Origin of the sequence: Candidatus Puniceispirillum marinum IMCC1322 (genome assembly GCF_000024465.1) — a bacterium.
GTDB lineage: Bacteria > Pseudomonadota > Alphaproteobacteria > Puniceispirillales > Puniceispirillaceae > Puniceispirillum > Puniceispirillum marinum.
The window spans coordinates 1,614,802-1,730,144 of sequence record NC_014010.1; the positions used below are offsets into that span (position 1 = coordinate 1,614,802).

Genomic DNA, 115,343 nt, shown 5'->3' on the forward strand with positions numbered 1-115,343 from the left:
TTGACAAGCGCCGACGTTCATTTGGCGCTGACTATGGCAATCGTTATTGTGTCCATGTTCATATATGGCTGGATTGTCTATGTCGTTATGATCCGGCGCATCATTGATCAGGACATGTTTGTATCTTTGCTGGCGACCTTTGGTTTGTCGCTGCTCATGCAACAAGTCATGAACCTTATTTTTGGTCCGGAAGTTCAAACCATCGATATGGAGCTTCCTGTCTATGAAGCCTTTGACGGTATGGTGACAATTCCATCATCCAAAATTATCTCGCTAATCATGGCCGCAGTGATCGCCATCGTTGTCATTCTATTCATGAAAAAATCACGCACAGGTCAGGCCATTCGCGCCACCGCACAAGACGCGCGGGCGGCGCGGGTTCTGGGCATTGATACAGACCGTGTATATGCCTTCACCTTTGCCTTTAATGCGGCACTATGTGGCGCGGCAGGTGTTCTCGTGTCGATTATCTGGGTTATTCAGCCGTTCTACGGCATTACCTATTCGGTGCGCACCTTTGCCATTGTTACAGCCGCCGGACTTGGCAATCTGCCAGGTGTTATCACCGCCGGTTTTGGCATTGGCCTTTTCGAAAAATATACCGGAATGATTTTGGGCACCGCTTATGAAGTGGCAGCACCAGTAAGCATTCTGCTTCTCGTCCTTATCTGGCGTCAAATCTCAATGCGAAGAAATAGACAGGTAGTCAAATGATCAAATCTAATAACCTGATAACCTATGGAGCACTTGGGGCTTTGGGGATTTTTGGCCCCATTCTGTTCCCGGATTATACGCTGTCTATCGCCTATTTATGGATGATGGTGCTGATGGCATCTACCTGGGATACGCTTGGTGGCCAGATGGGCTATAACTCGCTTGGCAATATCACCTTCTTTGGGGTGGGCATGTATGTATCGGCGATTGTCCAGATATCCATGTTCTATGAAGGCGGTATGGGTGAATACACATCGGCGATGGGATCGATCAAGCCGGAATTTACCGATAATGAATATTTTCTCGGCCTGTATGTTGGGATTATATGTGCTGGCTTGGTGGCTTTGGTGCTATCGGTCATCTTCAGTTCATTCATGTTTGGCTTACGCGGCCCCTATTTTGCCATTGGCTCGCTTGGCTTGGCTATTGCCGCAGCAGAAGTGACAATCACCATCGACTATGTTGGTGGCGCATCGGGTATTTCAATGCCGCTATTCCCGGGTGATATCGAATTCAGATCAACCTTCTTCTATATTTTATGTTTTCTGTTTGCCGTGGTGGCGCACTTCCTTCTGCGCTGGCTTTATTCGACCCAGTTCGGTCTGGCGATTAATGCCATTCGCGATGACGAGGATAAAGCCGAAGCTATGGGCATCCCAACCCTTATCTATAAGCAAATCGGCTGGGGTATAGCCGCCTTCTTTATGGGTTGTATTGGGGCTGTTGCTGGTAATATGGCAGGCTTTATTGACAAAGAAGTCGCCTATCCTATCCCGACATTTGGCATTTTCATGGTGGCTATGGTTTTGCTTGGTGGCAAGGGCACTTTATGGGGCCCTGTATTGGGTGCCATCCTGTTCCATGTTGTCAAGGAAACCACATGGACCTACCTTCTGAACCTGCAATGGATTGCGCTTGGATTAATTTTGATCATCAATATCGTGTATTTCCAGCAAGGCATAATGGGCTGGTTGCAGGATAAGTTCCCAGAACGATTTGGCATCGTGGTTGATCCGTCAAACACACAGTCTGACGCCCAGAGTGAAGGAGACGCCAGATGAGCGATCCGATTATTGAGGTAAAAAATGTCTCTAAATCCTACGGCGGCGTAAAGGCCAATGTGGACATCACCATGAAGGTCGAGCGCGGCTCTATTACCGGCATCATCGGGCCCAATGGATGCGGCAAGACAACTTTGTTTAATTCGATTGTGGGCTACCATCCCATCGATAATGGCTCGATCTCGTTTGATGGCGATGAAATTTCAAAATTGCGCGTTGGTGATATTGCCCGGCTTGGCATGTTACGTACATTCCAGCAAACCCGGATTTACGGTAAAATGGATTGTGTAGATAATATGCAGATTTCAGTCTCGCATCGTCCAGACTCCAAGGTTTCATTGTTTGCCAGCCGCAAGGGTGAAATCCGCGAGCGTGCCGAACATCTTCTGGAATTTGTTGGTCTTTATTCAAAACGCAATCTGATTTCGGGTGATTTGTCATTCGGCCAGCAAAAACTGCTAGAACTGGCAATGGCCTTGATGAATGAGCCAAAAGCACTTTTGCTTGATGAACCAACAGCCGGTATCAACCCTACACTGATCAACGGTTTGATCGATAGATTGCGCCGCGCTAACGAAGAACTTGGCATTACCTTATGCGTGATTGAGCATAATATGCGGGTCATCATGAATCTGGCCTCACATATCTATTGCCTGTCAAACGGGCAGATGCTGGCCGAAGGCAAGCCAGCAGATTTGCAAAACGATCAACGCGTGATTGATGCATATTTGGGAGGTCACTGATGGCCCAGCGTACTGAAAAGAAAACTGCCGCAAAGACAGCTGGTGCCACAAAGGCGACTGTCAAAAAGACAGCTACAAAGTCTGCCACAAAGAAAGCCACACCTAAAAAATCTGCCGTGAAAAAGAGCCCCAAGAAAGTTGCCGCAAAGTCTGAAAAAGGCGTTAGCGGCTATGGTTCTGGTGGTGTCGATGTGGTGATGACAATTGACCAGATTGCCAAGGAAGCGGCCTCGATATCGGCATCAGCCCCAAAGGTCGGTGAGCTTGAAAAGCTTGCAAATAATGACCCTTTCCTCAGCATCAACAATTTACGTGCTGGTTATGGCAAAATGGAAATTCTGCATGACTTCAATCTCCGCATTGCACAAGGTCAGTCATTGTGTCTGATTGGGCCAAACGGGGCTGGTAAATCAACAGTCCTGCACTCGATTTTTGGATTCACAAATATTTTTTCTGGTTCCATCACTGTTGGTGACAAGGACGTAACGCGCCTCACCCCGTCGCAAAAACTATCCGATGCTGGCATTGCCTATATTTTGCAGGATAAATCAGTCTTTCCGCAAATGACGGTTGAAGAAAACCTGCTCATGGGTGGGTTTTTGAAAGATAAACCTGTCGAAGCCAAGGCCGCAGCCGAAATGGTATTTGATAAATATAGCCGCCTTGCCGAACGTCGTAATAAACCTGCAGGTGTTCTATCTGGCGGTGAGCGCCGGCTTCTTGAAATATCCAGAGCATTGGTCATGCAGCCGCAAGTGTTGCTGGTTGATGAACCATCCATCGGCCTTGAGCCACGCTTCATCGATATGGTCTTTGAAATTCTCGAAGATTTACAGCGCAAGGACGGCAAGACCATCATCATGGTTGAGCAGAACGCCAAGAAAGGCCTCGCCTTTGCTGATATTGGCTATGTCCTTGTATCTGGCGAGACAGCGATCGCGGATGAAGGCAATAAATTGCTTGATAATCCAGATGTGGGCAGACTGTTCCTTGGCGGCTAATCCTGCGCCTGCCAGCAACCTTACGCACCACTCTAATATCTCGGCAATGCCACGGCCTATCGTGTATGTCGTTGCTACGCTGAGATATCTTTCATAACGGTCAGAAATTGCGACACTTCCTGAATGCTATTGTAATGGCACATGGATACGCGCACACAGCCATCAAGGCCAAGCGGATTCAGAATATTGCCTGAATAGTGATCAGCTTTTCGCAGATGCGTCCGAATCCCCTGTTCGTTAAGGCTGGTGACGACATCAGCCGAGGCCATACCCTCAACATAGACCGAGACAAGGCCTTCGCGCGCGGCATTCTCGACACCACCGATAATATGCACCTTGGCCATATCGGCCAGCCCGGGCAAATTGCCAGTGCCATGAATCATAGCGTCGGTCAGCGATTTCTCATGCGCGTGAATGGCTTTGCCTGCGGCAACAAATTTGCCCCGCCGATCTGCATCACCTGCAACTTGTCCGCCTAGCCATTCCAGATAATCCGCTACCTCTGACAACGCTGCATAAGCACCCGTATCACGCGTTCCCATTTCCCAGTTATCCTCTGGCCCCCCTGAAAGGGAATCATGGGGCAATGCGGTCAGCCTGTCAGAAATCCAGGCCAGGCCATAGCCATGCCGTGAAAACATCTTATAGGGCGATATCACATAGCCATCAACATCATAGGCATCGATATCGATCATGCCATGGGCAGCATGCTGAATGCCGTCAACAATGATAAAACAATCTGGCGCGACAGCGCGTATCGCGGCTGAAATGGCACCAACATTCATACCCATGCCTGTCACTGGTGATGTATGCAATATGGTCGCCACACGCGTTTCAGCGGTGACATGGCGGGCATAATCCGCGGCGGTCACCAGACCTTTGGCATCATCATGCGGGATCATAACATGGGTCTTATTGCTGATCTTCGACCAGCGGCCACAGGCACTGCGCGTCGCCGGATGTTCAACAGTTGACCCCAGCACAACACCATCAGAGGCAACGCCCAGACAGGCATTCATAATCAGGCGGAATAAAAGTTCGGTACCACTTTCACCAACAAAAAACTGTCCGGTTGACGCATTCATCATCGCCCGCATATCTGCTTTGGCCTTGTTAATAACACGCACCAGCTCGTGTGAACCGGGGTTGTCACGTCCCTGATTATCTGGGATGGCAGCATATCTTTGGGCGCTTTCGACAACCGCATTCAACGTAAGCGCACCACCAGCATTCTCAAAAAACACACGGCTACCTTGCACTGGACAGTGATCAACCTGGGCGAATTTATCTCGGATATCATTTAACATGTCGCTGGTAATTGTGGGCATCGGGTGCACTTTCTAATTCGTGTAGTAGTTAATACAGGGTTATTATTCTATTAGATATCTGAACATTATCATAAAACGTTATGGCGGGCACTTTGTAAAGCCAGACCAGCAACGCTTTTAGGCCAGACCATTAAAGACCAAACGCGCGCCCATAATCATAAAGGCAATCAACACAGCCTTACGAAACATATCTTGCGAAATATGCGCGCGAAGCATTTCGCCAATGCGAAATCCGATAAGCGCTGCCCCAAGCCCAAGCAATGATTTTATCACCGCAACCATGGTCAGTACCCCTGACATGAACAGCCCCACGGCAAGCGGGACACTGCCAACGAGAAACAGAAATCCAGTCGCAGCGATAAAGCCTTCCTTGGGGGTTTTGCGCGCCATTAAATACATGACCACAGGAGGTGACCAGATTGAGCTCAACCCGCCTAATATGCCCGATATCACACCCGCACCCAGCTGCCAGCTAACACCCGGCCCGATGCTGAATGACAATCCAAACAGCCATTGTGACGCAAAAGCAATCATCGCCACACCAATCACGATTGTTAGAATTTCTGTCGGAAACGCGGTTATATGCCAGGCAGTTACAAAGATGCTGATCATGATCGCAAGCGCAAAGACCTTATAACGTCGTGCCGTTTGAAACCGGTCTTGTGACCGCGAAAACTGATAGATATTTGTCACAATAATCGGCAATAGAAGCAGCACGATGGCTTCAGTCGGCTCGAAAATCAGCGTCAGAAGTGCCATGCCTGCCGCTGGCAAACCAAGTCCCAGAAAACCTTTTATAATCCCCGAAAACAGGAAAATGGCGATGATGGCACCAATGATGACAGGATCAAGTGATGGTAATAAAGATGCCATGAGAAAATCAGTCATAATTATGTTCACTAGCCCTGATCAATGACCATTCATATGCGATTATCAGACAATTTGTGTCACTAATCTACCCAGTCCCTCTATGTCGCCTGTCAGAACATCACCCTTGGCAACAGGGCCGACACCAGCAGGTGTTCCCGACATAATCAAATCACCTGCGGTAATATCGTAAAACCGTGACAGATAAGAAATCATTTCTGGCACTTTCCAGATCATCTGGTTTAGATCTCCATCCTGTCGTATTTCACCATTAATGCTGAGCGAAATACGACCTGCGTCCAGATGCCCGGTCTTGGAGGCTGGCACTAACGCGCTCATCGGGGCAGACCGTTCAAAAGCCTTGCCAATTTCCCATGGGCGGCCTGTCTTTTTGGCTTCCCCTTGCAGATCACGGCGCGTCATATCAAGCGCGATTGCATAGCCATATACATGCTGCATCGCATCATCTTCGCTGATATTCGCACCACCACTTTTCAACGCCACCACCAGTTCAATTTCATGATGCACATCACTTGTTTGCGGCGGATAGGGGAACGTCCCGCTGATATCAATATTCTGTGCATTTTTCTGGAAAAAGAACGGGGCTTCCCGGTCTGGATCATGTCCCATTTCAATCGCATGATCGGCATAGTTACGTCCGATACAATAGATCCGGCGCACGGGAAACGCGGCATCCATTCCCTCTATAGGCAAGCTCACCTGTGCTGCTGGCGTAAATATATAATCCATTATATGGCTATCCTTTTCTGCTTCGTACAAAATTCATGAATTTGCTGTTACGCTTTTACCTGAGGTTTCACATCCATGAGATGCTGTTCACACTATATATCAACTGCGATGAATGCTGCGCTAAAATTCGCATATATTTGCAATTCATATCCCTATGCAGATAGATATCTACAGTACTCACACTCGTTTTTTGAAATATTCAGGCCAAATTGATGTATGTTTGTCAGGCAATCTATTCAGGCCGTAAACCTTGTCCCTTTTTCAAAACGCTGCCATTCGTGCACATAAAGTCCCCGTCCATATGCTTGGCATTAGCCAGATTGTGGCTTATGGCGCGTTATTTTATGCGTTTGCGCCGCTTAAAACGCATATTGCAACCTTATTAGATACATCCGAAGCCATAGTCATGACTATTTTAAGTCTGGCGATAGTCACGCAGGCCTTATTAACACCCCTGGTTGGTAGCTGGGCTGACCGGTTTGGTGCATTGAATGTTCTCAAGCTGGGATTTTTACTAGGCGCAAGTGGCTTCTTTGGTCTTGGCGCATTGGAATTTGCATTCCTGACCAGCTTTTACTGGCTTGGCCTCTGCTTTGTCTTAATCGGTATCGGCCTTGCCATGTCCACCTATGAGGTTGCCTTTAGTGCCGCCGTGCAGTTTGACGAGATCAATTCACGAAAGAATATTTCCATAATCTCTTTTTATGGCGGCGTTGCCAGTACTCTCACATGGATATCGATCTATCCGCTTATCAGTGTTATAGGATTGCTTTATGCCTGTCTGGTATTGGCTGCCATTCTTCTGGGTTTCAGCTGGCTAATATCAAGATATAAGCACGAACGCTATCATCCGGCCAAACAGACCAAAGCCGAAAGCAAACCATTCCGATGGGGCTTGCTTTCCACAGCCGAAAAGCGGGCCATCATTATCCTCGCCAGTGCCGGCGGCTTTGAATATTTTTTATTTTCGGCCACAACGTTATTATGGGTTAACTGGTTCCAGCTACAATTTGAAAATGCTTTTCTTGCTGTCATTCTAGCTAGTATTTATGGCCCGTTTCAGGTTGTAGGCAGACTTGTTGAAATGAAATTTGGCCATCATATCGATGCCCGCATTACCGGTCTCGTGGCTGGTCTTTTGATACCACTGTCGCTGATATCCCTATTGGCTGGCACTTTGCCTTTAGCGATAGTGGCTATGGCATTATTTGGTATGGGACATGGTATTTTGACGGTGTCTTTTGGCTTTGTGACCAATCTTTATTTTGGCGCTGATGTATATGGTCGGGCTAAAGGCTGGATCGGTATGCCGCGTGTTGTCGGTTTGGCAATTGGCCCAAGTATTGGCGGCTTTTTACTTGCCTTTAGCGAACATGTTTTCATATCTGTTATGATTATGTTTGCCATCGCCAGCGCGTTGCTATTTGCCAGCCTGATGCTGATCAAGCCAACAAACCCCGTGCATATAGCATCCACGCGCTAGGTTGCTTGCAACCAGAAATGCCATAGGCCTAAATAGGCTAGGTGATTTACGTTTTGATCTAGAGTTTTTGAATAAGCAGGTTAATTTTTTTCAACCGTTTGGACAGAATTTTCTGCTCTTCATTTATTTCGTTTATTTCAGATTTTAGATTTGAAATTAACTTTCCGGTGCGGCCTCTTGCTGGCTTTGTTGCGCTGCCGCTATGGCCTTCTTCGGCAATGAAATAGGTCGGACTGACGCCCAATATACCAGCCATTGATACAAGCTTATTAACACGGGGTTCGCTGCTATCATTTTCCCATGATGCAAGCGTTGATGGGTTAACACCAACAAGATGAGCGAGCATGTTTAGGCTTAATCCAACTTGCTCACGGCATTTGAAAATTCTGCCGCCAAGAGTGCTATCAATATTGCCATCTGACAGGATATTAGAAGATGAATTTTTAACGGGCACAATTTATCCTATTTACGACTCTAGTCCAAAATAAGCCATTGATAGTTTAAAGTCAAATTTCAGCCCTTTGTATCTGCATCACCTTCATCACGACGGTCATCCTGTCGATTGCCTGTATGCTGGCGTCTGTTATCAGGCTGGAAAAAATTATCTTGTGCAGAGGCCAATGGGATATCAGCCCAACTTGTTGTGTAATGGGGGGATCGGTATTTCTGTGGCGCATACCAGCCTCTAGGCCGCTTAAGCTGACCATATTGAATACTGCCGACGCCAAATTTCTGATTAATGACATCACAGCTTTCGATCAATTTGCTGTTACGCGGGTTTTCCGTATGGAACAGCATGTCCGGGCGCGCCTCTGCCCGGCAAAGATCCAGCAGCAGAATACCTGCCTTTTTATAGTGGTGGCCCGCACGATATATGTTTTTCAATATCTGCTGGGCTGCTTTGTGAATTTCCTGCGTGCTATTTGTGGCGGGGATCATGCCCATCGTCTGTGCATTCGAATATTGCGGCTGGTTCTGCTGGAACGCATTCGTCCGGATAAAAACACTAAGCCCGCCAGCCACCATCTTGCCCTTGCGCAATTTGGCTGCCGCCATAGTGGCAAAGGTTGATACAATATCATGCAGCGCGTCATAGTCGTCGATGCTTTTGCCAAAGCTTCGTGACACGCAAATACTTTGCTTATCTTGCTGTTGCGTATCCAGCGACAGGCATATCGTGCCACGCAATTCTAGCGCCGTCCGCAGACCTGTCACCCCCATATTTTTGCGGATCCAGCCATCTTGAAGGCGGGCAAAACCTGCGGCTGTCTGAATACCTTGTGCATTTAGCCTTTTGCCTAAACGCCGGCCTATGCCCCATATGTCGGTTATCGCCGTATTCTGCAAGGCACCCTCTAATTGGGCGGCTGTATCTATGCAATATACGCCGCGTGCCAACTTGTTCCTTTTGGCGATCCGGTTAGCCAGCTTGGCAAGTGTCTTGGTCTGGCCAATGCCCACTGATACCGGAATGCCAGTCCATTGTTTAACAGTGCGGCAAATATCATGGGCATAATCGACAAGCCCGTGCGGCGCGAAACCTGACAGATCGAGAAAACATTCATCAATCGAATATATTTCGGCTTGTGGCGCGAATGTCGATAATATGCTCATGACGCGATGGCTCATATCACCATAAAGCGTATAGTTGCTTGACCGGATCAATATCCCTTGCTGGCGAAACCTGTCCTTGTGTTTGAAATATACATCGCCCATCAGCACGCCGATCGCTTTGGCTTCGTTCGAACGCGCGATAACGCAGCCATCATTATTAGACAGGACAATGAGGGGCTTGCCTTCCAGCGCTGGCTGAAAAACGCGTTCGCAGGAACAATAGAAATTATTACAGTCGATAAGCGCGAACATTATTTCAAAGACCGGATACTATATGTGACAACACCCCATATATGACTGTCTTCGGGGATCTCCAGACAAGGATAGTCAGGGTTTTCAGACTGTAAAAACCAGCCTTCCTTATGCTGACCCAAACGCTTCACGGTGAATTCATTGTGAATCGTCGCAATCACAATGTCATTTATCTTTGGGGTTAAGCTGCGATCCACCATCAACAGATCGCCTGAATGAATGCCTGCCCCTGTCATCGAATCGCCTGCAACGCGCAGAAAAAATGTCGCCGCCGGATTTTCAATCAGATGCGCGTTCAGATCCAGAGTGCTATCGATATAATCCTCGGCAGGACTTGGAAACCCAGCAGAAACAAACGGAACGGAGATTGAGAACGATAATAGATACATGTACTGAACAAACTAAAACAACAAACAGAAAAAGAACATAACAAGAACATTTGGGAAAGCCAAGCGTGGAAATGTCTAAATTTCTGAATCAATTCAACTGGCCTTACCAATCACCACGTAACCAAAACAAATAAAGAGATAAAAATGGCAAAAGCATTTATTGCAGGTTTAATTTCAGTGAAAAATTTAGATGGTTTCGGCATGCGCATATGACCAATGCTCAATAATTAGGCATGCGCATAAATCAATTGAAAAACCCCTTGACCCGGAAAAGCATATAAACCTTTAATACCAAACGGTACATTATGTAATAATATTTCAGTAAAGGGAGAATACCGATGGGCCTATATGACAAACTCAACCAGACGATGGACAATAGAGACGTAGACGCATATACGCATTTGCTTCATGACGATTTTACCGTTGTCTTTCACAAATCAGGCAATTCTTTCCCTAAGGACGAATGGTGCTCAATGGTCAAAGAAATGATGGCTAACGAAAAATTTGTCCAGGAATCTTCACGCTTGGTCTATGAAAATGATGATATCATAGTTTCACATAGTTTTATGTCTTACCCAGATGATTCTAGAGAAGCTGTCATGTTAGTTGCCATGCTGAAGGATGGAAAAGTAATCCGCATGGAAACCGGCGCAACAAGTTTAAGTTAAATCTTAGACTGATATGTAAGCCTTTAAGGCTTACATATCAGTGATATAGGTGAGGTCATGGCGCCCGATGCCAGAGTTATATTCGGCTTTCAGGCACTTACATGCACAGCTAGATAAGCATTACCGCCAGTTTAGTAGCTCATACATATAGAGTCATATGGATGTCGTTGGCTAATTTTTCCATCAAATGCGAATATATCCAGCATGGCGTTATATCCTGCATCAGTAATGCTCATTTCTACAGGCCAGCATCCCATATTCTGATAGGCATGGATGCATTGCGTTAAGACCGCTTCATCAATTTGTGGAAATAGGGATTTTTCTGCTATTGCAATTTCTGCCGCAGGTCTGGTTGCCACATATTGTCTGGTTCTCGCATAAGCTCGACAAAAAGCTTGACCGTCTTCAGTTTTCAACCATTCCGGCATAGCCGCCAAACTAGAAAATGCACAAGGGCCAACCATCGGCCCTAGAGCCGCAACAACATAGCCAACGCCATCTGCTTCAAGTTGCTGAGGAGCAGGTCCTTGCTGATGTATATACTGACCTTGCCCCTGCCTATACGCAGCATCCATTTCCTTGGCGTTGCCGGAATCAATAATATTGATTTTAGCAATATCTATACCTGCTTTGTGGCAAGCATACTTGAACATTGTCATTGGTTGACCGCCATGATGCACAAGCACGTCAGCACCTTCAAGAGACGACCATTCAAAATCATTGTCATTATCCCGGCCGCTGATAAAAAATCCATCCATGTTGTTGATCAATGCAAAATGCCGCGCCTCAGGCTGATGGCCATTTTCCAGAGATGTGAAGCCCTGACTGATGGTAGATTGCACAACTTGTGCAGTGCCATCTTCCAGCGCATTTAAAGCCGACACCCCAGGCTCAGCGACACTCCAATCATATTCAAACCCTTCTTCAGCCAGAAAACTGCCTGTCATAGTTGAAATTAATGGTGAATAAAAAGCGGAGAACAAAGTAAATTGAAGATGAATTTTAGCCATCAAAGAAGCCCCAATAAATTTACATACTGTACTAATACTAACTCACAAAAGCACCCCATAGCTACCCACGTTTCTGGATATAATCAGCCTAATCAACCTCTACAAATCTCTGAAAAGAATTACTTGTGAAAATTACCCATTCATAATGAGGCATGCTTCAGATGAACGAGTGGCTATTTTAGCTGATTTGGTACGAAGGCTGATACTGACTCTGTCACTTCGGTAATGCTACCGCACATCAGCAGGAACACGCCTGACGAAGTGATAAATACCAAAACGGACACGGATATATGAGGATTGATTGTACGTCATTCTGTACGTCACCTGACCTGCTAGCCCAATAAATTATTACATATCAGTCATATAGGTGAGGTCATGGTGCCCGATGCCAGAATCGAACTGGCGATTGATGATTACGAATCAACTGTTATACCACTTAACTAATCGGGCTAATCTATAGCTCTAGGTGCCATATTTGGTATAATTTGCTTTACCAATTTTGACAATCCAGCTGTTTAGATCTGTCAATCTGGCTAATAAGACACGTCAGACAGGCTCATCAAACAACGGCGTCACCCGGTCTGGCCGTTGCCAGACAAGCTGGGCAAAGCTGTCGCAATCCGGGCAATGGCTTTGCCAGTCATCATGCAGGCTCCTACAGGCACCACATTGCCAGCCTTGCGGGCGCGGGGCTTTACTGGCCGCAACAAGGGCAGCATTGGCATCGTCCTGATGACCATGCGCTTGTGCAATACGTGCTGCCACCTGCCACGCATCGGCATCACGACGGCTTTCGGGTATCGCTGTGATCTGCCCTGCGGCTTCGCCATCCAGTCCCACATCAAGCGCCTGATTGGCAATAATGCACCGCGCCGCATCAGCTATATCCTCATCAGCTGGTATCAGCGTCATCAGCTTGGCAATAAACCCACCATCATTTACCTGCCATGCTGGCTTCAGCCGGTTGGCGACCTCGATATGCGGGATGATGCCAAAAGCCTTTTCCAGTACTTTAACCGCTTTCCGGTTAGCCCCTGTTTCAAGATATATATCGCTGAGCATAAGCACCGCTGGCAAAAATCCCGGCACGTCCTTGATAATTCGTATCAGCACCTTTTGCGCGCCCTGACGATCGGCATTCTGCGCATGTTCACACGCATCCATATATAGCAATGCCGTACGTTGTGACTGAATATTGTTGCCGTCTTCATCTGATCCCGATTGTCCAGATCGCCGCTGGCTAGCAAGCACATCAAGCGCTGGCAAGGCGGCTTGCCAATTATGTCTAGCCGCTTCAAGTTGGACGATATGCGCGGCTGCCAATGTCGATTTAGGCCGCAATGCCAACGCCTTGCGGGCCGATGCAAGCGCGGCATCAGGCGCATCATCATCAAGCGCTAATCGCATCATGCCTATATGCCCCAGAAACGCGCTGTCATCTTCGGCAATCAGGCTGGTGAAATATCGTCGCGCAGCTTGATGATCACCGGCCAGAGCCGAAGCCTGTGCGGCCAGTAGGTTGGTTAGTTGCGGCGCATCCAGCAAACGGCGCGCGCGTGCGGCCTGGCGCTTGGCTTCGGCGGGTTCACCTGCCGAAACCGCCATCAAACCCAATGTCAGCGCCTTATGACCGGCCACATCGCGGCGCTTCTGCACCGAACTGCCAAGCCAGCCTGGCAATGATTTTATCAGCCGGTAAAGCCGATCAAAAAACACCATGCCCAGCGCAAATATAATGACCAGCGCCACCGCAAGGCTGGTGCGCATCTCGAGCCGCCATCCCAGCCACTCGACCTGCACATGGCCTGGTTGCGCGGCCAGCCAACTCGCCGATGCCGCCGCGGCCAGAATGAACAGAAATAAAACCGCAAGCCGTATGAGCATTACCCAGCCTCGGCCATATCTGCCAGCACCGCGGCCACAAGCTGTGATATCGCCGCATCAAGCGCATAGCGCGCCATGGCCGCTGTCTGCCATTCGGTCAAAGCGGGCACATCACCCCCTTGCCATGCTTGCACCACCTTCAATGCGGCATCAAAATTCTGTATTGTTACAGCCGCCTCAAACGCCGCAAGCTGACCTTCGGGGCTATCAACCGCAAGGTCTGTCGCGCGCAGATTAACCAGCTTGCCAAGCTTGGCACCTGCTTGTCCCAGCAAGGAGTCATCCTCGTCTTTGCTATGTAATGTATCAGCCATGGCGGCAATCACCTGATCCGCATCACGCAGCAAGTCAGCACGGCTTGGTGGGTTTTGCACCAATATGGCAGAAAGGCTATCCACGTCAAAATCGAGACCACCTGTTATCACAAGCGCCTGTAAAATATTATCCCACTGGCTTACTGGACGACCAGCCATATTGTCAGCCAGTAAGCCACTAACTGCCACCAGCGCCGCTTGTGACAATATAGCGGCTGGTTGCGCTGGTTGCATGGGTTGCGACACATCACGCGACAACAGCTTGGCTGTTTCCGCTTCACCTGTTGGCACCACAGTGTCCGCGTCTGTTGTCTGGTCTGTTTTCGGGCCTAGGGCATCGGTAATCGATGATGATACTGCCCTGTCATTTGCCAGCGCAGCCATTGCCGCCAGATTATCTTCGACCTTGCTAAGACGCGTCGCCAGCATTGCTAGACGTTTTGCCGCTTCGTCACTTGCAACCGCGCCTGTTGGCAAAGCCGCGGCCTGTTGGGCAATCTTTGCTTCCAGATCAAGGCGGATCGCGCTATCGGCCTGTTTATTATCATCAACCAGCCCTTCCAGCGCGGTCAGCCGCAACGTCAAGGCATCCACCTGTTCGCGAACAACATCCTGTTGTCCCAAGGCGGTCTGATTTTGACTTTGATAAAGGCTGTATGACGCCACCGCGATGCTGATAACAGCCAGCGCCACTGCCGAGACAATGCCAGCAGACATCCCCGTAGCATTTTTTGCTGGTATGGTCGGTTCACGATCAGATGATGTGGCCGTTGCCGGTTTTTCGACCGCATCGCCTTCAATCGTATCAGCAGACGGTTTTTTTACCTTCGAAGTCATCCTGCACTGCCCTTATCTATTACCTGCCGCCTCTGGTTGGCCTGCCGATCCACTAATGTCGCGATCGCCAGAATACGGCTGCGAGACGGTCTTTTGCTGACCCATATATGTTGCCAGCCCGCCCCTGCCGCATCAGCAATCGCCGCACTGCCTGCGATGATGCTTACTCTGCTTCTATGTTGCCACAAATTTCCCGCTTTAAGCAATTCGACAAACAAGGCTGCCGTGCGCACTGACATAAGGATGACCGAAACCATTCCTCCATCTTCGAGATGCTGTGCAACTGCCGGATTGACAATTTCAACAGGAACCATGTCATAAACCGGCATATCAATGACGCTGATATCATGCGCCGCAAGGGCGGTCTGCATGTCAAAACTTTTTTGCTGTGCTGATGGCCATAGAACAGCCCGACCACTAGCCAGCTTTGCCGTCAGGATTTTCGGCACCAGCCCCGAACCCCCGCCATGGCCAACCGTTACATCCTTGAACCCCACCAACCGTGCTGCAATGCCTGTTGCCGTGCCGACAACAAAGACCGGCTTATCTAACCAAGCTGCCAGTCTTGGTGTTTCCAGTCTTGGTGTTTTGGCAAAACAGGCAACAGCATTTCGGCTAGTAAAAATCACCGCTGAAATCGTTTTCGAATCTGGGAGCTCATAGTGGGCATGTGGCACCAATCGCATCACCGGCATAGCCATAGCCGCCACCGCGCGTCTTTGCAGTGACGCCACATCACGCATCGCATCGGTATGAGGGCGAGTGGATAATGTCAGATGGTGCTTTTGATATGCCATCGTATCACTTTGCTTGATCCAGCTTGAACAATCGACAGGGCTATAATTTTAAACATAGCGCATTTTGCATAGTGATGCTGAGCTTTATTATCCGGCGCTTTCAAAATTGCTGTTCTGGCCTAGGCCAGAAAACCACGTCCACCCGCATCATCAAGCAACGCCACACCAACTTTGATACCAAGCGCTACCGCCTCATCCTTGCTAGCTGTCATTGTTCGACGAAAGGCGGCGCTACCATCGCTGCTAAGCACCATACCATCCAGACGAAGTGTCTTATCATCAACAAAGCGGGCGCTGGCGGCAATGGGTGTGTGACAGGATCCGTCAAGATGCGCCAGCATCGCACGTTCGGCAGTAACCTCGATCGTACTATTGACACATGCCAGTGGGGATATCGCATCAAACACCGCTTGCTGGCGTATCGCCTTTTCACCTTGCGCCAGGCTTGGGTCACATAGCTGAACGGCCAATGCGCCTTGCGCCGCCGCCGTCGGCATCAGCTTTTCGTCAAGCGGGGTATAATCAAGCGACAGTTTCAGACGTTTCAGCCCCGCAACCGCCAGAATGATCGCGTCATAATCACCCTGATTGAGCTTGGCAATCCGTTTATTGATATTGCCACGCAAAAGCTTGATACGCAGATCGGGGCGATGATGAAGCAATAACGCTCGGCGTCGCACTGAAGATGTGCCCACGATAGCACCATCAGGCAGCGCATCAAGATCCGCATAGCTTCCAACCAGCGCATCACGGCGGTCTTCACGTGGCAAAACCGCACCAATCATTGTACCAGCGGCAAAATCACTTTCCATATCTTTCATGGAATGCACAGCCGCATCACTTTCTCCGGCTAGCAGACTGCGTTCCAGCTCTTTAATGAAAACACCTTTACCGCCTACCTCGACAAGCGGCCGATCAAGAATAAGATCACCCTTGGTGGTAAACGGTTCAATCCGGCTTGCAACCGGTTTCAAGGCCACCCGCACAAGTTCGGCCTGCGCCATCGCAAGCGTTGACGCACGACTGGCAAGCACAAGAGGGGTGGCAAAAAAATAACTAGCGTCAGGTTTCATCACCGCCATATCTAATGCGCCAACGCCCGCTTGCATAGCCCAAAAAAACGCCAAAAAATCTAGTGTCATCTGCTTGCGCCATGATACCATGCCGCAAATTTCGATATTGTGACCTGAAAATCTGGAAAGACCCCCCTAATGGCAAAAGATTTTACCATCCTTGGCATCGAAAGCAGTTGTGACGAAACCGCCGCCGCCATCGTCAGTGCCGATAAATCGATCCATGCCAATAAAATTGCGTCACAAATCGAAACCCACGCCAAACATGGTGGGGTTGTTCCCGAGGTTGCCGCACGAGCACATCTGGATATGATTGATGATGTTATTGCCGCGGCACTTGCCGATGCTGATATGACATTTGACGATATTGACGGTATTGCCGCCACTGCTGGGCCTGGTCTTATTGGCGGGGTTATTGTTGGCACTGTTGCGGCCAAGGCAATCGCCGCCGCCAGATCCATCCCCTATTATGCTGTCAATCATCTTGAAGGCCACGCGCTTAGCGGCCGCTTATGCAGTGATATCGGTTTTCCCTATCTTTTATTGCTGGTGTCTGGCGGACATACCCAGCTTCTGGCGGTCACCGCGCCTGGCACATATCATCGCATGGGCACAACGATGGATGATGCCGCTGGCGAGGCTTTTGACAAATGCGCTAAAATCATGGGGCTTGGCTATCCGGGCGGCCCTGCCATTGAAACTGCCGCCGCCTCAGGTGACGCCAAATCGATTCGTCTGCCACGCCCATTACGCGGCGCAGATAATTGTCATTTTTCCTTTTCCGGACTGAAAACCGCTTTGGCTACAAAACTGGCGCATTTAGGCGGTGTCCAGACAGCGCCAATTCATGATCTAGCGGCCAGTTTGCAGGCCGCCATTGCCGATTGCCTTGCCGACCGCACTAAACGCGCGATGCAGATTTTCGCCACCCAAACCAGCACCAGCCACACCAGCACCACCAACACCCTTGTCATTGCTGGCGGCGTTGCTGCCAATAAGGCTATTTTTGCCCGGCTTCAGACCGAAGCTGATGCGGCTGGATTTCAGATTATTGTGCCACCGGCAAAATTATGCACAGACAATGCCGCGATGATCGCTTGGGCAGCGCTTGAACGTCACGACCAGCCAGACCAGCTGGATTTTGAACCGCGCCCCCGCTGGCCACTTGATCCCGCCGCTACCCCACCACCTGGTCGTGGGGTGCGTCAATGACCATGACGCCGGTAATCATAGGGGGCGGTAGCTGGGGATGCGCCATTGCCAGTGCCTTAATCCGCACAGGCCAGCATGTTGAGCTTTTGGTGCGCCGTCAGGCAACCGTCGATGCGCTTGCCGCTGGCCAATGTATGCAATTGCCTGATGCCGCACAGATGCCACCAATGGCAGCCAGCCTTGCACCTGCATGCCTGCAAACGGCCAGTATGATTTTTGTTGTTGTTCCGGTTGCCGCCAATCCAGCCGCCTTTGATACCATTGCCACGCATGGAACAGCTGGTGTACCGGTCATTTTATGTGCCAAGGGTATCTCAAGCCATAATGGCCAAGACGCCCAACTCCTGACCCATGCCGCACAACAGGCGTTACCTGATCATCCGATCGCGGTCTTTTCTGGACCCAGTTTTGCTGATGAGGTTTTAGCTGGCCTTCCTGCCGCCCTTGTTGCCGCCTCAACATCACCCGCGGTTCTAGAGATGATTCAAACCGCCTTTCAGCATAGCAATATCCGCGTTTATACCCATAATGATCCCGATGGGCTGGCGCTGGCGGGGGCGATGAAAAATGTTGTTGCCATTGCCGCCGGATGCGCCGTGGGGCTGGGGCTTGGCGACAATGCCAAGGCGGCAATCATCACCCGTGGACTGGCCGAAATCGCCCGCCTGAATCATGCCATTGGCGGCGATGCCGAGACCATTTTTGGACTTGGTGGCGTTGGCGATCTGGCGCTAAGCTGTGCGGGGCCACATTCGCGTAACATGGCTTTTGGCCTTGCCCTTGGCGCTGGTGATGCTGTGCCGGACAAGCTTGCCGAAGGTAGCCGCACCGTCGCCGCATTGGCGTTAATGGGGCGTCACAAAAAGGTTGATCTGCCAATCACCAATGCGATTGACATGGTGCTGAACCATGGACAGAATTTAGATGACGCCGTCAAGGCATTGCTGGCGCGCCGCCCCGGCACCGAATGAGATAGGCCACATAAGATAGGCTTAAAGACCTGAAAGGAGACGATAGCCATGCAATATTGGCTCTTGAAATCCGAACCATCATCATGGTCATGGCAAGACCAGCTAGATCGCGGCGACGCTGGCGAAGGCTGGGATGGTGTCCGCAATTATCAGGCTTCAAACAATATGAAAGCGATGCAGATTGGTGATCTGGCCTTTTTTTATCATTCGGTAAATGAAAAACAGATTGTGGGCATTGTTGAAATCTGTGCGCTTTATCATCCTGATCCTACCGATGCGTCAGGTCGTTTTGGCATGGTCACGGTCAAGGCGGTCAAAAACGTCAGCAAACCGGTAACACTTGCCAGCATCAAAGCCGATGAACGACTTCAAGATATGGCGCTGGTCCGGCAAGCACGCCTATCGGTAACACCCGTCACCGAACCACAATGGCGTATCATCATGGATATGGCTGAAACGACGATCTAGAGTCCCTTCATCAGCACCTATTCACCGTCATTCTTGCTACGATGGATAAAATAAAGATTGCGGAAATAAATGAACAGGCCAAGACCCTGTCCACTGATAATCACCGGATCTTGCCGCCAGATAGCATATAACAGCAGAACACTGCCGCCACCTATCGAGAAATACCAGAATGCCAGCGGAATGACTGACCGTCCCTGACCTTCAGAGCTCAACCATTGTAAAATAAACCGCATCGCAAACAGGCCCTGTCCGGCAAAACCGACAATCACCATGATCTGTTCGGGATGCGTGGCAAGACTGGCTGGCAAAAACGGAAACACAGTCAATAGCACCGTTGCGATAGCACCAACGGCCACTTCAATCTGGCCAGACATAAGTTCGATCATTCTATGACCCTTTTTTGGTACGTAGGGGTTTTTTGGGGGGGTTGGGGCGTTTTTGGGAACGTTTTGGGGCGGCAATCTCGATCACCGCATCATGCCGTGGTGCCCGTTTTAACAACCATATAACACCCATAATATCTGAAATGCCAACCACTAGCCGATCCAGAACCTTATATTTTGACTGTCCTTGCGTTCGTGCCCGATGCGCCACAGCAACGCCGGTTACCCCACCTCCATGACGGCGGACAAGGCTTGGCATAAAGCGATGCATGTGATTGAAAAACGGAAGCTCGATGAACAGATCCCGATGCAGAATCTTGATCCCGCAGCCTGAATCGGGATGCGTATCACCAAGCAGGGCTTTGCGGATCCATTTTGCAATCCGTGACGCCTGTAACTTTAACGCTGTATCCTTGCGCTTTTGCCGGATGCCTGCGGCCATCCCGCGTTCCGGATAATCAGCCAGCAAGGCGGCTTCTAATGCCGGAAAGTCACTTGGCACATTCTGTCCATCACCATCCAGAACCGCAATCAGATATCCGTTCGCCGCCAGCAACCCCGAGCGCAAGGCCGCGCTTTGACCTGCCCGCTTGGCATGTCGTAAAACACGTAATTGCGGAATCGCGCGCTGGCTGTCGGATAGTTCATCCGCGGTGGCGTCGGTACTCGCATCATCAATATAGATTATTTCGAATGTTCGTCCATTCATCACGGTCACGATTTCATCGATAAGCGGACGGATATTACCCGCCTCATTCATAACAGGGACCAATACCGATATATCGATATCCGCTTTCCGCGATATGTTTGCCGTATTTTGCGCCATGAATTAACCAACCATCTGGTAGAGCTACGAAATTATTACCGCTTCTTAACCTGTGCGGCTAGTGCCGTCAAACATCTGCACACGATAGATGAGCATTATTGTAGATTGCCCCTTTGATATATTGATACCGCTGACTTGTATCGGCGTGTCCAGCTTCAGCCCCAGCGCTTTGGCTGTTTCCAGAAACGCGTCATGTTCGCGGCTTTCGACAAGCGCAACACCACCTGACGCTTCCCCAAGAAAAAATGCGGCTTCGCGCCCATTCAAAAGCAGTAGATCCTTACCCAGCAGAAACACCAGTGATGGCTCGTGATAGCCTGCCGCCGCAATCGCTGGTGGCGGGGCGGGCATCTGGGCAATTACCTTATTGATGGCTGTTGATAGATGAATACGGTGCAAGGCAGGTAGCAGTCCGGCAATCGCAAAAATGTTAAACGCCATAGCCGCCGCCAACATCATGCCAAGCGGGCGGATATTCTGCGTCAAAATCCATTGCAGGCCAAACCAGCTTGCACCTGCCGCCGCAATCATCCCAAGTCCGGCAAAAGCAAAGGCGGTAACGCTATTTTCGCCCCCATAATTCATCGCCCCCCAGATCAACAACATCGCAAAAATCACCGCCACAAGAAGACTTAGAAATTCGAACGCCGTGATCGTATAGCGCGCCAGTTTGGCTTGTGGCAAAGCTGTTCGGATACCAACAACACATAGCAACGCAAGGGCTGGTAAGACGGGTAATGGATAATGCGGTAATTTAGTTGGCGTCAGCTCGATGACAAACCAGAACGGCACCAGCCATGCCACGAGGAAACGGGCGTCGCTATTGGCCAGAATCTGCTTTAAACTAAGAAGCGCACGCGGCAATAGCAAACAGGCTGGCCATAATAGAACAGCAAGCAAAACCAGATATGTTCCCGGTGGGGCACCATGCGATTCTTGACCTGACTGAACCTTGGCCAGAAAATCACCCTTTATGGCAATATCCAGAAACGCCCCATCGGTTGCCAGACTCACCAAAGTTGCCCAAGGCAGAACAAGCGCTGCCACGATTGCCAAGCCCGACAGCACGCGCATCCGGCGCAACAACCCCAGATCACGATGCCAGATAACTAATGACAATGCAGTTAATAAGGCCAGCAATGGCGCAATCGGCCCCTTGACCAGAACCGCCAGCCCCATAATCACCCAGAACGCCAGAAACGCTGATCGAGGCGGTGTTGTGCCAGCAAGATAGGCGCGATAGATCATCAATAGTGACAATTGCTGCCACACACATAACCCCATCAGCATGGCATCGGTCTTGGCCAGATGCGCTTCGGCAAACACCACCAGACTGGTGCCAAGAAAGGCTGTCCCTATCAAGGCCAATCGCGGTTGATATAGCAAAAGTCCAGCTCGATAGGTGCCAACCAGCGCCAGCAAAAGCCCCAGCAGGCTGGGCACGCGATACACCGCTATATCCTCATCACCAAATAACTGCGCGCTGACTGATTGAAGCCAATAAATACCAACTGGTTTTTTGGCGCGCAACTCATCCTGAAACCGCACGGTGACGAAATCGCCACTTTCAACCATCTGTTTGCTAGCCTGGGCAAAACGCGCTTCGTCACGATCCATTGGCGGCACCACCTGATGCCCGACCAGAACAAAGGTGGTCAAAAGCCCAAGAAGCAGATATAAAATCGAACGGTGTGAGATAAGGGACAAACCCGTTTCCTTTGCGCATCCACGCTACCAGTTAAGACGCGTTCATAGGTTTAGGCAATTTACCACTAAATGAACAGCCCTGATCGTAATAAGCCAATGCGCTTTGGGACATTGCTTTCACCTTCAACCTATATCGCCGTAAATATTTTAGATTGCCGTGAAATATTTTAGACTGACTTAACCAGTTTATTCATCATTGACAGATTTCCAGAAAGCCGCCTCCATGTCCACAAACATAAATGACCCTATCGCACAGACGCGCTGGCGACATATATGGTCACTGTCATGGCCAATTTTCCTTGCCAATATAACGGTGCCGCTGGTCGGGGCGGTTGATGCGGCAATGATGGGGCGGCTTGATAATGTCGCCTATATAGGGGGTGTCGGGCTTGGCGCCTTGATTTTCAATTTCATCTATTTTGGCTTTGGTTTCTTGCGCATGGGCACAACCGGACTTGTTGCCCAGGCGCATGGCCGCAATCTGCCAGACGAAATTGTAAATTTGCTGGAACGCGGTTTATTTCTGGCTTTATCGTTTGGCGTCATATTGATTCTAGCCATGCCGGTGATCAAATGGATCGCCGTGATCAGCTTTGCTGGCAGTGCCGATGTTGAAGCCCTGATGGTATCCTATCTCAATGTCCGGCTTTTTGCCGTTCCGGCTGCGCTAGCGAATACGGTTCTGATTGGATGCCTGTTTGGCCGCCAGAATATGCTGCTGTGCATGACGCATCTGCTGATTGTCAATGTGCTGAACTTGATTCTCAATATCGGCTTTGTGCTTGGCTTGGGCATGGATGTCGAGGGCGTTGCGCTAGCCTCGGCAATCGCCCAATGGACAGGTTTTATCGTGACCTTTGGCTTGATGAAATGGCAATGGGGACGCATCCTCGATGGGTTTATCAAGCATCTATTCTCTGGCCTGTTCACCGGCACCTCACGCTGGTTGCAATGGGACGCATTTGGCGATTTTTTCCGCCTTGGTCGGGATATTTTTATCCGGACTATGCTATTGCTGGCATGCGAAGCCATACTTTTGAATCAGGCGGCACAGCTTGGTGATCTCGAACTGGCGGCCTGTCATCTGATGATGGTGATTTTTACCATGATTGCATTTGGTCTTGATGGATTTGCCCATGCTGCCGAAGCGCTGGTGGGGGCGGCGATTGGCCGTAATGATCGGGGTATGCTCGATCGGGCTATTTGGCGCACAAACAGTCTGGCCGTCCTGACCGCGATCCTGATTGCGCTGATTATCTGGCTTGGTCGCGATATCATAATTGGTTTGCTGACCCAGCAAAGTGATCTTTTTGCACTGACCGCGGCCCATTGGATATGGATAGTTATGATCGCCCCTGCCTCATGTCTTGCCTTTCAACTTGATGGTATTTTCATCGGCGCAACGCGCGCCAGCGAAATGCGTAATGCGATGATCATATCGGCAATTCTGTTTGTGGTTCTAATCTGGGGGTTACGCGGCTATGGCATTGCGGGCCTGATGAGTGCCTTTACCATTTATCTTGCCTTGCGCGGCTTCACCCTTTGGCTATATCTTGGGCGCGTCCGCAAAATGGCAGGACATAATTAAACAGCGGAACCGGTGCATGGCTGACATATTTTCTAACGCAACTGATTTTGGCCTAATGGAGCCATCATCTGAACCTGACACTGTTCTGCCGCTATATGTGGTCACCACCAAAAGCTGGCAGGCGTGGTACCAAGCCGCAGCCGATCATCATCAACGCTGGATTGACGGTCAGGGATTCACACCAAAGCCTGGTCGTGTCATCACCTTGCCAGGCCAGGATGGCACCCTCGCCGGGGCGGTCGCTATCATCAGCGACCAGCCAATCTGGGATGCCGCCACAATTGCAAATGCTTTACCGGTACAGACATGGCAAATCGATCATCACGCGCTTGGCACCAGCTTTGATGACAGCTTCCTGCTTGGCTGGGCATTGGCGCATTACCGTTACACGACCTATCGCGACAAACCCGCACCCGCGCGCGCCTCGATCATGGTGCCAGCAGAGTCTGACTCAACCCGCATTATGGGGCTGGCCAGCGGCACCTATCTTGGGCGCGACATGATTAATATGCCCCCCAACAAGATGAACCCAGCAGGGCTTGAAGACACCGCGCGGGCATTGGCCAAAACCCATAAAGCCAAAATCACCGTCATTGCAGGCGCCAAGCTGGCATCGGATTTTCCAGCCATTGATTGTGTTGGCCGGGCGGCTGAATGCCCACCACGCCTGATCGATATGCGCTGGGGTAAAAGCGGCCCGAAAATCACCCTGATTGGCAAAGGCATTACCTTTGATTCTGGCGGCCTTGATCTGAAACCATCCAAAGCGATGGAGATGATGAAAAAGGATATGGGCGGTAGTGCCATCGCCCTTGGTCTTGCCAACGCGCTGATGCACGCCAATGTGCCGATAAAGCTTCGTGTGCTTGTTCCAACAGCCGAAAATGCCGTATCGGAACGATCCATGCGGCCACTTGATATTATCGACACACGTGCCAAGCTAAAGGTCGAAATCGGCAATACCGATGCCGAAGGCCGTCTGGTGCTGGCTGATGCCATCACCTATGCGCTTGAAGACGAGCCTGATCTCATGATTGATTTTGCAACCCTGACAGGCGCGGCGCGTGTTGCCCTTGGCACCGAATTGCCCGCCTTGTTTGCGAATGATGATAATGTCGCCCGTGCGATCATTGATGCCAGCAACAAGGCACATGATCCGCTTTGGCAATTGCCTTTATTCGATGATTACGACCGTCATCTTGATGCGGGCTATGCGGCCATGTCCAGCACCGGTGCCAGCGGCTATGGCGGGGCGATCACGGCTGCGCTGTTTCTGCGCCGCTTTGCTGGTACTGACAGCAACTGGGCACATATTGACGTGATGGCATGGAATCTGTCTGCACGTCCAGGTCGGCCAAAAGGCGGTGAAGTCATGAGCTTGCGCGCTTTATTCGACTATATTGATGGGCTTGCCCATAGCTAGATCATAACCTAGCTGGATTACAAGCGCCTAATAGCCCCGATCCCAGTCAACCTTATTTGCTGGCACCTTGCCTGCCATGATATCCGTGATCGCTGTCGCCACCTGTCTGGCGGCGGTTTGTGGATTGGTTTGTGCCGCCACATGCGGCCAGACCACGATTTTCGGATGTGTCCAGAAAGGATGCGTTGCGGGTAGAGGTTCGGTGCCAAAAACATCCAGTGCCGCGCCGCCGATTTTACCGCTATCAAGTGCTGCCAGCAAATCATCTTCAACCAGCTGACCACCCCGCCCCCCATTGATCACAAAGGCGCCATCGGCCAGCCTAGAAAAAAAGTCAGTATTCATGATGCCGCTTGTTGTTGGGGTCAGGGGTAATACCGACACGACAATATCCGTATCTGCCAGAAATGACGGCAATGCATCCATACCGGCAAACATCTCGACATCATCAAGCGTCCGTTTGGTTCGTGTCCAGCCTTTGACCTTGAACCCCAGACTGGCAAAGCGTGAGGCAATAACACTGCCAATCGCACCCACGCCCATAATGCCGATCACCGCGCCTGTGGCTGGACGTTGTTCAAGCGGCTTCCATAATCTTTCAGCTTGCTGGGCGCGATACTGCGCTCCATCACGCCACATATCCAGCGCATTCAGGATCGCCCAATGGCTTAGCGCATCTGACATATCCGGATCAACCAGTCGCACCAAGGGCACCGAACGCGGGGTGGTGTCGTCACCCATCATATGATCAACACCCTGACCTTGCATGATAATGCCGCGCAGATTCGGCATCTTTGCCAACAACCCTCTTGGTGGTGCCCAGACCAGAGCAATATCTGCGTGCATGCCAGCATCCGATTCCAGATCAACAACATCAAAATCAGATAGTAATGGCGTCAGCCGCTGGCGCCACATCGCGCGATCATCATTATTCCCGTAAAACCCAATCGAAATCATGCCTATCGTCCTATCAAAATGTAGCAATTAACCATATCGCTATGGTGCGCCTAGTTTTGGATCAGGGCAATGATAGCCTGATGAAGTGCGGCTGTTCCAGCACAGACAAGACTGCTGGTGCTGGCAAGGTCGATATCATTACCATCAAAGTCAGTCACAATCGCACCCGCCCCGCGCATCACCTGAACCACGCCCATGATATCATGCGGCGCCAGACTATCCTCAATCACCGCATCGATATAGCCCGCCGCCAGAAGCCCGAAATTATGACAATCGCCGCCATAATTGGTGATGTTTGCCTGCGCACTGATTTTATTGAACGCGGCTAGGCCATGCGGCGAAAAGGCTTCGGGCGATGTGGTTGCAATGTTGGCCACAGCAATCGTCGTTACCTCACTGGCACTCAGCTTGTCCCCATTCAACGTGCTGCCATCCGCCGTACCGATATAGGTTTCGTCAAGCACCGGCATATCGATCAGACCCGCGATAGGCCGGTCATTATGCGTAACCCCGACCAATGTGCCAAAGGTGGGCTTGCCGCTGACAAAGGCCTTGGTGCCATCAATCGGATCAATCACCCATTTATAGGGACTGCTTCCGGCACCTTTATCCCCCGACACAGCTTCGCTGAGGCCAAATTCTTCGCCAACAATACTATCATCGGGAAACTGCGCGGTAATCGCCCCACGCAAGGCCTGTTCGACCGATCTATCGGCGATGGTAACAGGACTGCTATCGGCTTTTGTCATGACCTCGGGAAGCGCCCGGAAATATGACGTTATGATGGGGCGTGACAATGTTGTCAGATGCGCCAAAAACAAAGCCAGCTCGTCTGTGTCGAGCTGGCCTGCGCTAGTTGCTGAAAATATATTAGCTGTCGGTACCATTCGCCGCTGTTTCTGCCGCGATATCTTCGGCGCTTGGCAGGGCGACCGGAGCGTCTGCTTGCTGACGAAGCCAGGCGATCATATTCGCACGATCACTAGGCTTCTTCAGGCCGACAAAATTCATCTTGGTGCCAGGCATATAGGCTTTTGGTTTCGCCAGAAAGGCGTTGAGCGCGGCATAATCCCACGCGCCACCAAAACCTGCCATCGCCGCTGAATAGCTGAAACCATCAGCAGCGCCTTTTGCGGCATTAACAATATTCCACAATGCCGGGCCAACCTTGGCCGCGCCACCAGCGTTAAACACATGGCACGCTGTGCATTTCTTGGACAGCTTTTCACCCGCGGCAATATCAGCATCCGCCAGCATCGCCATAATCGGCTCAGGCCCCTTATCAACAGGCGCGGCATCTGCAACAGCCGATGCTTCTGGCACCTCGATCTGATAGGCATTTTCAGCAAGATCACTATGCGGCACCATAACGTCTGCCAGCTTGGCACCTGCCAGCATCAACAAGCCTGCCATAATAAAACCAGCAAAGAGTTTGTTAAATCCCAATTCGTCCATTGAACTTCCCGAAGCCGGGCTCCTCATAAATCACATTGCAGTCAATCGGCACTAGGTCACATAAACACGCAAGGCACCAATCACCCGCAGGATAAATACCGAAATTATCGCCGTCTCTCAACCCCAACATCACTGATTTGGATTATTTACTTTGCGAAAACCACAAATATGTGATGAATTGCCACAATCATGGCAAAAAAGAACGCAAAAATCATCATTATTCCAGCGCGCATGGTAGCGAGCCGCTTGCCAGGCAAACCACTCGCTGAAATCGCCGGAAAACCTATGATTCAGCATGTCTGGGAACGTGCTTTAGACGCTGATATCGCCCCTGTCTATGTTGCGACAGATGATCGCGGTATCGTCGATATCATCACATCGGCTGGTGGTCAGGCTGTCATGACACGCACAGATCATCCATCTGGCTCGGATCGGGTCTATGAAGCGGTTGAACTCATCGATCCGGATCGGCATATCGACCATATTTTGAATCTGCAAGGTGACTTGCCCGAATTGTCGCCTGAAATTCCCGCGCTCCTGGCTGATTGTCTCGAAACAACAGGCGCTGATCTGGCCACTTTGGTGACCAAAGCCAGTACCGAAGAAGCCAACCGTCCGCAGGTCGTAAAAGCTGTGGTCAGCTGGCAGGATAGCGGGTTTGGCAATGCGCTCTATTTCAGCCGCGCCGCGATCCCGACCGGGGCAGAGACGCTATATCATCATATTGGTGTTTATGGCTGGACGCGTGCAGCTCTAGCCCGCTTTGTATCCTTGCCACCATCGCCGCTTGAACAAGCCGAAAAACTCGAGCAGCTGCGCGCCTTGGAAGCAGGCATGCACATAGCCACTGGTTACATTGACATTGCGCCGGGTGGAATCGATACTGCAGACGATTTGGAACGTGCGCGCCAGCGTATGTCAAAATAGGCACTTCGCCTTTTCAAACATCAACTATGAGGTACATTGTGAGTGATAGCCCAACGCAAATAGCTGGCAAAAAAGTCGCCTTCCAAGGCGTTCCCGGTGCCTATTCGCATATGTCTTGTCGCGCTGTCATGCCTGATGTCGAGGCGGTACCCTATCCTTCTTTTGAAGATATGCTGACTGCTGTCCAGCATGGCGACGCTGACTGGGCGATGGTGCCAGTTGAAAATTCGATCGCAGGGCGTGTGGCTGATATTCATCATCTGCTACCCGGATCAGGACTGTTCATCACGGGCGAGCATTTTCAGCGGGTCAACCACCACCTTCTTGCCCCTCGCGGTGCCACGATTGAAGACCTTGTCGAAGTGCATAGTCATGCACAGGGACTGGCGCAATGCCGCGAACGTCTGCACAAGCTGGGTCTGACACCGATCATGCATAGTGACACGGCAGGCGCTGCCAAGGACGTTGCGGCGCGTGGCGACAAGCATATTGGCGCCATTGCCTCTCGGCTTGCTGGCGAGATATATGATCTGGATGTGCTGATTGAATCAGCCGAAGATGCCGAACATAACACCACCCGCTTCTTGATTATGGCGCGTGAAGCTGTGACACCTATACGTGCCGATATGGCCTCTGATACAGCCATGGTCACAACCATGGTATTTAGCCTACGCTCGGTTCCGGCAGCACTTTATAAGGCACTTGGTGGATTTGCCACCAACGGCATTAATCTGACCAAGCTTGAATCCTATATCCGTCCCGGATTTCACGAATCGGCACAATTCTACATGGATGTTGATGGTCATATTGACGATCCGGCCATGCAGAATGCGATGGAAGAATTGCATTTCTATTGCCAGAAAGATGCGGTGCATGTGCTTGGCACCTATCCAGCCAGCCGTCTGCGTGGTCGAGACATGGACACGCCGCCGCTTTAAGCACCACCACTTATATAAAAAACTTGTCGATTGCATAGGATTGCCGCATATATGTCAGCAGGAAGGCTGGGTGGACGTTACCCCCGCCAATCCGGTCAGGTCCGAAAGGAAGCAGCCGCAGTGGGACGTTTACGGGTCGTCCAGTCTTCCGCTTTCGCCAGATATTTATCCCCAGATATTTATGTTTTGTTAAAAATGATTCAGCCATCCTCTTGGGCATTCGCATTCTTCGGGGTAACATGTATCCTCAAAAGCGTAACTTTGGTACTGAGCAAGAGGTAATGTCAGCAACATGAACGAAACGGCCACTACAGCCTACCGTGTTCTGGCACGCAAATACCGTCCCGAGACGTTTTCGGCGTTGATCGGACAGGATGCGCTGGTACGCACTCTCGGCAATGCTTTATCGCTTGGTCGTCTGGCACATGCCTTTGTCCTGACTGGCGTGCGCGGCGTTGGCAAAACCTCGGCCGCACGTCTGCTTGCCAAAGGCCTGAACTGTATAGGGCCTGATGGAAATGGCGCTGCGACGCTAGAGCCATGCGGCACATGCGAGCCTTGCACGGCGATTGCTGCTGGTCGCCATGTTGATGTTCTGGAAATTGATGCCGCCAGCCATACGGGCGTTGATGATGCTCGTGAAATTATCGAAGCGGTTAATTACCGGCCCGTATCGGCACGTTTCAAAATCTATATCATCGACGAAGTTCATATGATGTCCAAAAGCGCCTTTAACGCGCTTCTCAAAACACTCGAAGAGCCGCCCGATGCGGTAAAATTCATTTTTGCCACTACCGAAATCCGCAAAGTGCCAGTGACCATCTTGTCACGCTGTCAGCGTTATGATCTGCGCCGTGTGCCTGCGACTTTGCTGGCCTCGCACCTAGAGATGATCTGCGGCAAGGAAGACATTAAAGCCGAAGCTGGTGCGCTAGCCGCCATTGCTAGCGCCGCCGAGGGATCGGTTCGTGACGCCCTGTCCTTGCTGGATCAGGCCGCCGCCATGACAGCCGATACATTATCTGCCGAATCGGTTTCTGACATGCTGGGCCGACCCGGACGTGCCGAGGCTTTAGCCTTGTTAAAATCGGTTTTGGCAAATGACGTCGCCAGCGCGCTAGCATCCTTTAACGATATCTATCAACGTGGCGCCGAGCCTGAAATGCTGATCGCTGATTTGCTTGATATCGTCCATAGTGCCAGCCTATGCGCAACCGGCGGTTCCAGCGCCACATTGATCGAGGGTGAACGCGCGTCTATCGAAGAACTCGCCACACTTGGTATCGCCAAGCTAGGACGTGCATGGCAAATTTTACTCAAAGGCCATGGTGAACTGAATGCCGCGCCAAACCCTGCCAATGCTTGTGAAATGCTATTGATACGTCTGGCGCATGCTGCGCAGATGCCAAGCCCTGATGAAATTCTGCGCGCGTTACCCGAGGCCACTGCTGGCAATGCGGCGACAATATCCACCGCATCATCAAGCCCCTCTGCCAGTGCCTCGCCCACATCTACGGACATACCAGCACCCGCATCAACAGCGACGCCAACAACCACTATGTCCACCAGCCCAACTGGCACCCCAACTGGCACACCAACAAGCACAATGTCAGGCGCCCCATCAACCAATGTTGCCATCCAGCACCAGCCTGACCAGCAAACGGTGCCAGCCCAGAATACCGATGCCGATGCTGATGCCGCGCCAGATCGTCTGGCAGCAAACGACACACCGCCATTGAACACGCTTGCCGATATTGCCACTTTGGCCGAAGATAAAGGCGAGATGCTTTTGGCGGCATTGATCCGCAATCATGTGCGGCTTGTCGCATTGCAACCCGGATTATTGGAAATCGCCTTGTCAGGCAAACCGCCAGAAAAATTTCTTGGCGACCTTGCCCAGCATTTACGGCATTGGACTGGCGCGCGCTGGCTGGTGTCTTTATCTGACGAGACTGCTGGCAAAACCCTTGCCGAAGCCAAGGCTGATGCCGCGGCAGTACGTCTTGATACGATCGCCAAAACGCCGCTTGTTGCCAAAATTATATCTGTATTTCCTGGCGCAACGATCGAAGATATCAGTGCCATTGATGCACCCGTCACCGATCCGGACAAAGACACCGACACCGACACCTATAATGAAGAGGATCCTGACTGATGCGCAATATGATGGGCATGATGAAAAAGGCACAGGAAGTCCAGAGCCGCATGCAGTCTTTACAGGATGATATGGCCAATGCCCGTTTTTCGGCCAGCGTTGCCAGCGATGCTGTCACCGTCACGGTCAATGGCAAAGGCCACCTTCAAGCCGTAAAGATCGCACCGGACGCCCTTGCCACTAATGACAGCGACATGCTCGAAGACCTCATTCTGCTGGCCAGCAATCGGGCATGTGACGAAGCAAATAAAGCGATGAAAGCGCAGATGGCCGACATAACCGGCGGATTAGACCTGCCACCGGGCATGAATCTGCCCTTTTGATTGCCTGCTCTTTTGATTGATGACCTCGCACTATATGTCCACTGACTAGGTATAATGATCTGACATGGATTCATCACTGGAAAATCTGATCCGGCGTCTTGGCCGGCTTCCTGGTCTTGGCCCCCGTTCGGCGCGGCGTGCGGTGCTGTTCCTGTTGAAAAACCGTGACCGGTTGATGTTACCACTTGCCCAGGAGTTACATGATATCGCCCGCACCGTGCGCCCCTGTGTCGATTGCGGTAATCTTGATACAGCCGATCTGTGCCATATTTGCAGGGATGACCGGCGCGATAAAAGCCGTATCTGTGTTGTTGAGGATGTTGGCGACCTCTGGGCAATGGAACGTGCGGCGGTATTTCGCGGCCGCTATCATGTTCTTGGTGGCACATTGAGCGCACTTGACGGGCGCGGCCCTGATGATCTGGCTATTGATCGATTGCTCCGCCGGGCACAGGCTGGCGAAGTTGTTGAGATAATTCTGGCGCTATCGGCCACTGTCGATGGCCAGACAACCGCGCATTATATTGCCGAAAAACTGGCACCATCCAATCTTGATGTGACACGGCTTGCGCATGGCGTGCCAGTTGGCGGTGAACTTGATTATCTGGATGATGGCACCTTGGCACAAGCCCTCAAGGCCCGCGCCAAAATGAACTAGCAAAAGTGAACTAGCCAAGCAGATCGCCGGATGATTTCTCCGGCGGCATATCGTCAACGGCTTTTGCATCGATCACTTCGATCTCGGCAATTTTATCACCGCGCGAAGTAATCTTGCGTGTCGATGTCTGAATGTCGGCAATATCCTTTTCGGCTTGCGAAAAATGCGATGCCAGCTTGGCCACCCGGTCATCCAGCCGCCTGACATCCTGCATCATTGTATCGACCTGCGTCTGGATCAGGCCTGCCGCTTCATGCATCCGCGCATCCCGCAAAATCGCCCGCACCGTATGCAGGATCAGCATCAGATTATCCGGTCCTGCCATATAGACATGTTTGCGGCGGCTTTCGTCAACCAGACGCGGCAGTTGAATATTGATCTCGGCATAGACCGACTCGGATGGCAGAAACAGGATCGCGCTTTCGGCTGTTTCCCCCGGCACGATATATTTATCGGCAATGTCATTGATATGTTTTTTGACATCGGCTTCCAGCCCACGGCGCGCCATATCACGGCTTGGCTCATCAGCGGCATCGACAAGCCGCCTATAGCTTTCTAGCGGAAATTTGGAATCGATACAGATCGCACCTGGTGGGTTCGGCAAGGCCAGCAGGCAATCAACACGCTTGCCGTTACCCAATGTCGCCTGAAAGTCATAGGCACTATCCGGCAAGGCATCACGCACCAGATTTTCCAGCTGGACTTCACCGAAACTGCCACGCGCCTGCTTATTTGACAGAATGTTCTGCAACTGCGTAACCTGCCCACTCAGCGCTGAAATATGGGCATTGGCTTCGCTTATAACGACGAGCTTTTCCGCCATACCATTCAGCTGCTTATTTGTCCGTTCATTCTGATCGCGCATAGATTGTTCCAGCCTTGTGCCAATTCGGCCTTCGGTTTCGGACATTTGCGAGGCAATGACGCGTTGCAATTCAGCCGACTGGTTGGACAGCTGCGATAGCTGGCCGCGCAATTCGGCCAGCCCGTCATCTGATTGCGGTGATGCTTTGTGCCGTGACATGCTGACAAATACCATCACAGCTATGATCGCGATAACCCCAAGCAGGATCATTTCAAGCGCTGACATCTACTGACCTCTTCTTTAGTCATTTGCCCAAACGAGATATTTCACGTCGGGATATTCCACCTGTCTCTTGATAGACTGTAACAGGAAAAAGCGCCATAACTCTATTGAACCATAGGCCAATCTAGCTACATTTAAGGCAAAATCTGCGTCGTCAAACTTGACGCGCAACGCCCCTTCTTCTAATGCAGGGGATATATTATTGCCTATTTAATTAGGCCTGATCAATTCTGCCTGATCAATTTTGAAGGACACGACACTATCATGGGTGCGCATGTAGCCAATATTCTAGACATTATTAAATTGCCCGACCCCGTGTTGCGCGAAAAGGCTGTTGCTGTGCCTGAAGTCACCGATGGCATCCGCAACCTGCTTGATGACATGGCCGTCACCATGTATGACGCACCGGGCATTGGCCTTGCCGCGCCACAGATCAATATTTCCGAGCGCCTTATCGTCATGGATTGCGGCAAGGATGAAACGCCCGAACTTTACAAGATGATCAATCCCGAGATTATCGAAACATCCGAAGACAAATCCATTCTCGAAGAAGGCTGCCTGTCGATCCCTGACCAGACCGCCGAAGTTACCCGGCCAGCAACCGTAACCGTGCGTTATACCGACATTGACGGCGACACCCAGATGCTGACCGCCGAAGGTCTGTTGGCTGCCTGTGTCCAGCATGAAATCGATCATCTGAACGGGGTTCTGTTTATTGACCATATATCGCGGCTGAAACGCGACATGATCATTCGCCGGGTGATGAAGGAAATGCGGCAATCATCGTCCAAATCTTAAGAGGCAAATCCAATGGGTAAATTGCGCATTGTCTATATGGGAAGTCCGGATTTCGCCATCCCCGCCCTTGATCTGCTGGCACAAAATCATGAAATATGCGCGGTCTATACACAGCCGCCACGCCGATCCGGTCGCGGTATGCAGGAACAGCCGGTGCCGCTTGCCCGCCATGCGCTTGATATGGGCTTGCCGGTATCTTGGCCAACCACGCTGAATGATAAAGATGTGCAAGACGAGCTTGCCGCCTATGATGCCGATCTGTTCATCGTCGTTGCCTATGGCTTGCTTTTGCCGCAAGCCGTTCTTGATATTCCGCGCTATGGCTGTCTGAACGGGCATGCCTCCTTATTGCCACGCTGGCGTGGTGCCGCCCCAATCCAGCGCGCCATCGAAGCTGGCGACAGTGAAACCGGCATTAGTATAATGTTGATGGAAGCTGGGCTTGATACAGGTCCGGTTCTGGCCACCCGCGCCATAGCCATCACAGACGACATGAATGCAGGCGATCTGCATGATGCGCTGGCCAGCCTGAACGCAACGCTTCTCAATGATACAGTGGCATCGCTTGATGACGCGCTGTTGCACCGCACGCCGCAAGCCAGCGACGGTGTGACCTATGCGGCCAAGATTTCCGGCGCTGATGCCCATATTGACTGGCAGACAAGCGCCGCCGAACTAGCCTGTCATATCCGTGCCTATGCGCCCTATCCGGGGGCATGGTGTAACGGGCCCAAAGGCCGCATTCGCATTCTTGAGGCGCAGCCTGCGCCTCTGCCGCATGATACCGCTGGCCAACCCGGTTCATTTGCCGGACAGGATGATAAAGGCAATATGCTGATGATGACAGGTGATGGCATCCTCTGCGTTACCCTTGTTCAGCCTGCTGGCAAAAAACCTATGCCATCACGCAACTTTCTCAATGGCGTTAAGCTGGCCATCGGCGACATGCTGTCAGGTAGCCACCCCACATGACACGTCGCATCTTCATAACCATTGAATATGATGGCGCGCCCTTTGTTGGCTGGCAACGTCAGGATAATGGCATCACTGTTCAACAGGAACTTGAAGAGGCCGCCTTTGCTTTTACCGGCGAAAAAATCAACGTTCAGGGGGCAGGCCGCACCGATTCAGGCGTCCATGCGCTGGGCCAGGTGGCGCATCTCGATGTGCCGGAAAAATTTGCTCCCAATCGTGTTATGGAAGCGCTGAATGCGCATCTGTCACACACAGCCATCAGCGTGCTTGACGCCTATGAGGTGCCCGATGATGCGCATGCGCGCTTTTCCGCAATCGGTCGGCGTTATCTATATCGTATCCTGCCCCGCCGCCAGCCCCCCGCACTTGATGCTGGCCGGGTCTGGCATCACAAACAGCCACTTGATGCCGATGCCATGCAGGCTGGTGCCGATATGCTGATCGGGCGGCATGATTTCAACAGCTTTCGCGCCGCCCAATGTCAGGCTGAATCGTCCATTCGTACGCTTGATATTCTTCAGGTTGAACAGGTGAGTGCAGAAATACATCTGCATGTCGAAGCCAGATCGTTCCTGCATCATCAGGTTCGCAATATTGCTGGCACGCTGGCGTTGGTCGGCACTGGAAAATGGCAGCCTGACGATGTCAAAGCCGCGCTGGCAGCGGCTGACCGAAGCGCTGCCGGACCTACCGCGCCTCCACATGGGTTATATCTGACCGATGTATTTTATCCGGATGGGATTGGCAAGCGCGTTTGAACTGCCCATAACAACGTCACATCCGTCGCAAAAGACAAGCCAACCATACCGGCGGCGATCCAGCCGCCTTTGCCAAGCTGATCCTTGCCAACCCGCCAGAGCCAGTAGCATGTCCAAACAGCTATCGGCAATACCAGTACCAGATAGGCGTGATTACCACTCGAAACCGTGGCAAGCTGAGTCAATCCAACCAGAAGCTGTTGCACATTTTCAATCCAGAAAAACGGAAGTAAAAAGGCAAAGCTACGCTCGACCAGACCTAGCTGTTTCAGAGCAAACAGAAAAATCAGAGCCAGCAGAACCAGCCCAACAAGCTGCACAATCATCGTTGTCACGAAAATGGATGGGGCATTTTTCAAAGTCGGATAGATCGTCACCAACGCGGTGAAGATCATCGATGCCCATATGGCATGCCACAGACCCTTGGCATCGGTCTGATAAACATCAGACATTGATGCTTTGCCGGTCATGACCCGCAGGCTATGCCCGACATAGAAAAGCAAAACCCGGGGTGCCAAACTTAAATTTTCTTGCTGCATGTCTATGCTGCCTCAAAATAACTGGCCAGCATATTTTCATATATGGCCGATAAAACATCTATATCTGCGATTGCCGTATGCTCGTCAACTTTATGCATAGTCCGCCCAACCAGCCCGAATTCGGCCACAGGGCATAGTGTTGTAATAAACCGCGCATCCGACGTTCCGCCACTGGTGGATAGCTGCGGGTCACGTCCTGTTACTTTGCTGATTGCCGCGATCATGATATCGGTCAGCATGCCTGGTTCGGTCAAAAACGGATGCGCCGACGCCCGCCAGTCAGCATGCCATATCCCGCCAACACGCGTAAAATGTTCTTCCAGCCAGCCAATTAAACTATCTGCTGTATGTTCAGTGTTAAAACGGATATTGAAACGCGCTTGCGCCCGCGCCGGTATCACATTGCCAGCCGGATTATTCGTGTCAATCGACGTTATATTCGCTGTTGAGGGATCAAAAAACGCATTACCGCCATCCAGCTCACAGCTATTCACCGGTGCCAGCATATCGAGTAATCGTGCAAATGGATTATCCGCCAGATGCGGATAGGCAACATGACCTTGCGCCCCTTCGACGGTTAGCTGACATGACAAGCTACCCCGGCGACCATTCTTGATCACATCCCCGACGGCATCCGGATTAGTCGGCTCACCAACAACGCAAAAATCGGGAACAAACCCGTGTTCCTGAACCCATTCGACCATCTTAACCGTACCATTGACGGCATCACCTTCTTCATCACCGGTAATCATCAGGCTAATGGCATGGCCTTTGGCTGGATCAAAGCTATCGCGTGCCAGCAAACGGGCTACGGCGCCAACAAACGCCGCAATGCCACCTTTCATGTCCGACGCCCCACGCCCATAGATATTGCCTTGGTCAAGCGTCCCCGAAAACGGATCAAACTGCCACGCATCGGCATCACCAACTGGCACGACATCGGTATGACCGGCGAAACAGAAATGTTTTGTCTCTGTCCCCGATGCCGCTTTGTTGCCCAACCATGCAAACAGATTATCGATCCGCGCATCGCCATCACCAAAGGCCAGCCGCGTACATTCAAATCCCAATGCTGTCAGCTCAGTCACCAGCACATCAAGCGCGCCCGCATCTGCCGGTGTTACCGACGGACAGCGGATCAGACGTTGGGTCAGGTCAACCGAATATGAAACATCATCCATATGCTAGTCTCGAAGCAGGTCGTTTACTGATGTCTTTGATCGTGTTTTTTCGTCAACTTGCTTGATAATCACCGCACATGACAAAGACGGGCCCGGGCTCCCATCTGGCAAGGGCTTGCCTGGCAGACTTCCCGGCACCACAACCGAATAGGCGGGCACACGGCCCATATGCACTTCGCCTGTATGGCGATTGATAATTTTTGTCGAGGCACCGATAAACACGCCCATCGACAGAACCGCGCCTTTTTCAACAACCACACCTTCGACAACTTCCGAACGCGCACCGATGAAACAGTCATCTTCGATCACCACAGGGCCCGCCTGTAATGGCTCAAGCACGCCGCCGATACCGGCACCACCGGAAAGATGCACATTCTTGCCAATTTGCGCACATGAGCCAACCGTTGCCCAGGTATCAACCATTGTGCCGCTATCGACATAGGCGCCAAGATTGATAAAGCCAGGCATAATCACAACGCCAGGTGCCACATAGGCAGAATGCCGCACGACACATCCTGGTACCGCGCGAAAACCGGCGTCACGAAAACGCTTTTCATCCCAGCCACTGAACTTTGGCGGCACTTTGTCCCAGAATGTCGCTTCGCCAGCCTGCGGATGCACAACGCCGCCCTTGATCACGGTCATATCATTCAGGCGGAAAGACAGCAAAACAGCCTTTTTCAGCCATTGATTCACCTGCCACTGATGATCGCCCATCGGTTCGGCAACGCGCACCGTGCCATTATCCAGCATTTCGAGAACATCGGTAACGGCGTCACGGACAGCGCCTTTCGTATCAGCATTTACACTGTCCCGTGCATCCCACGCTGCGTCAATTTCCTGCTCAAGTTGCGCTGTATCCATTCTGTTCTCCTCGCGTCGTAAACGACCTTCGTTTGTTTATGTAATATAGGTAGTGATAGTGATGATGAACACCAGTATCAAAAAGCTTTCCGTTAAGCTGTCATCGACAGGCTCGATAAAAAGCTTTTCAGATCATCGGCGATAAAATGCACAAAGTCTTGATCCGACCCCTTGATGGCAAAATCATGGTCACTTGCCAACCAGACTGTGCGCATCCCCAGCGCCGCTGCCGGTTCCAGATTCCGCGCCATATCTTCAAGCATGACCGCCCCATTCGGGTCAATCTTGGTCTTGGTAATGAACTGGTCAAAAGCAGCCATTTCCGGCTTTGGCACATAGTCAGCCCCGACAATGTCAAAAATTTCGTCAAAATGATGCCGGATACCATAGGCATTCAGGATATTTTCGGCATGTGGCACGGTGCCATTGGTAAAAATATGCTTGCGGCCAGGCAAAGCCCCGATCATCTGGTCAAGCTCGGCTTCATAGGGCAAATCGCTGACATCGATATCATGCACATAATGCAAAAACGCATCTGGCGTCATATTTTCTTCAACCATCAGCCCGCGCATCGTCGTGCCATAGCGATGAAACAAATCTTTCTGGATAACTTTGGCTTCGTCTGTTTCAACCTCGAAATGGCTGGCAACAAATTCAGTGATCCTGACCGCGACCCGCACGAACAGGTTCGAACGCGCGGGATAGATCGTATTATCCAGATCAAATATCCAGTCATTGATATCCGACACTGGAAAATGCACGGGGGATTTTTCACTTATTTGCATGATTGCTTCCTAATCAGGTAAAATTAACGTTCCATTACCATGTTCGGTAAATAGTTCGACAAGCAAGGCATGCTGTGCCCGGCCATCGGTAATCACCGCCGCTTCAGCGCCGCCATTGATTGCTTCGATACAGGTTTCAACCTTCGGGATCATGCCGCCATTGACCGTCCCATCATGAATCAAGGCTTCAGCTTGGCTAATCGTCAATTCGGGGATCAGCTTACCATTGCCATCAAGCACACCAGCAACATCAGTCAGCATGATCATGCGCGTGGCACCCAATGCCGCGGCAATCGCCCCTGCCGCCGTATCGGCATTGATATTATAGGTCTGCCCATCAGCACCCAGGCCAATTGGTGCGACAACGGGGATCAGATCGCGGGCTTTCAGTGCGTCCAGAACCTGCGTATCAATATGGTCAGGCTCGCCTACAAAACCAAGATCTATATGTTCTATTACGCTATCTGACTGTTTTGGCACCGCCATCAATTTGCGCGCCGTAATCAGGTTGCCATCCTTGCCCGAAACGCCAACTGCCTTTCCACCAGCCGCCGTAATCGCCGCCGCCAAGGCCTTGTTTATGCCACCTGCCAGCACCATTTCGACAACCGAAATGGTGGCTTCGTCAGTCACCCGCAAGCCATCAATAAAATTCGACTCGATTTCCAGTTTTTTGAGCATCTGCCCAATCTGTGGGCCGCCACCATGAACCACAACCGGACAGGCGCCGACCTGATCAAGCAAAGCAATATCCGCAGCAAAGGCGTTCACCGACTCAGCTTCACCCATCGCATGGCCACCAAATTTTATGACAATGGTTTTGCCTGAATAACGACGCATATATGGCAACGCTTCGATCAGCATGCCGGTCTTGGCAAGCATATCCTGCTGTTGGCTATGGTTTGTCTGCGTCATGATACCGCCTTTCACCTTAATAGAAACCGTCCGGGGCCACGGTGGCAGGTACCATCGGAACCTATTTCTTTAGATGTCTTTATTGCCCGGGATCGATTATCGGCAATCTTGGGAAATGCGCAAGGCCTCAGGCCGCCTCATTGCGCCGAAAAACCGCCTATACGCTATTTTTAAACTATTTTTAAACTATTTTTGCAGGGCAAATCCGGCTATATGCCCACGAAGATGCTCAATTCCATCGCCCGCTTGTGATGATGTCACAAACAATTCGGGATAGGCCGCAACATGGGTCGCAACGGTTGCTTCGGTGGCGCGGCAGACTTTTTCCAGCGCTTCGGGCTTTAATTTATCGGCTTTCGTCAGAACCGCCGCCCATGATACCGCCGACTCATCCAGCAATTTCATGATTTCGCTATCGCCCTTACCAACACCGCGACGTGCGTCAATCAACAGAAACACACGTTGCAATGACTGCCGTCCAGCCAGAAATTTGCGCGTCAGCTTGGTCCAGGCTTCGATATCGGTCTTAGGCGCCGAGGCATAGCCATATCCGGGCAGATCAACCAGCCCCAGCCGTTGCCCCAGATCAAAGAAAATCAACTGCCGCGTCCGGCCAGGCGTTTGCGATGTGCGCGCTAACATGCGACGTCCGGTCAGCGCATTCACCAATGATGATTTGCCGACATTTGACCGGCCGGCAAAGCATATTTCGGGCAGACCCATTGGCGGCAAGGCCGGCATATTATTGGCCGCCGCCGTAAAATCGCACTGGCCGGCAAAAAGCAGGCGGCCAGCTTCACGTTGTTCGGCGTCTAGCTCTTGGCCACGCGGCGCATGATGTACCATTGTTGACCCATTGATAGAAGGTTATTCCATGTCCAGTAAATCACCAGACCTGCCGGGAATGTCGCCAGCAGAAAGGTAAAGAAAATCGGCATGAGCTGAAACACTTTGGCTTGGATCGGGTCAGGCGGTGCCGGATTCAAACGCATTTGCAGGAACATTGAAACACCCATCATGATTGGCCAGGCACCAAGCTGCAGGAATGGTGGCAGGAAATCGACCGAAAACGGCAACAGGCCGAAAACATTGAAAATCGATGTTGGATCGGGTGCCGACAAATCGGTGATCCAGCCAAAGAACGGCGCATGCCGCATTTCGATTGTCACAAACAACACTTTATATAACGCAAAGAATACCGGTATCTGCAACAACACAGGCAGACAACCTGCCGCGGGATTCACTTTTTCCGCTTTATACAGCGCCATCATTTCCTTGTTCAGCGCCATCTTGTCTTCGCCAAAGCGTTCACGAAGCTGCTGAATTTTAGGCGCCAATAAACGCATCTTGCCCATCGACTGATAGGATTTATTGGCAAGCGGGAAGAACACCACTTTGACCACGACGGTAAAGGCAATCGTCGCCAGTCCGAAATTGCCCAACAATTCATTCAGCCAGTTAATCGCATAGAAAAACGGCTTGGTCAGGAAATAGAACCAGCCAAAATCAATCGCCAGATCAAAATTGGGAATGCCAAGATCTTCGCGATATTGGTCAAGCAGCTTCACGATCTTGGCACCGGCAAAAACACGGCCTTTGGCTGAAACGCTGGTATTTGGGGCCAGCACAAGACCCTTGGAGTCAATATAATCAACCTGATAACGCTCGCCTGATCCGGCCAGAGACTGGAATGAGAAATCATAGCGTGTATTTTGGTCAGGCAACAAAGCTGCCAACCAGTATTTATCGGTCAGGCCGATCCAGCCACCAGCTTTAGATGGGGTGACCGCAATCTTGCCTTGTTCGGCGTCGCGCAAATCGCTGTAATCTTCTTCTTGCAGGGTTTCATCAAATACACCCAGTGGGCCTTCATGCAGAATATAGATACCGCTTGTTGGCGGCGTCCCATGGCGACGCACCAACCCATAAGGAAATAATGTGATCGCTGCATCTAGCGTGCTTTGCACCGAATCATCATAAGAAATCAGATAATCGTCATTGATCGAAATTTGCCTGATAAAGGTCAGACCCTGGCCATTATCCCAGCGCAGGGTAACCGGCGCACCTGGCGACAGAACATCTTTATTGGTCTGCCATAATGTATCAGCCCGCGGCATCGGTTGATTAGCATCCGAAGATGACCAGCCAAACTCAACAAAAAAGGGCTGTGATGAACTAGCCTTATGCAGGAAAGTGATATTTTTGGATTCTGGATCCTGCGTTTCTTTATAATCTGTCAGCACAACATCGTCGATTCGCGCGCCCATCACCGAAATTGATCCAGTAATCAATGGCGCATCAATCAGAATGCGGGGGGCGGTGTCTTGCGGCTTGGCATCACTGATACCACCTGAAACAGCCCCGTTATTGACAGCTACATTCGAACCGCTTGATTGCGCTACTGACGGGGTGTCACTATCGGCTTGTTGTGACGCCTGAAGCGCGGCCTCGGCTTGTGCCTGTGCGGCCAGAAGTTCCTGCTGGGCGGCTTCTTGTTCAAGCTGTGGTTTGATGACAAACATCTGCCAGCCAAAAAGCACAACCATGGAAAGCGCAATGGCCAGAATCAGGTTACGATTATCGGGTTTCATAAAATCAGCCTTTTACATTCTTGGTTGGTCGCATTGTCTGGGACACAGGCGGCACAGGATCAAACGAAGGCGCAACCCCCGGATGACATCGCAGGATACGTTTTACCGCATAGTACGATCCACGCAAGAGCCCATGTGCGTGCAACGCGTCTTTTATATAATCAGAACAGGTGGGTAAATGGCGGCAATTTGAGCCAAGTAGAGGTGAAATCAGCAACTGATACAGATTTACCGGTATAAGAATCAGCCGGATCATCAAGCGCACTGCCATATGTGGCGGTTCTGCCGTGGCCACATCTGCATCTGTATCTCTGTTATACTGTTGCACCCGTCACCCCTACTTTTCAGCCTCGCCAAGCTTGCGATGCAGATATCTTAGCGATTTTTTGACTTCGGTCACTAGCTCATCAAATGAAGATGTGGCAGTTGTTGCCCGCCCGATCAGCACATAATCAACGCCGGACATGGCGATGGGTGCCAGAACCTGTTTTGCGATCACCCGCAGACGCCGCTTTACACGGTTACGGGTGACTGCATTACCGATTTTTTTGGTGGCGGTCAGACCATAGCGCCAGTCAGCGCCATCGCGGCGCACCGCCTGGATAATCACGCCTTTTGAAATCGCTTTTTCGCCATGATTCCGCGCCCGGATAAAGCCCGGCCGCGACGTAATAATGTGTTTGTCAGACAATTGATGCCCCTGACAATAAGCCTAGGCAGACAAGCGTGCACGACCCTTGGCACGACGAGCGCGCAAAACGCGGCGACCGCCTACAGTTGCCATACGGGCACGAAAGCCATGACGGCGCTTACGGACAAGAACACTAGGTTGATAGGTGCGTTTCATAACAACGCTCCTTCTGTTTATGTTTGAACTGAATGAAACTGAATGGGGTATAGGCGGCAAAGCCTGCCCTGTCAACGAAATTTGACGGCCTTGCCCATAACCAAAGCCGCCTCATCTGACCTCGTGTTTCCACAATATGCATGCAGAAATGGCACTTATTGCATTAACTTTTCGTTAATTACCTTATTTTAGCGTTTGATAATTCTAATTTGCAGACCATTAATTAAGTCTTAGGTCAGAAATATTAAGCCCTCTATCATTATTTCGATAATGTTCTGACCCTTCGACGATAGGGAGCAGTGATTGTTTAAAGCGGCAAAAAAAGCCATAACCCCCGAGTTTTTTGCAGAAAATACCATGTCTGCAAAAAAAATTATGCTGTCCATTCTTGTGATTGCTTCCCTTGCTTTTCTCACCCTAGCACTGCCTAGCACCAGTATTCGATTGGGCGAAGTAAATAAAACGCTTTATAAGCTTGTCATCGAATATACAGAAGCACGCCGCGTGCAGGCTGATCTGGCGAACATGCCCAGCGTTCTGGCAGGCACGCTTTATCAGATAGATGTAAAAGACGGCAACACCATCATAGCGCATAATTTCAAACCTATTGATCGTGCTGTCGAAATCTATGATGTCACCGCGCCCTTATCACCACAAATATCACTAAATTCGGTTAGGGCCGTATTATTGGCCAAACCCGACCTCCTTCAGATGACCTATCAGGCTTCCGACACAAAAGTCACTTTCATCATTGACCAGACTCCAATCCGCAATATTGTACGCGGCTATATGCCTATGATATTCGCCACAGTTGTTACGCTCCTTTCTACGCTTGGAATAATATTGTATTTTGTGCTTCGGCGATTTTATGTGGCGCCGCTCAATACCCTGACATCAACTTTGACCGCCTTTGCCAATGACCCGACAACCGCCCGGCCAACGTCAAAAGCCCTGCACATCAATAAAGAATTCCGCGCCGCAGCCAAGGCACTTGACGACATGCAACGCAACACGATTTCTGAAATGCGTCAGCGTGATCGGCTGGCTGATATTGGCGAAGCTGTTGCCAAGATCAATCACGATATCCGCAATGTGCTAAGCTCGGCGACTTTGGTAGCAGACGCGCTTCTGCATTCGCAGGATAAACAGGTGAGTCGTACCGCACCGCATGTGGTGCGCTCGCTTGAACAGGCTGTTGATCTTTGCCAGTCGATGATGGACTATCTTGTCGCCGTGCCTGACCCGCAATTATCAACGTTTTCCATGCATGATATTGCCAATGAACTGGCCGATGCAACCAAAATGCAGATAACCTATTCGGGGCCTGCTAAAATCCATGCCGATCGTAAAATGATGCAGCGCATTTTTCTGAATCTGGCACGTAATTCCGCCAATGGCGGGGCAACCAAGCTACATATCGACATATGGCGCGCCGGACATCTGGGTATCATCGATATTTCCGACAATGGACATGGCATCCCGAAACAGCGATGGGACGGCTTGTTTCAGGCCTTCAAAAGCCATGGACGTGGTGGTACCGGGCTTGGGCTGGCCATAACACAGGATCTTGTTGCCGCGCAGGCGGGCATGTAAAGCTCAGCCGGTCAAATGAAAATGGCACTGAATTTCGCATCCAGCTTCCGGTAGAAATTTTTGAAATGTCGGATGAACGTGACCAGTCAAGCTGGTGGCCGAAACTCAATCTCGCCAGCTAGCCCCCAGCTATTATCATCAGATATGAATGCGGATCAACCACGCAGGCCAATAATCGGCGTTGAGGGTTGTGGTTCCATATCCCAGGGAAAGAAAATCCAGGTGTCCTGTGATACTTCGGTCACGAATGTATCGACTAGTGGCCGGCCAGCTGGTTTGGCATAAACGGTTGCAAAATGCGCATCAGGCATCATCGCGCGTAATGACTTGGCGGTCTCGCCTGTATCGACCAGATCATCAACGATCAGCCAGCCTTTGCCTTTATCCGCCAGCGTGGCCTCTTTCAGAACCGTCAGGCCGCCTTGTTCCTGACCATGATAGGATGACAGACAGGCGGTTTCGATCAGCCGGATTTCAAGTTCACGGGCGACAATCGCCGCTGGAACCAGCCCGCCACGGGTCACCGCAACAATGCCTTCAAACGGACCTAATTCGAGCAATCGCCATGCCAGTGCCTTGGATGTACGATGCAATTCTTCCCATGATACGGGAAATGATTTTACCTGTGCTTCGGCCATTTCATCCTCGTCTAATCTGTTACGTGTCGTCTGTATATGCCAGCATACATATGGAATGCAATGCGGCTTGAAAGAAAGCACAATTTTGCCGAATGTAATCTATGCAACGGGTTTGGCAAGCGATATCACACCAAAAGCTTATGAAAGACCTGCCATCGGGAACAAATTGCCCATGCTGATGATCGATCGCATATAGTCAAACCCGAAACCTGCCAATAAGTGCTTGCCAGCGCCGTTACCTTAACCTATGTTGCGGCATCCTTTGTGGTGTTCGGCACGGCAAGGTAAGCGCTCGTAGCTCAGCTGGATAGAGCACTAGACTACGAATCTAGGGGTCGGGAGTTCGAATCTTCCCGAGCGCGCCATTTCTCAAGTTTCAAGGTCCGTGGACCGAGATACAAGTGACTGTTTCTAAACGATTAACGTTCTAGAACAGGAGTTTGTTGTCCTATGGTGTGGGTAAGGTTGCCGGTATATTTTTACAAAAGAAACGATACTTTTTACTTCTCGCGGTCAATTCCATCTGACCTTCAGCACCGCTTTAAAAAGCGGAAGATTGAAGTATCCCTGCGAACAAAATCAGAATCAAAAGCAGCAAAGTCTGCCGCAGCATTATCCGATAGGCTTGAACGCTATTGGGACAGTTTACGAATGGAAATGATCTATTCAAGAGAGCTTGGCCTGAGGGTGGTGAAAGATGCTAAGACGACTACCAGTGCCCAAAGCTTTTCTATAACAGAGGCGCTGGCGCTCTATCATCGTTTAAAGGGTGGTGGAAAGACAAAGCTGTTCTTCGAGTCCTCAGAGCGAAGCATGCGCTACCTGACAGATTGTCTTGGGCACGAAGATTTGGCGACACTTGAAATTTCAGACGCTGGTCGGTTTAGGGATTATCTATTCGATCGGGGGATGTCTTCATCATCAGTAAAGCGGGTGTTCTCATCAGTACGAGCAGTGATCAATCTTGCCATTCGAGAACAAGGGCTAGCTGTAACTAATGTGTTCAGTGGCACATTCATTCCAGACGATGAAGCCAAGACGCAACGCTTACCCATTCCAACGGAAGTGCTGCTCACTATTCAGCATGAATGTATGCAGTTGGATGATGAACCAAGATGGTTGATTGCCCTTATCAGTGATACTGGTATGCGCTTATCAGAAGCCTGTGGGTTGCTGACATCGGACATCTGTTTGGATGGCGAGATGCCACATATCAAACTTGTTGTGCATCCTTGGCGGCGGTTGAAGACAGGGTCTAGCTCGAGGCAAATTCCACTGGTTGGCACTTCGCTTTGGGCAGCACAGCGATTGGTAAAGCAAGGCCATCAATTTGCCTTTCCAAAATACAGTAACGAGTCCAAGTGCAATGCTAACTCTGCTAGTGCAGCATTGAACAAATGGCTGAATCCACGTGTTCCCATTGGGTGCGTCATGCATTCGTTCCGACATAGCCTAAGAGACAGGCTCCGGGCTGTCGAATGTCCTGCTGACATCATCGATGCCATAGGTGGGTGGACGACCGAGGGGGTTGGGCACCAATATGGTGAGGGTCACAGCCTGCAGGTCATGAACGGATGGATGAAGAAGCTATGAACCTAGGTTCAAGAACCAAGATCCAAGGAAACAGTCACTTGAACCTTGATCCGGGGACCTTGAAACTTGAGAAATGGCGCGCTCGGGAAGAAGTTCGATGCCTACCCACAGCGCCAATCCGTAACTGAATCTAGCTATAACAATAGCTTAGCATATCATCGCATATGGTCAACTATCAAAACCTTACCTGCAACCTTGCCTGAACCAAGCTCCGTGGTTCGAGGGCCAAGTTCCAAGCACATAGGCCCGTGATCCTCGGACCTTGAGCCGAGGACCATGGACCGTAGACCACGGATCAGGGTTACTGAGGGCGTTTCTTAATCAGTTTTGGACTTTACTGAAAGGGTGGGGCCTAGAATGGCCGGGCTTGAGCCTCTGATCGGCGGTTTACTTGATTTGTTGGCAGAGGCGGTGGGTTGGAGTTTTGTTTGGAAACTTGTGACAGACGAGTTCTACACAGTTGTATATAGTTGCATAACATCTCATTTAGTCCCATATAATCCTATATAATTGCATAAATACAATAACTTATAAATTTTTTAGTTTGACAGAACTCACCACTGTACGTATTCTGTTTATGGTTGGGTATGAGCATTCAACTGTTAGGCATCAGTTAAGCCGTATTCAAAAAGCTGCACAGTGGACCACGTAGGCCGCCACTGCTCAAAAAGGCTGCGCTGCAAAAAATCAAATATTTTAGAGCGCATAGGAGTATATTATGCAGCAATTAAACGTGATTCCGCGCAGCCGTCTGTGCGATGAACTTGGCGTTAGCCGAAGTACAATAAAAAGATGGGTTGAGACAAGACGCTTTCCGAAGCCGTTAAAAGCATCGGGGCAAGAACCTCTTTTTGACGCAAACCAAGTAAAGGAATGGTTTGCCAATATGGAGGTGAAAAATGACTGAGATGTCTAATGCTCTCCGTTTCATGAAGCTATTCAGAGGCTATAGCCAAGCTTATGGAACATATAATCCTTCAGGTCTTGGTGGAGAAGGAAAACAAAAACCTGCATATCGTGCCGAGAAAAGACCCGCGACTGAGCAAAATTTCTATGACCATGTAACTGGTAAGCAACCTATCGGTATTTACCCATTAGACGATAACGAACGAGTATCATTTGCTGCTGTAGATATTGATGAATATCCAATAATTCATGAAGCTCTCTCAGAGAAGTTGAGTAGCTGTAAATTTCCCTTCATCGTCTGCAACAGTAAATCTAACGGCGCGCATATCTATGTTTTCTTCCGTGAGCCAGAAGAGCCAGAGATAGCAATTAGTCTATTAAAGAGGGTAAGTGCTTATCTTGGATACCCCAAGGCAGAGATATTCCCTAAGCAAGTGAAGAGGCCGGCTGGAGGCTATGGTAGTTATATTAACCTTCCATTCTTTGGTCACCCTTCATTAACTTATACTTGTTGGGATGGTGATAAGAAGTTGGGTCTTAATGAATTTTTGAACCTAGCGGAGAGTAGATTAACGTCTGTCTTAGAGCTAGAGGGTTTGGTTAATAAAGCGGGTTTACCGGAAGCCTCTCTATCATCAGAGCCACAAGCACAAGAAGTCATAAGTGCTTCCGGACGGAATGACTATTTGTTTAAGTTCGGGTGTGAGCTGTTTCGTCTCATTAAAGATAAAACAACCTTAATCGAGCAGTTAAAGAAAAAGAACCTTTCCGCAACCGCAGAAGAGCACCCAAACTTTGAAACTCGAGGCCCTCTTGAGCCGTCAGAGGTTAGTCGCATATGCCAAAGTATTACAAGCTCGGCAAATACAAGCAGGTCAGGAAATGTTGCAAAGCTAATTACTGAGCTAAATCAATGCCACGCTCACGTGATGGTTGGTGGTAAAGCCAGAATTCTCAACATCAAAAAAGACCCAATCCATGACTGGAACATTCGTGACTTTTCAACGCCAGGCGACTTTCGGTCTCTATATGCAAACCGACAAGTAAATATAGGCGATAAGTTCCACAAAACTGCTGAGATATGGCTCAATCATCCTGAAAGGCTGTCCTATGATGGGGTAACATTTGATCCAACTAAAAAATCAAATGGCTACTACAACCTCTATCAGGGCTTTCCAGTAAAAGCAGTTAAAGGGGACTGCGGTCTTTATCTTGAACATATCAGGCAAAATATTTGCCTGGGCGATGAAGACTTGTATGAGTACGTCTTAGACTGGATGGCAGATGCTATTCAGAACCCTGGGAAGCGTCCTGGTGTGGCCCTAGCTATCAGAGGCAAGCAAGGAGTAGGCAAAGGTGTATTTGTAAATGTGTTTGCAAGCCTGTTTGGGCCGCACGCAATACAGGTAACGCAATCCAGTCATCTTGTTGGTAACTTTAACGCTCACCTACGAGATAAGCTTCTTGTCTTCGCAGATGAAGCGTTCTGGGCTGGAGACAAACGTGCAGAAGGGGTCTTAAAAGGGCTTGTGACAGAAGACAATATTGCCATCGAGATGAAGGGCATTGATGTGCAATCTTCGCCAAATTATGTCCGCCTGATCTTAGCATCCAATAATGAATGGATTATTCCTGCCAGTGCAGACCAAAGACGATTTGTTGTAATCGAAGCAAGTGAGGCGCGCATGCAAGACGCTTCATACTTTGGTTCAATAATTAATCAAATCGAAAATGGTGGCAGAGAGGCTCTGATGTATTTCCTATCTGAACGAGATCTTAACAGGGTAAATCTGCGAAACATTCCAAAGACAGAAGCATTAGTGATGCAGCAACTACATAGCCTAGATAGCGTTGCCCAATGGCTGTATAACTGTCTTTACTCTGGCGAAATAGAAGATGACGCGCATGGGATTCGTACCTCATGGCCAACTTCTGTGAGTGTCTCGAACTTTTTTGATGCGTATATCTACTTCTGTAAACGGCACTCAATTTCCCACCCCTCTAAATTAGCCGTATTTGGACGACGCCTTCGCGAACTTTTGCCATCCTCAAGAAAGATAAGAGAGGGAGGCAAAACCCGAGACGCAAAATACCAACTGCCTGATATTGAAAAAGCGAAGCTGGAGTTTACAACAGCCAATGGTTGGAAAGATTTCCAGTGGGAAGATGAAGGAAGCGTGCTCTTATAATAAATAATGTCATGGCCGTCATGGCAGCCACCTGCTGCCATGACGGCTCTAAGCCTTATAAGGCGGAAGGTTGTCATAGACGTCATAGACGTCATAGCAAAAATGAGGAGTAAGACTCCTCACCCCTGCTACAATAATTTGTTAATAAAATATAGGGTGGTTGCCGTGGTATCTATGACGGGAAATCTTGTCGCCAATCTCTGGCTAATACACCTTCTCTAACCAAGCCCTGTTCAATCTGACGAAGCTCCTTCCTGATAGCTCTTCCAACAGCAGCGTTCATTTGCTGTATCTCTAACTTGTCTTTTGTATATTTACCGTGGCGCATGTTGGCTTGCGAGATACGCTCTCGACCATCCGGTGTCCTCGGACCAGTACTTGCCCCGCCGTGCAGTCTACAACGACCATTCTTCTTGTTTGCAGGACGCTGGCACTCGGCACCTTTTCTTGTTTTGGCACCGCAACGCTGGCCAGGCCAACCAGGCCCAAACCGCCACTCGATACCAATGGTCACATTGTCTTTTGTTAGCATGAATAACACCCCGTCTATAGGGTATTATTATACCATAAAACGTAGCCTCCATCGAGGTAGGTGTAACCAAGGAGCAACTGCAAACATGCGAGGTCCAAGGGCCGGGAACCGGGGTCCTGGGTGCTTGGGCTTAGTTCGAAGTAGTGTTTTATTAGTCTTTACTGACTGGCAGGAAATACTACAGCCTGGACTTCACAGTTAAGGGTTAAGCTGATAGCGTTTAGGGGGCTAAGACAGGATTAATATGCCAACTTGTCAAGACGGTCACGGCTCAGATTGCTCAATTATTATGGTCAGACTCCGCTTCATAAATCGAGTGCATCTGCCAGCAACTCAACTCCAAAATACGGCTTTCGCTGCCGCGCGAAAGGAATTGAATGCGGGTCGAGGAGTTCAGTGAGGGAAATGCCCTCACCGATAATGCGGCCTGCTTATCGGCGAACACCTCAACAACACTGCGGTCGATAAAAATACGGATTGTTGAAACTCCGTTATCATCCATTTCATACTCGGACACCTCCGGCGGTCGCGGTGCAAAATTAGGGTCGATTGAGCTGCTGGTGGTATCGACAGAAATTACGCTTTTCCACCGTACCGTTTTTGATATCGCAGTGGACATAATCTTATGTGCAAAGACATTTTTCTTGTCCGGAGTTCGATAAATTTTTCCACGATTGCGATAAATATTTATGTCTGTGAACTCATTACCATCCGGGTTTGACAGCACACGAACCGTAAAACTCTGGCAATTAACCAAGCTTACCTTCAATAACAACTCAACCGTATCTCCAGCAACACCCTCCAATTCGACAAAATTATTCGGTGTCAGGACTATATCCTCATATTTTTGTTCCTTACCGCGGCAGGATTCGACAGCGGATATCGGGGACTGAGCAACATTGTCGTCCGGCAACAGCGAAAGTCGCCGCGGTAAAGTCATTATCTGATCCCATGCAAGTTTCTTGCTTTCCACATCCCAGTCTTTAGAAATCTGTTCGACTCGATTGTGACCATAAAAATTTCTTAGAAAGTTATCGAAACTGTATTGTGGGAGGCCATTATTCATATTGAATATTAGCGCAATGTCACCGTCACTCAATGGAAAGGCTGCGGGGGCATGAACTCCACAAGGGAAGGTTGCTCCAAAATTGAATTTACCATGAGCTGTTGGTTTGAATTTCATTCGTTCTTTGTCAAAGTCACCAATAAAATATTGCGCCCCTGTCATGTGACTGAAGAAAATGAGGATATGTTTATCGCCAAAAGGTAGGAAATAAGGGCAAGCACCATCATCCCCATCAATTGTAAAAATATCCCCCTCAATGAATTCATGAACATATTCCCAATTCATCAAGTCCTCGGAACGGAACAGGAAATTTGTCGCCCTGTGTGCCCCCTCAACAGCGCCCAGTCGTATACCGGCCGAGATGGAATAATACATTCCATCCTCACTCCAGATACATGGATCAAAAATACCGTAGGCTTTTTTATCATGACCCTCAGAAAAGGGAATAACGGCGTGGTCTCCTAGCTTTGACCAATTAACCAGACGCTCATCTTCAGCAATGGCGACCATGTTACCAATTCTAGTCCCATGATACATGGCAACAGCGCGGTCGTGCTCGATCATGATTGTTCCAGAGTAACAATCATTCTCAGGACCAGGAAAAATAGCATTTGGGAGATCATGCCAATGAATCAGATCATCACTGTAAGCATGTCCCCAATGCAAACGCTCATCTTCAATAGGACGACTTTGGTAGAAAAGATGCCAGCGACCCCTCCAGTAGCATAGACCATTTGGATCATTCATTGTGTTTTCAGGATTTACGAAATGATAAGAAGGGCGATATCTGTCGCCAGATTTCTGTTCACGCAAACTCTTATAGCTTCGTAAGGTTTCATCTTTTGCAAGTGCATCAGCCTGCTCCGGGTCATGTGACGGATACGATCGTTTGACGATTCTGCTTTGAGGATAATGCTTTTTCATTTTCACAAACTTAGATTCACAAATCTAGAGAACTTGGCCACCTCTCGAAGAGGTGGCCAAACAGTCTTCCATTCATTTCAGAGAATCATGATTTATACATCGGACTGTATTTGTCCTGTATACGCATCAGATCGCCCTGCATCTTGGTTAGCGCATCTCTCGCCGTAAGGTCACCAGTCAACGCCAACCCTGTGTATTTTGTGAACGCCCTTGTCATTGGGTTTGAGCATGGCGGCGCGGGGATGGCAGCCGTGTCCTTGAGTTTGTCCACCGTATCATAAAACACCTGCCAATTGTCGGGGCCTGTGTAGCTGTAGCGCAGATCATTATGCATTGAACGGCGCACCGGTGTGGTGATGTTGCCTGACACAAACGGCACCTGCCACTCATAGGAACTGGTGTGCTTGATGAACTCCCAAGCAAGATCCTTTGCTTGGCATTTTTCCATCATCAGATAACCCTCGGCACCAAACTGGTGACGTTGTGATTTCCACTTCGGGAAGAAGCAGACGTCAAAGTCTTCGGGAGTCATGCCCTGCCCCTTCAAAGCGCCCGCCCAAAAACCGCCGGCAGGCGTCATGGCAAGACGGTTACTTGAATAGAATCCGGTCAGGGTAGCTCCATCACCAAGAGAGGCCTCAGGTGTGATGCCCTCCTGTTGCAGTTGGACCATGAATTCCAGGGCTTCAACGACATTTTCGTGATTGGCCTGAGGCGTTTCCCACCGCGGGCCACCGCCGTAACCGGATGCCATAGATGAACCGCCGTAGAAATAGTTCCAGAACCAGCTTGAGAAGTCTGAATTCGGCGATTCGGCTTCGGTATACAGGTTTGTATCGTTATTGAAGATCCAGGGCATCCAGCTTCCCCACAGCCGGTTTGTCCAGCCATAGCCATAGACTTCGGTCTTTCCACCCGATTTCTTGGTGATCTTCTTAGCGATTTCGTAGAAATCGTCTTTGGTCCAGTCATCTCCAGGACGTTCAATGTCATTTTCCCGGAACAGATTCTTGTTGATGTAGATGTTGGCAGCGTTAAATGCCGTGCAGATCTGATATAGGCTGCCTTCATACATCATGCTGTGGGGAAATGCCGGGTTCACGTCAGAAAAATAGGTGCGCATGAACTCAGCATCACGCCTTACCCACTTGTCAAGAGCCTGGATGTAACCAGCGCCCGCATAAAGCTGGACGCCCTCGGTTGCCACCCTTTGAAGGTCAATCTGTTTACCGGCCGCAATCTGCGCCAGCGTTTTGCTGATGGTGTCTTCATGGTCAACACCTGCCAGCGCAATGAACTCAATATCGGCTTCAGGAAACTTAGCAATAAAGCTATTTTTCATCTGCTCCAGTTTTGTGAACCTCGCAGGACGGGTCTGGATAACCAACTTTTCCTTAACGTTGGCCATAACAAACGGAGCTGAGAGAATACCAGACCCCATAGCTACCCCTACGCCCGTAACCTTGGCGGCATTCTTCAGAAAATCACGGCGTTCCGATTTTGCCTTCAATTTCTGGGTGCTTTTTGACTGCTTTGACATAATTTCCTCCTATCGGTTGAAAGATAATTTTTCAGGCATTTACTGTTTTGGTACCTGTTATTAGAAAATACGCCCTTTGTTTCGATGTCGTCAATATATTTGTCAGACTGACATAAAAAAAATTTTCTTTTATTTCTTTTAACGCTTCTGAATTGAACATGTTTTAAAAAGGCTGGCCAGAGCAGAAAACCAGCGATGAACAGATGAACTGAACATAGACTAGTCTTTACTCTCGATATGAGCTGGTGTTTTTTTCCAACAGTCGGTGAAGGATATCGACGCCTATTCCGGTCTGCCCATCATCCCTTCACACCACCGGTCAGAATACCTTCCACAAGATGCTTTTGGCCAAACAGATATATGATCAGTGCCGGCACCATAGAGATCACAATGCCAGCTAAAACAACACTAATGCTGCCTGTCATCTTATAGTCTCTGAGCGCTACAATCCCCAGCGGCACCGTAAAGTTCGTGTCGGTGGAGAGCAGGATCAACGGCCGGAAAAACTCATTCCAATGATAGTTGAAGGCAAGAATTGCAAGAACCACCATTCCCGGTGTGCTCAGCGGGAAGAAAACCCGCCAAAACACCTGCCACTGGCTTGCGCCATCCATGATCATGGCCTCTTCCAGCGCCGACGGGATCCGCAGATAATACTGGCGCATCAAGAAGGTTCCGAATGCGCTTGGTATCGCCGGAATTATTAATCCTGTCAGACTGTCGGTCATTCCAAGATTTGAAAGCAGAACATATATAGGAATTATCGTCACCTGCAGAGGTATCATCATGGTTGCCATGACAAACCAGAAAAGCGCATTTTTTCCAGGGAATGCCAGCCTGGCAAACGCGTACCCAGCAAATGAACAGAACAGCACTTGGCCGATTGTCACAAAGAAGCAGACTATGAAACTGTTCATCATCAGATGCGGGAACGGCACGTTCGCAGACGCCTGACTCCCAACAAATATGCCTTCCCGCTCCAGATAGTAACTAAACATTACTTCCCAGTAATTCTCCCACATAAAATCGGTTGGGAGCCACTTTGGCGGCAACGAGTATGACTCGACAGGAAGTCGCAAAGAGGTTGAGACAACCCACAATAACGGGACCAGAATAAGCAAGGCTACAAAGGTCAAATAAGCATAGCTCGCCAGTGTATTTCCCGAGATTCTATTCATAGAACACCCATTTTTTCTGCACATAGAATTGCAATGCAGTCGCAATCAAGATGATGACGAACAGAAGAATTGCCAACGTGGATCCATAGCCAAACTCAAGGTCTTGGAAAGCCTTTTCATAAATATACATGACAGTGGTTCTGTTAGCATCACCGGGCCCACCCCTGGTCAGTATATAGGGGTGATCAAACACCTGCACAGCATGAATGAAGCCGATAACCGACGAGAAGAAGATCGTCGGGCTAACCATCGGGATATAAACATACAAGATTTTGCGCCATCCTGTGAGACCATCTACATCAGCAGCATCGATAACCTCTTCAGGTATTGATGCAAATCCTCCAAGAAACAGGATGAATGTGAAGCCGATATGCTGCCAAGCATAGACAAGAACTGTGGTCACCAGAACAACATCTGTCGATGTCAACCAACGCACTGAACCCACCCCTATCGCTTGGAGGTAGTAGTTCACAATTCCAAAATCTGTATCGAAGAAATAAGCCATAAAAACAGAGACAGTAGCCCCTGACATTATCAGCGGCAGGAAAAAGACTGACCTGAAGAAATAACGGAAATACCTGTTGGCCACATTGCGCACGGCCATCGCCAATGAAAACCCGATAATATTCTGCAGCAATACGACCATCAGGGCGAAGTAAATGGTGTTGAGGAACGTGGCCACTGCCACCTCATCACGCACCACATAGTCGTAATGGCTTAACCCAGCGAATTTCATTGGGCTCAACACATCCCAATAAAAGAAGCTGAGAGCAAAGGAAAACAGGATTGGGCCAGCGGTAAAAGCAAGAATCCCAAGCATTGTGGGCGCCACAAAAAGAAAACCAAGCCGCGCTTTGACCTTTTTGAGAGACGCAATATCAAGCATGGCCAGAAGCTCTCACAATGAGATTTGAGGCACTATCCACCAAATGAATCATCGAAAGATCCAGCTCGAGCGCCATTGAAGTTCCCGAATTGGTTGCATAACTAGGCAAGACACGGGCGCAACAGCTTTGCCCACCAAAATCAAAATAGACCATCGTATCGTTGCCGAGCGGCTCGAGCACATCAATATCGACTTCGAATTCATGACCATGATCATATGACCTCGGCTCAGTCATGTGTTCTGGCCTGAAACCAAGTTCCAGCTTCCGCCCCACCAGGTTATCCAGGGCAGACAGATATTTTTCAGGCAACGGGATCAGAACATCACTAGAGATTTTTATAAACGCCATGGTTCTTTCCTTTACGACCTCACAGCCAACAAAATTCATGCCAGGTGATCCAATGAATGAGGCAACGAATTTTGTTTTTGGCTCGTCATAAAGCTGTTGTGGAGGCCCGACCTGCTCGATCTTGCCCTCGTTCATCACTACGATCCGGTCGGCAAGCGTCATTGCTTCAGTCTGATCATGCGTTACATAAATGATTGTGGTCGCGACGCGCTGGTGGATTTTCTTGATCTCAGTTCGCATCTGCACGCGTAACTTTGCATCGAGATTTGACAATGGTTCATCGAACAGGAACACGGCTGGTTGCCTGACAATTGCACGCCCCATTGCAACGCGTTGCCGCTGCCCGCCAGATAGCTGCTTCGGCAGACGCTTCAACAAATCCTCCAGGCCCAGAATTGCCGCAGCTTCCTTTACACGCCGGTCAATCTCTACTCGGTTGACGCCACGCATCGAAAGTGAAATGGATATGTTCTTGTAAACATTCATATGAGGATAAAGCGCATAGTTCTGGAACACCATGGCAACATCCCGATCCTTCGGTTGAACGAAATTCACGTTCTGGTCACCAATCCGTATATCGCCTTCGGTCAGATCCTCAAGACCAGCAATCATACGAAGTGTAGTGCTTTTACCGCAGCCGGATGGACCAACAAGCACTATGAATTCTCCATGTGCTATGTCGACATCGACCTTGTCGACAACCGTGACACCACCAAACTTCTTGGAAAGACCTGACAGATAAACATTAGCCATATTGATCACATTTGCATTTATTATCCCACTTTCCAAATTAGACAGTAAATTTATCATTCTGTCAATTATTATTAATTCAGTCTGACAAAATAAATATTCTTAGATTTGATTTATCCGACTGATTACGACTAAACTAAAGCCAATTATATTTAGAAATTAGTTTGGGAAATCAAATGGCAGCTAGAAGATTGGGAGGAAGCCAACTTGGCATTGGCGATTATAATGAAAAAGTGGTGCTTTATCATGTCAGACACCAAAAACAGGTTACAAAGGCAGAAATAGCCCGTAGTTCAGGTCTTGCCGCCCAAACGGTTTCGGTTATTGTGAATAGGCTGTTGAAGGCAGGCCTGCTGAAGTCATCAAGCGCCAAGAAGACCGAGAGAAAGCAGGTCGGTTTTCCCGCAAAGCCTGTTATTTTGAATCCTCAAGCAGTATTTTCGATCGGGATAAGCATCGGCAGGCGTTCACTCAGCATCTCGCTTGTGAATTTTTGCTGTGAGATTGTGAAACAGTTCAGCGCCACATTTGAATACCCTAACCCAATGTTCTGCCTAGATTTTATCGAATCTCATTTTCAGAAAATGGTGTCATCGTTGACCATGACGGAACGCGATAGTCTAATTGGAGTCGGCGTTTCCGCGCCCTACGGGCTTGGCGACAGGATGCGCCAGACACAAGGAAAAGATATCCTGACAGACAATTGGAAAAAAATTAACCTCAAAACCTTCATTGAAGGCCTGACCGATTTACCTGTCTTTCTTGAACATGATGTAAAGGCCGCATGTCTGGCAGACATGACGCTGACACCCAAGAATGAAAGGGCGCCATCTTATCTATACATATTTGTCGGAACTGTTCTGGGGGGCGCTATTGTAATTGAAGATAACCTGTTCAAAGGTAGATTTGGCTATGCGGGGGCACTCGGGCCCATGATTACAGGTAGATCCGAGGATGGTAAGCCGCTACCAGTTCTTGATTTTGCATCAACATCCATGATCGATAAGCCCCTTGCACGGCTGGGCACAAAACTCATTGCCGAGTCCTTAAATAATGGCACCGCGGATTCTTGGGGTTCCGACGACAAGTCTAACCTTGCAGAAATAGAAAGATGGCTGGAAACAGCCAGCAGGCATCTCGCCTTGCTGATTATTAATTCATGTTCGATATTGGATTTTGAAACAATTGTGATTGATGGGGATTTGCCTAAAGCCATTGTGGAAGAGCTATGCCACCGCACTGAACAGGAATTGGAACAGATTGATTTTACCGGTCTAATCCGACCAAACGTAAGTTCTGGGAAACTCGGCCACGACTCCTATGCTCTTGGCGCATCATTTTTGCCAATTTACGCAAGATTCGAGCCAACACAGGCTCAGTTTTTTAGTCAGACAAACGATGTCAACAAAATTATCTGACCCACTGCAACACAACAAAGCTCTGCATCGCCTCCACCCATCTATCACCTGTCTGAGGTCCAAGGCGCAACACCCAACCCATTCTAGGCCCCACCCTTTCAGTAAAGTCCAAAACTGATTAAGAAACGCCCTCAGTAACCCTGATCCGTGGTCTACGGTCCATGGTCCTCGGCTCAAGGTCCGAGGATCACGGGCCTATGTGCTTGGAACTTGGCCCTCGAACCACGGAGCTTGGTTCAGGCAAGGTTGCAGGTAAGGTTTTGATAGTTGACCATATGCGATGATATGCTAAGCTATTGTTATAGCTAGATTCAGTTACGGATTGGCGCTGTGGGTAGGCATCGAACTTCTTCCCGAGCGCGCCACTTCCTCCCAATATATTCAGATAGTTACCAGATTACGGTATCAGTCTGTTCTCAGAAAACATCAGTTTTGACACAGATTTGACACAGTAAAAGGTCAAATCAATGGGTTGTGTGCGTAAAAGAGGTAAGTCTTGGAATGCTCAAGTGAGGATTGCTGGATGGAGAAGTTTCACCAAATCATTCAAGTTAAAATCAGATGCTGTTTGCTGGGTTCAACAAACAGAACATCAACTCAAGAACACTTCCCTTCCTTCAGTCGATGTTGGTGACACGACTCTCAGAGAACTTCTTCAGACATATGCTAAAGAAGTATCCTCTCATCTTAAAGGTTCAGAGATAGAAACATACAAACTGAACCTTTATTCCAAACATCCTATTGCAGAAAACAAACTCGTTAATCTTACTCAGAGGCATTTTGAACATCTGCGAGATGAGAGATTAAAACAGGTGAAGTCGGGAACAGTTCATGCCGATTTGATGATGTTTAGAAGAGTATTCAAAACTGCAATACACAAATGGGGATATGGACTACCCAAAAACCCTGTTGAATATCTTCAACTGCCATCACCACACAAGTCTCGCAAACGCAGATTGATGCCTAGTGAAAAAGAACACCTTCTCACCGCCGCATCATTACAACGCAACATCTATATCGCCTCTATAGTTGAGTTCGCGATTGAAACAGGTATGCGCCGTTCAGAAATATTAAAACTCAGATGGTGTGATGTTGATTTAGAGAATGGGTTTGCATCTCTCTATGACACCAAGAATGGTGAAGATAGAAGAGTGCCACTCACCAGACGGTGCATAGAAGTCCTTCAGACGGTGCCACATACTAATGAACAAGTGTTTCCAATCTCCGCCACCTGTCTGCGTCTTGCATGGAACAGAGCACGCAAAAAAGCAGGCATCACTGATTTACGATTTCATGATTTGAGACATGAAGCAGTCTCACGGTTCTTTGAGATGGGAATGTCAGTTCCAGAAGTTGCACTCATATCTGGACACAAGGATGTAAGACAGTTGTTCAGATACACTCACCTCAATCCAGACAATGTGTTCAAGAAGTATGAGGCGTTCTAAAACAGTCCAGAGACATAATGGTAAATGCCATACACGATGACACAAATTACGGCGAGGATGATGAAGAGTGTTTGCAGGAAGTCATGCACTAGCGCTTTGACAAGTTGTTTTGTTCTGACTGAACCAAGAGCGAGATAACAAAGAACTAATGAGACTGGAAAAGAAAACCAAAAGACAGTTGAGACAATCCAGAACTTGATGAACCCCATATCCGTGAATGGATTTTCATCGCCAGTTTTTGTTATCTGGTTTTCGGTATTCATAGAGGTGTCTCTATTGCATTTATAGATTAGGAATTAATTGCCAGTTTTGAGGGGTATATCATGATGCCGTCATAGACTGCAAAGTGTTCCTTCGTTTCCTTTGTGCAGTAATCTCTTGCATCTTCCTGTCACGAACCATCTTCAGTCCTTCATTTAATAGTGCGTTGATAGAAGTTGTCCCCCCATCCAATTCTTTTACCCTCAGACAGTCCATCCAAAGGTCGTAGTCAATTCTTGCGGCGTAATCGTGTGTAATCTTCATTTAAGTCCTTTCTGATTTCTATCCATCTGAGCGTTCTGTTCACCGAGCAGCAATGTCTGTTGGGAAATCTCACCAAACATCTTCACCAGCACCTTTCGTACGGCAATTTCATCTTTTGATTTGATATATTCGTTACCGAGTGTGACGAGTTTCTTACCCGATGCGTCTATGCGTTGTTTGAGTTGATGTATGTCCATACCTCTGTTCCTTTCAGAGGTATTTAGGGGGACAAATAATCTGTTAAATTACAGATGCCCAAACAAAAGGTATATTTTCCCACTCGCTCCTTCTTGTGGCACGATTTATTGGAGAAGGATGCATTGAACAAACAGAACGGTATTTTTCCATATTCAACTTTATGGAGAGTTTTTTTGCCTCTTTGCCGACGAAAATAATCGCTTGAAGACTATGGAGAATCCTAAGTAATTGAATGATTTCAACTATCGCCTCTTTTCTCTCTTCTGGCGTTATTTTTCTTGTTCCATTCCAACCCGATATACAATTCCAAAAAATAGCATCTTTACGATCTATCCCTGCCTTACTTAGGAAGTCCTTTGTTGCTCTGGCGGTGGGATCATTATTGTCCTGACTAATAAAACCAGACCCTTTATTCTTTGGGTCAGTCATTCTGCCTGGTTTTTCAAAAAGAAATAAAACACGAGCATTTTCCTTAGCGTTATTTGCATCAAAGTCTGGCACATAACAGTTTGAGTGCTTCTGCCTCAAACACATTATAAATTCATCCAGCGTATTTGTTTCATGTAATTGTTTACCCATTTAACTTCTCCATAAAATGCTCAACTTTCCTGTCTGGAAACTCAACACGATTACCTTTTGAGCGGTGCTCATAAATTCTCTCCATATCATCCGTATTAGAAGAAGAGAGTGAGTGGTTTTGCATGATGGGGATTGCTATCTTTAGCGCCTGGCAAATGATTTGATTGTCTCTTCCTGTAACTTCATCCATTCATCTCACTCCCTACCAATTCGCTATCGCAACTTTTGCCAATACCAATATCAATGCTATCCCTATGGTTTCCATAAGTGCCTCCAGTCTAATTCGTTAACCACATACTCTTGTATGCGATGTCATAGAGTTTTCTGTCTCTCTCCAGAATTTCGTCAGTTAACCAAACTATAGATTTGTTCGGTCTAGAATGAGGATTGATTTGTTCTAGAACACCAATCGCATCCTGTTCTTTTCCAGCGCCAAGTCTCTTGGCGATGATCGCAAGTGCTATTGCTGATGATCTGCTGATGCCTGCATGACAATGAATCAGAATTGAACCCTCACCAATTCTGTCTGCAAAGGATAGTGCCTGAAGGATATGTTTTTCTTGGGGTTCTATAAAATCATCAAGCGGAACACTTATGTCATCAAAACAAAGAACAAGTTGTTTTGAGTGTTCTGACTCCACTCTAAAGGGGTCTTCAATTCTTGAGTTTTCAATGGTTATAACACCATCGTAGATGGATATATCTGTTTCTCTAACTGCGTCTAATGAACATATATGAATAGGGAATTGTGTTACCAAAACTGTCTCCAAATTAACTTTGGATTATAGCATAAAATCTCATGATTTCATAATGGTAACCCTAATTTAATCATTATCTATAACATTGATTTACAATAAAGTTTTTCTAAATTTGATGTATTAAAATGTCTAGCAACCTCACTGAACCCCTTCTGATTTTATTTTGATATGAACCCACACCAGAACAGTCAAAGCGCACTGGTCGGTGATTGGTCGTGATTCAATCACCACAAATCTGGTTTAGATAGTGCAGACACACACTCAAACTGGATTGGTTGTTCTGGAACAGGAGTGTCATTCAACATCATACCTGTCCAACCAAATGGAAATTGCAATGTGTATGGCGGAACGAACGAGCATCCTATCTCTTCCTTGAACCCGAACCGTCCATAGTAGGCGGGATCTCCATAAACCATTAAAACACCAACACCATCTTTGGTGAGCATTTCTATTCCAGCATTGATGAGGTTTGAACCAACACCTTGTTTCTGGTGTTCTGGAGAGACAGCAAGAGGCGCAAGAATGTATCCAGCGATGCTAGAGACAGATTTCAAAAAGATTGGACTATAGGACACATAACCAATTAGTTGATTATCAACTTCAGCAACTAATGACTTGATTGAAGGACTAGCCACGCTTTTTGCAGCCATGCTGGCTCACTGGCCAGTTGGACCAATGGACCTCGATCAGGTGCTGACTAGGGGTCGTTATGTAGCAACCGTGGCGCTGATGGAGCACAGAGGCGTACCCATTGACACCACAACGCTCGGCCTAATGCGTGACAACTGGCACGACTTCAAACAGGCACTGATCGAAAAGACGGACCAAGCTTACGGGGTTTATGACAAGGGTAGCTTTCGTGTGCATTTGTTCGAACACTACCTCGGGGCAGAGAATATTGCCTGGCCACGCCTTGCTTCTGGTGAACTGCAACTGGATCGTGACACCTTCAAGATGATGGCGTTGCGCCACCCACAGCTTGCAGAGCTTCGTGAACTCAGGAAGACACTGGCCGAGATGCGCGAGATCAAACTCACTGTTGGCCGCGATGGCCGGAACCGCACCTTGCTGTCGCCGTTCAACTCAAAGACTGGACGCAATCAGCCGAGCACCACAAAGTTCATCTTTGGTCTTCCTGCCTGGGCACGGTCATTGATCAAGCCAGAGCCGGGAACGGCGCTTGCCTATCTTGATTTCAGCTCCCAGGAGATTGCGATCGCTGCATGTCTGTCAGGTGACGATGCCCTCTGGCAAGCCTACGCCTCTGGTGATCCCTACATCCAGTTTGCGATTGATGCGGGGTTGGCACCGGTGGGTGCCACAAAGGAAAGCCATAAAGCTGAGCGCGATGCCTGTAAGGTGATCATGCTGGGCGTCCAATATGGCATGTCGGCCTACGGCATGGGGCAAAAAGCCAGCCTGCATGTTCTTGAGGCCGAAGACCTCCTGCAGCGCCACAAGGATGTCTACCTTACCTTCTGGAGGTGGGCAGAGCGGAACGTCAATGCTGGCCTGGCGGGAGTAGAGCTTCATACTGTCTTTGGGTGGAAGATCCGAGCAGGCAAAGGGCGGGATGTAAAGGAGAACACCTTCCTCAACTGGCCCATGCAGGCAAATGGTGCCGAGATGCTGCGCTTGGCCTACATCGCGTTGGAAGAAGAAAGCATCGTCATGTGTGCGCCTGTGCATGACGCCATCCTGATAGAAGCGCCCCTAGACGCGATCGACCAGCATGTTGAAAGGGCCACACACGAGATGCAAAAGGCAAGCGGATGGGTGTTGGGCCGTGGCAGGCAGTGCCGGGTAGATGCCGAGATCGTACGCTGGCCAGATCGCTACATCGATGGGCGCGGCGCCAACATGTGGTCGTTCATCCAGTCTCACCTTGGTGAAGAGGTGGCGTAATGGCTCGAGAAACCAAAGAGCGCCTCAGTTCTGCCTCGCAGCAGCGACATGCTGCCCGTCAGAAAGCGCGGGATCAGCTGTTTCTAAAAGGGCCAGTCACATTCCTTTGGATGCGCAGCCATATACCCGATGCCGCGTCGCGGCTAATACTAGTTGCAAGGGCGTTTGTTGCTATCGAAGATAGCCCCAGGATTAAGCTCACCAGAAAGCATTGGGAGTGCGCTGGCATCACAGATAAGGACACTCGATCACGCGTAATAGCCAAAATTAGGCGTGAGTGTCCCGGCATCTATCTGGATACCCAACAAGGCCGATGCACCTACATTGAGTTCAAGAGTCTATGACGGGAAGCTATCCCGCCAGTGCTTGTCGAGCAGTCCGCCCGCAATCAACTCGCGCTCCATTTGACGGAGTTCCTTCCTGATTGCACGACCCTTAGATACATTCTCACGACGCTTCTCAAGCTTGTCCTTAGTGAATTTGCCATGATGAAGATTTGCCGCCGAGATCCGATCACGTCCTTCCTCGGTCCTCGGACCAGTACTGGCACCGCCATGCAGTCTACAACGCCCATTCTTCTTGTTTGCAGGACGCTGGCAGTCCGTTCCCTGTCGGGTCTTTGCTACACAACGTTGTCCAGGCCAATCAGGTCCAAAACGCCATTCTATCCCGATGTTAACGTTGCCTTTTGTAAGCATGAATTATACCCCGTCTATAGGGTGCTATTTTTCCACAAAACGTAGCCCCCATCGAGGCAGGTGTAACCAAGTAATAAGGGAAAATATGCTAGGTTCAAGGTCCAAGGGCCGGGAACCGCGGGTCTGGGTGTTGTGTCTAATTATTCAAACCTTTGCGCAGAGTAGGCACTTAGATTTACATTTGGTCGGTGATCACAAATTAGTTGCGCCGTAAGCTCACCTGATGCTGGTGACATCATCAGTCCAAAATGAGAATGGCCAAAATTGAAATATAAACCGGGGTGATTTTCAGGCGCATCAATCATTGGCAAACTATCGGGAAATGACGGCCTACGCCCCATCCAAAAGGATACCTTTTCTTCGTTTAAACCAGGAAAGGCCGCTTTTGCTAAACGGGCAAGCCTCATCTTATGTTGCTTCGAGGGAGGTGCGTCAGGAGGTGCAAACTCGGAATGCCCTGCAACACGCAAACCAGATTCCATAGAACTAGCGATAAATTTAGCATCAACATCCATAACGGAATTATTGAGTTCAATGCCAGGTGCTGAATATTCAACATGATAGCCTCGTTCTGACATTAAAGGTATTTTAATAGGAAAATCGGCTAGCAGGTTGGAGCTCCATACGCCAAGACACACAACAATCCTCTCAGCTTGAAACGCTTGCTTTCCGCAATCAATTGTCCAATTCAAACCGTCTCTTCTAATATTCTTAATTTCAGCCCTAATGAATTCAGCTCCAAGTGAGCGGGCTTTTTCTGCCAAAACAGCGGCAACTCGGCCAGGCGAGAGCACGCGTCCAGTTCCCTTTATAACAACTGCTGCTCGGAATTCAGGCCCAAGAGCTGGTTCAATTTGGGAAAGACTGTCCTGACCTATTACTTCCATATCCGCCCCTTTTGCCAAGCGAATTTGATGATCCAATCCGTTTAATGTCGCCTTGCTACCATCGCGGAAAGCTTGAATATACAAACTTTCCGTGAGTAGTTTTTCTTCTCCAGTGCCACTTAAATGCTTTTTAAATAATTCGATCGAGGGACTGCAAAGCTCAGCCATCGCATCCGCAGCTTCGCGAACCCGACTTTCTTGGCTTTGACGGGCAAAGTGAAGGCCCCATGGTATCATATTTAGAAAAGAGCCAGGATGTATTGAGAGGGGCTTCCTGTAACCCAGCATCAACTTTGGAACTGATTTCAAGATGTCAGGCATAGCTTGCGGTATAAAAGACCATGGTGACACAACACCGGCGTTGCCATATGACGTAGCCTGCCCCGGTTCACCTTTGTCTATCAGTTTAACTGTAACACCTCTGTGTAAAAGGGATAGAGCCGTGAAAATCCCTACAATTCCCGCCCCTAAAATCACGACAGGTGTATTTGGATCAATTTGTTGCACATTACTCATATTAAGCCTTTAAGTATGAAAATTCATCACGTTTAGCCCGAAGGCATATACCTAATCTTTCACGGAACCCAGCCGATTTGAAAAGAGGATAGACTTCCCAACAATCTTTGTTTGGTTAACTTGTTTTAATTTGGAAATCTGTTCCTTGGCAAATAAAACCACGCTCCGACGACTTTGCCAACCCATCAAACGCCCGCGATCCGAGAGTCGCAGACAGTGCCATTATAGCCCGCACCCCTCTATCGAATGACCAAATCTACCTATATGATAAGTTATTGATATTATTGGAAACAGTCCTGAATTTGACTTACGATAGGCATCGAACTTCTTCCCGAGCGTGCCAATTTTCTTTAAAATTCTAATATCCTAAATTTGTGGCACGTTTGAAAAAATATGTTTATCAGCGCATTTATTTCTGATGATGAACTACGGTAATTTACGGTACTACCAAACAACATTGGCTTGCTATTATCTGACGCTTAACCTTGAAAAGGATAGCTGAATATGTCTGTTAATTTATAGTGTCATGGTTAGCTATTTGTTCCAGTGTGATTGGCTTAATGGGCGAGCGAATACGATAATAGCCAATCTCAGCAGGGGACAAACCACGCGTATCAGCGATCAGATTGACGACAGTCATCCCACAATATCGTCCCTGGCAATTACCCATACCACAGCGTGAAAAGGCTTTGAGCTGATTAGGTCCAAGGCAGCCAAGCCGTACTGCGTTGCGCACCGTGCTAGCAGTGACTTCTTCGCAGCGGCATATAATAGTTTCATCATCAGGTACGCTATACCATTTTTTGGGCTTATAAAGCCTGTCGAGAAACGCACGGATAGACCGAAAGCGCCGATGTTTACTTAGTGTTGCAGCCAGAATAGATGCTTCAACCGACTCACCTTGATCCGTCAAAACTGCCATCGCGGCAAGTTGGCCAGATAGCTGGGCAGCATCAGCACCCAGAATCCCAGCGCCATCTCCGGCAATATAAATCCCTGACTTACTAGATCGACCCATCGCATCTATATCAGGATCTAGACAGTGATTAGCCTCATTCCAACAATGCGCTAGTCCTAATGATTGAGAGAATTGGATATTAGGATGCACACCAGCATGCACCAAAACATGCCCAGCTGTGATCTTATGCATCTTCCCACCACAAGAAAACGCGACTCTATGCTGTCCAGCCTCGCTAGTGATACTGACATCACTGACTGCAGTGTGGCGGCGAATACCTGCGCTTGATAGCTTGCGAAGCATGCCAGCACCTTTCAAAAGATAGGCAATAACAGTAGAATTAAGACGAAGATGGGGAAAGGCATAGAGATAATCACTGATTGTTTGGGTTTCCAACAAAGCCTTTGGCGGCGTTCCCATTTCCAGCATTTGCGTTGCTACCAAATACAACAATGGGCCAGATCCAATGAGCACCGACTCGGCGGGAACATGCCTAGCGGTTTTCATCAGAATCTGCGCTGCCCCAACCGTCATCACGCCTGGATTTGTCCATCCGACGATCGGCATGGCACGTTCCAACGCGCCCGTAGCTAGAATAACAGCATCAAACAGGCGACTATAACTAATCTCACCAACTGACCAGGCTATTTCCCTATCTTCCGTCACCGACCAAACAGTAGCGCCCTTTATATGGGTAAGTCTTTCATTATCTGCGACAGTGTTAAAACGACGAACGAGGTCACCACCAGCGGCATAGTCACTGCCAAATATTCTTGCATCTTGAGACGCCATTTGCGCGGCATGGCGGTAAATTTGTCCACCACCCATGGACTGTTCGTCAATTAGTGTGATTTCATGATTTGTCTCAATCAACGTCAATGCTGCCATCATTCCGGCTGGGCCGGCACCGATAATCCCTACCTGCATTCACCCATTCCCCAACTTTGTTTGTGCCGGTTGACGTTCCACATGCATGCCATGTTCTGCCTGTGTCATACAGCCTTGCCGATTGGGACGACCATCAATAACCAAAAGGCAATCAAAACAGGTACCCATCATGCAAAACGGGCCACGTGGCAAATCGCCAACCTGCGTTTGACGAAAGTGAACCACGCCAGCTCGCACCAGAGCGGCGGCTACACTCATCCCTGGCTCAAACAGCACCTTTTCATTATCAAAATGGAAATACTGCTCAGACATTGAAGCGATCCTCGCTAAAAGCGCTCAGGTCTGGTGCACTTTCCGCACCAACCAGCCAACGGCTAAGATTGCGGGAATGTGTTGCCGACAAGGTAATGCCACTGTGACAGGTAACCAGAAAAGCGCCTGGCATTGTTTTAGAATGTTGATAGACCGGCAGACCGTCAGGCGACATCACACGCAAGGCACCCCAAGAACGTACCAGCCGAAGCTGAGCCAATTTTGGCATTATCTTAATCGCCTTGCTGGCGATGCGAGCCATCTGCGCCTGCGTTTCATTGTCGTTAAATCCAACTTCTTCTTTTGAGTCACCGATCTGGATGGCGCCTTCATTGACTTGTCGTATCGTTACTGATGGGCGGTTTATTACTGGGGGTAGCTTTTCAGTAACCAATACCTGGCCGCGTTGTGGGCGGACAAGTCCTTTAAATCCAAACATGGGGCCCAGCACCTTTGCACCAAGTCCAGCGCACAGAACAACCTTTGCCGCACTCACCTCAAGACCCTTTTCTGTCTGCAGATGAAAGCCATCACCATTTTGGCTCACCGCCGTCAACCGTTCGCCTAGATAATGAGCCAGCCCGCGCTTTTGACAGGATTCAGCCAATGCCTGCAAAAGCTGTAAAGGATTGACATGCCCGTCATGTGGGTAAAAGGTCGCGCCGACTGTTTCACCATCAACCATCGGTTCTTCTTTTCGAATGTCTTCAGCGCTAAGCACTTCAACCGGATAGTCACCACCCAAAGCCTTTTTCAATGATTTGAACTGGTTTAGACGCTCATCCATAGCTTCAGGATCAGAAAAATATTCATATCCACCAGTTTGCTGAAGACTTACCTCGATGCCGGTGTCTTCAGTCAGATTGGCGACAAATTCAGGATATTCGCGCACTGCCATCTGTGACCAAGCTGCATAATGCGGCGCATTTATACCTTTGCCTTGCACCCAGACAAGGCCGAAATTACCACGTGAAGCGCGAAAGTCGGTATCCGAACCATCAAGACATATCACGGACTTTCCGCGACCAAGCAAGCCATGAGCAACGGATAGGCCGACAATCCCACCACCAATGACAACAAAATCAGCCTCTGTCCGCATCAACAACCTCGTTAAGGACATCAGCATCTGTCTCACGCAAACACGATGACTGATGCAGCGCTTGTGCTTCACTCAGTGGCTTGAAACTTTGCCAGCATGCATCTTTTGCATAGGGGCACCGAGGTGCGAATTGACATCCCTGATGCGTGTTCACCGGCATCGACAGATCACCAATAATCTTTGGTATCCCGCGTTCAATAGTGGGATCAGGAATCGGCACCGCCGAAATCAGCGCTTTCGTATAAGGGTGTTTAGGATTGGTTAGAACATCTTTGGCCGAGCCTATTTCGACAGCCTGCCCAAGATACATAATCATGATCCGGTCAGCAACATTGCCCAGAATAGACAAATCATGCGAAACATATACACATGAAAACTTACGCTCAGCAGCCAATGTTTTGATCAGCGCTAAGATGTCAGCCCTGATTGACACATCAAGCATCGATAATGGCTCATCAGCAAAAACAATGTCTGGCTCCATGACTAATGCTGCCGCAATACCAACCCGCTGACGCTCGCCGCCACTAAGCTCATGCGGGAATCTTTTCATAAAACGATCGGGGTCAAGACCTACAGAGTGAAGAATTGAACGCACCTTATCCTGAATCACATCTTCAGGCCAAAGTTGCAACGCCCGCGGCCCTTCAGCAACCGCATCACCTATCTGGAAACGCGGATTGAGAGACTCATAGGGATCTTGAAAAATGATCTGAACCGAACGACGAAATATCTTTTTGGCCACGTCATCCATTGCCGCTAATGACTGACCACGATGGACAACAACACCATCAGTCGGGGATAGCAAACCAGCTGCAATCAAGCAGGTTGTGGATTTTCCACAGCCAGATTCACCAGCAATACCAAGAATTTCATTCTCATGGATTGCCAAATTCATCGCCTGTACAGCACGAATACTTCGCGCTGGTTTGCGGGTGACAATATCACCAAGCTTACGTGGCAGGAAAAATTCCTGCGATACATTTTCGAGGCTTAGGATATCCATGTTGTTTTTTCCTTAGCCAGTTTTGCCAGCTTCTGGCGGTCATCCGAACGCAAACAACTTACAACATGGTTGGTGCCAGTCATCGTAAGTGCCGGAAAGGTCTCACGACAGCCATCTGCAGAAAATGGACAACGCGGTTCAAACCAGCATTTATTTTCTTCACGCATCATCACTGGAGGCGAGCCGGGAATCGAAATCAATTCCTTGCCAAGCTCGCGAATTGATGGAAATGCATTTGTTAGTCCCATCGTATAGGGGTGAGATGGATCCTTAAAAAGATCCATTGTTGGCGCAATTTCAACAAAGCTACCGCCATACATAACGCCAATGCGCGTTGCAATTTCTGACATAATCGCGATGTCATGAGATATGATCATCATCGAACAATGTGTCTCATTCTTGATCCGACGTAATGTCTTGAGGATTTTATCCTGAACCAGCACATCAAGGCCAGTTGTTGGCTCATCCATGATGATCAACTGTGGATCAAGCGCCAGCGCCATTGCAATCATTGCACGTTGGCGCATGCCTCCAGAAAACTGATGTGGATAGCTGTCAAAAAGGTCTTTTTGCAAACCAACACTCTCGAAAAGATCATTTACTTTGGTGCGCGCTTCCCGTTCAGACATCCGCACATGCGCGCAAATTGCCTCGACAATCTGCGGGCCAACCTTGTAAACGGGGTTCAGTGAATTCATTGCACTTTGCGGAACCAGGGCAATCTTCTGCCAGAGGATAGATTTACGGAAATCTTCCATCGGCATCTGCAATAGTTCGTGCCCCTGAAAGTTAACCGAGTCCGCTACAACCGATCCATTCCGCGCAACCAAACGCAGTAATGCTTTGATCAAACTGGATTTACCACAGCCGCTTTCCCCAACCACACCAAAAATTTCATTTTCCTGGAGCTGGAAAGACAGCCGGTTTACCGCGTGAATTTCTTGACCATCCATGCGGTACGTCACGCCGAGGTTTTGTACATCAAGCAACATCGCTAGCGTGTCTCCCTCAAGCGTGGGTTGGCATATTCCTCATAGGCACGGCTAATAAAGACAAGCGATGTCACCAGTGCAACAATGGAAATGGCTGGCGGCAGGAACCACCACCATGCAACACGCGTCTTACCCGAAAGCCAAAGCTCATAGAGCATTCCGCCCCAACTGATTGTATCGCCATCGCCAAAGCCAAGGAAACTGGCACTAGCCTCGGTCACGATCGACCAGGCAATATTGAAAGATGTATAAAGTAGCAACAACGGCAATACATTCGGCAGGATGTGACGGTAAATTATCCGCAGATGGCTACATCCACGTGCACGCGCCGCAGTCACAAACTGACGCTGTTTAATCGAAATTGTCTGCGCTCTAATAACCCGTGCCGAGGTACGCCAAACAATCAACGCGATGGCAAGGATAACAAATTCAATTTTCCGTCCAAAAAGTGAGATCAGGATAATCACAAAAGGCAGGAAGGGCATACCATAAAGAATGTCAGTACAGCGCATTAAAAATTCATCAACTAGTCCACCATAATAGCCAGCAATCAAGCCGATATTTGCCCCAATCATGATCGAGATGAAGCCAGAAATCAGGCCAATCATCACCGTTGTCCGCGTTGCCATAATCATCTGCGATAACAGATCATAACCAAGATGTGTTGTCCCTAATGGGAACTGCATTGACGGACCCTGTAACATGGCCAACTGGCCAGTCTGTGCGTCATACTGCATTTCCCAGACGGGATAAGGCGCGATCAACGGTGCCAATAATGCAACGGCAAAGAAGAACGCAACGACCCAAAAGCCAATATACCCATAGGTATTTGAGGTCATGATTTTGTACTGCCTGTAAAGTGTACTAAAAACACTTCGCAGTCGGTTGCCTATTTTGTGCATCCTAACTCTCCAACCTCGCTAAACAATAATTATCAATCTTGTCGCGGTTTATCTCGACGCCAAGGCCAGGTTTATCTGGCAGAGCGACAGTGCCACTTGTTTTCCAATCGGCAAAATCTGTGATGTCATCTGACGTCCGCTGAACCGACATAAAGGCGTGGCCAAAATCAACCACATTGGGGGTCACACACCCCAGATGCAAGGCAGCCGCTTGGGTTATGCCAAGTTCAATCATGCTATTCATCATGATTTTGACGCCATGTTTCGCTGCCAGTTTCGTAATTGCTAACCCCTCGGCAAGACCACCATTTTTTGAAATTTTGACGCTGAAAATATCGGCGCCTTTTACCTTAATAATCTGCTCGGCATCAGCAAAACGTTTCAGGCTCTCATCAACCGAAATAGGATTAGGTGACAAGGCGCGTAACTCATGAATACGGCCATAGTCATCAGCAGCGATTGGTTGCTCAACTAGTGCCAGTGGCAAATCAATTGTATGGCGCATGAATGTACTGGCCTCTTCAAAGCTCCACCCTTGGTTTGCATCAACCATCAGGCGCGCATTTTCAGGCAGTTTTTCATAAACATCATGCACGCGCGCAATATCTTCATCCACGGGGTTGCTACCCATCTTCAACATGAATGTGCGATAACCAAGATCGTATTTTGGGGTTATCACATCCATATCCTGTGCAGACGTTCCGGACGATGTTGGCCACAGGCTCGGCAAAGACTGATGATGCTTTTCACCCAGCATTTTCCATACAGGTATATCGGTCAGTCGACCCTTGAGATCGTATGCGGCAACATTGATGGCGCTTTTCGTGGCACCGCACAAACCTGCCAGAGAAGCTCCCGAAATCAGATCTCCCAACATCGTGCCAGGCAGACTCTTAACGCCACTATCGGAGAAATGATCCATGACATCATCACAAGTATCACCAGTGAACATGACACCGCCAGGGTCGGCCTCACCCCATCCTGAGACGCCATTAGCCAGCAATTCCACCACCACAACCTCGCTATGCGTCGTAGTAGGATAAATCTTGGAAAGGTAATATGGATTAATCAGCGGAATGCTAACCCGGTAGACTCGTACAGCTTCAATAGCGATTTGATCAACTTCTGTCATCTCTGATCCATCCCTGATTTAGACACTTTGATGCGTGGATCCAGATAGCAATAGGCGATATCCGTCAACAGGTTCAGCGTGATTACCAGAACGGCAAGCATTAGAAACGTTCCCTGTGCCACCGGATAATCATGCGATGCTGCCGCTTCCACCATCAATTGCCCCATTCCTGGCCAGGAAAATAGCGCTTCAACCACGACCTGACCACCAATAGCAAAACCCACCATGATCGATCCAAGTGTCACCACGGCAAGCAAGGCGTTTCGCGCGGCATGTTTGATCATAACCACTCGTGAGGTCAGACCCTTAGCGCGCGCTAACTCGATAAAGTCGCTTCCAAGAATTTCCAGCATGGAATCCCGCATCACCAACATCGGCGTTGTAATATAGCAAAGGCTAACCGTAATAGTGGGTAACACGATCCGTTCCCAAAATCCGGACATCATTAACATGTCCAATACGCCGTCAGGGCGTTGACCTGGTGGATACATTCCCCCCGTTGGAAATAGACCAAGATTATAGCTAAGCAACATCAAAAGCAGTAATCCGGTGACAAAAGGCGGCGCTGCCTGAAACACCAGTCCAGAGACAGTGCCAATGACGTCAATAGCGCCATTACGATGCCACGCCATCAAAATGCCTGCACCGATACCAATTACGAGGGTAAAACACATGCCTGCAGACATTAGCAAAACTGTATTCCAGAACCGGTATTGAAGAATGTCCATCACTGGTTGAGACGTAACAAAAGAGCGTCCCCAGTCAAAGGTAACAAGATTTTTCAGATAGATCAGATATTGGTGCCAAAGCGATTTATCGAGACCAAACGCTTCTTTCATACGCTTTTGCACAGATTCATCCATGGCCGGACTGATTACCTGCATAGTAGCGTCACCTGGCAACAACCGGAAAATAATGAACAAAATGGATGCAACGGCAAAAATCGTAAGGATTGTGTAAAAAAGCCGCCTAAGGAGATATTCAGCCACGCTCGGGTCTCCAGAAATATTTGTTATAAAGTATGAATTAATAAATATGTAGTCTGGGAAGGCAGGAGACAAATCTGCCACCTGCCCAACACATATTTTGACAACTACGCTTCCCGTGATTAGCCCGGGTAATGCAGTGTGCCGGAGGAATCCCAGCTATAACCAGCTTTGGACAAGATATCTTTGGCCAGCTTAACATTATTTGCCCGTGGCTTGATGGCAGCTTCATGCCAATACTCATTAGCAGGCGCGATGGTCGAACCACCATTTGTGGCAAAGCCCGACATAATCACTTCACGAATGACATCCCGCGGCACGAGGTGATCGACAGCCTCACGGAAGGCGCGATCCTGCAACGGACCACGCGTATGGTTGAACATAAAGCCGTACCAACCATGACTTGCATAACCCTTACCAACTATACCGTTGATCTTGTTAAGATCCTGCACCAATGTTGGCTTGAGAATATAGCGCGTACGGTCACATTCACCTGCCTCGATGGCTGCTGCCATCGCATCATGGCTGCCATAGGTAATCCGGATCATGCCCGCACATTTTGGCTTGGCAAAATGCTGATCAAAGGCTGAAACCTTAAGCTCCTTACCGCGATCCCAATAGTCGAACCTGAATGGCCCACTTCCAATTGGGTTGTCATTGGCAAAGTTTAGAACATCGTCAACACCCGCTTTTTCTGGAATGTCCTTCCAGATATGCTGTGGGATGATGAAAATTTGCGCAAAGAAGTTGATCATCAAAGGCGCATGAGGCTCAGACAGCTTGATACGCATGCTGTTAGAACCAGTAATCGACATATCTTCAAATTTTTCCAAAGATGAGATAAAGAATGGCGCCTTCCACTTTTTATAATACTCAAAAGTGAATTTGACATCTTCGATGGTTACAGGATTGCCATCATGGAATTTCATTCCATCACGCAACACAATATCAATGGTTGTGTTATCAACAGCTTTAACCGATGTCGCTGCCCATGGCACCAATTCACCATTCGGTCCAACTTGAATCAAACGGTCATAGATAGTCCGAAGTTCTTTAAACTCGTTTGAGTCCGTAACACTTACTGGGTTTAGGTTTTTCAGCGCAGATGTCTGACCATTGCGGACATAGCCGTCACCTGATTTGACAGACATGTTCAAATCAGTCCACAAGCTACCAATTCCTTCACCAAGCTGAGGCACAACGCCATCAAGACGATCTTCACGATAAGCATTGGTCATGCTGGGGTGAACAATAGGAGATGCGGCCACGTCTTCATATAGCTTCCGCTGCATCGCTTTAACGATTGTGCGGCGCTTTTCCACATCCATCTCTTTTTGCTGCATATCGCCCATTTCATTGATCGATGAGTTGTTATAACCCCATTTGTTATAGTTGCCATCTGTGTGGAACATCATCCGGGTAAAGGTTTCAGGATCAACACGGTTCGCACGTCCAGTCCAGCGGACGATGAACATATCAAAATCTTTCTCCTGAAACACCTTGTTAATGCCCATATTGTAATCTTCGGCGGCAAGTGTCACATCCCAGCCGATTGATTTACAGGCTTGGGCGATCAACCGACCCATTTCTGGACGAACCGGATCAAAGCTAGCATTCGAAGTCAGTAGGTTCATAGGTTCCACCGGCTTACCTGCGGCCCATGCAAACTTCGCCATGGGAATAGTTGCCGCAGCAACGCCCAGACTTGTTGAGGCCTTCAAGAAAGACCGTTTAGAATAATCAATTGTCATTATATTCCTCCCCTTGCTTTTCGAAACCATTCGAAAAGACGGTTATCGATTGTCTCAATGTATGGCGCTTAGTCATGCATTCTTGACTATCAGATGTGTTTTTAATAAATTCAATTTAATAATTTTGCTATATCTATAGATTTTATTAATGATAACGATACAACAACTTCGCTTTTTTAATGCTGTAATGAAGTTCGGCTCCTTGTCTCAAGCAGCGGCAGCTGTAAACCGAACGCAACCAGCCGTATCTTCGGGCATCAAGACGCTTGAAGATATGCTTGACCTGACACTTTTTGAGCGCACGGGTGGTAAACTTGTCCCGACGGCTGAAGCGCATTTCCTCTTGGAACGAAGTGAAGACCTAATTAACAGGCTGGATGTTACCGAGGAATTACTAACCACAGTTAGAAAAGGTACCGTTGGTGATTTGCGCATTGCCTGTCTGCCATCGGCAGCGCAATTTTTGATGCCCAGGATATTAGCTAACTATATTGCTGAACGCCCTGACGTCAAAATTTCTTTCATGGCACGCACTTCACCAACCACTCATGAATTGATTGCATCGCAGCAATATGACCTAGGTCTAGCTGAACCGCGGCGCGATCTTGCTGGCGAGTCCTATTTCATCGAAGAATATAAACTGCCTGGTTTTCTGGCTATCAATGCCAATATAAAGTTGGCCAATCAGAAGACCATTACGCCGCAGGATCTTGATGGAATGCCCTTTGTTGGTCTTTACGGCGACCATTATACAACCAAGCAGATTAAAAACACTGTCGAACAATATGGTGGAAAATTTTTCCAGCGCGTTGATTTGCAAACGGCGATTTCCAGCCTCCTTTTTGTCGAGCGCAACATTGGTTACTCCTTTGTTGACTCACTCACGAAGTCAAGCTACGAGCTCATCAATTCATCGCAAAAAAACATAGTTTTCTATCCATTTACGCTTGAGCACGGTGTCCGAGTAGCGATGTTGGTTCCCAAATTTCGACTTCGATCAGCCCTTGCCGATTCTCTGAAAGTGGTTGTGCGTGAAGCAATCGTCTCAATGGGGGGTGTGGCTGTTCCAGACGCTTTTTAAGAGATGACGCTGCCGGCAATAAAAGATCCACTATAAAGCCCACTGCTTGGATAAAGGTTTGTAGCGCAGCCTTTTTGAGTAGTGGCGGCCTACGTGGTCTACTGTGCAGCTTTTTGAATACGGCTTAACTGATGCCTACCAGTTTGATGCTTATGCTCAACTATGAAAAAATACTTACAGCGGAGTGATCTGTCAAACTAAAAAAATATAAGTTATTGTATTTATATAATTATACAGGATTATATGGGGCTACATGAGATGTTATGCAACTATATACAACTTCGCAGCACTGGTCTGTCGCGGGTTTCCAAAAAAACTATCCCCCACCGCCTCTGCCAACCTATCAAAGGTCGGGGGTCCGAGGCGCAACGCCCAACCCATTCTAGGCCCCACCCTTTCAGTAAAGTCCAAAGCTGATTAAGAAACGCCCTAAGTAACCCCGATCCGTGGTCCACGGTCCATGGTCCTCGGCTCAAGGTCCGTGGATCACGGACCTATGTGCTTGGAGCTTGGCCCTCGAACCTCGGAGCTTGGTTCAGGTAAGGTTGCAGGTAAGGTTTTGATAGTTGACCATATGTGACGATATGATAAGCTATTGATATAGCTAGATTCAGTCACGAATTGGCGCTTCGGGTAGGCATCGAACTTCTTCCCGAGCGCGCCATTTTCCAAAAAATGTTCCGCAATTAACGCAAAAACAGTCGTTCTGTTATGAGATCATTCTGATAAGTCAAAGTAACAGCATGGCCTTTGGGTCACTATGATCTGTGCAAGCCATTATATGCGGGGGCTCAAACCTCACCCTATCAAAGATTGTCGCAATATGCAAAATTACACTATCTTTTTTGTATTCTTTGAATAATAATGTAATTTATATATAGAATTTAAATAAACTGCGAATTACGACAAAATGAATCTTGATATTATAGCGCGTGCCAATACCCAGATTTGGACGACGCGCACAATCGCGTTCGAACTTTATGGTTCTGATACGCCAGCTAACATGAAGAAGACAGAGCGTTGGCTTGCTGAACAAGGCTTGAACTTCCCCCTACTTGATGAAACCACACTTCATGATGAGCACCAGCGTAGCGCTAAAGTTAAAGTCACCGAACATATTATCAAAACAGCACGCAGAAAACGGCACTCTGTTTTATTTTTAACCATGCACACCCTTATATCAGGAACGACGGTTCTTTTTGCCAATGATGGCCGTAAAGGACGGCGCTGGATTTTTCTTGAGGGAGCAGATCTTACACATCAAGCATTAGAGCCAGCGTTGAAACGCTTAGCTTTGGGAGAAGACAAAAACACCATTATTGTGCCATCCGGCGCGATGGTTGCTGTTTGCCGGTCTCTTTGCCGTGTGTGGCGATGCCATCAAATCAACCTTGGCAATGCCCATGAATTGCGCTTGGCTTTGGAAGTTTACGCACATGGGCATGATGACATATATGCTTATGTGGATGAGACATTACGTCATCAACCGTCTGCCGAAATAACCCATCTTGATCGCCTTGAGGCAGAAGCCATTTACATTATGCGCGAGGTGATTGCCGAAGCGGACAACCCTGTGATGCTGTATTCGGTGGGCAAGGACTCTCAGGTTATTCTGCATTTGGCGCGCAAGGCATTTTACCCAAGCCCCCCACCTTTTCCCCTTCTTCACATCGATACGCGCTGGAAGTTTCAGGCGATGTACGATTTTCGCGATTATATGGCGCGTGATAGTGGCATGAATTTGCTGGTTCATACAAACCCCGAAGGTGTTGAGAAAAACATCAATCCGTTTGATCATGGCTCGGCGATCCACACAGACATCATGAAAACCATGGCGCTAAAACAAGCCCTTGAGCATTATAAATTCGATATGGCTTTTGGCGGTGCCCGACGTGATGAAGAGGCGTCACGCGCAAAAGAACGCATGTGCTCATTTCGTACAGCCGCACATCGCTGGGATCCCAAAAATCAACGCCCCGAGCTATGGCACCAGTATAATTTGCGCAAACACGCAGGCGAGAGCATCCGTGTCTTTCCCATTTCAAATTGGACTGAATTAGATATTTGGCAATATATCTACCGCGAACAGATACCGATTGTGCCGCTTTACTTCGCGGCTGAACGCCCAGTTATTGAACGCGATGGCATGCTTATCATGGTTGATGATGATCGCTTAGAACTCCATAAAAATGAGACGATTCACATCAAGAAAGTACGGTTTCGGTCACTTGGTTGCTATCCCTTGGCTGGCGCAATGGAGTCAGACGCTGACGATTTGGCTTCGATTATAATAGAGCTTGCCGACGCCAAAACAAGCGAACGCCTTGGTCGTGCCATCGATACGGATTCTTCGTCATCAATGGAAAAGAAAAAGCACGAGGGCTATTTCTAATGGACAGTCAGCAAACAAGCATTGCGCGCGCAAACCAATATCTAACTGAGCAGACAAAACTGAGCACACTTCGCTTTATAACATGCGGTAGCGTTGATGATGGTAAAAGCACACTTATCGGCCGCATATTGTATGAAGCACAGATACTTTTCGAGAATCAGATCGAAACCCTGAAAAAAGAATCGATGAAAAGCGGCACACAGGGTAATGAAATCGACTTTGCACTGCTGTTAGATGGGCTTGAAGCCGAGCGCGAACAAGGCATCACAATCGATGTTGCCTACCGATATTTTACCACTAAGCGGCGGAAATTCATCGTTGCCGATACACCAGGGCATGAACAATATACCCGTAATATGGTGACTGGTGCCTCTACCGCTGATGTCGCGGTAATCCTTGTCGATGCCCGCAAAGGCATTCTTGAGCAAACCCGCCGGCATTCGATAATTTGTTCAACCCTTGGCATTAAACGCATTGTTCTGGCTATCAACAAAATGGATCTCGTGGATTATGATCACGATATCTTCGATCACATCGAAGATGATTATCGAACCTTTGCCGATCAGCTTAATTTTGAATCCATCACCCCTATCCCGATATCGGCTTTAAAAGGTTGTAATATTCTCCAACCGGCCACGCAAACTGAGTGGTATAAAGGCCCAACCCTAATGGGGTTTCTTGAGGCTGTTGAAACGCGCCAGCTTCTGACAGATGATCCCTTCCGTATGCCTGTACAGTGGGTCAACCGTCCCAACTTGGACTTCAGAGGCTTCGCTGGCACAATTGCGGCTGGCCACATAGATGTTGGGCAGAATGTACGCATTCTTCCTTCAGGCGAGACTGCAAACATAAAAGAGATTTTGCTGTTTAAAGATTCACTCGCATCTGCTGAGGCAGATCAGGCTGTCACACTCACCCTGGATCGAGAGGTGGACATATCACGCGGTGATCTTATCGTTGCCGCAGATGCGCCCGCCGAAATTTCTGATCAGTTTGAAATAGAACTTATGTGGATGGATCATGAACCTGGATATTCAGGTCGCTCATATTTTTTGAAACTTGGCACATCTCTTGTCAGCGCACAAATCACCGACATTAAGCATAAGATCAATATAAATACCTATGAAAAACTATCTGCAAATAAGCTTGAACTTAACGATCTCAGCGTTGTAACGCTAAGGACAGACCACCCCATCCCATTTGAAAAATACGAGGACTGTGCTGGCCTAGGAGGGCTCATCTTAATCGATCGCATAAGTAACCAGACGGTTGCTGCGGGGATGATAAAATTTGCGCTTCGGCGTGCCCGTAATGTGCATATGCATAAACTCGAAATTGATAAACCATCACGCCAGAGGCTAAACGGGCATAAAAGTAAAGTGATCTGGTTTACCGGGCTTTCAGGTTCAGGCAAATCAACAATTGCAAACGCGCTAGAAGTAGAACTCCATAGCAGGGGTATTCGTACCTATATCCTTGATGGTGATAATATACGCCATGGCTTAAACAATGATCTTGGTTTTACAGATGCAGATCGTGTTGAAAATATTCGCCGGATTAGCGAAGTCGCCAAATTGATGGTGGATGCTGGTATTGTTGTCATCACAGCTTTCATTTCACCATTCAAAGCTGAACGCAATATGGCGCGCGCTTTATTTGAAGATGACGAATTTGTAGAAGTATTTGTCGATACGCCACTTGCACTAGCCGAGTCACGTGACCCAAAAGGTCTTTATAAAAAGGCACGCAAAGGCGAACTACCGAACTTTACCGGAATCGACAGCCCTTACGAGGCACCTGAAAACCCAGAGATGCGGGTTTATACAGACACACAAGACCTAGATGTGATTGTAAAATCACTTATGGCGCAGATGGACTTATAATTGGTTTGATTGCCACTCATCGGTAAATAGACATACATATTCGATACAGCTTTGGATGGAACATTATGGATTTAGAAATACTTGTCGGGGCTCTCGAACCTGTCGTCCGGAAAGCTGGCGCAAAGATCATGGAGATTCATGACCAAGACCCGGATACGAATTTTAAAAGCGATGGCTCACCTGTAACCGAAGCTGATCGTGCCGCCGAGGCCATTATTTTGCCTGCATTAGCCCAGCTGGCACCAGACATAGTTGTGATATCTGAAGAAAATGCCGCCAGCCATAGCCTGAAAGCGCCACACAGATTCTTTCTTGTCGATCCCTTGGATGGCACCAAAGAATTTTTGAAGCGTGATGGTAAAGGCAGTTTCACCGTGAACATCGCGCTCATTGAAAATAGGGTGCCAATCATGGGCGTTGTTTATGCACCAGCCCTCGATCGTTTATTTAGTGGCATTGTTGGCAACGGCGCTACTGAAAAATCTGCAGATATATCTACAGCACTATCTATTCGCACGCCGCCTGCCAGCGGCGCCCTAGCCGTAGCGAGCGCATCGCATAGAGATGAAGCAACCAACCAATGGCTAGCCGAGCATGATATAGCGAACACAATATCAATTGGATCGTCCTTGAAATTCTGCCTTGTTGCGGCAGGTGAGGCCGATGTCTATCCACGGTTTGGCCCGACAATGGAATGGGATACCGGGGCTGGTGATGCGGTATTGCGCGCCGCTGGTGGGCATATGACGCATCTTGATGACAGCATGTTTCTATATGGTAAGCCAGATTACAGGAATGATGCCTTTATTGCTTGGGGTGGGTTCAAGCCTTCATAGACCTTGTATGATGATATTAGAACAACATGATGTTGCGATGTTGAATGTTTTTTCGTTATCCTCAAATCAACAGCCTTAAATGACTCTGAAGCTGACATATGACTGACACCATCACTTTTGATATCCGATTTATGCCGCCCGCAAATGTACCCGCAAATATACCCGCATATATAACTGTCATATATAACCGTAAAGTTCCGACATGAGCTCCCATTACGCCGCCGCTAAAGATGACCCCCCCGCCACACAGGTGCAAGCGCTGATTGCGCTATATAATCAGGGCGAAATGGCGCAAACCGAACGGCAATGCCGTATGGCGCTGCAAGAGTTTCCAAGGTCGGTCACCTTGCTAAACCTGCTCGGGGCGGCATTCCAAACGCAAGGCAAGCTGGACTTTGCCGCCTCGGCCTTTGTCAAAGCGATCGCGCTGAACCCAAAGGATGCGCAATTACATAATAATTATGGTGTTGTATTGCTGGCATTATCCTCATTCGATACGGCGCGCGCCTGTTTCTTAAAGGCACTCAAGCTAACGCCCGATTATGTCGAGGCGCATAATAATCTGGGTAATGCCTTGCGCAGCCTGGGACAGCTGGATGCCGCACTAACCCGTTATAACAAGGCCATCGCGATTCAGCCTACATATGGTCAGGCGCATTATAATCGCGGCGTTACTTTACAACAGATGCAGCAGATGACCGCGGCGCTGGCAAGTTATGAAGATGCGCTGGCTGTGCAACCAGAATTTATCGAGGCGCATATCAATCGTGGGGTGATTTTCCAGCAGTTGGGCAAGGCAGATGACGCCATTACCAGCTATGAACTGGCGCTGACGATTGATCCGGATCATGCTGAAACGCATAATAATATGGGCATCATATATGCGGGCACTGGCGATCATGAACGCGCCCAAACCTATTATGAAAAGGCCTTGGCGTTGAAGCCTGATTATGTCGAAGGCTATATCAATCTGGCGACAATGCTGTTCGAAACCGGTCATACTGCCGCGGCAATAGCGCATTTAGAGACGGCACTGGGCTACGATGCCAATGACGCGATGGCGCATAATCTATATGGCTTGCTGAAAAAGGCGCAGGGTGATGTCGTAGGGGCGCTTGCAAGCTATGCAACAGCGATTGCGCAAAATCCTGATTTTGCTGAACCGCATATCAATACAGGTTTGGCATTGCAGCAAAGTGGGGCGCATGCGTCCGCGCTGGCGGCGTTTGACAGGGCTATCAAGATTAACCCAGATCACGCCGAGGCCTATAACAATAAAGCTGTGACCTTGCAGGAGCTAGGCCGCTTTGATGCGGCGCTGGCATCTTATGATCAGGCGATTACACTGGCACCTGATTATGCGCTGGCCTATTTCAACCGGAGCAATCTGATCAAGGATATCGCGCCGAATGATCCCATGCTGGCCAATATGGAACGGCTTTTTGCCGATCATAATACCGATAAAAATGCGCGTAAAAAGCTGGGTTTTGCACTTGGGGCCGCACATGAAAAAATGGCACATTATGATGCCAGCTTTCGCTTTTTGCAGCAGGCCAATGACTTGCGCAAGGCCGAGGGTGATTACCATATCGAAGATGACCGTGCTTTATTCTCGATGATCACCGATAGCTATCGGCATTTTCAACGCGCCAACCTAAAGATCAAAAACACCAAAACCAAAGAGACGATACAGCCTATTTTGATTGTCGGTATGCCGCGGTCAGGCACGTCGCTGGCTGAACAGATTTTGGCAAGCCATCCAGATGTCCATGGCGCAGGCGAGCTTGACATCTTAACCACATTATTTGAAAGCCTGTTCATATGCCCTGATCACCAGCCATCACCCAAAGATATGGCACAGCGTGTCGCGGCTGAAACCGAAACGATACGGGCGCAGTATTTCAGAACTTTAACCTCATGCGCTGATGGTGCCTCCTTTGTGACCGATAAATTACCACTCAATTTCCGCTGGATAGGTTTTATAAAGCAGATGTTTCCCGAAGCAAAAATCATTCATCTACAGCGTGACCCGCGCGCGATCTGCTGGTCAATCTATAAGCATGAATTCGCCTCCAAAGGGAATGGGTTTGCCTATGATATCGACGATCTGGCAGCGTTTTATCGCCTCTATGCCAATTTGATGGGGGTCTGGCACAGCTTACTGCCACATGATATTTACGAGCTTAATTATGAACGGCTGACACAGAATCAGGAAGATGAAACGCGCGCGTTACTGGCCTTTTGTGATCTGACCTGGGCACCGCAATGTCTTGAATTTCACAAGACTGAGCGTGCTGTTCAGACAGCAAGTGCCGTGCAGGTGCGACAAAAACTCTATCAAGGCAGTTCCGACGCCTGGCGCCATTATGAACAATATCTTGGCGCATGGATGAATTTGACACCGTGAGCCTCCCTATAACTGGATACCCTTTAATTGGATGTGCTTTACCCGATGCTGCGCTATCCTTTGGGTGATCGCCATTGCCGGTGGCTTACCCGCAGATATAAGATCAATCTTGTGACAGCAGGGAGTGACATGAATGAGAGACTTTATTTTTGCTGCCATCATTTTTGTATTCAGCTTTTTAATCTATATTTACCCGCTTAATATCGTTGCCTATCTTCTGTTTGATGCCAGACTTATTCAGCCCATAGCGATCATCCCGACAACCATTATTGCACTGACTGTTTTTGTGTATTTCAAAACACATTTCACGTCCTCCCTCTTAAGCGCGTTCATCTATTATGGCATGGGCATTGGCTTCATCGGCTTCAGCATATTCAATATCGGGTTAATCGCTGCCCTGATTGTGCCAGACTTCACCCGTGAAATTGGTATGCTATGCTTCATTGCCTTTGTGATCACATGCGTAAAAAGCATTTTGAATGGGCGCTATATCCACCTTAAGAACATCCACATCACTTCACCAAAAATAGATAAACCGACTAACCTGTTGTTCATTAGCGACGTTCATCTGGGGTCTAATTCAAAACAGCATTTTGAAAGAATTTGCCAGACAATAGATAAGCTGGATTACGATTTTCTTTTAATTGGTGGGGATCTGTTTGATTCAAGTGCTTTTGACGCTACGGATTTAAACCCTTTAAAGGCGATCGAAAAACCCATTCTATTCGTGACCGGGAATCATGAATATTACGTCAAGGATCATCAGGCAAAGGTCGCTGATCTGGTCAATTATAACATCACCATCCTTGACAACCAGTCGGTGCAATTAGACCGGCTGAACATCATTGGTATCAGTGATAATCAAACCCCAAAAATGCAATCCGAAATCGCCCGGAATCTTGTCTGTCACAAACGATTCAATCTGCTGATGATACATCAGCCATCTATATGGGACAGCGCGCCCCATAACACCGATTTAATGCTTTCTGGGCACACGCATAATGGGCAGATTTTTCCGTTCAACCTTCTGGTGCGGTTACAGTTCAGGACTGTTTATGGCATTTACAAGCGACTCGATTCCAATTTGTATGTCTCATCTGGAAGCGGCACATGGGGGCCAAAAATGCGCCTTGGCACACGCAATGAAATTATCCAGATTTCAATCTTACCGCGGAATCTGGCCTGAGATAAGCCTGTGAAAACCCCAGATATCAGCCATCAGACATCATCACACCATGTTGACGGGGCTGAATTGTGGGGCTAACGGATACTCTTTTCGGATATATATCGCAAATGATGTTCAATAATCTGTTGTTGCGATATGATACCCCCTAACCATGGGAGCCGATGATTGCTAGGTGCTTTTTTTACAATTTTCATCTTTCAACTTGCTGGTGAGGCCATTCAAAAATATTTTGATCTGGCCATACCGGGGCCGGTGCTAGGGCTGGTTCTGATGCTTTTCATGCTGTTGCTGACACGGCGTAACATGAATCCTGCCCTCACTCATTTTAGAACAAGGATGATCAACAGCGCCGAACATTTGCTGGGTTATCTATCGCTTCTTTTCGTACCCATAGGCGTCGGCGTCATCATGCATCTGCAACTTCTTGAGGCGCAATTGCTACGCATCATCGCTATCATCGTGATTGGCACCATCGGTACAATGATTTTCACCGCCTTTATCTTTCTGAAAACCAGCAAGGCCAAAGCCGATGAGTGAAAGCGCAAAGCTATATCAGGTCTGGGTGTATCTACAGGCCGAACCGCTATTCTGGTTAACGCTCACGATTGGCGCTTATTTGCTGGCCGATTGGCTGTACCGTGCGTCTGGGCTGTTTCCGCTTTTAAATCCAGTCGCGATCAGCATTATCCTGGTCAGTGCCTGTCTGATGGCTTTTGATATTGATTATGAACGCTATTTCGACGGTGCAAAATTCATACATTTTCTACTTGGTCCGGCCACGGTGGCGCTGGCGATTCCAATCTACCGCAACTGGAATACCGTTATGCGTGCCAAAAATGCGATCATCATATCCGTAGTGCTGGGATCGTTTTTTGCGATTGGTATCACTTATGCGATGGCGGTAATGCTTCAACTCGATCCGCTAACGACAAAATCATTGCTACCTCGGAATGTCACCGCCCCCATTGCCATGGGCATATCCGAAATCATCGGTGGGGTGCCATCATTGACCGCCATCATAACCATCGTCACGGGGATCATTGGCGCGGCACTTGGTACCTTCGTGCTTGATCTGTTCAGGATCAGGGACATGGCGGCTCGTGGATTTGCCTTTGGCTTGGCAAGTCATGGCATTGGCACCGCACGCGCGATGGCCAAAGACAAAGATGCGGGCGTATTTGCCGCCGTTGCCATGGGGTTGAGTGGCATCGTTACCGCGGCGATGATTCCGCTGGTCTTTTTTATCATTCGGGATTTTCTCTAAATGGTCTAAGCTCAACCGCTGACAATTCTGGTTGATGCCTTGGCATGATTTACCAACCCATGCGTCATCCAACCCATAATAGAGAGATGAAATGCCATATATTTCAGACCTGATGAAAGGCGTTGTTCTGCTGGGGCATGGCGGGCCAGACATGCTTGCCTATCGTGATGATCTGTCTGTACCTCGCCCACAGACAGGCGATGTGCTTATAAAAATCCATGCCGCCGGGGTCAATAATACCGATATCAATACCCGCCTTGCCTGGTATTCAAAATCAGATGCCGCCAATAACGATATAAGTGAAGATGCCAGCTGGGCTGGCGCGCCGCTTAATTTTCCACTTATTCAGGGGATCGACGCTTGCGGTGAGATTGTTGCGGTTGGCATAGGCGTATCAGCCGACCGGATTGGCGACCGCGTTCTGGTTGAACCTTGTCTTTATGAAGCTGGTGGCAAGACGCTTGATCAACCTTGGTTTTTCGGCTCCGAATGCAATGGTGCTTTTGCCGAATATACGGTGGTGGCGGCGCGCCATGCCCACACCATAACCAGCAGCCTGAGTTCACCTGAGCTGGCATCCTTTCCCTGTTCCTATTCGACCGCTGAAAATATGCTGACCCGGGCGCAGGTCACAACAGGCGACATCGTTCTGGTGACTGGCGCGTCTGGCGGGGTCGGCTCTGCCGCCATTCAGCTAGCCAAGGCGCGCGGCGCCACAGTTTACGCCGTTACATCAGCAGACAAAAAAGCCGCCATCAAAGACCTTGGTGTTGATATGGTGCTCGACAGAAACGTCTCTTTGCGCGAAACCCTTGGCGCTAACACAGTCGATGTTGTTATTGATCTTGTTGCGGGGCCGGGTTGGCCGGATCTGCTCGATATTTTGCGGCGTCATGGCCGCTATGCGGTGGCGGGCGCCGTTGCTGGACCGCTTGTCGAGCTTGATATACGCACTCTTTATCTGAAAGATATCAGCTTTTATGGTTGTACCGCGCTTGATGCCGGGGTTTTTGCCAATCTGGTAACGCTAATCGAAGCCGGTGCTATCAAGCCCCTTGTTGCCGAAATATTCCCCCTCAAGGACATTGCAAAAGCCCAGCAGACTTTTGCCGAAAAAAACTATATTGGTAAAATCGTTCTGGATATCCAGCCATCATCATGACGCAAAACCACACATTAAAATGTGACTTTATCGGCGGGGCGGTTAATCACCGTCTCTTATATGGCGGGGGCCGGGGTCAGGATCTGCCCAAAGCTGTCGGCATGAAAGCTGGCAAAACACCGCATATGATTGATGCTACCGCGGGATTGGGCAGGGATGCCTTTTTGCTGGCTTCGCTTGGCGCACAGGTAACCCTCATCGAAAGATCTGATGTCATGCATGCGCTTTTACAAGACGGTCTGAACGCCGCCCGAGACGCAGGCGGTCTGCATGCCGAAATAGCCAGCCGGATGACCTTATTTCACGGGGATGCGATTGACCTGTTACCATCGATGAATCCCGAAGTCGTACTTGTTGACCCGATGCATCCAGCGCGGCAGAAATCGGCTTTGGTCAAAGCTGATTTACGCGCGATTCGTGATATTGTTGGCACCGATGACGACCAGCTTAGCCTGATCCAGACAGCCCTTGCGACCGCTTCAAAGCGGGTGGTTTTAAAATGGCCGGCAAAGGCGGCCCCGCTTGCGGGGCTAAAGCCCTGCTCGCATCAGATCATTGGAAAATCTGTTCGGTTTGACGTATTCATGACCTGAACCGGCCTTGATCAGACATGTAAAACAGGGTCTCTTTTTACCGCCAGATATGGCAGACTAAAGCGGCCCTTTACCATCGGGGGCCATTTAAGCCTAAATCCATCGGGTGGGATAGCATATGACAGGAGCACGACATGCCCAGCTTTGACATTGTAAGCAAAACCGACATGACATCTGTAGATAACGCCTTGCAGGGGGTGATCAAGGAAATGCAGGTCAGATATGATTTCAAGGGCAGCAAATCTGAAATCAGCAAGCAGGATGAAAACATTCTGATCATCGCTGATGACGAACTCAAGCGGCGTCAGGTTGAAGAGCTGCTACTCACTCATCTCACACGCAAGGGCGTTGATACCGGGGCGTTGGAATTTGGCAAAACCGAACAGGCTGGCGGCAATACGGTGCGACAAACGGTAATGGTCAAACAAGGTGTTCAGCGTGACATAGCACAAAAAATCGTCAAGGCGATCAAACAGTCAAAGCTGAAAACCCAGGCCTCTATTCAGGGCGATGAAGTCAGGGTTTCCGGCAAAAAGCGTGACGATCTGCAAGCGACCATGACGATGATAAAAGCGCTCGACATAGAGCTTCCCTTACAGTTCGAAAACTTCAGAGACTAGATCATCATATAGCGGCAACGTTAGACAGGCGCTTACACTAGCACTTCATCGGCATAGACACAGCAATGGTGGCAATGTCAGCCTGGTTGCGTGCCGCCTTGGTGTATCGCGCAATATTGTCTATAAGCATCTTGAAAATACAGACGCCTAAAACAGCATTTTCATCATCCATTCGGGCACATCTTCGGGGTTTTTGATACATATCTGCTTGTCGGCATCGCCCGCAGATGTGAGTTTTACCGTCAGGTCAGAATAGCCATAATCCTTTACCTGTACTGATAGATAGGTTTCCGCGATCTGACATGAACCGGTGACCAGCCAGACTTCATCGACATCGCCGGTTGGATTCATCCGCACAGTCAAATCAGCCTGTCCGAATTCGGTAACCATGATCGCCGTTGCATCGGCTTTTGCAGATTGTGTTGCACTGATCGCTACCAAAGACCAAAATAATAAACCTACGACCTGTTTTCTGTTCATATAAAACCCACTTGCAACATGTGAATACCAAATTCTAACAACACCAGAATTGATGCTATCTGGCAATTACGACTCATGCCCATAGCATACAGAAAAACATGGCAGCTGAATATCCCGCTTTTACGCTGCCACATATCAGCACTGATACTTAATCGATATAGCGATCAGCACGCTGGCCAGCGCGTTCCAGATGAATCGGCAAAACACGGCCATAAAGCTGTTTTGTGCGTTCGGGCGCGCCCACCATATTGGGCTCTTCAACATAGGAAAAAATCGCCACATAGCGTTTCCTCTCACCTCTTAACGGGCTGACTCTATGTAATGAATAACGTCCTTTGAAAATCTGCAGATCACCTGGTTCAAGCGCCAGCGACACAACCTTGTCCGAAGTGCCATCAAGCACCTGTTTCACCGCATCGAAATTTTCACCTGACCGACGGATATTAGGCGCATATTGAAATAGGCCACCTTCCTCGGCATTCTGTATAGCCAGTGTGATGGTAAAATTATTTGTATCAAAATGCCACGGAAACCCCTCGCCTTCTTCGGCCATATTCACAATCACATCGGCAAGCGGATCGGCATATCGATAGACATGCTGCTGTCCCAGACATGCTTTGATAAAAGGATCAAAAGCCGGAACATCATGGATCTGCCGCAATGGTCCGGTTTTGGTAAAATGATCAGCCGGAATAAACGCGTTCGAACGATCAAAAAACCGCCGCCGTGGATCATCGGGATCCAGCGCTGGGTCATCGGTAGTGAAATAGGCGTTGGTGCGGTTAAATGACCGGTGCGCATAGCGCGCAACCGAATCGGCCTCTGCGGTGACAAGCCGGATCGCCATCGGTGTCAGAAATTGTTTCAGCACCACACAGCCATCTTTAGCCAGTTTGCTGTGTATCTGCGCAATCAGCGCGTCACGCGCCGCCCCATCACTATGTATGGGAAACTGATCCAGATTTATCAATGTGTTTGCATCGAAACGCATATCATCACCTGCCGCAATCGCCGACAGAAATAGTGTCAGATATTCACATATCAATGCAAGCGATAAAGATCAGGTCAGATAACCGAATTTACCATTATTGTAATCTTCGAATGCCTGCACCAGTTCGGCACGGCTATTCATCACAAAGGGACCATGCGCGGCAATCGGTTCATCAATGGGCTGGCCACTTAGCACCAGCACAACCGCGTCATCTTCGGCGGTTACGGTAAAATCTTCACCGGCATTTTCAAACAGACCAAAATGATCCGTTGGCACCATATCAGCGCCATTGACCGTGACATGGCCTTCAACCACCAGCAGCGCGGTATTATTCTCGGCGGGAAAGCTAAAGTCAGCTGATGCGCCCTTGCGCATCCGTGCGTTCAAAATGGTGACCGGGGTAAAGGTGCTGGCGGCACCTGTCGCACCTTGGTAATCTCCAGCAACAACCTCGACAAAACCACCATCGCCACCGCCTGCATGATCCAGACTGACCTTGGGCATATCAGCATTTTTTATGTCCTGATATTTTGGCGCTGACATTTTATCCTTGGCTGGCAGATTGACCCAAAGCTGCACCATTTGGAAATCGCCGCCTTCTTTGCTGAAATTTTCTTCATGAAATTCCTTATGCAGAATACCGGACGCGGCCGTCATCCATTGCACATCACCTTCGCCAATCACACCGCCACCGCCACTGCTATCATGATGCGCGACTTTGCCTTTATAGGCGATCGTCACCGTTTCAAACCCGCGATGCGGATGCACCCCCACACCACGCGGTGTATCGGACGGCGGGAAATAGAACTTAGAATTATAATCAAACATCAAAAACGGATTCATCCGTTCCATGCTTAGCGGTGGCGAACCTGGAATAAATCCATGTACGCGAAAACCATCACCGACAAAATGCGGCGGCGCCGGCGGGACAATCGTTTCAAGATTCTTTTGCGACATTTCATATACCTCAATCATTGGTGGCTTGGTTAAACCACCTAATAATGATCTGGGCATTTAACCTGTCTATGTCAACAAAACAGACCGCATCATCAGCGCAAAATATCTTTGCATTTTGAGATATAACGGATTTGACCGCTGATCATAGAGACCTCATAGGTTCACCGCGGATGTCGTGGCGGCATCACTTTTAAGCTTATGGTCGCGCAGCCCCTTAACAATATAAAAGGCCACCATCGTAAGAATAAAATAGGACGCAAATTGATCAAGCAGATGCTCGGTAAAATCATCTTCTCTATCGGCCATCTAAAAGCCTTTCAATGGCATATGGTCGGGACGCTGAAGCCAGTTATCTGCCGCATAATGCGCTGATTCTTCGATCATGTGAATCGTATAGGCATAGCGTGATTTTGCTGACACATTCGGCGGCGATGTGTGCGGCAGGCGCCCATGCAATACAATCAATGTGCCCTTTGGCGCTATCAGCGGCACTGTGGCCGCGGGCAGATCCGCATCATCCAGCTGGATCATCTGCATATGACCATCGACATTTTGAAAGCGCGTGCGCAATGGTGCCTTATGCCCGCCAGGTGCGGCATACATACAGCCATTTTCTAGGGTTGCATCTTCCAGCGCAAACCAGAAACCAATACAGCTTTCTGGTTCGGTATAGATAAAGGTTGAATCCTGATGGCTGGTCACTTCGCCGCCAATAGCTGGCTGTTTACATATCACCATCGATTGCAATTGCAGGGGTGTTTGCATGCCGACACAATGTGCAACAGCCGCCAGATCTTCAGCATGTGAGAATGCCGAAAACACCGGATCCAGATCATGTATCGCATGGCCAATCTTGTTCACTGCAAGATGTTTGTCACGGTTTAGCTGGCCATCCGCATCAAGCGCACCTTCTTCCAGAAAACATGAAATGTTATGCGCAGACGCGCGAAAATAATCGTCGGCAGCATGGCTTTGGGCGGTTGCTGAAAACACAACCTGATGGGCGTCAACGTCAAACGCATCAATCAGGCTATGTGCACGCGCCATCAAATCATCACAGGTGGCCGCGCTTGCAAAATCCTCAATGATCAGATAGCCGTCTTCGGCAAAGGCCTGCGTCATCGCCTCATTGGTTTTATGCTGCCATGCAAAACGGCGGGCTACTGGACTATTTTCTGTATCTGACTTTATCCGTGTGTTTGCCATTATCACTCCGTCTGCCTGCATTGATGACTATCATCATAGCCCATGCACAATATCAGTCACCAAAGATCATTTCACCATTCAGTTTTTGATGAATGCTACTCAGCCGCGCCGACACTTCCTTGTTGCTATTGACCTGCGCTTCAACAAGCTTCAGAATTTGCCCGATTTCCTTGGCCAGATCACTGCTTTGCTTGTTCGAATCCTTCAACCGCAGTTGAACATTCTTCAACAAGGCGGTCATCACGATATCCTTATTTTGCAACTGATCGAAATAGCTACTCGGAATTTTGCGCACTTTCACCGGCATATTGCCAGCCCGCGCTGTAACTGATCTTTTTGTGTTCAGCAACAATGATGCTTCGCCAAAAATTTCACCCTGACCGATCGTATTCAGCTTCAAACCCAATGGCGCGAAAATCTCAACTTCGCCCTCAAGCACTAAATAGGCCTCAAAAGACGATGAATCATGTTCATAGATAATCGCCTGCGGTTCCCATGATCGGATAATGTCACCATCATCACTTTCTGTTTGCGCTGTCATATTCCCCCCTTATCACATAACACCATGTCCATTCTGGATAGACAACACGCCATAATCGACACAATAATACACTTCACCCTAATGGCTTTTGCACAGGATTGGCTAGTCTAAACTGACAGTGACTGGGCACCATATATGATCATGAACAATCCAGAAAGGGGCTTGCGCAACGCTTTCGAACCATGCGAAATTTGTTCATCAAATATGCCTAAATACCGTAAGGTATCAGCTTTATTTCTGATGACTTTGCCGCCCTTCAATCATAATAGTGAGTCCATAATGTCCATCACGCTTGACCAAGCCCAGATTATTGCCAAAGCCGCTCTTGCCAAAGGCCGTGCGCTATCTTTGAAACCACTTAGCGTTGTTGTTCTTGATCCGCGCGCGTCACTGGTTACATGCCTGTCGGAAGATGGTGTTAGCCAGCTACGCGCCAAAATTGCATTGGGCAAGGCGTCAGCTGCCATTCAGCTTGGCCTTGGCACGCGTGCGTTAATGAACCGGGCCGAACAGCAGGCCTATTTTATTCAAGCGATGAACGGTCTTGCCGATGGAAATTTTGTGCCGGTACCAGGTGGGGTGTTGATACGCGATAAAAACGGTGTCTTGCTAGGCGCGGTCGGCATTTCAGGTGATACGTCTGATAATGATGAAACCGCCGCACTGGCTGGTATTGCCGAAGCCCAGCTTGATGCCGATGCTGGCTAGGCAAACATCATTCATCATATACATAAACTGCCTGTGGCCTAATTAGGGCCACGGCACCCAAACAGGCCGCGCGCAACGCCTTCATTCAAAGCCATGCTAATCATATAGCTTAGGTCATAGCCGCGCGCCTTGCACGATTCCATAGCGGCCTTGCGTATATCGGCTGGTGGTGCAATAAAATTCGAATAGCCTGTATCCCATTCAAATTCGAGGCTAGGCGGCTGAGCTGGCATTATGTCCGCATCATTTCCCGCTGTGGCGGCTGGCTGTGAAACCGTTTTTTTCAAGGGTGTTGATGTGGCTTGTGGCTGGGCGACATGATGACATGCGGCAAGCAAAAGCGAAAGCACTACAAGCATCACTGTGTTTGTTCCAGTCTTCAAAATGCACGGCGTCATGATCAGCAATTCCCTTTTTACCGCGATACGTTACGTTGATTTTTGCTTTTTCGTCCACTTTTTTTTAGGAAAATGAGTCAATTTTGTTCAAAAACAACAAAATAGATTATGTCTGCGCTGTACGTTGCGCCACTGCCAGACCTGTCAAAATCAGACCAAGCGCGATAAATTTGTCTAGACCAAGTGATTCACCTAGCAAAAGCGCACCCAGAAACACCGAAAAGACAGGTATCAGATATCCAATAAAGGACGTAAATCCCGCACCAGCACGTTTAATAAGATGATAGCGCAGGAAAAAGGCAAAGCCTGTTGGCAAAGCCCCCAGCCATATAATCGCCAGCCAGGCATTGGATGACCAGCCCTGCCATGCCAGCGGCTGTTCAAACATAAAGGCCAATGGCAGTATCTGTATTGTCACAAAACCCATAATCACCAGCGCGATAAATAAGGCAGGCACCTGTGGTAAACGCCGGGCCATCAATGCCGCCGATACATAACAGCCTGTCGCACAGCAAACCAGAATTTGCGGGATAATATGCGCCCCTCCAGCATTCATCGCGGCATGTCCGAACAGAATCATCACCCCGGACAGGCCAATCAGAACGCCGATGATCTTGCTCACTGTCATACGTTCGTCTTCGGCAAAGAAATGCGCGCCAATGATTGTCAGCAACGGCCCGACCGACATTAGCAAACCAGTCAGTGACGAATCCAGCACCAACTCGGCGTCGGAAATCAGATAAAAAGGCAAACTCATCCCGACCACGCTCATGACAAACAGATAGGGCAGATGCCGCAGATAAGGACGCCAAACGAAATCAGCTTGAAATTGTATGAATAACAACACCACGAAAAACCCAATCAGCGTGCGCAAGCCAACCAGTGTCAGCGGGCCTGTTTCAACAACCGCCAGCTTGATCGCCGAAAAGGATGAAGACCAGACCAGCGCCAGCAAGATCAATAGCGCTACATTTCGTTTTTGTTCACTCACAAAGCACCTGCCTGCATCAGATTAAGCCATCACACATCTCAAAATACCAGCAAGCTAGCGCAGGCAACAACCAGAAGCGCACCAACCCATGCACCCCAGGCAGGCATTATTCCGGTGCGCGCCCAGACAAATGGCAGAATCAGCACTGGCGTCGTCGCTGTCAAAATCGCCACAATGGCAATATGTCCGGTTTCAAGCGCTTTCAAAAACAGGGCCATGCCGACACCCAGACCAAACAAACCATTGAAAAAGACATTCACCAGAATTTTAGGCGCCGGTAAAATTGGTTTTTTGCGCTGGGCCTTATCAAACGGATAGGTCGCCCAGAAAAACAAAGCCGCAATCATCACCCTGATAAGGCTGGCCATGACCGGGTCCATTCCGTCGCTCATCACCGGGCGGATGATAATCGCGCTGATCGCTTGCCCCAATGCGGCCAGCAAACCAAACAGGACGCCCAATGATAAAGGCGGTGTCACATCTTCCCATATATGCATCAGATCGCGGCGCTTGCCATAGATAATCGCCAGACATATACCAACAAAGGCAAGTATCACAGCCACCCCATCATGAGCCGCCAGCACCTCACCAAGGATCAACCAGCCAAGTATCGCTGTCATCGGGGCATTTGATGCAAACAGGATATTTGTCCGGCGCGGGCCTAACCGGCGCATCGTCAGAAACAGGAAAAAATCGCCCAGCACAATGCCGATCACCGATGATAGAACCAGTGGCCAGATAAATACCGGATCAAAGGTAAAAGCCCGCCCCGTGATGACCAGCAGCACCGCCATGATACCTGCCGCTGCAATCATGCGCAGTCGATTGAAATGAAGCGAGCCAAGCGCGCGGGCTGGTGCATGGCCAAACAAGCCCGCCAGCGTCCAACAGATAGCAGCGCCGAACGCATAAATTGCGGCAGTTTCCAAAATAATTACCTTAAAATACTAAGTGCCTGTTCGATATCATTTATCAGATCATTACCCGATTCAAGACCAACCGATAGCCGTATATGTGACCTGCTGATTCCCAATAGCGCCAGTTCCTCGTCACTCAGACTTGAATGCGTTGTCGTATAAGGGTGACAGGCCAGCGATTTGCTATCGCCCAGATTGTTGGAAATATCAATCAGCGATAGCTCATTCAGCACGCGATAGGACGCCGCTTCATCACCATCAATTTCAAACGCGATAATACTGCCAAAACCCGACATCTGCTTACATGCAAGATCATATTGCGGATGCGATGCCAGCCCCGGATAACGCACATTTTTGACCGCCTTATGCCCAGCCAGCATTGTGGCGATGCGCGCGGCACTGGCGCATTGCGCTTCGATCCGAAGCGACAGCGTTTCCAGCGATTTCAGCATCACCCAGGCATTAAAAGCACTGATCGCGGCACCTGTCTGCCGGTAAAACGGAGTGAATATATCCTTGATAAATGTCTGATCGCCCAGAACCGCACCGCCCATCAACCGCCCCTGACCATCAATATGCTTGGTGGTCGAATAGATAACCGCATCAGCGCCTAATTCAAGCGGGCGTTGATGCAGCGCAGTGGCAAACACATTATCAACCACCACCATGGCTCCGGCGGCATGCGCCATCTGGGATACAGCCGCCACATCAACCAGCTCAAGCAATGGGTTAGACGGGCTTTCGAAAAACACCATCTTAGTTGGTGTCTGCAAGGCCGTGGCCCAGGCCTCAAGATCGGTGCCATCAATCAGCTCAACGTCAATCCCCCATTTCGGCAAGGTCTGCGTCAGAATAACATAGCAGGCACCAAACAGGGCGCGGCTGGCAACGATTCGGTCGCCACTTTCCAGCTGGCAAGCCATCACCGCAAAAACCGCAGCCATGCCTGTGCCGGTAGCTTTACAGGCTTCCGCCCCTTCAAGCAGGGCAAGCCGGTTTTCAAACATGGAAACAGTTGGGTTGCCATAGCGGGCATAAACAAAATTATCGGTTTCTTCGCGGAACGCAGCGGCAGCCTGCTCGGCTGATTCATAAACGAACCCTGACGTCATATACAGCGCTTCGGATGTTTCCTGATGTGCGGATCTTAAAAGCCCGCCTCGGACCAGCTTGGTTTCGATGTCGGATTCTGTTTTTTTCATATCAGAGACAGTCTAAATTTGTGATCAGCGGCTTATCGAAATCAACCATGACAGCGGACATAACGTATAATTTACGAGCCTAAATTTTGTATAGGCGCATTCGTCCGTTCGCACAAGCGCAAGCATCACCTAAAGCACTACCCTGACTCAGGCCAGACTAGCTTCGTGGCGCGTGCTTGCTCAAGATACGTTGTAATGTTCGTCGATGCATACGAAGACGGCGGGCTGTTTCTGACACATTCCGCCCACATTGTTCATATACGCGCTGGATATGTTCCCAGCGCACACGATCGGCGCTCATCGGGTCTTGCGGTGGCGGCGGCATACCATCACCGGTTTGCATCAAGGTCGCGACGATCTGATCCGGATCGGCTGGTTTTGGTAGATAATCAAGTGCACCGGCTTTTACCGCCGCCACGGCCGTTGCGATATTGCCAAAGCCGGTCAGCATGACAATGCGGCAATTATCATCGCGCTTGCGCAATTCCTGCACCAGCGTCAGACCTGATCCATCATCAAGTTTCATATCAAGAATCGCATAGGACGGAACCGATCTGCGCACCAGCTCGATGCCTTCGGCGACAGTGCCGGCATCAACCACGTCAAATCCGCGCGCTTCCATTGCCCGCTTCAGCCGGTTGCGAAGCGGCGCATCATCATCAAGAATCAACAGCGATTTATCTGTCACCTTTTGGTTCCCTTTCCCGAAAGCCGCATGATAAATTTACATGCTGGCATTTAACATCATCCCACCTCGAAACATGAGCGTGGCAGGCTGACTTTAACTTCACCACCGCCATTCTTGCCATTCCCGAACGCAACTGATCCACCGATCGATTGAATCAGCGTGCGCGCAATAAAAATGCCAAGGCCACGATGCCCACTTTGCCCGACTCGACTACTATTCCAGGGCTGGCCAGCACGGCTTAATATTGATGGTTTAAAGCCGTCACCATCATCATTGATCCTTATATGGATATCTTCTAATGACCATTCAATATGTATGATTATCTTGGTGCGGGCGAACTGATGCGCATTTTGCAGAATATCTTCGATCGCCTGGATGAATTCGGCGCGGCGCGTGGCAACCGGCACTTCATCCATTGACGCCGCGTCATGCGTTACAATAACCTCGGCAGGGCCAGCATCGAACCGTTCTTGCAACAGGTCTTCGATCAGCACATTGATTGGCAATTCGGTCTCGAAATCGGGCTTGCTTTGCAATTTATAATCTTCCAGCGAGCCCAGAATAACGCGGCATCTTTCGGCTTCGACACGTAAAAGCTGGATGTCCTCATAGATCGGATCATCCTCGGTAATTTCACGGCTCAATTCATGGCTGATCACGGTGATCGTGTTCAAGGGCGAACCAAGCTTATGCGCGGCGGCGGTCGCCAGCGAACCAAGTGCCACCGCCTGTTGCTCCTCGGCAACCGCAAGCTGCGCTTCGGATAGCGCTTCGGATAGGCTCCGCGCCGCCGACGCCACCCACCATACATAGCCACCAATAAAGATCGTCGATAGCATCAATGACAGCCACAAACCGGCAACATACAGGCCCGGCAAGTTAACTGTATCCTGACCCCATGGCAGCGGATAATTATATAATGCCAGCACGCTGACACTGGCCGCGACCGTCAGAATCAGCACCAATGTTGCGCGTCGTCTTAGCATCGTTGCTGACACCACAACTGGCGCCAGCAGTAAAACCGAAAACGGATTCAAAAGCCCGCCTGTCAGAAACAGCAAAGCGGCCAGCTGCAGAATATCAAAAATCAGCGCCAGCAGATTCTGTTCAACCAGTCCGGTATCATCCTTGGCTTGCCGGTTTTGCCATAAATTCATCAATACCGATAAGCCGATAATGATCAAAGCTGGTATCAGTGGTAGATCAAATCCAAGCACAAAATAGGTAAAGGTCAGCGCCAGAAGCTGGCCACTAATGGCAAGCCAGCGGATGGTTAGCACCACCGACGGATCGATCGGGTTTATGGCGCGTCTATCGGCGCTTCCAAAAAACCGCCGTAGCATCATCCTGCCCACCCTTTCAATCCGCACAACCAGACCCGCATATCAACCTTCAAGCCTATGGCAACAGCCTCAGCTTGGCTCGGTAATAACAAGTGCTGACCCGTCACCCTGTTCATCGGACAGAGCTAGATATCAAGATTGGCGACGCGCAATGCATTGGTCTGGATAAAGTTCCGGCGTTCTTCGACCGCTTCGCCCATCAATGTTGAAAACGCATTGTCAGCATCTTCTTCATGCTCGATAACCACTTGCAGGAAGGTTCGCTGATCTGGATCCAGCGTTGTTTCCCATAGCTGATCGGGATTCATTTCACCAAGCCCCTTATAGCGCGAAATCTGTGCGCCTTTCCGGCCAGTCTGAAACACAAGCTGGGCCAGATCGCTTGGGCCATGAATAATGGTATTTTGCGATGTCCCTGTCAGCGTTGCAAATTTGGCATAAATCTGCTGTAGATGCGGAGCCATACTATCAAGCTGTACCGCTTCGGGCAGGCCGACGATACGCCGGTCAATGACATATTTTTCGGTGATGCCACGCAGCCGGCGCTGCACAACAATCGCCTTGCCATGCACGGTATCCTCGATGCTGCCTTGCCAGCCTTTTTCCAACTCATCCACAACATTCTCCAACCGTGTAGCCAGATATGTTGCTGCATCTGCACTATCAAGCGTCGCGCTTTTCATAAGCCCGGCTATCGCAGCTTGTTCGACCACATCACGATTGCCAACCTGCCGTGTTATCTGTTCAATCAGGCGGCTGGCCGTAACCGCATTATTGGTCACATCCCGCAGATCGGGACCTGCCATCTGGCTCCCCCCATCGACAACCAGCACCGTGTCTTTCAATCCGGCTGTCATCAGATAGATATCCAATTCACGCTGGTCTTTGAGATAAACTTCCGACTGTCCGCGTTTTGCCCGGAACAGCGGCGGCTGGGCGATATACAAATAACCCTGTTCGATCAAAGGCCGCATATGACGGAAAAAGAATGTCAGCAACAATGTACGGATATGGCTCCCATCCACATCCGCATCGGTCATGATGACAATCTTGTGATAGCGCACTTTATCCAGTTGCATTTCGGTATTGCCAACCCCGGCACCAATCGCCGTGATCAGCGTGCCGATCTCGGCTGATGACAGCATCTTATCAAGCCGCGCACGCTCGACATTCAAAATCTTGCCACGCAGAGGCAGGATTGCCTGATTCGCCCGATCACGCCCTTGCTTGGCCGACCCCCCAGCCGAATCACCCTCGACCAGGAAAATTTCCGATTTTGCCGGGTCACGTTCCTGACAATCGGCTAATTTGCCAGGCAGGCTGGCAATATCCATAACGCCTTTGCGGCGGGTCAGATCGCGTGCCTTGCGCGCCGCTTCACGCGCCGCCGCCGCTTCATAGGCTTTTGACACGATTTTCTTGGCTTCGGCCGGATGTTCCTCAAACCATTGATTCAGACAATCAGCAACCGCCTGTTCAACAACAGGGCGCACTTCGGATGACACCAGCTTATCTTTGGTCTGCGATGAAAATTTTGGATCTGGCACTTTGACGGATACGATTGCGGTCAGCCCCTCGCGTGAGTCTTCGCCTGTCAGCTGGACCTTTTCCTTTTTGGCAATGCCGGATGATTGTGCGTAATTATTGACCACGCGCGTCATCGCCCCACGGAAACCGGCCAGATGCGCCCCGCCATCACGTTGCGGAATATTATTGGTGAAACACAGCGTGTTTTCATGGAACGAATCTGTCCATGCCAGGGCCAGCTCAACGGTAATATCATCACGCTGGCTTATCGCTGTGATTGTGGGATGCATTTCGCTGCGTGATCGATTCAACCAGGTGACAAACGCTTCCAGACCACCTTCAAAGAAAAATTCGGATACGCGTTCTTCGCTTGTCCGGTTATCGGTCATTTTAATACGCACGCCCGAATTCAAAAAGGCCAGTTCGCGCAACCGATGTTCCAGCGTGGTGAAATCAAACTCGATCGACGAGAAAATGTCTAGCGACGGGTAAAAAGTTACATGCGTGCCGGTTTGCCCTTCGGCATCCCCCATATCGGCCAGCGCGCCATCCGCTTCACCCATCTTGAACATCATCTCATGCTTGCGGCCATTCCGGAAAATGGTCAGCCGTAGCCACTCGGACAAGGCGTTGACCACTGATACGCCCACACCGTGCAAGCCGCCTGAGACCTTATAGGAATTATTGTCAAATTTACCGCCAGCATGAAGCTGCGTCATGATCACCTCGGCGGCGGATACGCCTTCCTCATGGTGGATATCGACCGGAATCCCGCGCCCATTATCGGTGACGCTGATCGAGCCATCAGCATTCAGCACAACCTGAACAAGGTCACAATGACCTGCCAGCGCTTCATCAATTGCATTATCGACAACTTCATAGACCATATGGTGAAGCCCTGATCCATCATCGGTATCACCAATATACATGCCTGGCCGCTTGCGCACCGCATCCAGCCCCCGCAAAACCTTGATTGATTCAGCACCATAATCGCCATCAACGGCCGCTGCCGCTTGATCAGGGATATTTGTTTTTTCGTCTTCGCTCATATCAACCACTCACATTTGGGCGTTTTTGTTATCACGCCAGAATCGTGTTCTGCATCATGTTCTGCATCATGAATTTTCATAAACTGGGCGGCCTTACCAAGCCCATCAAACAGGCTGGCATCACTGCCACTGAACCAGCTTTGCCCACCAAGATCGAACAACGCTTCAAACAGGGCTGAACGACGCTTGGCATCAAGATGCGCCGCCACATCGTCAAGCAACATAATAGGCGGGCGGCCAAGGCGGCGTTCCTGTAATCGGGCATGGGCTAAAACCACGGCGATCAACAATGCCTTTTGCTGTCCGGTTGATGCCAGATAGGCAGGGGTATCACCTGCCACATCATAGGCATTGACCTCACTAGCATGCGGGCCAGGCAAAGCACTTGTGCCATCAGTACGCAGATTGGCGGCGGCGGCCATATGACGGTCTTCGACCGCCAATGCTGGCATCTCATCAAGCCAGTTTTCAATATCGCCTTGCAATTCAAGCCGCACACCCGGAAACCCATGCCAGCCATGGCGGGCTTCTTCGTTCAGATCATGTATCAAAGCGCGCCGCGCTGCCGTGATCGCAATCGCTGTTTCGGCAAGGCTGGCTTCAAGCGCATTAAACCAGCCAGCATCACCACGCCCTTCGCTGATCAATAGCGTACGTTCGCGCATCAGTTTTTCATAGCGGTTGGTACGGCCAATATGCGCCGCATCAAAGGCAATCACCAGCCGGTCAAGAAAGCGGCGTCGGGCACCTGGTGAATCGATAAAGACGCCATCCATCTGCGGCGTCAGCCACGATACTGACAACTGCGTTGCGATATCGGCCTGTGAAACGGTCATGCCTTCACGGCGCATGATCCGGCGGCCGGTCTGCGAATCTGCTGGCACACCTGTGCCAATCTGCATGACGCCATCTTCGGTTTCCAGCGCCGCCGATACCGACCAGTCCGGCATTGCCGCGCCGATCCGCGCCAGATGCGCTGTCTTGGCACGGCGCATACCCTTGCCTGGCGACAGCAATGAAATCGCTTCCAGCAAATTGGTTTTGCCTGCACCATTCGCGCCTACAAGCACGACGGGCGCTTGCCCGAATTCAAGCCGCACCGTTTCATAATTGCGAAAATTATTCAGCAACAATCCTGATAGCCATAATTGCGGCCGCGACGCGCTATGTGCAAAACCGTCACCAACAGCTTTGCCGTTGTGATCATGACCCGAATCCGTGGCCTGCCTGAAATGGTGCGAAAGTGCTGTCAAACGTCACTCACACGCGCATTGGCATCAAAACGAATAGGCTGGCATCATCACCGGGTGTTCTGACAAGCGTTGGTGACCCTTGATCGGCAAGGGCAAATTCGACCATCTCGCTATTCACCTGACTGGCGATATCCAGAAGATAACGCGCGTTGAAGCCAATTTCCATTTCATTGCCGCTATAGCTGACTTCCAGCTCTTCGGTGGCACTTGACGCATCCGTATTACTAGCAGATAGCGTCATGACACCAGCACGTAGGCCGATTTTTACCGATTTTGATTTTTCCGACGAGATTGTCGAAACCCGGTCAACGGCGGCTGAAAAAGCCCCCACATCAACCTGCATGATCTTGTCATTATTCGTCGGGATAACGCGGGTGTAATCAGGGAATGTGCCATCGATCAGCTTAGTGGTCAGGCGCACCGCCCCAAAGGCGAATTCGGCACGCGTTTCCGACATTGAAATCGTCACATCACCATCATAGTCATCCAGCAGTTTGCGCAATTCACCAACCGCTTTACGCGGCAGGATAATCGATGGCATCTGCGCTGCGCCACCTGGCAATGTCTGCTTGGTCATCGCCAGACGGTGCCCGTCTGTTGCCACCGCACATAGATCGCCAGCATCTGATTTATGCAGATAGATACCATTCAGATAATAGCGCGTTTCCTCGGTAGAAATCGCAAATTTGGTGGCATCGATAAGATCGCGGAAATCAGCAGCGGTCAGCACAAAATTGGTCGGCAGCTCATTCGAGCTAATGGCCGGAAAATCTTCGACAGGCAAGGTTGGTAGCCGGAAACTCGAACGACCCGCGCTGATCATCGCATGACCATCGCCAACCGACAGCTCGACTTCGGATCCATCCGGCAGTTTACGCACGATATCATACAGCATATGCGCCGACATCGTTGTCGTCCCTGCCGTTGCCACCGCACAGCCAACCTCGGTTGTGATATCCATATCCATATCAGTAGCTGTCAATGACAGCTGTCCGTCTTCGGCGCGCAATACGACATTCGCCAGAATGGGTATCGTGTTACGACGCTCAACAACGGATTGCACATGACCCAAAGGCCTTAGAAGACTCATACGATCAATTGCCAGTTTCATCTATTTTCTCTCATTCTGTAGCCCTGAGCTACCATGCCCGACCAGCGGGGGACACATGCGTATAAACTGTCAATCGTCCATACGCCCTCTAATCGCCAAATATAGCATGTTTATAACAAACTAACACCAAAATATTGTGTTTTTAGCGATTCGCGGCAACGCTCGAAAATGGCCAAAACAGGGCTTCTTAGCTGATCATATGAAATATGGATATGGGGTCATGACGGCCCGAATGCGGCTAGTTCGACAAAAGCGACCGTAAAAGATCAACATCTTCGCCCAGCCGCGAATCCGATAGCGTCAATGTCTCGATGGTTTTGACCGCATGCATGACCGTCGTATGGTCACGTCCACCGAACTGGCGGCCAATTTCCGGATAGGATAATGACGTCAGGTTTTTCGTCAGATACATGGCCACCTGACGCGGGCGGGCGATGTTACGTGCGCGCCGAGCCGAGAACATTTCCGACACCCGGATGCCATAATGCGCAGCGACTCGCTTCTGAATTGCATCAACACTGATCTGGCGGCTACTGGCGCGCAGTAAGTCAGCCAGCAGATCGGCAGCGCTTTCGATGGTTATTTCACGGCCCACCAGCATGGCATGCGCCATAATCCGGTTTAACGCGCCTTCAAGCTCGCGCACATTGCTGACAATCTTATGCGCCAGAAATTCCAGCACCTTATCGGGGATCTGGATCTGCGCCCGTTCGGCTTTGGCTTGCAGAATACCCAGACGGAGTTCGTAATCGGCCGGATGAATATCAGCAACCATACCCCAGCCAAGCCGGCTACGCAGACGTTCTTCCATGCCTTCCAGATCGGTTGGCGACTTATCCGCCGAGATGATCACCTGACGGCCATCTTCGACCAATGCGTTAAAGGTATGGAAAAATTCTTCCTGCGTGGAATCCTTGCCACTGATGAATTGCACATCATCAATCATCAGCACGTCCACCGAACGGAACTGTTCTTTGAAAGACATCGTATCTCGGAACCGAAGCGCGCGAACAAAACGATACATGAATTTTTCTGCTGACAGATACATCACCTTGCGCGATGGCGCCTGTTCACGGATATGCCAGGCGATCGCATGCATCAGATGCGTTTTACCAAGCCCGACCCCGCCATAAAGGAACAGGGGATTAAACGCGACCTTCTCGCTTTCAGCAGTACGGCGCGCAACGGCAAAAGCCAATTCATTCGGCTTGCCAACAACAAAATTTGCAAATGTATAGCGCGGATCAAGACCGGCCAGCGGATCAAACTTTTCCGGCGTGGCACCGGTTGCGCTGTCAGATTGTGCCCTGTCATATTTTGTACTGTTGGCAGCAAAGGCGGACCCTTTGTCATTATCGGTTATCCGCGGCGCGCGCTCGGCAATCGATTGCGGACGCACCGCAAGACGCACTTCAACGCGTTTTACTCCGGTAAATTCGGCTGCTGAAATAACCCGCAACCGGTCGGCATATTGGCTGTTCACACGATCGCGTGCCAGACTCGAATCAGCTTCGATTGTCAGCATATTATTGTGCAGGCTACCAACCCGAAGCGGCTTGATCCAGCTTCGCCATGCGGCGTCACCTAAATCAATGCGCATCCGCGCTGATACTTTTTCCCAACAGGCTTCAAGATCCACTGGCGGATTCGCAGCGCTGTCAAAAGGCGCAAAATCGCCATTTTCAAAATTCGGATTCAATGTGGCTGGTTTGGCTCCATACGCACTGAATTCATGTGGGGTTGAGGGATTTTTTAGATTATCGTCCGACATGTATCACCCCCATATATTTTAGTCACACATGATTGTGGACAGACCGCGAACTGCTTGTAACAGCAAATTGAACCTGTGTAACAGCAGACGGTCATTGAATTGCTCTTGGTTGAGCTAGATGAGATTAGCTAAAATTAGGGGGCGATGGCAAGACAGCTAGAGCCCGAAATGGCAAAATAAAGTTGTGTTTTGCGCAGTTATTTTTGTTGACAGTCTTTCCCCTTGAAATGGGTCAGATGTGACAAAAATTATTGATTATCAGGCACCGAATCGCAAGAAACCGATTTTGGGGCTTGCAACCTCATGGCGATGTGACTCGTGCTGATGTGACCTCATACCGATTATTTTAAATCTGGCAGACCGGATGCTGACAAAGCATCTGCCGATTCCAAAATAAAAGCCCACCGCATGACGCTGTGGACTTCTGATAAACAATTATAATTGGTTATATGCAAGGGCAAGCTGGCACATACAGGTTGGCTAACCGATCGCGGCACTCATCGCCGCTTTATCAGCTAACCTCGTGACCTACTTAGTAGCAAGCTAACGCGCGCTTAGGGTAACTAGGCGGCGAGGGCTTTAACGCGGGCAGCCAGACGCGAAATCTTGCGCGACGCTGTATTGCGATGCACAACACCACGGGTAACGCCACGCTGGATTTCCGGCTGGGCGACACGTAGAGCTTCACGGGCAACAGCGGCATCACCAGATGCAATGGCTGTTTCGACTTTTTTTACGAATGTGCGGATACGGCTCATACGGGCACCATTAATAAGTGCACGGTTGGCATTTCTGCGGATACGCTTTTTCGCTGACTTATGATTTGCCATTCAGAATGACCCTCAATTTCTAAAATTACGTTGCGGACAGTGCTATAGGCGACTTTTGCCCTCCACGTCAAGCAAATTTGGCTGTTCTGTGGGACTTTAGATGCCTTTGACGCACTTCGGTACGGGTTTCGCTGATCACCATCTATATCATCGCATAATGGCTTTGCCTGTCAGATCGCCCATAACAGGCTATCGCGGCTGAACCATCAAGCGCCAGACGCTCCCGAAACTGGTATCAGCGCGGGTTAGGCTTAGCCGTTCACTACCTCGGTACCAGCTGTCATTCTGCCATGCCCAGCCAAGCGCTTGCAACGCCTTGTCATAAAAGCCCTTTACCATCGACATATCCGCATTGCTGGTCGCAAAAATACCAATTATCCGGCCATTTGGCGAATCAAAGCTGAAACCCAGATCGACGATAATTTCCAGCTCGTCCATGATCGGCACATCGCTGACCCATCTTGTCTCGGCCTGGGCGGGTGTCATGCTTGCTGAAGCCATGCCCACCGCTACCCATGTCGATAATGCCAAAAATAACATCGCCACGACCTGGCCGCTAAAAAGCTTTTTCACCAAAAGATGTCTCATAAAATCCTGCTATACGGTTAGATGTTTGATTACTTTACGCGATCCGGCGGATTATGCCTAGCGTTGACATGCCCTAGCGTTGACATGCCCTAGCGTTGACATGCCCTAGCGTTGACATGAAGGACAGTAAAAACTACTGCGCCCCGATTGCACAATTATGCGAATCGGCGTTTCACATATCACACAGGGCAATCCATCACGCCCATATACCGAAAGCTTCTGCACAAAATAGCCGATCTCACCGCCAGGCTGGACATGATCGCGCAAACTGGTGCCGCCTTCAGCAATCGCGGCGCGCAACACCGTGACAATGGCATGCGCCAGTTTATCGGCGCGACCGGCGGTAATCGATCCGGCACGACGCCGCGGCGATATGCCGGATTTGAACAATGCCTCACAGGCATAGATATTGCCGATGCCCGCAATCAACCGCTGATCAAGCAAGGCGTTTTTAACGGGGCTTTTCCGGTTGGCAAATACGGTTTGGATATGCGTTGCCGAAAACGCGTTGCCCAGGGGTTCTGGCCCCATATCCTTGAGCAATTTATGCGTGGCCATATCCTCAGCGGCAAACAGATCAACCCAGCCAAAACGGCGCGGATCATTCAACACAATATAACGATGCCCCCCATCATCTGCCTCCACCGTCAGCATCATATGGTCATGCTTGGCAAGCTCTGGTTTGGCCTCATGAATCCGGATTGATCCGGACATGCCCAGATGTATCAACAGCACCTGCCCGTTATCATTTGGCATCAGCACATATTTGCCGCGTCGGGTGGGGGCGGCAAAACGGCACCCAAGCAGCTGCTTATCCAGCGCTTCGGGCAATGGCCAGCGCAAATCCTTGCGGCCAACATAAACCGCCATCACCTGCTGGCCAGTGACCACAGGCGCCAGCGCACTGCGCACCGTTTCGACTTCTGGCAATTCGGGCATATTGTCACGTTCCTAAGCTGGATAAATTGTTTCATTCATAACATGGCAACCATGCTATACATATTATATATAAACAGATAAACCACGCTTATAACCTAACAACCAACCCATAATATGGCTCTAGCAGCCCATAATTCGACCAGATTGAGACCCGCATCATAAGAAAGGCATAGCATGACAGCTGATGAATCCCACAATACGGATCATCTTAACGATTCCATTACGCATGATGCCCGATCAGATCATTCAGGATCAGACGCTGACCCTATTGATTTCGGTTTCCGTCAGGTAAACCGTGCTGATAAGGCCGGACTTGTTCGCGGTGTCTTTGATTCGGTTGCCGAGCGCTATGACGTCATGAATGATTTGATGAGTGGTGGCGTCCACCGTTTATGGAAAGCGGCGCTGATCGACTGGATGGCACCACAACCGCATCAGACCTTGATCGATCTGGCTGGCGGCACAGGTGATATTAGCCAGCGGTTCCTGCGCGCGGGCGGTGGCTTTGCCCATATTACCGATATCAATGAATCGATGCTGGTTGCGGGCAAGAAACGGCGCGATCTAAAGGCACTAGCCAGCCAGATCGACTGGTGCAATGCCAATGCCGAACAATTGCCTTTTGCCGATAACAGTGCCGATTTCGTGACCATTGCCTTTGGCTTGCGTAATGTCACCGATCGCGAGGCGGCCTTGGCCGAAGCGCATCGTGTTCTCAAGGCAGGTGGCCGTTTCCTCTGTCTTGAATTTTCACAGGTTGATAATGCGGTCTTGCAACGGCTTTATGACGCTTGGTCATTTTCTATTTTGCCTCATATGGGGCAAATGGTGGCGGGCGATGCCGAAAGCTATCGTTATCTGGTCGAATCGATCAGACAATTTCCACGCAAGGAAGTCCTTGCCGACATGTTTGCCGATGCTGGTTTTGCGCAAATACGGGTTCGAAGCATGACAGGTAATATCGCCTGTATTCACTCTGGCTGGAAGATGGATTGATGCAGATAGGGTTTCTGTCGATGTTGCGCGCGCTGTTTCGGCTTCCCCATATTGGCTGGCATCTTGGGCGGGCAGGCGTTTTGGGTCACATTGCCCGGATTACCTTATTGCCAAGCTGGTTGCGGCGTATATGCAAACTACTTGACCGGCTGGTGCGTTCACAAAGCGCGACGCGCGATGCGGGCACGGCTCTTGCCGAAGCCCTGACCAGACTAGGGCCCGGCTTCATCAAGTTCGGGCAGGCACTATCGACCCGCGCTGATCTGATGGGGCCTGAGATGACCTATGCCCTGAGCCAGCTTCAAGATCGATTGCCACCTTTTGATGCCCGCCTTGCGATCGCGTCAGTCGAACGTGAAACTGGCCAGTCGCTTGACGATATTTTCACCAGCTTTGACAAGAACGCTGTGGCCGCTGCCTCGATTGCCCAGGTGCATAAAGCTGTATTGCGTGATGGCCGGGCTGTTGCTGTCAAATTACTGCGCCCCGATATCGAACGGCAGATGCGCGCTGATACGTCACTGTTTTTCTCACTGGCCTTGATTCTGCAATGGCTGGCACCTGGCCTTGAACGGCTCAAGCTGGTCACTGCCGTTGAACAATTTGTCGAGCTTTCGGATATGGAGCTTGATCTGCGTCTGGAAGCCGCCGCCGCAGGACGGCTGGCAGATAATCTGGCAGACGATGATGGCATTTACGTGCCGTGGGTTGGTCTTGAACGCTCAACCCCGCGTATGTTGATTATTGAATGGATTGACGGTATCCGCATCGATGATATTCCGGCACTAGAAGCGGCTGGACATGATATCACCAAACTAACTGAATATGCCGCGATCAGTTTTTTCAACCAGGTGTTCCGCGATGGCTATTTCCACGCCGATATGCACCCGGGCAATATCTTTGTCGGCGCTGACGGGCGGCTGGTGCCAATTGATTTCGGCATTATGGGGCATCTTGGTTTTAGTGACCGTATGTTTCTGGCACGCTTGCTAAGCGCAATGCTTGACCGTGATTATGACCTTGTCGCGAAACTGCATTATGATGCGGGCATGCTGGATGAAAAGGTTTCATTACATCATTTTTCACAATCGATCCGCGCGGTTGCTGATCCGGTAATGGGCAAAGCGCTGGGCGATGTGTCCTTAGGCACCGTTCTGGGGCAGATATTGCAATTATCGACCCGCTTTGACATTTCGATCCAGCCGCAATTCAATCTCTTGCAAAAAACCATGATGATGGCAGAAGGTGTTGCCCGACAGCTTAATCCCGGTGCCGATATGTGGGCTTTGTCGCGCCCGCTGGCCGCCGACTGGATGCAGGATCAGGCCGGACTTGCCAAACGCGCCGAACAATTCCTCGAAGACGCCCTGATGGTGGCTTCACGATTACCGCGGATTCTACAGGATCTTGAACAACGTCAGCATCACACACCAATGGTAAAAGCCCCACGCTGGCCCGGTATTGTGGCTTTGATCGCCTTGGCTTTGGCCATTGGGGCTGTATGGCATTAAGCTCATTTTTCATGTTTTTCACATATAACAGGTGACACACCTATATAATATTCACAAATTCACAAATATGTGATATTTTGTGAATACTGATAATCATGTGAAGATATGCTATGAATGTTGAACAGGTCATTGACCAGCTAGGTGGACGCCATGCGATGCAGGCATTGCTTGGTGTTGGGCCCAGCGCGATCAGCAATTATATCGCCCGCGGCTGTTTTCCCCGCCGTGTACAGGCCACCATCGAGGCGGCCTTGCAGAATCCGCCTCATCATTTCAACCCAGACAATCGTGGCATCACCACCGCATCATCGACCGTCATGCCTACGGCACGTGGCAAGCGCATTGCGCTGATTATCGGTGGTGGCATTGCGGCTTATAAAGCGCTCGAACTCACCCGCCGCCTGCAAGATCATGGCTGTCATGTCACCGGCATCATGACACGTTCGGCACAGCAATTCATCACCCCCCTCAGCCTGTCAGCCTTATCCGGTGAAAAGGTCTATACCGATCTGTTTTCGCTCACTGACGAAGCCGAGATGGGACATATCCGCCTTGCCCGTGAAACTGATCTGGTACTTGTTGTGCCCGCCACCGCCAATCTGATGGCGCGCGCCGCTAATGGCATTGCTGATGATCTGGCTTCAACAATTCTGCTGGCGACAACCGCACCGGTGATGATGGCACCCGCCATGAATCCGGCGATGTGGTCACATCCGGCAACCCGCGAAAATCTAGCACGCCTAAAGCAACGCGGCGTCCGCTTCATTGGCCCTGATAGCGGGGATACCGCTTGCGGCGAAGCGGGTGAGGGGCGTCTATCATCCCCACAGGATATTGTCACCAATGTCTGTGCGGCCCTAAATACGGTCAAAGCTCCATCCGAAAACAGCCAATTACCGCTAGCTGGCAAACATGCGCTTGTGACATCGGGGCCCACAATCGAGCCAATTGACTCAGTGCGTTTCATTGCCAATCATTCATCGGGCAAACAGGGACATGCGATCGCCGCCGCGCTGGCGCGTCAGGGCGCAACTGTCACCTTGGTTTGCGGGCCGGTGACTATCGATCCGCCGCTTGGGGTCAAACTGGTCAGCGTTGACACCGCCCAGCAGATGTATGATGCCTGCATGGCTGCCTTGCCTGCCGATATTGCGGTGTGTGCCGCCGCTGTCGCTGACTGGCGCGCGCAATCGCCACAGGATCATAAGATGAAAAAACAGGCAGCCGATATAATGACCCTCAATCTGGTCAAAAATCCCGATATTCTGGCTACCCTTGGTCATCATCAACAGCGCCCCGATCTGCTTATCGGCTTTGCCGCCGAAACCGAAAATCTCGAAACCAACGCCCAGCAAAAGCGCAAGGCCAAAAATTGTGACTGGATTGTTGGCAATCTGGTGACGACATCATCTGGTGCTGATCTATCCGATGATCTGGTTTTCGGGCATGATAAGAACACCATAATACTGGTGCGTGATGGCACCAGCGAGGCATGGCCACAAATGCCCAAGACCGATATTGCCGACAAACTTGTTGCCGCTATGATTACGACTTTGCACCAGAAATCGACACTGGCACCATCTGACGATAGGGAACCTGCCGATGCCTAACTTGCCAACATCCAGCCTGCCAGCATCCAGCTTACCAGTTGATCTATGCCGTCTGCCCCATGCAGCCGATATTCCGCTTCCTGCCTATGCCAGCGATGGCGCGGCGGGGCTTGATCTATGCGCGGCGAATGATACCGCTATTCAGCTGGCTCCCGGTGAGCGGGCGCTTGTGCCCACTGGTTTTGCCATCCGGCTACCCAGTCAATATGAAGCCCAAATCCGTCCACGTTCCGGACTGGCTGCCAAATATGGCGTTACCGTCGCCAACGCCCCCGGTACAATCGACAGTGACTATCGCGGGGAAATCAAAATCATTTTGATAAATCTGGGGGCGGATGCTTTTATCATTGAACGTGGGATGCGGATCGCCCAGATGGTGATCGCGCCAGTGATACAAACCGTGATCCGTGAGGTGGATAGTCTTGATAGCACGACGCGGAATAAAGCTGGCTTTGGTTCCACTGGCACATAGTAACGGGCACATAGTAACGGGCTCAGCCATGCTTTGGGGATATGATTATGCTGAATGATGACGACCTGCACCGCTATGCCCGTCAAATCATCATGCCGGAGATTGACGAACAGGGGCAACAGACGCTGGCCGCGGCTAAGGTGCTTGTCATTGGCGCTGGTGGCTTGGGGGCGCCGGTCATTCTATATCTTGCCGCCGCTGGTATTGGCCAGCTCACGATTCTTGATGATGACAAGGTTGCCTTGACCGATCTTAATCGGCAAATCATTTATGCGATGCCTGATATCGGTGCTGGCAAAGCCCGTCAGGCCGCCTCTGCCGCCACAAATCTCAATCCGGTCATCACACCAACCTATATAGATGCCCGCCTTAACCCGGATAATGCCGAAACCTTGATCAAGGCGCATGACATTATTGTTGATTGCTCGGATAATCCGGACACACGCCAGCTTGTTGGCCGGACCTGTCATCACATGCAACGCCCCTTGGTTTTTGGCGGGGCGGTGCAACTTGAAGGTCAGATATCGGTATTTCAAAGCGGCCTTGATGGCCATGCCGACGCACCTTGCTTCTGTTGTGTATTTCCGGCGATGCCCGATGCCAGACAGGCGCCGCGCTGTTCACA

General features: G+C 49.6%; 114 protein-coding genes, 2 tRNA genes and 1 other RNA gene (2 of these 117 only partly in view). 45 read left to right on the forward strand and 72 right to left on the reverse strand.

What is annotated here, in order from left to right:
- The 4 genes from SAR116_RS07515 to SAR116_RS07530 all read left to right on the forward strand — a co-directional run.
- Positions 1-714, forward strand: the 3' portion of a protein-coding gene (locus tag SAR116_RS07515; RefSeq protein ID WP_013046329.1) for a branched-chain amino acid ABC transporter permease. 192 nt of this gene lie to the left of the window's left edge; the window shows 714 of its 906 coding nt (coding positions 193-906); the start codon falls outside the window, past its left edge; its stop codon occupies positions 712-714.
- A complete protein-coding gene (locus SAR116_RS07520) occupies positions 711-1,775 on the forward strand; it encodes a branched-chain amino acid ABC transporter permease (RefSeq protein WP_013046330.1) in 1,065 nt (354 codons plus the stop codon). Before SAR116_RS07515 ends, SAR116_RS07520 begins: the two co-directional genes overlap by 4 nt.
- A complete protein-coding gene (locus SAR116_RS07525; protein WP_013046331.1) occupies positions 1,772-2,518 on the forward strand; it encodes an ABC transporter ATP-binding protein in 747 nt (248 codons plus the stop codon). Before SAR116_RS07520 ends, SAR116_RS07525 begins: the two co-directional genes overlap by 4 nt.
- A 197-nt stretch (positions 2,519-2,715) precedes the next feature.
- Complete coding sequence (locus tag SAR116_RS07530) at positions 2,716-3,519, forward strand: ABC transporter ATP-binding protein (protein WP_049757581.1); 804 nt, start codon at positions 2,716-2,718, stop codon at positions 3,517-3,519.
- A 74-nt stretch (positions 3,520-3,593) separates the two neighbouring features.
- On the opposite strand, the gene SAR116_RS07535 is transcribed toward SAR116_RS07530, so the two are convergent.
- The 3 genes from SAR116_RS07535 to SAR116_RS07545 all read right to left on the reverse strand — a co-directional run bounded on the left by SAR116_RS07535 (position 3,594) and on the right by SAR116_RS07545 (position 6,464).
- A complete protein-coding gene (locus SAR116_RS07535; protein ID WP_013046333.1) occupies positions 3,594-4,847 on the reverse strand; it encodes an aminotransferase class V-fold PLP-dependent enzyme in 1,254 nt (417 codons plus the stop codon).
- A 117-nt stretch (positions 4,848-4,964) separates the two neighbouring features.
- Positions 4,965-5,735 (reverse strand): sulfite exporter TauE/SafE family protein, encoded by a 771-nt coding sequence (locus tag SAR116_RS07540; protein WP_013046334.1) that lies wholly within the window; start codon positions 5,733-5,735, stop codon positions 4,965-4,967.
- 45 nt (positions 5,736-5,780) lie between these two features.
- Positions 5,781-6,464, reverse strand: coding sequence for a fumarylacetoacetate hydrolase family protein (locus tag SAR116_RS07545; RefSeq protein ID WP_013046335.1), 684 nt, complete (start codon positions 6,462-6,464; stop codon positions 5,781-5,783).
- 250 nt (positions 6,465-6,714) lie between these two features.
- On the opposite strand from SAR116_RS07545, the gene SAR116_RS07550 reads away from it, so the two are divergent.
- A complete protein-coding gene (locus SAR116_RS07550; protein ID WP_148212273.1) occupies positions 6,715-7,947 on the forward strand; it encodes an MFS transporter in 1,233 nt (410 codons plus the stop codon).
- A 58-nt stretch (positions 7,948-8,005) separates the two neighbouring features.
- Here SAR116_RS07550 and SAR116_RS13290 read toward each other — a convergent pair whose 3' ends face one another.
- From SAR116_RS13290 to SAR116_RS07565, 3 genes are read right to left on the reverse strand one after another with little or no spacing between them, the layout of a single operon-like run.
- The gene (locus tag SAR116_RS13290) at positions 8,006-8,401 is read right to left on the reverse strand and encodes a helix-turn-helix domain-containing protein (protein WP_013046337.1); all 396 of its coding nucleotides are present in this window, start codon (positions 8,399-8,401) and stop codon (positions 8,006-8,008) included.
- 59 nt (positions 8,402-8,460) lie between these two features.
- Positions 8,461-9,813 (reverse strand): Y-family DNA polymerase, encoded by a 1,353-nt coding sequence (locus SAR116_RS07560; protein ID WP_013046338.1) that lies wholly within the window; start codon positions 9,811-9,813, stop codon positions 8,461-8,463.
- The gene (locus tag SAR116_RS07565) at positions 9,813-10,202 is read right to left on the reverse strand and encodes a LexA family protein (protein ID WP_013046339.1); all 390 of its coding nucleotides are present in this window, start codon (positions 10,200-10,202) and stop codon (positions 9,813-9,815) included. Before SAR116_RS07565 ends, SAR116_RS07560 begins: the two co-directional genes overlap by 1 nt.
- A gap of 338 nt (positions 10,203-10,540) precedes the next feature.
- Here SAR116_RS07565 and SAR116_RS07570 point away from each other — a divergent pair, with 338 nt between their 5' ends.
- A complete protein-coding gene (locus SAR116_RS07570; RefSeq protein WP_013046340.1) occupies positions 10,541-10,870 on the forward strand; it encodes a nuclear transport factor 2 family protein in 330 nt (109 codons plus the stop codon).
- 131 nt (positions 10,871-11,001) lie between these two features.
- On the opposite strand, the gene SAR116_RS07575 is transcribed toward SAR116_RS07570, so the two are convergent.
- From SAR116_RS07575 to hemC, 6 genes are all read right to left on the reverse strand, one after another.
- Positions 11,002-11,880, reverse strand: coding sequence for an ABC transporter substrate-binding protein (locus SAR116_RS07575; RefSeq protein ID WP_013046341.1), 879 nt, complete (start codon positions 11,878-11,880; stop codon positions 11,002-11,004).
- 376 nt (positions 11,881-12,256) lie between these two features.
- Positions 12,257-12,330: transfer RNA gene (locus tag SAR116_RS07580), tRNA-Thr, on the reverse strand.
- 96 nt (positions 12,331-12,426) lie between these two features.
- Positions 12,427-13,764, reverse strand: coding sequence for a heme biosynthesis protein HemY (locus SAR116_RS07585; RefSeq protein ID WP_013046342.1), 1,338 nt, complete (start codon positions 13,762-13,764; stop codon positions 12,427-12,429).
- A complete protein-coding gene (locus SAR116_RS07590; protein ID WP_013046343.1) occupies positions 13,764-14,915 on the reverse strand; it encodes a hypothetical protein in 1,152 nt (383 codons plus the stop codon). Before SAR116_RS07590 ends, SAR116_RS07585 begins: the two co-directional genes overlap by 1 nt.
- Complete coding sequence (locus SAR116_RS07595; protein ID WP_013046344.1) at positions 14,912-15,712, reverse strand: uroporphyrinogen-III synthase; 801 nt, start codon at positions 15,710-15,712, stop codon at positions 14,912-14,914. Before SAR116_RS07595 ends, SAR116_RS07590 begins: the two co-directional genes overlap by 4 nt.
- A gap of 119 nt (positions 15,713-15,831) precedes the next feature.
- Positions 15,832-16,854 (reverse strand): hydroxymethylbilane synthase, encoded by a 1,023-nt coding sequence (gene hemC, locus SAR116_RS07600; protein WP_238531131.1) that lies wholly within the window; start codon positions 16,852-16,854, stop codon positions 15,832-15,834.
- A 69-nt stretch (positions 16,855-16,923) separates the two neighbouring features.
- Between hemC and tsaD the strand changes: the two genes are divergently transcribed.
- Genes tsaD through SAR116_RS07615 form a run of 3 tightly spaced genes read left to right on the forward strand, consistent with a single transcriptional unit; the run spans position 16,924 to position 19,436 of the window.
- The gene (tsaD, locus tag SAR116_RS07605) at positions 16,924-17,997 is read left to right on the forward strand and encodes a tRNA (adenosine(37)-N6)-threonylcarbamoyltransferase complex transferase subunit TsaD (RefSeq protein ID WP_013046346.1); all 1,074 of its coding nucleotides are present in this window, start codon (positions 16,924-16,926) and stop codon (positions 17,995-17,997) included.
- Positions 17,994-18,968 (forward strand): NAD(P)H-dependent glycerol-3-phosphate dehydrogenase, encoded by a 975-nt coding sequence (locus SAR116_RS07610; protein WP_013046347.1) that lies wholly within the window; start codon positions 17,994-17,996, stop codon positions 18,966-18,968. Before tsaD ends, SAR116_RS07610 begins: the two co-directional genes overlap by 4 nt.
- A 48-nt stretch (positions 18,969-19,016) precedes the next feature.
- Positions 19,017-19,436 (forward strand): EVE domain-containing protein, encoded by a 420-nt coding sequence (locus tag SAR116_RS07615; RefSeq protein WP_013046348.1) that lies wholly within the window; start codon positions 19,017-19,019, stop codon positions 19,434-19,436.
- A gap of 17 nt (positions 19,437-19,453) precedes the next feature.
- Here SAR116_RS07615 and SAR116_RS07620 read toward each other — a convergent pair whose 3' ends face one another.
- The 3 genes from SAR116_RS07620 to SAR116_RS07630 form a co-directional block, all read right to left on the reverse strand.
- Positions 19,454-19,708, reverse strand: coding sequence for a lipid-A-disaccharide synthase N-terminal domain-containing protein (locus SAR116_RS07620; protein WP_049757583.1), 255 nt, complete (start codon positions 19,706-19,708; stop codon positions 19,454-19,456).
- Between the two features lie 115 nt (positions 19,709-19,823).
- Positions 19,824-20,645 carry a glycosyltransferase gene (locus SAR116_RS07625; RefSeq protein ID WP_013046350.1) on the reverse strand — a complete coding sequence of 274 codons (822 nt, stop codon included), beginning with the start codon at positions 20,643-20,645 and terminating at the stop codon, positions 19,824-19,826.
- Positions 20,646-20,690: 45 nt separating this feature from the next.
- Entirely contained in the window at positions 20,691-22,352 is a 1,662-nt protein-coding gene (locus SAR116_RS07630; RefSeq protein WP_013046351.1) for an ArnT family glycosyltransferase, read from the reverse strand.
- A gap of 223 nt (positions 22,353-22,575) precedes the next feature.
- Here SAR116_RS07630 and SAR116_RS07635 point away from each other — a divergent pair, with 223 nt between their 5' ends.
- Both SAR116_RS07635 and SAR116_RS07640 read left to right on the forward strand, forming a co-directional pair.
- On the forward strand, positions 22,576-23,940 hold the full coding sequence (locus tag SAR116_RS07635; RefSeq protein WP_013046352.1) for an MATE family efflux transporter: 1,365 nt from the start codon (positions 22,576-22,578) through the stop codon (positions 23,938-23,940).
- Between the two features lie 16 nt (positions 23,941-23,956).
- Positions 23,957-25,363 (forward strand): leucyl aminopeptidase family protein, encoded by a 1,407-nt coding sequence (locus SAR116_RS07640; RefSeq protein WP_013046353.1) that lies wholly within the window; start codon positions 23,957-23,959, stop codon positions 25,361-25,363.
- Between the two features lie 27 nt (positions 25,364-25,390).
- On the opposite strand, the gene SAR116_RS07645 is transcribed toward SAR116_RS07640, so the two are convergent.
- The 3 genes from SAR116_RS07645 to SAR116_RS07655 are packed head-to-tail and all read right to left on the reverse strand — an operon-like array spanning position 25,391 to position 27,775.
- Positions 25,391-26,320, reverse strand: a complete 930-nt coding sequence (locus tag SAR116_RS07645) for a 2-hydroxyacid dehydrogenase (protein ID WP_013046354.1) — start codon at positions 26,318-26,320, stop codon at positions 25,391-25,393.
- Between the two features lie 50 nt (positions 26,321-26,370).
- Positions 26,371-27,207, reverse strand: coding sequence for an inositol monophosphatase family protein (locus tag SAR116_RS07650; protein ID WP_013046355.1), 837 nt, complete (start codon positions 27,205-27,207; stop codon positions 26,371-26,373).
- Entirely contained in the window at positions 27,191-27,775 is a 585-nt protein-coding gene (locus tag SAR116_RS07655) for a c-type cytochrome (protein WP_013046356.1), read from the reverse strand. The genes SAR116_RS07650 and SAR116_RS07655 overlap by 17 nt, the downstream gene beginning before the upstream one ends.
- 189 nt (positions 27,776-27,964) lie before the next feature.
- Here SAR116_RS07655 and SAR116_RS07660 point away from each other — a divergent pair, with 189 nt between their 5' ends.
- The 6 genes from SAR116_RS07660 (at position 27,965) to recR (ending at position 32,776) form a co-directional block, all read left to right on the forward strand.
- Positions 27,965-28,702: a 3-deoxy-manno-octulosonate cytidylyltransferase gene (locus tag SAR116_RS07660; RefSeq protein WP_013046357.1), complete on the forward strand. Its 738-nt coding sequence runs from the start codon at positions 27,965-27,967 to the stop codon at positions 28,700-28,702.
- Positions 28,703-28,740: 38 nt separating this feature from the next.
- Positions 28,741-29,640: a prephenate dehydratase gene (locus SAR116_RS07665; protein ID WP_013046358.1), complete on the forward strand. Its 900-nt coding sequence runs from the start codon at positions 28,741-28,743 to the stop codon at positions 29,638-29,640.
- 59 nt (positions 29,641-29,699) lie between these two features.
- Positions 29,700-29,794, forward strand: an RNA gene (ffs, locus tag SAR116_RS13495) — signal recognition particle sRNA small type.
- A 138-nt stretch (positions 29,795-29,932) separates the two neighbouring features.
- Complete coding sequence (locus tag SAR116_RS07675) at positions 29,933-31,795, forward strand: DNA polymerase III subunit gamma/tau (RefSeq protein ID WP_013046359.1); 1,863 nt, start codon at positions 29,933-29,935, stop codon at positions 31,793-31,795.
- Entirely contained in the window at positions 31,795-32,118 is a 324-nt protein-coding gene (locus tag SAR116_RS07680; RefSeq protein WP_013046360.1) for a YbaB/EbfC family nucleoid-associated protein, read from the forward strand. The genes SAR116_RS07675 and SAR116_RS07680 overlap by 1 nt, the downstream gene beginning before the upstream one ends.
- Positions 32,119-32,182: 64 nt before the next feature.
- On the forward strand, positions 32,183-32,776 hold the full coding sequence (recR, locus tag SAR116_RS07685; RefSeq protein ID WP_013046361.1) for a recombination mediator RecR: 594 nt from the start codon (positions 32,183-32,185) through the stop codon (positions 32,774-32,776).
- 10 nt (positions 32,777-32,786) lie between these two features.
- Here the strand turns inward: recR and SAR116_RS07690 are convergent, their stop codons facing one another.
- A complete protein-coding gene (locus SAR116_RS07690) occupies positions 32,787-33,866 on the reverse strand; it encodes a DNA recombination protein RmuC (protein ID WP_013046362.1) in 1,080 nt (359 codons plus the stop codon).
- Positions 33,867-34,127: 261 nt separating this feature from the next.
- Between SAR116_RS07690 and def the strand changes: the two genes are divergently transcribed.
- From def to truA, 3 genes are read left to right on the forward strand one after another with little or no spacing between them, the layout of a single operon-like run.
- Positions 34,128-34,661: a peptide deformylase gene (def, locus tag SAR116_RS07695; protein WP_013046363.1), complete on the forward strand. Its 534-nt coding sequence runs from the start codon at positions 34,128-34,130 to the stop codon at positions 34,659-34,661.
- Positions 34,662-34,673: 12 nt separating this feature from the next.
- The gene (gene fmt / locus SAR116_RS07700; protein ID WP_013046364.1) at positions 34,674-35,633 is read left to right on the forward strand and encodes a methionyl-tRNA formyltransferase; all 960 of its coding nucleotides are present in this window, start codon (positions 34,674-34,676) and stop codon (positions 35,631-35,633) included.
- On the forward strand, positions 35,630-36,394 hold the full coding sequence (gene truA, locus SAR116_RS07705; RefSeq protein ID WP_013046365.1) for a tRNA pseudouridine(38-40) synthase TruA: 765 nt from the start codon (positions 35,630-35,632) through the stop codon (positions 36,392-36,394). The genes fmt and truA overlap by 4 nt, the downstream gene beginning before the upstream one ends.
- On the opposite strand, the gene SAR116_RS07710 is transcribed toward truA, so the two are convergent.
- The 10 genes from SAR116_RS07710 to rpmH form a co-directional block, all read right to left on the reverse strand.
- A complete protein-coding gene (locus tag SAR116_RS07710) occupies positions 36,364-36,933 on the reverse strand; it encodes a hypothetical protein (RefSeq protein WP_013046366.1) in 570 nt (189 codons plus the stop codon). The genes truA and SAR116_RS07710 overlap by 31 nt on opposite strands.
- A 2-nt stretch (positions 36,934-36,935) precedes the next feature.
- Complete coding sequence (gene dapE, locus SAR116_RS07715; protein ID WP_013046367.1) at positions 36,936-38,114, reverse strand: succinyl-diaminopimelate desuccinylase; 1,179 nt, start codon at positions 38,112-38,114, stop codon at positions 36,936-36,938.
- Between the two features lie 3 nt (positions 38,115-38,117).
- Complete coding sequence (gene dapD / locus SAR116_RS07720; RefSeq protein ID WP_013046368.1) at positions 38,118-38,978, reverse strand: 2,3,4,5-tetrahydropyridine-2,6-dicarboxylate N-succinyltransferase; 861 nt, start codon at positions 38,976-38,978, stop codon at positions 38,118-38,120.
- Between the two features lie 92 nt (positions 38,979-39,070).
- Positions 39,071-39,763, reverse strand: a complete 693-nt coding sequence (locus tag SAR116_RS07725) for a pyrimidine 5'-nucleotidase (protein WP_013046369.1) — start codon at positions 39,761-39,763, stop codon at positions 39,071-39,073.
- A gap of 9 nt (positions 39,764-39,772) precedes the next feature.
- A complete protein-coding gene (argB, locus tag SAR116_RS07730; protein ID WP_013046370.1) occupies positions 39,773-40,678 on the reverse strand; it encodes an acetylglutamate kinase in 906 nt (301 codons plus the stop codon).
- A 186-nt stretch (positions 40,679-40,864) separates the two neighbouring features.
- Positions 40,865-41,524, reverse strand: coding sequence for a ribosome biogenesis GTP-binding protein YihA/YsxC (gene yihA, locus SAR116_RS07735; protein WP_013046371.1), 660 nt, complete (start codon positions 41,522-41,524; stop codon positions 40,865-40,867).
- Positions 41,491-43,269, reverse strand: coding sequence for a membrane protein insertase YidC (gene yidC / locus SAR116_RS07740; protein ID WP_013046372.1), 1,779 nt, complete (start codon positions 43,267-43,269; stop codon positions 41,491-41,493). The genes yihA and yidC overlap by 34 nt, the downstream gene beginning before the upstream one ends.
- 4 nt (positions 43,270-43,273) lie before the next feature.
- On the reverse strand, positions 43,274-43,597 hold the full coding sequence (yidD, locus tag SAR116_RS07745) for a membrane protein insertion efficiency factor YidD (RefSeq protein ID WP_238531132.1): 324 nt from the start codon (positions 43,595-43,597) through the stop codon (positions 43,274-43,276).
- Between the two features lie 9 nt (positions 43,598-43,606).
- Entirely contained in the window at positions 43,607-43,960 is a 354-nt protein-coding gene (gene rnpA / locus SAR116_RS07750) for a ribonuclease P protein component (RefSeq protein ID WP_013046373.1), read from the reverse strand.
- 21 nt (positions 43,961-43,981) lie between these two features.
- Positions 43,982-44,116, reverse strand: coding sequence for a 50S ribosomal protein L34 (gene rpmH, locus SAR116_RS07755; protein ID WP_041860849.1), 135 nt, complete (start codon positions 44,114-44,116; stop codon positions 43,982-43,984).
- A 357-nt stretch (positions 44,117-44,473) separates the two neighbouring features.
- On the opposite strand from rpmH, the gene SAR116_RS07760 reads away from it, so the two are divergent.
- A complete protein-coding gene (locus SAR116_RS07760) occupies positions 44,474-45,709 on the forward strand; it encodes a sensor histidine kinase (RefSeq protein ID WP_148212275.1) in 1,236 nt (411 codons plus the stop codon).
- A gap of 155 nt (positions 45,710-45,864) precedes the next feature.
- On the opposite strand, the gene gpt is transcribed toward SAR116_RS07760, so the two are convergent.
- Positions 45,865-46,347 carry a xanthine phosphoribosyltransferase gene (gpt, locus tag SAR116_RS07765; protein ID WP_013046375.1) on the reverse strand — a complete coding sequence of 161 codons (483 nt, stop codon included), beginning with the start codon at positions 46,345-46,347 and terminating at the stop codon, positions 45,865-45,867.
- Between the two features lie 288 nt (positions 46,348-46,635).
- Between gpt and SAR116_RS07770 the strand changes: the two genes are divergently transcribed.
- The 4 genes from SAR116_RS07770 (at position 46,636) to SAR116_RS13295 (ending at position 51,035) form a co-directional block, all read left to right on the forward strand.
- A tRNA-Arg gene (locus SAR116_RS07770) sits at positions 46,636-46,712 on the forward strand.
- A gap of 85 nt (positions 46,713-46,797) precedes the next feature.
- Complete coding sequence (locus SAR116_RS07775; protein WP_013046376.1) at positions 46,798-47,940, forward strand: DUF6538 domain-containing protein; 1,143 nt, start codon at positions 46,798-46,800, stop codon at positions 47,938-47,940.
- A gap of 718 nt (positions 47,941-48,658) precedes the next feature.
- The gene (locus SAR116_RS07780) at positions 48,659-48,847 is read left to right on the forward strand and encodes a helix-turn-helix transcriptional regulator (RefSeq protein ID WP_041860850.1); all 189 of its coding nucleotides are present in this window, start codon (positions 48,659-48,661) and stop codon (positions 48,845-48,847) included.
- Entirely contained in the window at positions 48,840-51,035 is a 2,196-nt protein-coding gene (locus tag SAR116_RS13295) for a DUF5906 domain-containing protein (RefSeq protein WP_049757507.1), read from the forward strand. The genes SAR116_RS07780 and SAR116_RS13295 overlap by 8 nt, the downstream gene beginning before the upstream one ends.
- Before the next feature lie 172 nt (positions 51,036-51,207).
- On the opposite strand, the gene SAR116_RS07790 is transcribed toward SAR116_RS13295, so the two are convergent.
- From SAR116_RS07790 to SAR116_RS07815, 6 genes are all read right to left on the reverse strand, one after another.
- On the reverse strand, positions 51,208-51,567 hold the full coding sequence (locus tag SAR116_RS07790) for an HGGxSTG domain-containing protein (protein ID WP_041860851.1): 360 nt from the start codon (positions 51,565-51,567) through the stop codon (positions 51,208-51,210).
- 280 nt (positions 51,568-51,847) lie between these two features.
- Positions 51,848-53,557, reverse strand: coding sequence for a glycoside hydrolase family 32 protein (locus tag SAR116_RS07795; protein ID WP_013046378.1), 1,710 nt, complete (start codon positions 53,555-53,557; stop codon positions 51,848-51,850).
- Between the two features lie 85 nt (positions 53,558-53,642).
- Positions 53,643-55,097 (reverse strand): type 2 periplasmic-binding domain-containing protein, encoded by a 1,455-nt coding sequence (locus tag SAR116_RS07800; RefSeq protein ID WP_013046379.1) that lies wholly within the window; start codon positions 55,095-55,097, stop codon positions 53,643-53,645.
- A gap of 299 nt (positions 55,098-55,396) precedes the next feature.
- The gene (locus SAR116_RS07805; protein ID WP_013046380.1) at positions 55,397-56,275 is read right to left on the reverse strand and encodes a carbohydrate ABC transporter permease; all 879 of its coding nucleotides are present in this window, start codon (positions 56,273-56,275) and stop codon (positions 55,397-55,399) included.
- Positions 56,268-57,161, reverse strand: a complete 894-nt coding sequence (locus SAR116_RS07810) for a carbohydrate ABC transporter permease (protein WP_013046381.1) — start codon at positions 57,159-57,161, stop codon at positions 56,268-56,270. Before SAR116_RS07810 ends, SAR116_RS07805 begins: the two co-directional genes overlap by 8 nt.
- Positions 57,154-58,263, reverse strand: a complete 1,110-nt coding sequence (locus SAR116_RS07815; protein ID WP_041861294.1) for an ABC transporter ATP-binding protein — start codon at positions 58,261-58,263, stop codon at positions 57,154-57,156. The genes SAR116_RS07810 and SAR116_RS07815 overlap by 8 nt, the downstream gene beginning before the upstream one ends.
- Before the next feature lie 173 nt (positions 58,264-58,436).
- Here SAR116_RS07815 and SAR116_RS07820 point away from each other — a divergent pair, with 173 nt between their 5' ends.
- Together SAR116_RS07820 and SAR116_RS07825 are read left to right on the forward strand one after the other, a co-directional pair.
- Complete coding sequence (locus SAR116_RS07820; protein ID WP_013046383.1) at positions 58,437-59,678, forward strand: ROK family transcriptional regulator; 1,242 nt, start codon at positions 58,437-58,439, stop codon at positions 59,676-59,678.
- Between the two features lie 467 nt (positions 59,679-60,145).
- Positions 60,146-61,126, forward strand: a complete 981-nt coding sequence (locus SAR116_RS07825) for a site-specific integrase (RefSeq protein WP_013046384.1) — start codon at positions 60,146-60,148, stop codon at positions 61,124-61,126.
- A 521-nt stretch (positions 61,127-61,647) separates the two neighbouring features.
- Here SAR116_RS07825 and SAR116_RS07840 read toward each other — a convergent pair.
- The 5 genes from SAR116_RS07840 to SAR116_RS07860 form a co-directional block, all read right to left on the reverse strand.
- A complete protein-coding gene (locus SAR116_RS07840; RefSeq protein ID WP_013046386.1) occupies positions 61,648-61,848 on the reverse strand; it encodes a hypothetical protein in 201 nt (66 codons plus the stop codon).
- A gap of 43 nt (positions 61,849-61,891) precedes the next feature.
- Entirely contained in the window at positions 61,892-62,428 is a 537-nt protein-coding gene (locus SAR116_RS07845; protein WP_013046387.1) for a uracil-DNA glycosylase family protein, read from the reverse strand.
- A complete protein-coding gene (locus tag SAR116_RS07850) occupies positions 62,421-62,618 on the reverse strand; it encodes a hypothetical protein (RefSeq protein ID WP_041860853.1) in 198 nt (65 codons plus the stop codon). Before SAR116_RS07850 ends, SAR116_RS07845 begins: the two co-directional genes overlap by 8 nt.
- An 88-nt stretch (positions 62,619-62,706) precedes the next feature.
- Positions 62,707-63,186 (reverse strand): dual specificity protein phosphatase family protein, encoded by a 480-nt coding sequence (locus SAR116_RS07855; RefSeq protein ID WP_013046388.1) that lies wholly within the window; start codon positions 63,184-63,186, stop codon positions 62,707-62,709.
- 224 nt (positions 63,187-63,410) lie between these two features.
- Complete coding sequence (locus SAR116_RS07860) at positions 63,411-63,836, reverse strand: GNAT family N-acetyltransferase (RefSeq protein ID WP_013046389.1); 426 nt, start codon at positions 63,834-63,836, stop codon at positions 63,411-63,413.
- 124 nt (positions 63,837-63,960) lie between these two features.
- On the opposite strand from SAR116_RS07860, the gene SAR116_RS07865 reads away from it, so the two are divergent.
- Positions 63,961-65,091: a DNA polymerase gene (locus tag SAR116_RS07865; RefSeq protein WP_190275432.1), complete on the forward strand. Its 1,131-nt coding sequence runs from the start codon at positions 63,961-63,963 to the stop codon at positions 65,089-65,091.
- Between the two features lie 338 nt (positions 65,092-65,429).
- On the opposite strand, the gene SAR116_RS13805 is transcribed toward SAR116_RS07865, so the two are convergent.
- From SAR116_RS13805 to SAR116_RS07925, 11 genes are all read right to left on the reverse strand, one after another.
- Positions 65,430-65,789 carry an HGGxSTG domain-containing protein gene (locus SAR116_RS13805; RefSeq protein WP_041860855.1) on the reverse strand — a complete coding sequence of 120 codons (360 nt, stop codon included), beginning with the start codon at positions 65,787-65,789 and terminating at the stop codon, positions 65,430-65,432.
- 140 nt (positions 65,790-65,929) lie between these two features.
- A complete protein-coding gene (locus tag SAR116_RS07880) occupies positions 65,930-67,192 on the reverse strand; it encodes an NAD(P)/FAD-dependent oxidoreductase (RefSeq protein WP_041860856.1) in 1,263 nt (420 codons plus the stop codon).
- A 511-nt stretch (positions 67,193-67,703) separates the two neighbouring features.
- Positions 67,704-69,077: an FAD/NAD(P)-dependent oxidoreductase gene (locus SAR116_RS07885; RefSeq protein ID WP_013046392.1), complete on the reverse strand. Its 1,374-nt coding sequence runs from the start codon at positions 69,075-69,077 to the stop codon at positions 67,704-67,706.
- Positions 69,078-69,350, reverse strand: coding sequence for a (2Fe-2S)-binding protein (locus SAR116_RS07890; protein ID WP_041860857.1), 273 nt, complete (start codon positions 69,348-69,350; stop codon positions 69,078-69,080). It abuts the gene before it with no gap.
- Positions 69,343-70,449 (reverse strand): NAD(P)/FAD-dependent oxidoreductase, encoded by a 1,107-nt coding sequence (locus SAR116_RS07895; RefSeq protein ID WP_013046393.1) that lies wholly within the window; start codon positions 70,447-70,449, stop codon positions 69,343-69,345. The genes SAR116_RS07890 and SAR116_RS07895 overlap by 8 nt, the downstream gene beginning before the upstream one ends.
- Positions 70,433-71,452, reverse strand: a complete 1,020-nt coding sequence (locus tag SAR116_RS07900; RefSeq protein ID WP_013046394.1) for an ABC transporter ATP-binding protein — start codon at positions 71,450-71,452, stop codon at positions 70,433-70,435. The genes SAR116_RS07895 and SAR116_RS07900 overlap by 17 nt, the downstream gene beginning before the upstream one ends.
- Positions 71,440-72,444 (reverse strand): ABC transporter ATP-binding protein, encoded by a 1,005-nt coding sequence (locus tag SAR116_RS07905; protein WP_013046395.1) that lies wholly within the window; start codon positions 72,442-72,444, stop codon positions 71,440-71,442. Before SAR116_RS07905 ends, SAR116_RS07900 begins: the two co-directional genes overlap by 13 nt.
- 2 nt (positions 72,445-72,446) lie before the next feature.
- Entirely contained in the window at positions 72,447-73,283 is an 837-nt protein-coding gene (locus SAR116_RS07910) for an ABC transporter permease (RefSeq protein WP_238531133.1), read from the reverse strand.
- A gap of 64 nt (positions 73,284-73,347) precedes the next feature.
- Entirely contained in the window at positions 73,348-74,478 is a 1,131-nt protein-coding gene (locus SAR116_RS07915) for a mandelate racemase/muconate lactonizing enzyme family protein (protein ID WP_013046397.1), read from the reverse strand.
- The gene (locus SAR116_RS07920; RefSeq protein WP_013046398.1) at positions 74,475-75,467 is read right to left on the reverse strand and encodes an ABC transporter permease; all 993 of its coding nucleotides are present in this window, start codon (positions 75,465-75,467) and stop codon (positions 74,475-74,477) included. Before SAR116_RS07920 ends, SAR116_RS07915 begins: the two co-directional genes overlap by 4 nt.
- Before the next feature lie 119 nt (positions 75,468-75,586).
- Positions 75,587-77,215, reverse strand: a complete 1,629-nt coding sequence (locus tag SAR116_RS07925; RefSeq protein WP_013046399.1) for an ABC transporter substrate-binding protein — start codon at positions 77,213-77,215, stop codon at positions 75,587-75,589.
- A gap of 148 nt (positions 77,216-77,363) precedes the next feature.
- Here SAR116_RS07925 and SAR116_RS07930 point away from each other — a divergent pair, with 148 nt between their 5' ends.
- The 11 genes from SAR116_RS07930 to SAR116_RS07980 all read left to right on the forward strand — a co-directional run bounded on the left by SAR116_RS07930 (position 77,364) and on the right by SAR116_RS07980 (position 90,639).
- Positions 77,364-78,296: a LysR family transcriptional regulator gene (locus SAR116_RS07930; RefSeq protein WP_013046400.1), complete on the forward strand. Its 933-nt coding sequence runs from the start codon at positions 77,364-77,366 to the stop codon at positions 78,294-78,296.
- A gap of 910 nt (positions 78,297-79,206) precedes the next feature.
- Positions 79,207-80,688 carry a sulfate adenylyltransferase subunit CysD gene (cysD, locus tag SAR116_RS07935; RefSeq protein WP_013046401.1) on the forward strand — a complete coding sequence of 494 codons (1,482 nt, stop codon included), beginning with the start codon at positions 79,207-79,209 and terminating at the stop codon, positions 80,686-80,688.
- The gene (cysN, locus tag SAR116_RS07940; protein ID WP_013046402.1) at positions 80,688-82,571 is read left to right on the forward strand and encodes a sulfate adenylyltransferase subunit CysN; all 1,884 of its coding nucleotides are present in this window, start codon (positions 80,688-80,690) and stop codon (positions 82,569-82,571) included. The genes cysD and cysN overlap by 1 nt, the downstream gene beginning before the upstream one ends.
- A 65-nt stretch (positions 82,572-82,636) precedes the next feature.
- A complete protein-coding gene (gene cysQ / locus SAR116_RS07945; protein WP_013046403.1) occupies positions 82,637-83,407 on the forward strand; it encodes a 3'(2'),5'-bisphosphate nucleotidase CysQ in 771 nt (256 codons plus the stop codon).
- Positions 83,408-83,609: 202 nt separating this feature from the next.
- The gene (locus SAR116_RS07950; RefSeq protein WP_013046404.1) at positions 83,610-85,814 is read left to right on the forward strand and encodes a tetratricopeptide repeat-containing sulfotransferase family protein; all 2,205 of its coding nucleotides are present in this window, start codon (positions 83,610-83,612) and stop codon (positions 85,812-85,814) included.
- Positions 85,815-85,947: 133 nt separating this feature from the next.
- Positions 85,948-87,000, forward strand: coding sequence for a metallophosphoesterase (locus SAR116_RS07955; protein WP_013046405.1), 1,053 nt, complete (start codon positions 85,948-85,950; stop codon positions 86,998-87,000).
- A gap of 165 nt (positions 87,001-87,165) precedes the next feature.
- Entirely contained in the window at positions 87,166-87,537 is a 372-nt protein-coding gene (locus SAR116_RS07960; RefSeq protein WP_013046406.1) for a CidA/LrgA family protein, read from the forward strand.
- Positions 87,530-88,264, forward strand: a complete 735-nt coding sequence (locus SAR116_RS07965; RefSeq protein ID WP_013046407.1) for an LrgB family protein — start codon at positions 87,530-87,532, stop codon at positions 88,262-88,264. Before SAR116_RS07960 ends, SAR116_RS07965 begins: the two co-directional genes overlap by 8 nt.
- Before the next feature lie 91 nt (positions 88,265-88,355).
- Positions 88,356-89,426: an alcohol dehydrogenase family protein gene (locus SAR116_RS07970; protein WP_013046408.1), complete on the forward strand. Its 1,071-nt coding sequence runs from the start codon at positions 88,356-88,358 to the stop codon at positions 89,424-89,426.
- On the forward strand, positions 89,420-90,019 hold the full coding sequence (locus tag SAR116_RS07975) for a class I SAM-dependent methyltransferase (RefSeq protein WP_407921263.1): 600 nt from the start codon (positions 89,420-89,422) through the stop codon (positions 90,017-90,019). The genes SAR116_RS07970 and SAR116_RS07975 overlap by 7 nt, the downstream gene beginning before the upstream one ends.
- A 134-nt stretch (positions 90,020-90,153) precedes the next feature.
- Positions 90,154-90,639 (forward strand): YajQ family cyclic di-GMP-binding protein, encoded by a 486-nt coding sequence (locus SAR116_RS07980; RefSeq protein WP_013046410.1) that lies wholly within the window; start codon positions 90,154-90,156, stop codon positions 90,637-90,639.
- Positions 90,640-90,676: 37 nt separating this feature from the next.
- Here SAR116_RS07980 and SAR116_RS13870 read toward each other — a convergent pair whose 3' ends face one another.
- The 7 genes from SAR116_RS13870 to SAR116_RS08005 form a co-directional block, all read right to left on the reverse strand.
- Positions 90,677-90,811: a hypothetical protein gene (locus SAR116_RS13870; protein ID WP_013046411.1), complete on the reverse strand. Its 135-nt coding sequence runs from the start codon at positions 90,809-90,811 to the stop codon at positions 90,677-90,679.
- A complete protein-coding gene (locus SAR116_RS07985) occupies positions 90,787-91,119 on the reverse strand; it encodes a hypothetical protein (RefSeq protein ID WP_013046412.1) in 333 nt (110 codons plus the stop codon). Before SAR116_RS07985 ends, SAR116_RS13870 begins: the two co-directional genes overlap by 25 nt.
- A 148-nt stretch (positions 91,120-91,267) precedes the next feature.
- Positions 91,268-92,110: a HalD/BesD family halogenase gene (locus SAR116_RS07990; RefSeq protein ID WP_013046413.1), complete on the reverse strand. Its 843-nt coding sequence runs from the start codon at positions 92,108-92,110 to the stop codon at positions 91,268-91,270.
- Between the two features lie 69 nt (positions 92,111-92,179).
- Positions 92,180-93,067 carry a pirin family protein gene (locus SAR116_RS07995; protein ID WP_041861301.1) on the reverse strand — a complete coding sequence of 296 codons (888 nt, stop codon included), beginning with the start codon at positions 93,065-93,067 and terminating at the stop codon, positions 92,180-92,182.
- 153 nt (positions 93,068-93,220) lie between these two features.
- Positions 93,221-93,373, reverse strand: a complete 153-nt coding sequence (locus tag SAR116_RS13725) for a hypothetical protein (protein ID WP_013046415.1) — start codon at positions 93,371-93,373, stop codon at positions 93,221-93,223.
- Positions 93,374-94,273, reverse strand: a complete 900-nt coding sequence (locus tag SAR116_RS08000; RefSeq protein WP_013046416.1) for a phytanoyl-CoA dioxygenase family protein — start codon at positions 94,271-94,273, stop codon at positions 93,374-93,376.
- Positions 94,274-94,325: 52 nt separating this feature from the next.
- Positions 94,326-94,814, reverse strand: coding sequence for a cyclic nucleotide-binding domain-containing protein (locus tag SAR116_RS08005; RefSeq protein ID WP_013046417.1), 489 nt, complete (start codon positions 94,812-94,814; stop codon positions 94,326-94,328).
- A 279-nt stretch (positions 94,815-95,093) separates the two neighbouring features.
- On the opposite strand from SAR116_RS08005, the gene SAR116_RS08010 reads away from it, so the two are divergent.
- Positions 95,094-95,522 carry a GlcG/HbpS family heme-binding protein gene (locus tag SAR116_RS08010; protein WP_013046418.1) on the forward strand — a complete coding sequence of 143 codons (429 nt, stop codon included), beginning with the start codon at positions 95,094-95,096 and terminating at the stop codon, positions 95,520-95,522.
- A gap of 38 nt (positions 95,523-95,560) precedes the next feature.
- Here SAR116_RS08010 and SAR116_RS08015 read toward each other — a convergent pair whose 3' ends face one another.
- The 13 genes from SAR116_RS08015 to mutM all read right to left on the reverse strand — a co-directional run bounded on the left by SAR116_RS08015 (position 95,561) and on the right by mutM (position 110,129).
- Positions 95,561-95,920: a hypothetical protein gene (locus SAR116_RS08015; protein WP_041860859.1), complete on the reverse strand. Its 360-nt coding sequence runs from the start codon at positions 95,918-95,920 to the stop codon at positions 95,561-95,563.
- A 106-nt stretch (positions 95,921-96,026) separates the two neighbouring features.
- Complete coding sequence (locus tag SAR116_RS08020; RefSeq protein WP_013046420.1) at positions 96,027-96,911, reverse strand: DMT family transporter; 885 nt, start codon at positions 96,909-96,911, stop codon at positions 96,027-96,029.
- Between the two features lie 38 nt (positions 96,912-96,949).
- On the reverse strand, positions 96,950-97,840 hold the full coding sequence (locus tag SAR116_RS08025) for a DMT family transporter (protein ID WP_013046421.1): 891 nt from the start codon (positions 97,838-97,840) through the stop codon (positions 96,950-96,952).
- Positions 97,841-97,845: 5 nt separating this feature from the next.
- On the reverse strand, positions 97,846-99,030 hold the full coding sequence (metZ, locus tag SAR116_RS08030; protein ID WP_013046422.1) for an O-succinylhomoserine sulfhydrylase: 1,185 nt from the start codon (positions 99,028-99,030) through the stop codon (positions 97,846-97,848).
- A gap of 157 nt (positions 99,031-99,187) precedes the next feature.
- A complete protein-coding gene (locus SAR116_RS08035; protein WP_013046423.1) occupies positions 99,188-99,718 on the reverse strand; it encodes an ActR/PrrA/RegA family redox response regulator transcription factor in 531 nt (176 codons plus the stop codon).
- A gap of 56 nt (positions 99,719-99,774) precedes the next feature.
- The gene (locus tag SAR116_RS08040; RefSeq protein WP_013046424.1) at positions 99,775-101,064 is read right to left on the reverse strand and encodes an ActS/PrrB/RegB family redox-sensitive histidine kinase; all 1,290 of its coding nucleotides are present in this window, start codon (positions 101,062-101,064) and stop codon (positions 99,775-99,777) included.
- Positions 101,065-101,186: 122 nt separating this feature from the next.
- On the reverse strand, positions 101,187-103,637 hold the full coding sequence (gene gyrB, locus SAR116_RS08045) for a DNA topoisomerase (ATP-hydrolyzing) subunit B (protein ID WP_013046425.1): 2,451 nt from the start codon (positions 103,635-103,637) through the stop codon (positions 101,187-101,189).
- Complete coding sequence (recF, locus tag SAR116_RS08050; RefSeq protein WP_013046426.1) at positions 103,634-104,890, reverse strand: DNA replication/repair protein RecF; 1,257 nt, start codon at positions 104,888-104,890, stop codon at positions 103,634-103,636. Before recF ends, gyrB begins: the two co-directional genes overlap by 4 nt.
- Positions 104,891-104,897: 7 nt before the next feature.
- On the reverse strand, positions 104,898-106,001 hold the full coding sequence (gene dnaN, locus SAR116_RS08055) for a DNA polymerase III subunit beta (protein ID WP_013046427.1): 1,104 nt from the start codon (positions 105,999-106,001) through the stop codon (positions 104,898-104,900).
- A gap of 238 nt (positions 106,002-106,239) precedes the next feature.
- The gene (gene dnaA, locus SAR116_RS08060; RefSeq protein WP_013046428.1) at positions 106,240-107,772 is read right to left on the reverse strand and encodes a chromosomal replication initiator protein DnaA; all 1,533 of its coding nucleotides are present in this window, start codon (positions 107,770-107,772) and stop codon (positions 106,240-106,242) included.
- 563 nt (positions 107,773-108,335) lie between these two features.
- Positions 108,336-108,602, reverse strand: coding sequence for a 30S ribosomal protein S20 (gene rpsT / locus SAR116_RS08065; RefSeq protein WP_013046430.1), 267 nt, complete (start codon positions 108,600-108,602; stop codon positions 108,336-108,338).
- 189 nt (positions 108,603-108,791) lie between these two features.
- Entirely contained in the window at positions 108,792-109,190 is a 399-nt protein-coding gene (locus SAR116_RS08070) for a hypothetical protein (protein ID WP_013046431.1), read from the reverse strand.
- Between the two features lie 105 nt (positions 109,191-109,295).
- Complete coding sequence (gene mutM, locus SAR116_RS08075) at positions 109,296-110,129, reverse strand: bifunctional DNA-formamidopyrimidine glycosylase/DNA-(apurinic or apyrimidinic site) lyase (protein WP_013046432.1); 834 nt, start codon at positions 110,127-110,129, stop codon at positions 109,296-109,298.
- Positions 110,130-110,303: 174 nt separating this feature from the next.
- On the opposite strand from mutM, the gene ubiE reads away from it, so the two are divergent.
- The 5 genes from ubiE to SAR116_RS08100 all read left to right on the forward strand — a co-directional run.
- The gene (gene ubiE / locus SAR116_RS08080; protein WP_013046433.1) at positions 110,304-111,125 is read left to right on the forward strand and encodes a bifunctional demethylmenaquinone methyltransferase/2-methoxy-6-polyprenyl-1,4-benzoquinol methylase UbiE; all 822 of its coding nucleotides are present in this window, start codon (positions 110,304-110,306) and stop codon (positions 111,123-111,125) included.
- Entirely contained in the window at positions 111,125-112,636 is a 1,512-nt protein-coding gene (locus tag SAR116_RS08085; protein WP_238531135.1) for an ABC1 kinase family protein, read from the forward strand. Before ubiE ends, SAR116_RS08085 begins: the two co-directional genes overlap by 1 nt.
- Before the next feature lie 317 nt (positions 112,637-112,953).
- Complete coding sequence (gene coaBC, locus SAR116_RS08090; RefSeq protein ID WP_041861309.1) at positions 112,954-114,246, forward strand: bifunctional phosphopantothenoylcysteine decarboxylase/phosphopantothenate--cysteine ligase CoaBC; 1,293 nt, start codon at positions 112,954-112,956, stop codon at positions 114,244-114,246.
- Positions 114,239-114,718, forward strand: a complete 480-nt coding sequence (gene dut / locus SAR116_RS08095; protein WP_013046436.1) for a dUTP diphosphatase — start codon at positions 114,239-114,241, stop codon at positions 114,716-114,718. Before coaBC ends, dut begins: the two co-directional genes overlap by 8 nt.
- Positions 114,719-114,765: 47 nt before the next feature.
- Positions 114,766-115,343: the 5' portion of a HesA/MoeB/ThiF family protein gene (locus SAR116_RS08100; RefSeq protein WP_013046437.1), read on the forward strand. Its footprint extends 205 nt past the window's final position; only the first 578 of its 783 coding nucleotides appear in the window; it begins with the start codon at positions 114,766-114,768; the stop codon falls past the right edge of the window.

Bases quoted from the DNA above. Each gene is read 5' to 3' on its own strand.
- SAR116_RS07520 (WP_013046330.1), top strand. From the start codon at position 711: ATGATCAAATCTAATAACCTGATAACCTATGGAGCACTTGGGGCTTTG.
- SAR116_RS07525 (WP_013046331.1), top strand. From the start codon at position 1,772: ATGAGCGATCCGATTATTGAGGTAAAAAATGTCTCTAAATCCTACGGC.
- SAR116_RS07530 (WP_049757581.1), top strand. From the start codon at position 2,716: ATGACAATTGACCAGATTGCCAAGGAAGCGGCCTCGATATCGGCATCA.
- SAR116_RS07535 (WP_013046333.1), bottom strand. From the start codon at position 4,847: ATGCCCACAATTACCAGCGACATGTTAAATGATATCCGAGATAAATTC.
- SAR116_RS07540 (WP_013046334.1), bottom strand. From the start codon at position 5,735: ATGACTGATTTTCTCATGGCATCTTTATTACCATCACTTGATCCTGTC.
- SAR116_RS07545 (WP_013046335.1), bottom strand. From the start codon at position 6,464: ATGGATTATATATTTACGCCAGCAGCACAGGTGAGCTTGCCTATAGAG.
- SAR116_RS07560 (WP_013046338.1), bottom strand. From the start codon at position 9,813: ATGTTCGCGCTTATCGACTGTAATAATTTCTATTGTTCCTGCGAACGC.
- SAR116_RS07565 (WP_013046339.1), bottom strand. From the start codon at position 10,202: ATGTATCTATTATCGTTCTCAATCTCCGTTCCGTTTGTTTCTGCTGGG.
- SAR116_RS07570 (WP_013046340.1), top strand. From the start codon at position 10,541: ATGGGCCTATATGACAAACTCAACCAGACGATGGACAATAGAGACGTA.
- SAR116_RS07575 (WP_013046341.1), bottom strand. From the start codon at position 11,880: ATGGCTAAAATTCATCTTCAATTTACTTTGTTCTCCGCTTTTTATTCA.
- SAR116_RS07585 (WP_013046342.1), bottom strand. From the start codon at position 13,764: ATGCTCATACGGCTTGCGGTTTTATTTCTGTTCATTCTGGCCGCGGCG.
- SAR116_RS07590 (WP_013046343.1), bottom strand. From the start codon at position 14,915: ATGACTTCGAAGGTAAAAAAACCGTCTGCTGATACGATTGAAGGCGAT.
- SAR116_RS07595 (WP_013046344.1), bottom strand. From the start codon at position 15,712: ATGGCATATCAAAAGCACCATCTGACATTATCCACTCGCCCTCATACC.
- hemC (WP_238531131.1), bottom strand. From the start codon at position 16,854: ATGACACTAGATTTTTTGGCGTTTTTTTGGGCTATGCAAGCGGGCGTT.
- tsaD (WP_013046346.1), top strand. From the start codon at position 16,924: ATGGCAAAAGATTTTACCATCCTTGGCATCGAAAGCAGTTGTGACGAA.
- SAR116_RS07610 (WP_013046347.1), top strand. From the start codon at position 17,994: ATGACCATGACGCCGGTAATCATAGGGGGCGGTAGCTGGGGATGCGCC.
- SAR116_RS07615 (WP_013046348.1), top strand. From the start codon at position 19,017: ATGCAATATTGGCTCTTGAAATCCGAACCATCATCATGGTCATGGCAA.
- SAR116_RS07620 (WP_049757583.1), bottom strand. From the start codon at position 19,708: ATGGTGATTGTCGGTTTTGCCGGACAGGGCCTGTTTGCGATGCGGTTT.
- SAR116_RS07625 (WP_013046350.1), bottom strand. From the start codon at position 20,645: ATGGCGCAAAATACGGCAAACATATCGCGGAAAGCGGATATCGATATA.
- SAR116_RS07635 (WP_013046352.1), top strand. From the start codon at position 22,576: ATGTCCACAAACATAAATGACCCTATCGCACAGACGCGCTGGCGACAT.
- SAR116_RS07640 (WP_013046353.1), top strand. From the start codon at position 23,957: ATGGCTGACATATTTTCTAACGCAACTGATTTTGGCCTAATGGAGCCA.
- SAR116_RS07645 (WP_013046354.1), bottom strand. From the start codon at position 26,320: ATGATTTCGATTGGGTTTTACGGGAATAATGATGATCGCGCGATGTGG.
- SAR116_RS07650 (WP_013046355.1), bottom strand. From the start codon at position 27,207: ATGGTACCGACAGCTAATATATTTTCAGCAACTAGCGCAGGCCAGCTC.
- SAR116_RS07655 (WP_013046356.1), bottom strand. From the start codon at position 27,775: ATGGACGAATTGGGATTTAACAAACTCTTTGCTGGTTTTATTATGGCA.
- SAR116_RS07660 (WP_013046357.1), top strand. From the start codon at position 27,965: ATGGCAAAAAAGAACGCAAAAATCATCATTATTCCAGCGCGCATGGTA.
- SAR116_RS07675 (WP_013046359.1), top strand. From the start codon at position 29,933: ATGAACGAAACGGCCACTACAGCCTACCGTGTTCTGGCACGCAAATAC.
- SAR116_RS07680 (WP_013046360.1), top strand. From the start codon at position 31,795: ATGCGCAATATGATGGGCATGATGAAAAAGGCACAGGAAGTCCAGAGC.
- recR (WP_013046361.1), top strand. From the start codon at position 32,183: ATGGATTCATCACTGGAAAATCTGATCCGGCGTCTTGGCCGGCTTCCT.
- SAR116_RS07690 (WP_013046362.1), bottom strand. From the start codon at position 33,866: ATGTCAGCGCTTGAAATGATCCTGCTTGGGGTTATCGCGATCATAGCT.
- def (WP_013046363.1), top strand. From the start codon at position 34,128: ATGGGTGCGCATGTAGCCAATATTCTAGACATTATTAAATTGCCCGAC.
- fmt (WP_013046364.1), top strand. From the start codon at position 34,674: ATGGGTAAATTGCGCATTGTCTATATGGGAAGTCCGGATTTCGCCATC.
- truA (WP_013046365.1), top strand. From the start codon at position 35,630: ATGACACGTCGCATCTTCATAACCATTGAATATGATGGCGCGCCCTTT.
- SAR116_RS07710 (WP_013046366.1), bottom strand. From the start codon at position 36,933: ATGCAGCAAGAAAATTTAAGTTTGGCACCCCGGGTTTTGCTTTTCTAT.
- dapE (WP_013046367.1), bottom strand. From the start codon at position 38,114: ATGGATGATGTTTCATATTCGGTTGACCTGACCCAACGTCTGATCCGC.
- dapD (WP_013046368.1), bottom strand. From the start codon at position 38,978: ATGGATACAGCGCAACTTGAGCAGGAAATTGACGCAGCGTGGGATGCA.
- SAR116_RS07725 (WP_013046369.1), bottom strand. From the start codon at position 39,763: ATGCAAATAAGTGAAAAATCCCCCGTGCATTTTCCAGTGTCGGATATC.
- argB (WP_013046370.1), bottom strand. From the start codon at position 40,678: ATGACGCAGACAAACCATAGCCAACAGCAGGATATGCTTGCCAAGACC.
- yihA (WP_013046371.1), bottom strand. From the start codon at position 41,524: ATGGTACATCATGCGCCGCGTGGCCAAGAGCTAGACGCCGAACAACGT.
- yidC (WP_013046372.1), bottom strand. From the start codon at position 43,269: ATGAAACCCGATAATCGTAACCTGATTCTGGCCATTGCGCTTTCCATG.
- rpmH (WP_041860849.1), bottom strand. From the start codon at position 44,116: ATGAAACGCACCTATCAACCTAGTGTTCTTGTCCGTAAGCGCCGTCAT.
- SAR116_RS07760 (WP_148212275.1), top strand. From the start codon at position 44,474: ATGTCTGCAAAAAAAATTATGCTGTCCATTCTTGTGATTGCTTCCCTT.
- gpt (WP_013046375.1), bottom strand. From the start codon at position 46,347: ATGGCCGAAGCACAGGTAAAATCATTTCCCGTATCATGGGAAGAATTG.
- SAR116_RS07775 (WP_013046376.1), top strand. From the start codon at position 46,798: ATGGTGTGGGTAAGGTTGCCGGTATATTTTTACAAAAGAAACGATACT.
- SAR116_RS07780 (WP_041860850.1), top strand. From the start codon at position 48,659: ATGCAGCAATTAAACGTGATTCCGCGCAGCCGTCTGTGCGATGAACTT.
- SAR116_RS13295 (WP_049757507.1), top strand. From the start codon at position 48,840: ATGACTGAGATGTCTAATGCTCTCCGTTTCATGAAGCTATTCAGAGGC.
- SAR116_RS07790 (WP_041860851.1), bottom strand. From the start codon at position 51,567: ATGCTAACAAAAGACAATGTGACCATTGGTATCGAGTGGCGGTTTGGG.
- SAR116_RS07795 (WP_013046378.1), bottom strand. From the start codon at position 53,557: ATGAAAAAGCATTATCCTCAAAGCAGAATCGTCAAACGATCGTATCCG.
- SAR116_RS07800 (WP_013046379.1), bottom strand. From the start codon at position 55,097: ATGTCAAAGCAGTCAAAAAGCACCCAGAAATTGAAGGCAAAATCGGAA.
- SAR116_RS07805 (WP_013046380.1), bottom strand. From the start codon at position 56,275: ATGAATAGAATCTCGGGAAATACACTGGCGAGCTATGCTTATTTGACC.
- SAR116_RS07810 (WP_013046381.1), bottom strand. From the start codon at position 57,161: ATGCTTGATATTGCGTCTCTCAAAAAGGTCAAAGCGCGGCTTGGTTTT.
- SAR116_RS07815 (WP_041861294.1), bottom strand. From the start codon at position 58,263: ATGGCTAATGTTTATCTGTCAGGTCTTTCCAAGAAGTTTGGTGGTGTC.
- SAR116_RS07820 (WP_013046383.1), top strand. From the start codon at position 58,437: ATGGCAGCTAGAAGATTGGGAGGAAGCCAACTTGGCATTGGCGATTAT.
- SAR116_RS07825 (WP_013046384.1), top strand. From the start codon at position 60,146: ATGGGTTGTGTGCGTAAAAGAGGTAAGTCTTGGAATGCTCAAGTGAGG.
- SAR116_RS07840 (WP_013046386.1), bottom strand. From the start codon at position 61,848: ATGGACATACATCAACTCAAACAACGCATAGACGCATCGGGTAAGAAA.
- SAR116_RS07845 (WP_013046387.1), bottom strand. From the start codon at position 62,428: ATGGGTAAACAATTACATGAAACAAATACGCTGGATGAATTTATAATG.
- SAR116_RS07850 (WP_041860853.1), bottom strand. From the start codon at position 62,618: ATGGATGAAGTTACAGGAAGAGACAATCAAATCATTTGCCAGGCGCTA.
- SAR116_RS07860 (WP_013046389.1), bottom strand. From the start codon at position 63,836: ATGGCTGCAAAAAGCGTGGCTAGTCCTTCAATCAAGTCATTAGTTGCT.
- SAR116_RS07865 (WP_190275432.1), top strand. From the start codon at position 63,961: ATGCGTGACAACTGGCACGACTTCAAACAGGCACTGATCGAAAAGACG.
- SAR116_RS13805 (WP_041860855.1), bottom strand. From the start codon at position 65,789: ATGCTTACAAAAGGCAACGTTAACATCGGGATAGAATGGCGTTTTGGA.
- SAR116_RS07880 (WP_041860856.1), bottom strand. From the start codon at position 67,192: ATGAGTAATGTGCAACAAATTGATCCAAATACACCTGTCGTGATTTTA.
- SAR116_RS07885 (WP_013046392.1), bottom strand. From the start codon at position 69,077: ATGCAGGTAGGGATTATCGGTGCCGGCCCAGCCGGAATGATGGCAGCA.
- SAR116_RS07890 (WP_041860857.1), bottom strand. From the start codon at position 69,350: ATGTCTGAGCAGTATTTCCATTTTGATAATGAAAAGGTGCTGTTTGAG.
- SAR116_RS07895 (WP_013046393.1), bottom strand. From the start codon at position 70,449: ATGCGGACAGAGGCTGATTTTGTTGTCATTGGTGGTGGGATTGTCGGC.
- SAR116_RS07900 (WP_013046394.1), bottom strand. From the start codon at position 71,452: ATGGATATCCTAAGCCTCGAAAATGTATCGCAGGAATTTTTCCTGCCA.
- SAR116_RS07905 (WP_013046395.1), bottom strand. From the start codon at position 72,444: ATGTTGCTTGATGTACAAAACCTCGGCGTGACGTACCGCATGGATGGT.
- SAR116_RS07910 (WP_238531133.1), bottom strand. From the start codon at position 73,283: ATGACCTCAAATACCTATGGGTATATTGGCTTTTGGGTCGTTGCGTTC.
- SAR116_RS07915 (WP_013046397.1), bottom strand. From the start codon at position 74,478: ATGACAGAAGTTGATCAAATCGCTATTGAAGCTGTACGAGTCTACCGG.
- SAR116_RS07925 (WP_013046399.1), bottom strand. From the start codon at position 77,215: ATGACAATTGATTATTCTAAACGGTCTTTCTTGAAGGCCTCAACAAGT.
- SAR116_RS07930 (WP_013046400.1), top strand. From the start codon at position 77,364: ATGATAACGATACAACAACTTCGCTTTTTTAATGCTGTAATGAAGTTC.
- cysD (WP_013046401.1), top strand. From the start codon at position 79,207: ATGAATCTTGATATTATAGCGCGTGCCAATACCCAGATTTGGACGACG.
- cysN (WP_013046402.1), top strand. From the start codon at position 80,688: ATGGACAGTCAGCAAACAAGCATTGCGCGCGCAAACCAATATCTAACT.
- cysQ (WP_013046403.1), top strand. From the start codon at position 82,637: ATGGATTTAGAAATACTTGTCGGGGCTCTCGAACCTGTCGTCCGGAAA.
- SAR116_RS07950 (WP_013046404.1), top strand. From the start codon at position 83,610: ATGAGCTCCCATTACGCCGCCGCTAAAGATGACCCCCCCGCCACACAG.
- SAR116_RS07955 (WP_013046405.1), top strand. From the start codon at position 85,948: ATGAGAGACTTTATTTTTGCTGCCATCATTTTTGTATTCAGCTTTTTA.
- SAR116_RS07965 (WP_013046407.1), top strand. From the start codon at position 87,530: ATGAGTGAAAGCGCAAAGCTATATCAGGTCTGGGTGTATCTACAGGCC.
- SAR116_RS07970 (WP_013046408.1), top strand. From the start codon at position 88,356: ATGCCATATATTTCAGACCTGATGAAAGGCGTTGTTCTGCTGGGGCAT.
- SAR116_RS07980 (WP_013046410.1), top strand. From the start codon at position 90,154: ATGCCCAGCTTTGACATTGTAAGCAAAACCGACATGACATCTGTAGAT.
- SAR116_RS13870 (WP_013046411.1), bottom strand. From the start codon at position 90,811: ATGGATGATGAAAATGCTGTTTTAGGCGTCTGTATTTTCAAGATGCTT.
- SAR116_RS07985 (WP_013046412.1), bottom strand. From the start codon at position 91,119: ATGAACAGAAAACAGGTCGTAGGTTTATTATTTTGGTCTTTGGTAGCG.
- SAR116_RS07990 (WP_013046413.1), bottom strand. From the start codon at position 92,110: ATGCGTTTCGATGCAAACACATTGATAAATCTGGATCAGTTTCCCATA.
- SAR116_RS07995 (WP_041861301.1), bottom strand. From the start codon at position 93,067: ATGTCGCAAAAGAATCTTGAAACGATTGTCCCGCCGGCGCCGCCGCAT.
- SAR116_RS13725 (WP_013046415.1), bottom strand. From the start codon at position 93,373: ATGGCCGATAGAGAAGATGATTTTACCGAGCATCTGCTTGATCAATTT.
- SAR116_RS08000 (WP_013046416.1), bottom strand. From the start codon at position 94,273: ATGGCAAACACACGGATAAAGTCAGATACAGAAAATAGTCCAGTAGCC.
- SAR116_RS08005 (WP_013046417.1), bottom strand. From the start codon at position 94,814: ATGACAGCGCAAACAGAAAGTGATGATGGTGACATTATCCGATCATGG.
- SAR116_RS08010 (WP_013046418.1), top strand. From the start codon at position 95,094: ATGTCCATCACGCTTGACCAAGCCCAGATTATTGCCAAAGCCGCTCTT.
- SAR116_RS08015 (WP_041860859.1), bottom strand. From the start codon at position 95,920: ATGACGCCGTGCATTTTGAAGACTGGAACAAACACAGTGATGCTTGTA.
- metZ (WP_013046422.1), bottom strand. From the start codon at position 99,030: ATGAAAAAAACAGAATCCGACATCGAAACCAAGCTGGTCCGAGGCGGG.
- SAR116_RS08040 (WP_013046424.1), bottom strand. From the start codon at position 101,064: ATGATGCTACGGCGGTTTTTTGGAAGCGCCGATAGACGCGCCATAAAC.
- gyrB (WP_013046425.1), bottom strand. From the start codon at position 103,637: ATGAGCGAAGACGAAAAAACAAATATCCCTGATCAAGCGGCAGCGGCC.
- dnaN (WP_013046427.1), bottom strand. From the start codon at position 106,001: ATGAAACTGGCAATTGATCGTATGAGTCTTCTAAGGCCTTTGGGTCAT.
- dnaA (WP_013046428.1), bottom strand. From the start codon at position 107,772: ATGTCGGACGATAATCTAAAAAATCCCTCAACCCCACATGAATTCAGT.
- rpsT (WP_013046430.1), bottom strand. From the start codon at position 108,602: ATGGCAAATCATAAGTCAGCGAAAAAGCGTATCCGCAGAAATGCCAAC.
- SAR116_RS08070 (WP_013046431.1), bottom strand. From the start codon at position 109,190: ATGAGACATCTTTTGGTGAAAAAGCTTTTTAGCGGCCAGGTCGTGGCG.
- mutM (WP_013046432.1), bottom strand. From the start codon at position 110,129: ATGCCCGAATTGCCAGAAGTCGAAACGGTGCGCAGTGCGCTGGCGCCT.
- ubiE (WP_013046433.1), top strand. From the start codon at position 110,304: ATGACAGCTGATGAATCCCACAATACGGATCATCTTAACGATTCCATT.
- SAR116_RS08085 (WP_238531135.1), top strand. From the start codon at position 111,125: ATGCAGATAGGGTTTCTGTCGATGTTGCGCGCGCTGTTTCGGCTTCCC.
- coaBC (WP_041861309.1), top strand. From the start codon at position 112,954: ATGCCTACGGCACGTGGCAAGCGCATTGCGCTGATTATCGGTGGTGGC.
- dut (WP_013046436.1), top strand. From the start codon at position 114,239: ATGCCTAACTTGCCAACATCCAGCCTGCCAGCATCCAGCTTACCAGTT.